Origin of the sequence: Methylocystis silviterrae (assembly GCF_013350005.1) — a bacterium.
In the GTDB taxonomy this organism is placed as follows: domain Bacteria; phylum Pseudomonadota; class Alphaproteobacteria; order Rhizobiales; family Beijerinckiaceae; genus Methylocystis; species Methylocystis silviterrae.
Genome location: NZ_JABVWW010000010.1, coordinates 1 through 101,763 on the forward strand (window position 1 = coordinate 1; position 101,763 = coordinate 101,763).

Consider the following 101,763-nt stretch of genomic DNA (forward strand, 5'->3'; position numbering starts at 1 on the left):
CTTCCCGGAAGGATGGCCTCGAGCCGCCTCACGCCCAACAGCCAGTCCACGAAAAGCCCGGTTATTGGAGGTGTCCATCTTTTGATCGAGAGCGTGTTGCAGCCGCCGGCGGCGTCATCGACCAAGCCGCATATGGGGATCTGCTCGCGAAGGGCGAGGCTTAAAAGGTGCCTCGCCTCTCGCCGGAAAATGCGTGTGGGACAAGTCCTTGAGCGCGTTGAAATCGTCGACTGCGGCGTCGCGGTCGGCGACGTCGAAGTGACGCCAGCCATTTAGAAGCCGCGAAATCATAAAAAATAGGCAGGTCTCATTCTTTGGAGACAGAGAGTTCGGCTCAGACGTCAGCCCGGCGGATCCTATTTACCGGGAAGCTGCGTCCTGCCTTCTCCCGGTCAGAAAAAAGGCTTCCATGGCGCCCTTGCCCTTGATTTCGAGGCTGTCACGCGGCGTCAAAATGAAGTCCCTGCATAGATGCTCATAGGTCGATCGTGAAACCTGGATGCGGCCTGGCAGGCTGTTCGACTCCAGCCGGCTCGCGATGTTCACCGCGTCGCCCCAGATATCGTAAATGAACTTGTGCGCGCCGATCACGCCCGCGACGACGTCGCCGGAGTTCATGCCCATCCTGATCTCGAGCGGCGCAGGCAATGTCTCGTTGAGAATTTCCAGGGTTTCGGCCATGGCCAACGCCATGTCCGCGACGGCGTGCGCGTGATCGCCCCGATTGCCGAAGAGCCCGCAGGCGACCATGTACGCGTCGCCAATCGTCTTGATCTTCTCGACGCCAAAATTGAGCGCGAGCCCGTCAAACGCCGAGAAAACGCGTCCCAATACGCCAACAAGTTCGGGGGCCGGCAGCCTGGAGGAGAGCTCGGTGAAGCCGACGAAATCCGCAAACAGAATCGTGACGTCGTTGACATGATCCGCGATGACCGTTTCGCCGCTCTTCAGGCGCGCGACAATCGGCGCCGGAAGAATATTGAGGAGAAGCTGCTCGGAGCGCTCTTTTTCGGTGCACAACGCTTCGAGCGCCTCGCGCTCTCGATCCCGGAGATGCTTTTTTTCCAGTGACGATCCGATGCGCGCGCGAAGAAGCACCGGATCGAAAGGCTTCGCGAGATAATCGTCGGCGCCCGCTTCGATGCATCTGACGATGGAGTCGATCTCGTTCAAGGCCGATATCACGATGACTGGAATGTCTCTCAAGTCAGGATCAGACTTGAGGATCGAAAGAACATCGAACCCGCTGATATCCGGCATCAGCAGATCGAGCAAGATGAGATCAAAGGGCGCCTGCCGCAACATTTTCAGCGAGCAAGATCCATTTTCAGCCAGCGCGACAGAGTGGCCCTGTCGTTCCAGACGGCGCTTCAGGAGCTCGCGATTGGACGCGTTGTCGTCGACCACGAGGATGCGGCTCGGCTGTACGGCGACACTGTCGGCTTCGTTTTCTGAGATCGGCTGGACAGAGGCGACGAAGCGATGTGCGACCATGGCGGAGACAGGTCCCGAGCCGACTTCGGCGTCCGCCGCCGCCTCGGTCTCGGGGAGTGAAAAATTGACCAGGCCGTCGATACGCTCAAGCAGGCGCGACGCTTCCTCCAGAAGTCGATTGAGATCCGAGACCAGCGCCCGCGCGTCGTCGACGCCCGCTGCGTCTTCGCGCAGCATTTCGCCATATCCCTTGATGGCGTTAATGGGCGTGCGCAGATTGTGCCGCAAGAGGCGACGATAGTCCTCGGAATCCTCGCCTGGCCCTTGCGTCGGCGCGCGGGACCGACTCACGAGTGACGCGATGAAATCAATCAGCGAACGGCTCGCGGCGTGGATTTTCTCGAGGTCGTCACGAAATTCCCCGTGACCGTTCCTTTCGGCCTCGTCCAGCAAAATTTCGGCATAGCCCGCAATCGCATCTGCAGGCGCGCTCAGCTCCTGCTGCACATAAGCAAGCAGCGCGCGATCGCTCCTGTCGGCGGCCGGCCGGAAGTCATGCGACATTATCGAATTTTCCCAGAAAGCCGGAACGCGCCAGCGCCCGCCGTCCAAGATGCGTGAACCGTGTTCCTCATAAATGTTTCAACCAGTAGGTCGCCGGAGTTCGCTCTGCGACGACGGCGAGCGGAACGCGGCCGCGCATCGCTGGAGACGGAGGCTTCGAGACGACAATTGATCAGATGAGGCTAAGCGCCAGATTCAATCAGCGCTGTGATCTTACCCAGAAGACGCGTGATCTCGACAGGTTTCGTGTCATAGTCGTCGCAGCCGGCTTCGATCGCCTTCTCCCGGTCCCCCGCCATCGCATGGGCGGTGAGGGCGATGACCGGGATCTTGCGCGTCGCTTCGTTTTCTCTGACCCGGCGGGCCGCCTCCCAGCCATCAATGACCGGCAGGCTCATGTCCATCAGGATGAGATCGGGCGATTCGGCGGCGGCCATCTCGACGCCTTGCTGGCCATCTATGGCGATCACGACTTCATAGCCATTGCGCCTGAGGCGCCGCGACAGCATATCCCGATTCATCTCGTTATCTTCGACAAGCAAAATCTTCACCACCGACCCTGTCTCCGATGTCAATGCGCTTGGACGGCGTCCGTCGCGCTGGGATTAAGGCACTGACGCATAATCGTCACCAGCTCCTCAAGATAGTCATGGTCCTTCGTGATGATGTCAGCTCCGAATTCTTTCAGCTTGCAAATATCCTCTTCGCTGAGATCTTTGGCCGTGACGATGATGACCGGCAAATGGTCATAGGCGCGCCGCTTACGCAATTCTCTCAAGAAACCGAAGCCATCGAGATTTGGCATCATCAGGTCGAGAAGGATCAGATCCGGCGCCGGATTTTCAGCGATCCAGTCGAGCCCATCCCGCCCGTTGATGACGGCTTCGGCCGTGTAGCCAGCGCCCGAAACGCAGCGGCAAAGAAGCTCGCGCGTCGCGGAGTCGTCCTCGAGGATGAGCACCTTAGTTTCGCTCGAGGCCCCGCAATAAAGCGTCATCAGGGCGGTCAGGCGCTGACGATCAATGGGCTTTGTCAAAAGCTCCGCCGCCCCGAGCGGAATCGCCAGAGCGCGCTCGTTGAGAATCGTCACCATGATGACGGGGATGTTCCGCAGCTCGTCATCCTCCTTGAGCTGCCTGAGCACGCTCCAGCCATCGAGCTGGGGCATCATCACATCCAGCGTGATCGCATTCGGCCTATGCTGTCTCGCCAGGGCCAGCGCTTCCAGCCCATTGCGGGCGGCGATGACGTGATAGCCCTTGTTCTCCAAAGTTCGTGTGAGCAGGTCGCGCGCCGTCGCGTCGTCGTCGACGACCAGTATCGTCGGGAGAGACCGGGACGAAGTCGGCTCGGCCGGTTTTTTCGTCGCGAGGGGCTCCTGCCGGTCCGGAAGCCTGATCGTGAAGGTCGAGCCTGCGCCCAGCGCGCTCCCAACGGAGATATCGCCACCGAGCGCCGCGCAAAAATGCTTGGTGATCGCGAGCCCCAGCCCCGTCCCTCCGAAGCGCTTCGTGGTCGAGGCGTCCGCTTGCGTGAAGGCCTGGAACAGGCGGGCAAGCTGCTCCTGCGTCATGCCGAGCCCCGTGTCCGACACGTGGAAAACCACGGAAGCGTCGGCGTCGCGCTCGACGGTCAGAGCGACTTTTCCCTGGCTCGTGAACTTGTTTGCGTTGCTCATGAGATTGAGCAGGCACTGCTTGACCTTCGTCTCGTCGGACAAAAAGGCGCCGATGTCGTCCGAGCAGCAGAGCTCAAGCGCATTGCCGTTCTTGTCCGCGAGGGGCTGAACGATCGAAAGGACCTCATTCACGAGAGGCCTGATCTCCACCCTCTCGATGAAGACCTCCATCTTTCCGGCTTCGATTTTGGAAAGATCGAGAATATCGTTGATCAGGCCAAGCAGGTGCCGGCCCGCGCTCTCGATCCTCTTCAGGTCCTCGATCGGCTCTGGATCGTCGTTGTCGAGCGCGTTCTCCTGCAGCATTTCGCTATAACCGATGATGGCGTTGAGCGGTGTGCGAAGCTCATGGCTCATGTTTGCAAGAAAGGCGCTTTTTGTCTTGCTGGCTTCCTCTGCCGCCACGCGCGCGACGGACAATTCCTCGTTCGCGAGCTGAAGTTCGCGCGTGCGCGCCCGGATCTTGTCCTCCATGGAATCGTAAAGTCCGCGCAGCTCCACGGTCATGGAGCGGATCGCTCTCAGCAGGAGACCCGTTTCGTCACGGCTGCCAATCTCGAAATTTGCGTCGAGATCCCCCGCGGCGACCTTCTCGGCGACGCCGACAGCGGTCTTGATGGGCTTGGTGATCGTGCGCGCGACGCCCATGGCCAAAGCGATAATCGGTGGAATCATGAAGAACAGCAGCCAGAGCGTCGCCTCCTTTTGCGCACTGGTCAGCGCGAAGGCCTCCTTCGTGCTCTGCTGCACGACCATGCCCCATCGAAAGGAGGGAACGTAGGTCCACGAGGCGACGACGGGCCTGTTCTCGAGGTCATCGAAGAGGCCCGAGCCGTGGACGCCGGCGAGCGCCCGAGCGAGCGCAGGAAAAGCGCCGCCATCGAGAGGCGCCCTGATGCTGAAAGCCTTGGAAGCGTCGTGCCGCAGTGGGTTGACCACCACCATTTGGCTCTGATCGAAGCGGGCCGCGACCAGCACCTCTCCCGTTTCGCCGAGACCCGTATAGTCATTGATGAGGCTGTAAAGCTCCTGGTTATCGAGCTGGAAGACGACGACGCCGATCACGACGCCGTTGTCCAGAACAGGCCCCGCAATAAAGGCGGCAGGCTCTTTCAGCCCCGGATAGATCTGAAACGCGGAAATCTCGGCCTGCAGCAATGTGCGCGCCCGATTAATCGTGTCCGAAAGCTCCGTTCCCTTGAGCGGTCCGCCGAGCGAATTTGGGTTGAAAAGGGCAGTGTCCGACTGCTCGAAAAGCGTGAAGCCTTCGGGCGAGACAATCGCGCCGTTGACATAGTTGAACGTATCGGAAAGACGCTTGAGAGTCGGTCCGTGTTTCGCGACCGCTTGGCGATAGGAGTCCGAGTCTCTCCCGCTCGTCCTTATGGCTTCGGAAAATTCCCGGGTGGCCTCGCCAATTGAGGCGCTGTGCATCAGAGATTCGACGCTTCGGATTTTTTCAAGCGTCAGAGTCTCCAGCTGCTCCACTTTCTTCTTGGCGACAACCTGCAACGACGTCTGAATCGCCTGCTCGAGAGACTCTCGCGAAATGTCATAGGTTCGCCAAGCGAGGAGGCCGCAGGAGACGATATTGATCGCAAGGAACCAGAAGATGATCTTGGCGCCGATCGAGCGCCGGAGGAAATCGAGCCTGGGAAGCTTCATGGATCAGTCCGCCTCTGTCGGATTCGCCCATCTGCCGCCCCATCTGTTGTACAAGGCGGTCAGAAATTCCTCCCACTCGGCTTTCGTGCGAGTCGGCGGATAGGGCACGGGACGGATCGGACGATCGATCGTCCAGACAAGCTCGATCCGGCCATCAGTTTGAATTTTACCGACAGAGAAAGACCGCCAAGTATGCTGCGTGTAAGGATCAACCGACACCAGACCTTCGGGCGCATCGAGGGTCTCGGTCAGCATGGTGCGCTTGACCCTCTGAACGTCGAAGGACTGCGCCTCCTCGACCGCCTTCGCCCATAAGATGACGCTGAAGTATGAGGTCGCAATAACGTCGCTGGTCACACGGTTGGCGCCATATCTTTCACGAAAGGCGCGAATGAACCGCTCGTTCTCCGGTTTCTTGATCGCCTCGAAATAGCTCCAGGCGCTGTAATGGCCTTGGAGGCTCGCAATCGGTAGGCTGCGAAGCTCCTCCTCGCCGATGCTGACGGAGACAACCGGCAATTTGTTAGCGGAAAGCCCAGCGTCGGTCAGCGCCTGATAGAACGCCTTGTTGGAATCGCCCACGACCGAACTGATAATAACGTCCGGCTGCGCCAGCTTGATTTTTTGGACCGCCCGAGAGACGTTGGCGCTTCCAAAGAAAATATAGTCTTCGCCCACAAGCTCCGCGCCAAGCGCGCGGATCGTGTCCTTCATAATTTCGTTGATGCTGTGCGGCCAAACATAATCTGAGCCGATCAAATAGAATTTTTTGCCAATGTGGTCGAGGCTCCATTTGATCGCCGGAATGACCTGCTGATTGGGCGCCGCGCCCGTATAGATAATGTTGGGAGACTGTTCGAGTCCCTCATAGGCCATAGGATAGACTAACAGCTGACCATATTTTTCGATAATGGGCGCGACCGTCTTACGGCTTGCGGAGGTCCAGCATCCGAAAATCACGGATACGTTTTCCTGTGTGATCAGGCGCTCGGCCTCTTTCGCGAAGGTCGGCCAATCGGATTTGCCGTCGGCGATGATCGGCTGAATCTTGCGTCCCAGTAAGCCGCCCTTCGCATTGATCTCCTCAATCGCGAGCAACTCCGCGTCGACCATTGAATTCTCGCTGATCGCCATCGGCCCAGAGCGCGAGTGCAGGATGCCGACCTTGATCGGTGCGCTTTCCGCCCTGAAAAGGAGCATCGTCGCGGCGAATAGCGTCGCGGCGGCGATTGCGACCGCGATAAAGCCTTTCCACGCGCTGCGAGGACTCTCGAGGGCCATTGGCCGTATCCTGCTTCCGAGTTTGTTAAAATCGACAGGACATCGTTTTACTCGATCGCCGCCTCGCCTTCCAGGCGCGCGCCGTCAAGTTGCAGTTAATTGTATGAATGCGCTGGCTCGGACGTGTTGTTGCTGTGACCTGACCTGCCGCTGCAAAGTTCCTCCACGGGGGATGCGAGTCCGGCCATTCGAAGACGGACCTATGAAGCGCGCATGGTGTTGGCCAACGAGCGCAAGCGCTTCGGCGCTCGGCGGCTATTCATTCTGCTTCGGCGACGCCGCTCGAAGCGGAGGTCGACAGCGCCGTCACAGAGCTGTTCGTCGTCGAGAGGCCCGTCGACAGAGAGGCGACGCCCGACTGCGCCGTGCTGACGCCCGTCGACAGAGAGGCGACGCCGCTCGAGGCGGAAGGCTCAAGAAATGGGACGAGCCGTGGCTGCTGCTTATGTTCTCACGTCTTGGCCGCTGCGGTCGCCACTCCTGCGGCGACAAGAACGCCACCGCTGGCGCGCTTCGTCCAGACCGCAACATCAGAGCGGGAGAGCAAGGATCGCGCTGCGGAAGCTGTCAGTGCGTAGCCTGCGTCTGTGGCGGCGACGATTAAGCAGAACGTCACCGTGAGCACCGCCGCCTGCAACGGATAACTGCCGTTCGCATCGATGAACTGGGGCACGAAGGATACGTAAAAGATGATGGTCTTGGGGTGAAAGACGCCGACGGCGACGTTCCCGAGAAATGCGGGCGTGGAGAGATTGCGTCGGTCTTTGGTTCTGCTGATGTGGCCCGGCTGGTTTTGAAGAAAATGTAGAGGCCGAGAACAATCAGATATAACGCGCCAACCCACTTTAGCACCGAGAACGCTAGCGCCGAGGCGGCGAGTAGCGCGCCAACGCCGACAAGCGACAACGTCATCGCAATCGCGTTACCCACCGTCATGCCAGCGACGGAGGCCAACGCAGTCTTGCGGCCCGAGCCGAGCGCGTAACCGACGATCGCAACGACGCCCGGTCCCGGGATCAACCCCATGACGACAGACGCGGCGGCGAAGGCTAACCAAACCGAAAAGGTCATATTTGACTCCAAACAAATGGAAAGCTGACATGGCGCGATTTTGAAGAATTCGATTATCGCAGGCAACACAGCCCGTCCTGGCGGCATGTCGTCGGCTCTTGGCGTCGCCGAGCGCGATTTGCTCCTGCCGTTGGCCCACCATCATCAATTCCGCCGTCAAAGTCTGGCGACATGACTGAAAGGACAAAGTCACGTTTTCCTACGCTCCACTCTATCTGCATGTTCTGGACGGGCTTGACTCGGCGAATAGTTCCATCATATTGGAAATATGGAAAAGCACGAAGCCATAGCCGCCCTCGTTGCGCTCGGTCACGAAACTCGGCTCGATATTTTCCGGCTGCTCATGCAAGCCGGACCTAAGGGGCTTGCCGCGGGGCAAATCGGCGAGCGGCTCGCGCTCCCGCCGGCGACGCTGTCTTTCCACCTGAGCCAGCTCAAGCACGCGGAGCTCATCACCTTTCGGCGCGAAAGCCGGTCGCTGATCTACTCGGCGGCTTATCCGGTCATGAACGCGTTGCTCGCCTACATGACCGAGAATTGCTGCCAAGGCGCAACCGCCTCATGCGAAGCCGCTACTCCTTCAACTTGCCAGCCAAAGGGAAGCCATGAAACGTCTGCACGTGCACGTATCCGTTGATGACCTTGCGGGGTCCATCCGCTTTTACAGCGCGCTTTTCGGGTCGGCGCCGACCGTCGCTAAACCCGATTACGCGAAATGGACGCTGGATGATCCGCGCGTGAACTTCGCGATATCGTCGCGCGGCGGACAGGCTGGCGTCGATCATCTGGGGATCGAGGTCGAGACGCCCGAAGAGCTGAAAGAAGTCTATCAGCGCCTGCAACAGGCCGAACGGCCCGTGCTGGAAGAGGGCGCGACAACCTGCTGCTACGCCAAGTCGGAGAAAGCATGGACGTCCGACCCGCAAGGGCTTTTATGGGAGTCTTTCCTGACTACCGGCGAAAGCACGATTTACGGCGGCGACGTAGCGCTTGCGGGATTCCGCGCGAGCGCCGCTAAGGGGGAGTCCTCCGCCTGCTGCGGTGAGAAGATTGCGCCTGTGATTGGGGCTGCTTGTTGTTCTGGAGCTCAGAATGACTGAGACCGATTCAGGCGCAAGCCACGACCACAAAACGGACGCCTGAGCGATGACCATCACCATCTATCACAACCCCGCCTGCGGCACGTCGCGCAACACGCTGGCGATGATCCGCCAAAGCGGCGAAGAGCCGGTCGTCATCGAGTATCTGAACGACCCGCCGACGCGCGAGCGACTTGTCGAGCTGCTCAAAGCCATGGGCGTTTCAGCGCGCGAACTGCTTCGCCAGAAAGGCGCGCCCTATGATGCGCTTGGCCTTGGCGATCCAAAGTGGACGGAAGAGGAATTAATCGGCTTCATGCTCGAACATCCGATCCTCATCAACCGTCCAATCGTCGTGACGCCGAAGGGCGCACGGCTGTGCCGTCCCTCGGAAACCGTGCTCGACATTCTGCCCAATCCCGCCATTGGCGATTTCACCAAGGAAGATGGCGAAGTCGTCATCGGCAGGGCTACCCAACCTCAATCCTGAAAGGACGAAAATGACGACCATTCAAGTTTTTGATCCCGCCCTGTGTTGCAGCACCGGCGTCTGCGGCGTCGAAACCGATCAGGCGCTTGTCACCTTCGCCGCCGACGTTGATTGGGCGAAGCAGAACGGCGCACGAATCGAGCGCTTCAATCTCGCCCAGCAACCCATGGTCTTTGCTGAAAATGCGAGCGTTAAGGGCTTTCTCGAACGTTCGGGGCAGGAAGCCCTGCCGCTGATCCTCATTGACGGCGAAATCGCGCTCGCCGGACGCTATCCGAACCGTGAGGAACTTGCGCGCTGGGCGGGTGTTAAAAAGGTCGAGGACGCAAAACAAGGCGCGTGCTGTAGCGGGTCGTCCTGCTGCTGAAAGGCCGAAATGAAATTTCTTGAACAGGCTCCGCGCTTCCTCTTCTTCACGGGCAAAGGCGGCGTTGGGAAAACCTCGATCGCCTGCGCAACGGCGATAGAGCTCTCCGAAACCGGACGCCGCGTGCTGCTCGTCAGCACCGATCCGGCCTCGAATGTCGGGCAGGTGTTCGGGGTCGGCATCGGCGACAAAATCACGGCGATTGGCGCCGTACCCAACCTGTTCGCGCTGGAAATCGACCCGCAGGCCGCCGCGCAAGCCTATCGCGATCGCATCGTCGGCCCCGTGCGCGGCAAGCTGCCGGAAAGCGTGGTGAGGGGTATCGAAGAGCAGCTTTCCGGAGCCTGCACGACGGAAATCGCCGCCTTCGACGAATTTACCGCGCTGTTGACGGACAGGGCCATTACGTCGGCATACGACCATGTCGTCTTCGACACGGCGCCGACCGGACACACCATCCGCCTGTTGCAGCTCCCCGTCGCGTGGAGCGGCTTCCTTGAGGCGGGGAAAGGCGACGCCTCCTGCCTTGGTCCGCTTGCCGGATTGGAAAAGCAGCGCGCCCAATACAGCGCCGCGGTCGCCGCTTTGGCCGACGGTCAGCGCACCCGCCTGATCCTCGTCGCCCGCGCCCAAAATTCCGCGCTGCGCGAAGCCGCGCGCACGCATGAGGAGCTGGCGGCGATCGGCCTCCATCAGCAATTCCTCGTTGTGAATGGTCTGCTGCCAAAGGAAGAGGCGGCGCTCGATGCGCTCGCCGCCGCCCTTTACGCGCGCGAGCAGGCGGCCTTAGCCACCATGCCTGACACGCTGCGCGCCTTGCCCTGCGACTATGTGCCTTTGAAGCCGTTCAATCTCGTCGGACTCGATGCGTTACGCCAGCTCCTCGTTGCGACGCCATCGCACATCGAAGCGGCGGTCGGCGAACCGCTTGAGCCGCACGCGCCCATCCTTTCGGAACTGGTGGACGGCATCGCCGCCGATGGTCATGGCCTCGTCATGCTGATGGGCAAGGGCGGCGTCGGCAAGACGACGCTTGCGGCGGCGGTCGCCGTCGAGCTGGCGCATCGCGGACTGCCCGTCCATCTCACCACTTCCGACCCTGCCGCGCATCTCGCCGAAACGCTGCATGGTTCGCTCGACAATCTGACCGTGAGCCGCATCGACCCGCACGCCGAAACCGAACGCTACCGGCAAGAGGTGCTGAGGACGAAGGGCGCAAAGCTCGACGCGCAGGGGCGCGCCTTGCTCGAAGAGGATTTGCGCTCGCCCTGCACGGAAGAAATCGCCGTCTTTCAGGCGTTCTCGCGCATCATCCGCGAAGCGGGCAAAAAATTCGTCGTCATGGACACCGCGCCGACCGGCCACACGCTGCTGCTCCTTGACGCGACAGGAGCCTATCACCGCGAGGTCGCACGGATGCTGGACGCCAAGGGCGCGCATTACATGACGCCGATGATGCAGCTTCAGGACGCGCGCAGAACCAAGGTTTTGCTCGTGACGCTCGCGGAAACGACGCCGGTCCTGGAAGCCGCCAACCTGCAAGCGGATTTGCGACGTGCGGGCATCGAACCTTGGGCGTGGGTCATCAATAACAGCGTCGCGGCGGCGCGTCCGCGCTCGCCCCTCTTACGCAAGCGCGCCGAGAATGAGCTGGCGGAAATGGAAAAGGTCGCGACAACCCACGCGCGCCGCTACGCCGTCGTGCCGCTGCTAAGGGACGAGCCGGTCGGGGCGCCGCGCCTTCTCGAATTGGCTGGCCATGCGACGGAACCCGCCTGAAACGCTCGTCATCCTGTTCGGCCTGCAAGGAACGAGCGGATCATTCGACCCTGAAAAAAGAAAAAGGCGAAGACGTCCGTTTCCGAACGATCCTCGCCCAAGGCCAGCCCCTTGGCCTAATCCGGGTGCGCGACTCTCGGCGTCAATTGGCGCAGGAGACGCTACGCATGTAACGGACGCGACCCCGCTCGTCAGCTTTCGGCGTGATGACGAGCGTGCAATCTTCATCCTCCACGCCGTAGGCGCGCCCCACTCGGATTGCCGGCCCGCGCGCAAGCGGACGCATGCCGACGTCGCTAAGGCTCACGGCGGCTTGGACGCCAGTGGCGGTGGATTGAATCTTCGGATCAGACGCTGAAGGCGCGGCTGCGACAGCAGCAACCGCGCAGATGGCGACTGTGAATCCGAGAATAATCCGCGACGTGCGGCTTGCGAAAGGGCTTTCGCGCGAAACGGCCATTTAGGGCTCCCACAGGGTCATCGGGAATTTCCCCAGATCGCTACTCGAACGATGCGAACCTGGACGCTTCCTCTTTTGCCGGGGAGAAACGCAGCGGCCCCGCTAATGGTTCCGCCGCAGTCGCGAAATTTACGAAATTTTAAGATTTAGCCATAAATCCGCCCTATCGCTCCAGTCGGGCGATGAGGCTCGACGTGTCCCAGCGCCGCCCGCCCATCTTCTCCACCTCGGCGTAGAACTGGTCGACGAGCGCCGCGATCGGCAGCCGCGCGCCATTGCGCCGCGCCTCGGCAAGGCAGATCGATAGGTCCTTGCGCATCCATTCGACCGCGAACCCGAAGTCGAACTCGCCGGCGAGCATTGTTTTCGTGCGATTTTCCATCTGCCACGATTGCGCCGCGCCGTTCTTTAGGAGATCGACGACGTTCTCTGCGTCGAGTCCGGCGGCGCCGGCGAAATGCAGCGCCTCCGCCAGGCTCTGGACGAGGCCGGCAATGGCGATCTGATTGACCATCTTGGTGAGCTGCCCCGCGCCCGGCGGCCCCATCAGCCGGCACGCCCGCGCGTAGCATGCGATCACCGGCTCCGCCTTGGCGAAGCTCGACGGATCGCCGCCGCACATGACGGTGAGGGCGCCCTTCTCGGCTCCGGCCTGGCCGCCGGAAATCGGCGCGTCGATGAAGCCGAACCCGCGCTCGGCCGCCGCGGCGTGGAGTTCCCGCGCAACCTCCGCCGAAGCCGTCGTATGGTCGACGAAGATCGCGCCCGCCGACATGCCGGCGAAGGCGCCGCCGTCGCCAATCGTCACCGCGCGCAGATCGTCGTCATTGCCGACGCAGGAAAAGACGAATTCTGCGCCATTTGCTGCTTCGGCTGGCGCCGAAAACCATGCCGCGCCGGGATGGTCCGCCACGAATTTCTCGGCCTTGGCGGCGGTGCGGTTATAGACCCGCACCTTATGGCCGGCGCGATGAAGATGGCCGGCCATGGGATAGCCCATGACGCCAAGGCCGATGAAAGCGAGGGAAGAAGGCTCCATATATCAGCCGCCCGTCATGCTCATGTGGCGCGAGACAGCGGGAGCCGGCGCGGTTCGATCGATCACAAAATCGTGGCCCTTGGGCTTGCGCAGAATCGCGGTTTCGATCGCCTGGTGCAGCAGCGCGTCGTCGGCGCTTTCGCGCAGCGGCGCGCGAAGGTCCGCCGCGTCCTCCTGGCCGAGGCACATATAAAGCGTCCCGGTGCAGGTGACGCGCACGCGATTGCAGCTCTCACAGAAATTATGGGTGAGCGGCGTGATGAAGCCGATGCGCCCGCCGGTTTCGCGCGCGCGCATGTAACGCGCGGGGCCGCCGGTGCGATAGTCAATTTCGTCGAGCGTGAACGCTTCGCTCAGCCGATCGCGCACCTCCTGCATCGGCAGATATTGGTCGGCGCGTTCCGGCCCGTCGAGTTCGCCGAGCGGCATCACCTCGATGAAGGTCATGTCCATCCCGTTTTCGTGGGCGAAGCGCACGAGCGGGACGAATTCGTCTTCGTTCATGCCTTTCAGCGCCACGGCGTTGAGCTTCACTTTGAGGCCGGCGGCGCGGACGGCGGCGATTCCCGCCAGAACCTGCGCATGCGCGCCGGTGCGGGTCAGGGCTCTGAAGCGGTCTGGGTCGAGCGTGTCGAGAGAGACATTGACGCGCCGCACGCCGCAATCGGCGAGTTCCGCCGCGAAACGCGCAAGCTGCGAGCCGTTGGTGGTGAGCGTCAGCTCCTCCAGCGCGCCCGTGTCGAGATGGCGCGAGAGGGCGCGAAACAGCTTCATCACGTCGTGGCGCACCAGCGGCTCGCCGCCGGTGATGCGCAACCTTTTGGTTCCGCGCGAGACGAAAGCGGAGCACAGCCTGTCGAGCTCCTCGAGCGTCAGCAGGTCGCTGCGCGGCAGGAACTGCATATGTTCGGACATGCAGTAGACGCAGCGAAAATCGCATCGGTCGGTGACGGAGACGCGCAAATAGGAAATCGTCCGCCCGAAGGGGTCGACAAGCGGCGCCGGCGCGGCGGCCGCGGGCGTCGCAATTGCAGGCCCTCTGGCGTGGGCGTTCATCCTTACCTCGAACCGGCGGAAATTCGGCGTCCTCCATATATTGCCGGAACGGCGTCCCGTGAAGCCCACCCGCTGGGTCGCCAAGGGCTGGGATGTGCTGGGACCAGGTGCAAGGAGAGGTCAGCCGCGGAATGTGGCCTCTTATCGGGCGGCGCCCCAGCCGAAGTCCTTGTCTAGAAGAGCGTAGAGTTCTTCATTGTAGGGCCGGAAAAACTCGGCCAAATTCGCCCGAATGCCGTCGTCAAGCTTTCCGGGCGGACCCGGATTTTGCTCCTCGATGACGAGCGGCTCGACTTTGGGAAGACCAAGAAACGCGTAAATGTCCTTCGCGGTCGATCGCGGATCTCGAAAAAATTCCGCCGCATCGACGATCAAGACGCGGTCTCTGCCGAATTTCTCGAACAGCAGGCGCAGAAAGGGCGCGTAGATGCTGTGGCGCAGATAGCCGGCGCGCGCGCCGGAAAATGCGTGCGGCTCCATGCCGCCGCCCCGTATCGTCGCCATTTCGGCCTCGATCAATGTTCGGAAATCCGGAAAGCCCTTCCAGTGCGGGTCCTGCATCTTGCGGCTGAAACGCTTCTGATCCCATCGCCAGTGCGAAAAGGTGCGCTCCACCGGATCACGCAGAACGCAGATGATGCGCATGTCTGGAAACATCGACTGGGCCACAAAAATCCAGAGGGGATTGGGCATGACCGGCGTGCAGTAGCCGGTGATCGCGCCGCCGTTTCGCCGTTCCGCCGCCCTTTGCGCCGCGAGCGTCGGAAAATGCGCCATGAGTTCGCGCATCGTGTCCGTGAAGGAGATTTCCTTCGACAGCGGCAGCACGACGTGCGGATGCTGGAAAATATAGGAGGAGAGAAAAGACGTGCCGGAGCGCACCGCGCCGATCGATGCGAATGACGGCGCCATGCGTTGGCTGGAGCCGAGGGTCCGCGCCCACACCCGCCATTTTGGCGGGTTGAAAAAGTAATAGGAGCGGAATTGACGCTTCGCCCGAAGGGGCAGGGCTTCCAAAATCCCGCTGGCGCGCGATAGCCGGTTGAAGTCCTGGTAGGGGGTCTGGATCGTTTCCAGTCGTTTCGGATCAACCGCGAGAATCGGCTCCGGCTGGGAGGGCGCGTGGAGTTCCGGCGAAAGGATGGACATTCGACCACTCTCCTTTGGGATGACGTTTCTTGGAGCGGGATGAGGCGGTTGCGCCTAGGTTGCGTCGACGAGCGTAGCCTTGAGACTGCCGCTGGATTGGCGCGTATCGAAACCGCGCACGCGCGCAAAACTCGCATCGAGCGTCGCGAGAGCGTCGGGGCTTCGGCCTCGCGAACGCCAGCAGATGAATCCGTCTGGCCGCACGAGTAGCGCGCCTTCAGGCGAAACGCCGAGACGCGGCAGAAACAGCCCTTCGGGATCGTCGACGTCGAAGCCGAGGCGGCAGACGCCAAGCGGCGCGCCTGAACGAAGGCCGACACGTTCCGCCGCCTCGATCCAGTCGCCGCCGTCCGGACCGGCGAAGAGCATGAAACCGCGTCCAATCAGATCATGAGAGGAGATCGTCTCCTCGCCGCGCCGCAGCCAGACATGCGCGAGGCGCGTTCCCGGCGCGCCGCTCGGGTGAAGAGGGTCTTCGACCGCTGCGCCGTCGTCGATTTCGTCGGCGATGATCGCGTTGGAGCGATACCGATAGCCGATCGCGGTTTCGCCAAGGCCGTATTCGTCTTCCCGAATGCGCAGTTCCTGACGATCGGGCAGGAGACGCTCAACGTAATTGGCGAAGGCTCTTGCGATCGCGATTTGCGCCACGGGCTTGCGCTCAATCTGATAGGTATCGAGCAGCGTGGGAGCGGCATGGCCCTTCACGACAAGCGCCAGCTTCCAAGCTAGGTCCGCGGCGTCCTGGATCGCGGTTTGTCCCCCCAAGCCGCCGACCGGCGGCACGATATGCGCGGCGTCGCCGGCAAGAAACACCCGGCCAAAGGACATGCGATCGGCAAGAAGAGCGGCCATCCGCCAAGGACGAACGTCGAGAATCTTGACCGCGAGATCAGGGACGCCAAGAGATTGTCGAACCAGTTCTCGGCATCGTTCTTCGTCGAAATCGGATGCCTGATCGCGGGAGGAATCATATTCTATGTTGATCTGGCCGCGATTGGGCTCGTCGCAAGTGACGAAGGCGCCGCTGAACGCCTTGTTGCGAAAATAATAGAGAGCAAACCCGTCTCTCCGCAGGATTGCGCCGAGATCGGCCTCGAACAGCACCGACATCGCATCCGCGATCACTCCCGGGCCTTCCATCTTCACGGCGCCGGCGTCACGGATCGTTCCGCCGGCGCCGTCGGCGGCGATCATATAGTCGGCGAGAACGGTGGTTTCTCGTCCCGACGCCTCGTCGCGCAAAATCGCTTCAACGCCGTCCTCTCCTTGGGAGAAGCGCGCCAGCGCCGTCGAAAATCTGACGTCGGCGCCGTTCTCGCGGGCGAAGCGCAGCAGCACGGGCTCGACCCGGTCCTGGCCCGCGGTGCATATCTTGCTCGGCGACACGCGAGTCGCATCGAGCGACATCTTGGTCACCAGCGTCTCAATCGCCGGACCCGTAACGGTCTCCGCAATGATCACCGTTGTATCGTTTGCGCCGGTGCGGCTTGCTGCGAACAGCGCATCCTCCAGGCCATCGACGACGCGCAGAACCTCCATGCTGCGCCGATTCAGCCCATGCGCTTTCGGCAGCCCCGACGTTGACGCGCGTCGCTCCACGAGGATGCAAGGAACGCCGCGCCAGGCGAGGAGCGTCGCCGCGGACAGACCGGCATAGCCTGCGCCGACAATGAGAACAGGGACTCGTTCCATGCTCATTGGACACGTCCTTTCAAGCGCAACGGGACGCCAGCCGGCTCCTCGGGCGCGGATCGAAGGTTAAGCCAGATCAAGAAAACGGCGAGGGCTTCAGGCCAGATCAGAGATTGATAGGCGATCTCCGGACGGTTCACGGCGAGTCCAAATAGAATGAACAGCGGCGCGATGAACCATTGCGCAAGCACATCGACAGAGGTCAGTTCTGCGAATGAGCTCTGCGCGAGCGTCAGTCCTCGGACGATACTGCCGACGAAACGGATTGGCAGGGAGAGCGCCAAGCAGGCGACGAATACGGACCACCAGGCTCCATGTTGGCGGTAAAGGGTCGCGCCGATCCAATCGCGCCCGAACAGCAGTATGACTGCGGCGGCCAGTGTGATTGGCGCGCCGAGCCGCACGACTGGCGCGAGCGCCGGCGTCCAGTCGCCGTGAGCTTTCGCCGGAAGGCGGATGGCGAGAAAGCGCGTCAGCGTAATCAGCGGACCAAGTACGAACAGCATGAAAGTTTGGGCGGCGGCAAATGAGTCGAGACGCTGGCCGTTGGCGCCGTTCTGCCAGGGGAGCGAAAAGAGGGCCAGCGTGAAGAGCATCGCCGCCCGCGGGGAGAGCACGCGCAACGCTTCCCAAAACGTTCCGCTTAGAAAAGAGCGGACGAACGCGATTTCCGGGACGCGTATTCTGCGCGCGCCATGCGCTTCCAGCCGACTCCACAGCCAAAGCGAAGCGATGGCCGAAACGATGCAGCTCGCGAGAAAACATCCCGCGAAACCAAAGCCGAGGGCCTGCATGAAAAGGACGTTGGCCCCGGCTTTCACGGGAATTTCCGCGAGTTTCCATGTGAGCGCCGAGCCGCCGCGTCCGAGGGCGTGCAACAAGAATCCTTGCGTATTCGAAAGAACGCGAAAAGGCGTGCCGGCAACGAGCCAAACGATAGGGGCGCCGATATAGGGAGCGGCCGCGGCGTCCCCCATCAGGGCGTCAAGAAAGATCGGATAGGCGAAGAAGCCGAAAATCGCCGTCGCGACGCCCAGCGCGAGGGAGAGCGCGCAAGCCTTTTCGATTGCCTCGGCGGTCTCGCCATTCTTTTGCGCGTGGCCGAGCGCAATCGCCGCGACGGCGGCGCAAGCGATGGTGACCGCGACATCGAGCAGCGTGATGCGCATCAGAATCGCATAAGCTCCCGACGCGCGGCCGCCCAGTCTCGCGACCATGGCGAGATCGATTTGCATAATGAAGGCGGCCACGGAAGTGCTGGCGAACAGGAACCAGTATCCGCGCCACAACGGCGCGCTTGTCATCGCGCCAAGCTCTGCCACCCCGGAAATAGGTCAAGTTCGAAGGACTGCAGCGTAAAGTAGCCAAAAATATCCGGAGGCGCCGGCAGCGGCTCTTCGGGTTCGATAAGTTCGATCTCGCGCCCCAAACGAACGCTGCGGCATTTCCAGCCGATGACAAGATTCGTCGTGTCTGCGCATCCGATGACGATTCCGCAATCTCTGCCGCGATCGAGGATAGCCCAACGCGCGGCCGACGCCGCCATGACCGACCGCAGATATTTGTCGTCGGCGAGCAACCGCTCCTTGAACGGCGATTGGCGCAGCCAAGCGTAGACCCACAGATAATAGGACCAGTCAAAGGCGAGCTTCTTCTCTCCAGCCCAGGCCATGAAGGGCCGGAAGATCGACATCCCGTCGAGACCGGAAAGCTCCAACAATTCTGGGCAGATGTCGAAGAGCGTGTGCCAATACATGCGCAGGCTCACGTCGATCCGCACGAAGGCCTTCTGGTCCGTAGGATATTTTGCGTTCAGTTCCGGCGACATCAGCGCCGGGTAGAGATCGCGATCAGTCCGACTAGGCAGAGAGAGCAAGATCATGACGCCTTTCTTCCGGTTGGCCGAACAGCTCTCGCAACAACTTCAGATCGGCGACGATATCGTCAAATTCGATCCGGTCGTCGCGCTCATAGGTCATTGTTGCGCCGGGCTTGTCGAAGACCGATCGGAAATCTCTCAGGAAGGCGAGCGTGTCGGGCGCCAGAGCCTCTGCGTGAGTGTCCAGCGAGATGAAAGGCTCGACCAGGGAATGCCTGTAGCCCGCGACATGGAAATGCCGGGCCTCGGCAATGACGTTACGCCAGGCTTCGAACGGCGTCCCGCAATTGCGATGGGCGCAAACGGCGTTGGATGCGTCGAACAGCACGCCGGCGCCGGTTTCTTTCATCAGGCGCTCGAAGAAGGCGGGCGCCTCTCTCCCCCCGTCCATGATGGAGGGATAATTTTCAAAATGGATGCGTTGTCCGACGATTTCCTGCCAGGCGAGGACCCTGTCGCGGACGGATTCATATTCGGTGGAATAGTCGATTTCACCCAAGTGAAAAAAAGCGCGCCCTTCATGAGTGAAGCGCAGAATGTGGTCGGAGACGTACATCGGATTCAGCACATCGATGTAGTCTCGAAGCCGCGCCGCAAAATCGACCAGCGTCGGCCGATCGGCTTCTAGAAACTTTGAATACATTATATGCAAGCCGATCGGACAATCGAACGCCTTGGACAGTTCCTCCGGATCGACGCAGAAAAAATTGTCGATCAGAAATTCGCAGTAGTCGATATGCCGTTCCGCGAGCAGCCTCTGAACCATGTCATAGGTGTCGCCGAGCGTGAAATTGAAGCCAAGCCGCATCTATTGTCGCCCTCGTCTTGCCGCGCCTGACGTCGCTTGCGCCGCTGGCCGGGGGCCAGCGACGCAAGCCGATCGTCCTTAGCCGTTCGTGGCGGCGCAGGTCGAAGCGCACATGGCGCCGGCGCGGCCGATAACATTGAGCGTAATGCGCTTGGCGATACGGATGGTCATAGGGGCCTCCCCTTTCGAGTTCGTCTGGAACGTCCAGACGGGCTCCGCAGAACGCGGGACCCGAATGGTATGACGAGCGAGGCCGCAAAAATCGGACAGCATGCGACGAGATTTTTTTCGAGCCGAGGGGATTGTTATTTCCGTCGCATCCCGGGCGACGGACGGCGCGTCCGATGGCGCTGCCAAAAACTCGCGCGGCGAATCCGCCGCCTCGAGAGGCGGCGCGCCCACGGGGTCGCTCGGCCGCGGAATATCGAAGGCGCGATCGAAATGCTCGAGCGCCCGACCCAGGCTGCGATTGACCGTCCTCAAGGAAACGCCGAGTTCCTGCGCGATCTCCGAATGGCTGAAACCTAGAATCCGGCTCATCAGGAATATCTGACGACAACATCGCGGCAGCCGCGCCAGGGCCGCTTGAACATCCCGCGCCAGGCCGAATGCGTCGAGGGCCGACGTGATTTGCGTGTCTCGAGCGGGCGACTGGAACCATGCGCCGTCTTCGGCAAGCGCTCGAGCGTGCGTTCTTTGCCTTCGAAGATTGTCGATCGCGAGCGTGCACGTCATCTTCGACACATAGCCGCGCGCATTCGAAATCAGTTCGCCACGGTCGCTTTCCAGCATTTTGAGATAGGCTTCCTGGACCAGGTCTTCGGCGTCTCCCGAGCCGATCACGCGGCGCGCCCGCGTTATCAGATCGCGATGATGGCTTCTAAACAGTCGGTCGATCGTCTCATGGGACTTCTGCATCAGCGCCTCCCCGCTTGTCTCCAAGCGCGCCGATTATCCAAAACGCATCACGCCGAGCGGCCCCAGGGGCGTCGGCGATGCGTGGTTTCTATCCGCGGACGTCATTGCTTCCGAACGCGCGGATGTACGGCCGTGTCTTTAGACGGGGGAGGCGCGCGCCGGCGGCGTTGCCGACAGCGTTCGGGAAACGGGAAGGATCGGAAGCGCGAGAACGCTGATTCGCGCCGTTGGAAAGGACAGGCGCGCAACCTGGTCATAGACGCAGAAGATCTGCGGCTGAGCGTCGCAGCACGCGATACAGTCCGAGCAAGAGCCGTCGTGTTCGCCCGGCGCGTGAGGCGTCGCGGGAATCACATCGCTTTTGCAGACTACGGCCCGGAACGACAAAGAATGAGATTGAGCGCGCGCGGCGACAGTCGAAACGCCAGCGACTTGCAGCAATATCGCAACGAAAAGAATGAGCCGAACGAGCATGGATTGCCGCCAACCATTGCCTACGGTGCGCGGATCATAGGCGCGAAGCAATCGGGCGGCAATACGAAAACTTCCTATACGACGCGCGCATGGCGGAACGATAGGGGTCCGATAAGGCGGAGACGCTGTGACAAATGGCAACGGTCGGCGGCCCTGCTGCGCTGTCTCCAGCCGCCACAAAATCTTTCGTACGGACAAAAGACTCTGTGCGAGAGACTCTGCAGACTCTGTGCGAGAGACTCTGCGCCGGCGGTCGCGCCGCCATTTGGAGTGATGTCGGAATGCACGGCGTTCTTCGCCGCCGGCCAAATTGAAAGACAAAGCGAAATTGCAAAGACCAAGTGTGGCTGCAGCGCAACAGTTCAAAATATTGCAAAAGTTAGGCGCTAACCGTCGTTGACAAGTTAATCCTCGTGCACTCAGAATTCCTTATGCGGCCAGACAAGAAACAAATGCGGCGATTCATGCGTCCGATTGTGGCGGCCGCCGTCGCTTGTCTGCTGTTTCAGCAAGCTTTGGGTCTTATTTTTTCTCACGGCCGCTACGGCGGCGATTTCGGCGCGTTCCTAAGCTCTCCCGTAGCGATGGCGAACGAGCTTTGCGCCGACCAAGCCAATGGCGACGGCAAGGCCCCGCATGTTCAGCACATGCACTGCATGGCTTGCTTTCTAAGCGACCGAAACGACGACCTCGGAGCAAAGGTTCTCCTGTCCGCCGTCGTTCTCGTGCTGGCGCCCTTGTCTGAAACTCCTCCTCTGTGGCCGGAAGAGCGCGATATCGCGCCGCCGACCACCCAGTGGCCTAGAAACAGGCTTTCTCGCGCACCCCCGTCGCTTCTCTCCTAAGAGAGCGCGTTAACGGCCGGCTGCCGGGTCCTCGACCCCACTCGCCAAATCCCTCGCGTTTGATTTTCGCGCGCGTCTCTGACGCGCGACGCCGACACGCGTCGCGAACGCGTGCAGCCAAGAAACATCTCAAAAATCGTGCTGACAGGAGAGGAATCATGCGCGCATTCACTCGAATTACGGCTGTCGTCGCCGGCCTCGCAGCCGTTGGCGGCGCGCAGGCGGCGGCTAAGGTCGACGGCGGCGAAAGGCAGCAGATCGCGATACGCTTTGCGCTTGCGGCGGGCGATCAGCCGGTCGAATGCGGCCGCGACATCGCAGGGCTCGGAACCGGCGGGCAGCCGGCGCAGCTCCACGACGCCAGGTTCTACATCGCCGCGCCGGCGCTGATCGACGCCGCCGGCCATGAAGTTCCCATCGAGCTGGAACAGAACGACTGGCAATACGCCAACCTCGCCCTCCTCGATTTCGAAAACAAGACCGGCAAATGCGTCGGCAGCGCCGATGTCAACGACACGATCAAGGGATCGGCGCCTCGCGGCCGCTACAAAGGGTTCAGCTTCGTCATTGGCGTTCCCAGCGTCGTCAAGGACAAGGACGGCAAGGACGTCATTCTCAACCACTCGAATTTCGCCACCGCGCCCGCGCCGCTCGATCTTCAGTCGATGACCTGGAATTGGCAGGCTGGCCGCAAATTCATAAAGATCGAAGTCGATCCAGAGGGCGGTGTGACCCGCCCGCCGCTCAAGCCGAAAAGCCCGGCGGACGCAGCGAATGGCGCCGGCGCGCAAGGCGACAAGTCCGGCGACAAGTCCGACGGCGGCGCGCCGGCGATGGCCGACGCGCCCAAGGCGGCGCCGCTGCGCGTCAACTCGGATGGGACGATCACAGTCTCGACCTGGATGCTGCACCTTGGTTCGACGGGCTGTCGCGGCGACGCGACGAAAGGCGAGATCACCTCCTGCGCCAATCCAAATCGCGTTCCCGTGAAACTCGCGTCCTTCGATTCGGGGCGGCAGCGCGTCGTGCTCGATCTGAAGCAGCTCTTCGCCGGCATCGATCTTGGGAAAGACCAGGGGTTCTCCACCGGCTGCATGAGCGGTCCGGCCGATCCTGAATGCGCGCCGATGTTCGAAAATCTCGGGCTTCGGCTCAAGGAGACCGCGCCCGACGCCAATGACGCCGGCCAGTCTTCCGGCGCGTCGACGAAGATTTTCCGCGTGGAGGCCACGAAATGAAGCGCGAAACTCTCGTCCTCCTCTTCGTCGCAACTCTGATCGCGGGCGGCGCGCAAGGCGACACAATCCCGAGCGCGGAATCGTGGCGCTGGACCTTGCCCGAGTTCATGCCGCCGCCACGGGTTCCAGCTGACAATGGAATGTCGGAGGCGCGTTTTCAGCTCGGACGCAAGCTCTTCTACGACCCGCGTCTGTCGGGAAACGGCAAGGAGAGTTGCGCCTCCTGCCATGAGCAGCGCCTGGCGTTCACCGATGGTCGCCCGGTCGCCGTCGGAGCCACGGGCCAGCATACGCCGCGCAATTCGCCCAGCATCGCCAACGCCGCCTGGCGCGCCACGCTCACCTGGGCGAATCCGGCGATGGTGACCCTGGAAAGGCAGATGGAAGGCCCGCTGTTTGGCGAAGAGCCGATCGAGATGGGCGTCAATGACAAGAACCGCAAAGAGATCCTCGCGCGCTTTGCGGGCGACGCGGATTATCGTCGCGACTTCGCGGCGGCGTTTCCCGGCGAGGCGGATCCAATCAGCTTCGGCAACGTCATCAAGGCGATCTCCGCCTTTGAGCGCGGCGTCGTCTCGGCGTCCTCGAAATATGATCTCTATCTTGAAGGCAAAGCGACGCTCTCTCCTGAAGAGACGCGCGGCAAGGATCTCTTCTTCGGCGAGAAGGCGGAATGCCATCACTGCCATGGCAGCGTGAATTTCGACGATCAGTTCTATCACGCCAAAACGCGCGAGATCGAGACGCCGTTTCACAACACCGGCCTCTATGATCTCGACGGAAAGGGCGCCTATCCGGAGCCCAATCGCGGCGTTTTCGAGAACACGCATAATCCCGCCGAGATGGGGGCGTTTCGCGCTCCCAGCCTGCGCAATATCGCTGTCACCGCGCCTTATATGCACGACGGCAGCGTCGCGACGCTCGAGGACGTGATCGATATTTACGCGTCTGGCGGCCGCAATGTCACGAGCGGTCCATTCAAGGGCGACGGCCGGTACAATCCGAACAAAAGCGCGCTGATCGTGCCCATCGATCTGTCGGCTCAGGAAAAGAGCGATCTGATCGCCTTTCTGAAAACGCTGACCGACGACTCCCTGCTGACATCTCCCCGCTTCGCCGACCCGTGGAAACCGGCGTCGACGGCAAGCGGATCCACGCGTGCGCCTGCCCAATGAGTTTCAACCCCGAATTAGGAAAGAAAAGAAGATGACGTCCCGGTCGAAATTGATGCATGGCGCAGCGCTCGGCGCTCTCGCCGTCTTGTCCGCCGCCTCCGTCGCGCACGCGCAGCAGGCGCTTCCGCAGATCACGATCGGCGCCGCGCCGGTCAGGCCTCCCGCCGTCCGGGAATCGACGGCGGGCGAGGAAGGAATCGCGCCGGGCTTTAGCGCCGCCCGCGCGAAACTGCCGATCTATCGGGACCCGCCGGGGCAGACGGTGACGATCGTCAACACCAAGTTCCTCAAGCCGACGCCTCTAGCGGATGTCCGGAGGGTGTTGGAATACAGCCCCGGCGTCTCCATACAGCAAGGCAATAATGCGCGCGATCTGTTTATTTCGATTCGCGGCTCGGGCAATCGGGCTGGTGTCGGGTTTCCAACTGGCATCCGCAACATCATGCTGTACGAAGACGGGTTCCCGATCACGACGGCCGACGGCAATAGCCGCACCGACCTGCTTGATCCGCATTCCTTTGCCGCCGTCGACGTCTATCGCGGACCTTCGTCGGCGCTCTTCGGCAATTACGCCTATGCGGGCGCGATCAATTTCCGCAGCTTTTCCGGGGCCGAAATCGACGGCGTCCACACCGGTTCGGAATTTGGCAGCTTCGGCTATGTCAACAATTATGTCCGTGTCGGCAAGGCGGTGAAGGACAGCACGCTCGGCGCCTTCGATCTGTCGTTTTTCGCCTCCGACGCTAACAGCACCGGCTATACCCGCAACTCTTTCTCAGGCAAACAAGCCAAGCTTCTCGGCAGATGGGACGTGACCCCTACCGATCGTGTCATCGTGAAATATATCGCCAACAACTTGAGATCGGAGTTCATCAACCGAGAAAATCTCAATGTGTTCTACCTCAATCCATTTCAACAAAATTATGGCTGCTCCATCGCCGTCCCCCTGAACCTCAACTTATGCAACAATCTGAATGTGCCGAAGAATGGCATATCGGGCGCGACCACTCGCCAAAGCGTCTGGCAGCTTGGCACTCATCAACACTCTCTCAGACAGATCGCCGGCGTTCAGTTCGAGCATGACTTCAACAACGCCACCACCTGGCGATCGCAATTTACTTATGATTATCTCGATAACATCAGTGGAGCTTGGCCGCCGCCGATATTTGGCCCCACCGGCCAGGGCGGCCCGGTCGCCTTAAGGGGTCCAACGGTGGGCATCACCGCGCAGACCGACATTACCAGTCACATTCCGATCTTTGGATTTCCGGCGACACATTTTCTCCAGTTCTTCTATAACAACGCCAAAACCACCAATCCGCTCTTTAATCAGATCGCGAATACGTGGTACAGCGGCGCAATCGGCGCGCAGGTCGGCAAGTTCGACTACTATACTTCAAACATTGGTCTGCGCGCGCGTGAAGAGATTGCGCTCGCTCCGGGCCTGACTGGCGTCGTGGGGTTCAGCGCCAACTGGAATCGCGTCTGGGGCGTCAATACCGCCTATAACTACCCGGCCAATCTGGCGCCCAGATTTCCTACTCAAGTCGCCGTCGACAATGATTATTGGAACACGGCGCCGGAAGCGTCGCTCACTTATCGCTATAGCCCCGAGTGGCAAGTGCGGGCGCGCTATGCGGCGGGCTACAGCACGCCGACATTCGTGTTTCTCACCACTACCCGAAACGGAGTCGGACAAAATCCCCTAAAGGCCCAGACCAACATGGGCGTCGATCTCGGGATCGACTGGACGCCGCGCCCCGATCTCACCGTCAGCGTAACCGGCTTCAACGAATGGCATCGCAACGAGATTCTGACGTTGAGCAATGGGCTCGTCAGCTATTCGCAAAATATTCCCTCCAGTCTCCACCGCGGCGTCGAACTCAACGCCGATTGGCGGCCCTTCGACGGATGGCGGCTGATCGCGGCCTATACGTTCAACGATCAGTTCTTCACCAATTACTGGGACGATCTCGGTTCGGTCGCGGGGCGAGCCGTCTTATATAATCGCTCCGGCAACAGGATTCCCAACGTGCCGCCGCATACTGTGACGATGCGCGTCGGATACGACCAGCCATACGGCGACCTTTCGGGTCTCGGCGCTTACGCCGAATATGTTTTCAAGAGCAATTATACGATCGACAACGCGAATTTCACCACTCTGCCGAGCTACAGCCTGTTCAATCTTAACGCGCACTATAATCACGACTTAGACAACTTCTATGTCAAAAATATCGAGCTCTTTTTCGAGGTCTCGAATATTTTCAATCGGACCTACGTCGGTGGCGCATTCGTTGTCGCCAACTCGCTCCTCCCGGGCACCGCGACACAAACGCCGCTGGTCTGGCCGACAGGCGGCCTGGTGACGGCGCAAGGCGCCGGCATCATCGCCGGCCAGCCGCGCGCTTTCACGGGAGGCGTCAAACTCAAGTTCTGATTCGATCGGGCGTCGCCCCTCTTTGGGGCGGCGCCCGCCAGACAAGCGCCATTCAGCGAAGCTTCGAGAACGCTCACCACCGCGACATCTTTTTTGAACCAGTAATGCGCCGCGCGATGCGGCGACAACGATCAGCAGTTCGTAAAATTGGAGACTGCCCGAGCCGAATAGCTTCAGTACGCCAATTTGGCGAAGGAGGCGATGCAATGCTTAGCGTTGGGCAAGCAATTGGACGCATGATCGCCGCTGCGGGTTTTGCGGCGCTCCTCCACGCCGTCGCGGTCTTGTTGCCCGCTTGGGCTCTTGCCGATAAGCTTTCGAGCGCTCCCGTCACGCATGGTCTCGCGCTCTATGGCGAACCTGCGTTGCCGAAGGATTTCGCTCATTTTCCCTATGCAAATCCCGACGCGCCAAAAGGCGGCGCGCTGCGGCTCGGTCGGCGCGGGGGATTCGAAAGTCTCAATCCGTTCAACGCCAGATTCGGGGTCGCGCCGCAGCTCATCATCGACAATGTGCTGCAAAGCCTGATGACCCGATCGCAGGACGAACCCTATTCGCTTTATCCGCTGATCGCTCAATCTATCGAAATCGACGACGCCCGCGAGCACGTCACATTTCACCTCGACCCTCGCGCGCGCTTTTCCGACAAGACGCCGATTCTCGCGTCTGACGTTCTATTCTCCTTCGAATTGCTCAAGTCGAAAGGTCGGCCGAATCATCGCGTGATTTTCGCTTCGGTGACATCGGCCGTGGCGCTCAACGACCATACCGTGCGTTTCGATCTGACCGGCGTGAAGGATCGCGAAGCGCCGCTCATTCTCGCCGCCATGCCGGTTCTCTCGAAGAGGGCGACCAATGTGGAGCGCTTCGACGAGCTCGATATGACGATCCCGCTCGGCTCTGGCCCTTATGTGATTTCAGAGTCCAAAGCAGGTTCGCGTCTGGTTTTGCGCCGCGACCCCGACTACTGGGCCCGCGACATACCGAGCCAACGGGGACTCTATAATTTCGACGAGATCGACCTCGACTATTATCGCGACGGCGCGGCGCTGTTTGAGGCGTTGAAGGCGGGGCTGATCGATTATCGCGAGGAGACGAGCGCCGCGCGTTGGTCGACGGGCTATGATTTCCCCGCCGTTCGCAGCGGCGCCGTTGTGAAAGAAGCGCTGCGGCCCGGCCGTCCGACGGGAATGGAAGGCTTCGTCTTCAATCTGCGCAAAGCCATCTTTCGCGACGTGCGGCTGCGCGAAGCCATCGCCATGATGTATGATTTCGAGTGGATCAACGCCAATTTCTACGGCAGACTCTATACGCGCACGGAGAGTTACTTCGGCGAGTCGGACTATGCCTCGACGGGGCGTCCTGCGAGCGCCGCCGAGCGCGGCTTTCTTGCGAATTTTCCGGGCGTCGTTCGCGACGACATTCTCGAGGGGCGTTGGCGACCCGTTCAGCACGACGGTTCGGGGCGCGATCGCACGGTCGCGAAGCGCGCGCAGACGCTTCTCGGCGCCGCCGGCTATGTTCTCGTCGACGGGCGTCTTGAGAAGAATGGCGCTCCCGTCGTATTCGAGATCATGATTCGCGATCGCGACGAAGAGCGGCTTGCGCTCAATTTCGCCGCCTCGTTGAAGCGCATCGGCATCGAAGCCAATCCGCGCTTATATGACGAAGTCCAGTACCAGCGCCGGCGGCAGCGCTTCGAATATGACATGATGATAGGGCAATGGCTGGCGTCCGCTGTGCCTGGTCAGGAACAGTTGAACCGGTGGACGACGGAAAGTCTCAATCGGAAAAATTCGGTTAATCTCGCCGGCGCCGCCTCGCCGGCGCTCGACGCCGCGATCGACAATCTGCTCGCGTCGCGCACCAGCGAGGACAGCATTTGGGCGGCTCGCGCGCTCGATCGCATATTGCTCTCCGGATTCTATTTCGTGCCTCTGCAGCACGTGAACGCCATCTGGTGCGCGCATCGCGCCGCGATCCGCCATCCTGCGCACACGCCGCTTTTTCCGATGTTTCCCTTCGGCTTCACTTTGGAGAGCTGGTGGAGCGAGAAAGCCGATGTCCGCTGAGTTCGGTTGGCGCCTTTCGCCGGAAGGCGATAGATATGATTGGCGGCGGCTGGAGGCGGCGCGCCGCGGCGACTTGAACCCGCCTTGCGTGAACAATGGCTGGAGAGCCTCATGGGGCAGGAGCCCTGGCCAACTGAACTGCGCCTCTCGGAAGGCGGGCGGATGCTGAACGTCTCCTTCGACGATGGCGCGCAATTCGCGCTCAGCGCCGAGCTTTTGCGCACGCAGAGTCCGAGCGCGGAAGTGCAGGGCCATTCTGCGAAGGAGCGCAAGACTATTGGCGGCAAGCGCAATGTCGCGATCATCGCTGTCGCGCCGGTCGGCAATTACGCCGTGCGGCTCGACTTCGACGACATGCATCGCACCGGAATCTACACGTGGCGGTATCTGCGCGAGCTTGGCGAGACGGCGTCGGCGCGGTTCTCGTTCTATCTCGAAGAGCTTGCAGCGAAGGGGCTCGATCGCGACCGGCCTGGAGAAAAATAAGTCTTAAAAAATAGTCCAGCAAAATGAATCGGCCGACGCGCGCGCCGGCCGTTCAAATACTCGCTGCAGGAACTTACCGCGTCACGACCACGCGGGTGCCGACCTTGACGCGGTTGTAGAGGTCGACCACGTCATCATTGGTCATCCGGATGCAGCCCGACGACACGGCCTGGCCGATGGTCCAGGGCTCGTTGGAGCCGTGGATGCGGTACAGCGTGCCGGAGAGATACATGGCGCGCGCGCCGAGCGGATTGTTGAGGCCGCCCTCCATATGCCGCGGCAGGTCGGGGCGGCGGCGCAGCATTTGCGCCGGCGGCGTCCAGTCCGGCCACTCGCGCTTATGGGCGATGTAACGCGTGCCGGCCCATTCGAATCCCGGTCGGCCGACTCCGACGCCGTAGCGGATCGCTTGGCCATTGCCGAGCACATAATAGAGTCGACGCTCATTGGTGGCGATGATCACCGTGCCGGGCGCATATCTGGCGTCGAAGGCGACGGTCTCGCGCGGAACGGCGACCGCCTGCGGACGCCCGTCGCTGGTTTGCGGGGCGAAGGAGCCGCCGCCGAATAGCGCGGTGAAAGGGTCGACGACCGGCGCCGGGGCCGGCTGCGGCGCAGGGCTGCGCGCGGATACTGGAGACGAAAGGGCGCCGAGCGCGCCGAATGCGCAAATCAGTGCAAAAGCGAGACGCCGCATGGTTTTCCCTTGTCCAAGTGTGGTCAGACGTCGCGCCGAGCCGAATTCGCGACGCAGACGCGCTGATGATTAGTCCCGCAGGCCGCTCGCGCAAGCAAGCGGGCCGACGCGCGAAACTCAGGACGAGCCGCGTTTCTTCCGGGAGAGTGGCAGACTTGCAACACTGCCGCCGCGCGCCGACGGATTATCAACAAAGAGCGTTAATCAGAATTTAAGCGTCGTCGCCTGTTTCACGCCGGGCAGGCTTTTCAGGGCGGTGAGCGCCTGCTGCGGCAGTTCGCCGTCGATCGCGACGAGCGCGACGGCGCCGCCGCCGGGCCTGTCGCGGCCTAGCGCGAACGTGGCGATATTGACCTCGGCTTCGCCGAGCACGCCGGCGAATCTGCCAATGAATCCAGGCCTGTCCTCATTCGTCAGATAGATCATCGACGGCGCGAATTCGGCGTCGACGCCAATGTCGCCGATGCCGATAATACGCGGCTTGCCGTCGTGGAAAACCGTTCCCGAAACGCAAATTTCGCCCTGCGCGGTATGCGCGCTGAGCGTGACAAGAGATTCATAATCGCCTTGCGCCTCGCGAGTGATTTCCTCAATCGCCAGGCCGCGCTCCTTGGCGAGGATCGGCGCCGACACCGGATTGACGTCTTCGAGAATCGGTCGAAGCAGCCCCGAAATCGCAGCCGCCGTAATCGGCCGGGTCTTCTGCAACGCGACGGCCCCTTCGTAGACGATCGACAATGTGTCGACGCCGGCGACGGCGACCTGACCCACGAAGAGACCGAGCTTTTCGGCGAGTTCGACGAAAGGCTTCAGCCGCGGCGCCTCTTCGGCGCTGATCGAGGGGAAATTCACCGCGTTGGCGATCGCGCCTCTGGTGAGATAATCCGCCATCTGCTCGGCGATCTGCAGCGCGACCTTTTCCTGCGCCTCGCTCGTCGAAGCGCCGAGGTGCGGCGTGCAGACGACGTGCGGATGGCCGAACAATGGGTTTTCGGTCGCCGGCTCCTGCGCGAACACGTCGAAGGCGGCGCCGGCGACATGGCCGTCGTCGAGGGCCTTGCGCAGCGCCTCTTCGTCGACCAGCCCGCCGCGCGCGCAATTGATGATGCGCACGCCCTTGCACGTCTTGGCGAGGTTTTCCGCCGAGAGGATATTCTTCGTCTGCGGCGTGAGCGGCGTATGCAACGTGATGAAATCGGCTCTCGCCAAGAGCTCGTCGAGGTCTACTTTTTCGGCGCCAAGCTCTTCGGCGCGCTCTTGGGTGAGATAAGGATCGAAGGCGATCACGCGCATCTTCAGGCCGAGCGCGCGTTCGGCGACATTCGCGCCGACATTGCCGCAGCCGACGACGCCAAGCGTCTTGCCGGTGATCTCGACGCCCATGAAGCGGTTCTTTTCCCATTTGCCGGCCTGGGTCGAGGCGTCGGCGGCGGGAATTTCGCGGGCCAAGGCGAACATCAGCGCGATGGCGTGTTCGGCGGTGGTGATGGAATTGCCGAAGGGCGTGTTCATGACGATGACGCCGCGCGCGGTGGCGGCGGCGACATCGACATTGTCGACGCCAATGCCGGCGCGGCCGACGACCTTGAGCCGCGGCGCGCGCGCAAAGATGTCGGCGGTCACCTTCGTCGCCGAACGGATCGCGAGTCCGTCATAGTCGGCGATCGCGGCGGCAAGCTTGTCCTTGTCCTTTCCCAGCGTCGGTTCGAAATCGACCTCCAATCCGCGCAGGCGGAAAATCTGTGCGGCGGCCGGCGAAAGAGAATCCGAGATGAGAACGCGCGGCGGCATGGGATCATCCTGCAAAGAAAGGAATGAGCGGCATTGGGCGTCTCAATGTGGAAGCGCGCTTGCGCTGAACGCAATCTAGATTTTTGGCGGCGACCGGAAGAAGCGCTGGAAAACGATCAAAAAATTTGGTATCTATCATACGTAGATATCATAAGAGGCCGCATGACCGCCACCGCGAAATTGTTCCAACACGGCCGCAGCCAAGCTGTACGGCTTCCGAAGGAATTTCGGATGCCGGGCACGGAAGTGCGCGTCAGCAAAGTCGGCAATAAAGTCATTCTGGAGCCGATCGAGGTCCCGGCGTTCGACGTCGATGCGTGGCGCGCGAGATTGAACGCCATGGGTGCGGAAGACTTCTTGCCGGCCGGGCTGCCGGAAGATTCGCCGCTAGCGCCCGATGAGTCGATCTCGTTCGATTGACCCGCGTCGATGTTTTGCCTCGACACCAATGTCGTTATTTTCGCTCTAAACAAGAGAAAGCCGCAGATTGGCGAAAGACTTGATGCGGAACTTAGAGCTGGAACGCCTCTGATCGTTCCAGCTCTCGTCATTTTCGAACTCGCCTACGGCATCGCAAAGAGCCAACGTCCCGAACAAGCGCGCGCGCTCTTGGACGAGTTTCTTTCTGCTGGCTTTGATCTCCCGGCCTTCGACGGCGAAGATGCGCGCGAAGCCGGCGACATCAGAGCCTTCCTGGAGGAGCGCGGAACGCCTATCGGGCCGTTCGACTATTTGATCGCCGCGCAGGCGCGACGACGACGGGCCGTTCTCGTGACGACGAACCGTCGCGAATTCGAGCGCATTCCAAACCTTGTTGTGACCGACTGGAGCGATCGGTAGGGCCTGCCTTTCACCCTGCTTGTGCGGCGTCGGCGCAAGCCTGCGCATAGGCCCAATCGAGCCACTGCGTCAGCAGCGCTACATCGGCGGTTTCCACCGTCGCGCCGCACCAGATGCGGAAGCCCGGCGGCGCGTCGCGATAGGCGCCAAAATCATAGCCCGCGCCTTCCTGTTCAATCATCGCCACCATCTTCTTGGCGAGCGCCGCCTGCGCTTCGGCGTCTGTCGCGGCGCTCTCTGCGGCGAAGATGAGACAGACGCTGGTGTTGGAGCGGGTCGCCGGATCCTTGGCGAGGAAGTCGATCCAGGGCGTCGTTTCAACCCAGTCGCCGACCGCCTGCGCATTGGCGTTCGAGCGCGCAAACAGCGCCTCAAGCCCGCCGATCGATTGCGCCCAGGACAGGGCGTCGAGATAATCTTCGACGGCGAGGAGCGAGGGCGTGTTGATCGTCTCGCCCTGGAAAATCCCTTCGTTCAGCTTGCCTTTTTTGGTCAGCCGGAAAATTTTGGGCATCGGCCAGGGCGGCGCGTAGCTCTCGAGCCGCTCGACGGCGCGCGGCGAGAGAATCAGCATGCCATGCGCGGCCTCGCCGCCGAGAACTTTTTGCCAGCTGTAGGTCGTCACATCGAGCTTGGCGAAGTCGAGCGGTTGCGCGAAGGCCGCCGACGTCGCGTCGCAAATCGTCAGGCCCTTGCGATCCGCCGGGATGAAATCCGCGTTGGGCGCGCGCACGCCCGACGTCGTGCCGTTCCAGGCGAAGACGACGTCATTGTCGAAGTCGATCTGCGACAGATCGGGCAATTCGCCATAGGGCGCGGCGAGGCTTCGCGCTCGTTCGATCTTCAACTGATTCAGGACGTCATTGACCCAGTCTTTCGAGAAGCTCTCCCAAGCGACGACATCGACGCCCCTGGGGCCGAGCAGCGACCAGAGCGCGATCTCCACGGCGCCGGTATCGGACGCCGGCACGATGCCGATGCGATAATCGGCAGGAACGCGCAGCGTCTTCCGCGTCAGCGCGATGGCCTGCGCCAGTTTCTCTTTGCCGGCCTTCGAACGGTGGGAGCGTCCGAGCGCCGCCCCGGCGAGATTTGTCAGCGCCCACCCCGGGCGCTTGGCGCAAGGGCCGGAGGAAAAGCAGGGATTGGCCGGCTTGGCGTCGGGTTTCGCCATTTTGTCGGCGGCGGCCATGATGCAGCCCTCTCGATGCGGCGCAGCGCCGCCGCCGCCCGGCTACGCGCTGCCCAGCCGACCGTCAAGGAGGGAGCCATCAGGTTGGCGCGATTTTCTCGTACCAATTGCGCGGCGTCGCTTGAAGAAACGCCGGGGATGAGGGGAGAGCGGTGATGTCGGAGAATAATGACGCGCGTAATGAAGAAGAATGCCGGTATTTTCTCTCCTATTCCGGGGTTCGCTTGCCATTGAAGCTCCTGGGGCCGCTTGAGGCGAGCGAGCTTAAGAACCGCAACACTTATTTTCGTGCGACTTATGATGCTGAGGGCAAGATCGTCAGTTGCGAGAAGCTCGTCTATGGCGAAGTGGAGCTGCGCCACGATTATTCCTATGGCGCCGACGGCGCGCTGGCGCGCGCCCGCATCGCCATGGGCGAAGACGTTTCCGAGGTCGACTGCGGCGCTGACGGCGCCCCGCTGCGCAGTTGACCGCCTTAAACGGGCGCGGCTTCGTGCGGAGTTTTGGCGCTGATCGCCAGGGCGTGGACGCGGTCGGCCAACTCGTCGGAGAGAAGCGCATTGACGAGACGGTGCCGCTCGATCAAGCTCTTGCCCTCGAAAGCCGCGCTCACCACCTCCACTCTGAAGTGGGTTTCGCCGTCGGGATGGTGATGCCCATGTCCCGCGTGGCTGTGCGATTCGTCGATCACGTTGAGCGCCGCTGGCGCGAGGGCTTGGGTGAGTTTCTGTGCGATGCGCGTCTTGACGACGCCTTTACCCTGATCCGTCATGTTTATCTCCGGTTCGACCGCCGATTTAGCACATTGGCGCTTGGTTGCGCTTGCGGCGCGCTGCGGCGCCATCATAATGGAATGAAATGGACCTGAATTCGCCCCTCTTCGATCGCATCCGAGCGCAGCGCCAGCCGCGCGAAACTCGGCGCGAGACCGTGACACGGTGCGATTCTCCCGGCTGTGAGGCGGAGGGCGTCCACCGCGCGCCAATGGGCCGGCTGCGTGAGGGGCAGTATCTCTGCTTCTGCCTCGAACATGTCCGGGAATACAACGCCACATACAATTATTTCAATGGCATGGATGACGCTTCAGTCGCCCGTTACATGAAGGACGCGACGGTCGGGCACCGGCCGACATGGTCCATGGGGACGAAACGCGGACGGGCGGGTTTTCGCGAGGACACGATGACGGCGGCCGATCCGCTTGGCGTCTATCGCCAGCGCTTTCGCCGTCCCCAGCCCGCCGAGCGCCGCGGTCCGCAGCATTCGCCCGTGACGATCAGGGCGTTCGTCGCCATGGGGCTTGAGGAGACGGCCGACGCCGTGACGATCCGCGCGCGCTACAAGGAGCTGGTCAAGCGTCACCATCCCGACGCCAATGGCGGCGACCGCTCGCGCGAGGAAAAATTGCGGGAAATCATCCATGCCTATAAGACGCTGAGGGCCGCCCGGCTGGTCTGAGCGCTCGTCGCGCGCGGCGCATTTTCCACGCCGGCGCAGACATCTTCGGCGCAATCATGCGGGGACGTCCGCGCAAGGAGGACGCATTTTGGTCGCTGTAGAATACGCCGCAACGGGCCTCGAGAGCACGCCGGACATGAAGATCTCGGTGCGCCAGGTGTTCGGAATCGACTCCGATATGGAGGTTCCCGCCTTTTCCGAGCGCAACGAACATGTGCCGGACCTCGACCCGGACTACCTCTTCGATCGGCAGACGACGCTCGCCATTCTCGCCGGCTTCGCCAAGAATCGGCGCGTGATGGTGACCGGCTATCACGGCACGGGAAAGTCGACGCATATCGAGCAGGTGGCGGCGCGGCTCAACTGGCCTTTCGTCCGCGTCAATCTCGACAGCCACATCTCGCGCATCGACCTCGTCGGCAAGGACGCCATCGTCCTGAAGGACGGCAAGCAGGTCACCGAGTTTCGCGACGGCATTCTGCCTTGGGCGGTGCAGCACTGCGTGGCTTTGTGTTTCGACGAATATGACGCCGGGCGGCCGGACGTAATGTTCGTGATCCAGCGCGTGCTTGAAGTCTCCGGCCGCCTGACGCTACTCGACCAGAACCGCGTCATCCGGCCGCATCCGGCGTTCCGGCTGTTCGCGACCGCCAACACCGTGGGGCTCGGCGACACATCGGGCCTCTACCACGGCACGCAGCAGATCAACCAGGCGCAGATGGACCGCTGGTCGATCGTCGCGACGCTGAATTACCTGCCGCATGACGCGGAGACCAATATCGTGCTCGCCAAGGCGAAATCCTATGGCGCGACGAAGGAAGGCCGCGACGTCGCCAATAAAATGGTGCGGGTCGCCGACCTCACCCGCAACGCCTTCATGGCCGGCGATCTCTCGACGGTGATGAGCCCGCGCACGGTGATCACCTGGGCGGAGAACGCCGAGATTTTCGGAGACATCGGCTTCGCCTTCCGGATGACCTTTTTGAACAAATGCGACGAGCTCGAGCGCCCGCTCGTCGCTGAATTCTATCAGCGCTGCTTCGGCAAGGAGCTGCCGGAAAGCGCCGTGAACGTGGTGATGACATAGAGCAGGTTCCGAAAAAGTTAACAGACTTTTTCGATGAGAACCTGCTCCAACATTTTGATTTTGAGCGATTCCTTCCCGATCACATGAGTCCATGTGATCGGGAAGCGCTCTAGGCGCTGTGGGGATTGCCGAGCGAACAGGGCGCCAAGGAGCGCGGCGGAATGAAAATTGCTCGCGCGAGGGCGTTCTGTGAACGCCAACTGACGCGAGTCTCCGATGCCGCTTTACGCCTATGTCTGTGACGCCTGTTCCGCCGAATTCGAACTCTTGGTGCGCGCGTCGGAAACCCCGCTCTGTCCCTCCTGCGGGAGCGAGAAACTGCAGCAGCAGGTGTCGCGCATCAGCAAGGAAATCAAATATCCGGCGATCGCGAAATCATGGCGCCGGCGGGCCGCGGCGGAAGGCGACCTTTCCAATTTCAGCAAGCAGGAACGCAAAGTGTGAGGCCGCGCCCCTGGCGATCGGATTGCGCCGCCTTTCGGCCGTCGACCCGAAGCCAACGCTTCGCCCGCGCAAATGACGCTTTTGGCACATGCGTCAATTGGTCCACATTCGCCAATGATTTCGCATCCCCTAAGCGCTTTTTCGCCTGCCTACACTAGGGTTTTGAAGTTCTCTCTAAATCATGAGTAGCAAAAAATACTGTTTCGATTCGCTGCTCCTGGGCGGTCTTTACGTTCAAACTGACTTGCAAAGCCCGTTTTTACGCTTAAATATAAGAAATAGGCTGCAGTTTTTCTGGGCATTCCTGCCGGCGGCTTATGTAATTTCTTCGCAGGCATGTCCATGTAAAGAGACAAAATGAGCATGAACACCGCAGCCTCTTCGCGTTTAAAGGGCATGATTTGGGTTGTCGGCGCCATTGCCGCGATTATGACCGTGGTCCTGGTCGCGCCGATGATTTCGCACCTCGGCTGATAATCTCGACTGAAAAAAGCCGCGCGGCCAGGCTGCGCGGCTTTTTCGCGTACATGTCGACTTGGCGCCCTATCGACTGCCTGCCTATCGACTTGCCCGGCCGCTGACGCCGGCCGACTTGCGGCTTCGCCCTCCGTCGCGCATATAGTCGCTTCATGCCTCCCGGGCCGACAAACCGACGGCCTGCCTCGCCCAAAGAGGCGCCGCAGGAGCCGTTCAAGCGCGCCGTCGCCGGCGCCATGCGCGCCATGGCGCGCTCGCCAGCGCTCGAGGTGAATTTTGCTCCGGAGCGACCCTCGCTGATCGCGGGCGCCGACGGGGCGAAGGCGCGGCTGACGGAGCCGCCGCGTAAGCTGAATGTAAAGGACGCCGCGATTCTGCGCGGTCAGGCGGATTCCCTGGCGCTGCGCCTCGCCTGTCACGACGACGCGCTGCATCGCCGCTATTCGCCCGAACCGGTGGCGGCGCGCGCCGCCTTTGACGCCCTGGAGCAGGCGCGCTGCGAATCGATCGGCGCGATGCGGATGCCCGGCGTCGCCGCGAATATCAGCGCCATGCTTGACGATCGCTATCAGCGCAGCCACGCCGATGAAATCTCAGGCCGCGACGACGCGCCGCTCGAAGACGCGCTGGCGCTGCTCGCGCGCCAACGCCTGACCGGACTCAATCCGCCGCAGCACGCGCAGAAAATCGTCGAGCTGTGGCGCGACACCGTCGAAGAGCGCGCCGGCGCAGATCTCGACCGACTGTCCGGGGCGGTGGAAGACCAGAAGCTTTTCGCCCAGATTGTGCGCGAGCTGCTTTCGCATCTTGATATGGCGAGCGGCGAAGCGCCGGACGAGACGAAGTCCGACGAGGAAAGCGAGGACGCGCCGCAAAATCCCGACCAGAGCGAGAGCGACGATCGCGACGACGAAGAGTCGAAAAGCGCCGCCGAGATGGATACGGCGCTCGCGGCCGAAGACGCCGAGCAGGAAGGCGAAAGCGACTCCGCGGAAGCGCCCTATGGCGAGACCGAGCGAGAGGCCGACGCCGGAGACGCCGAAGAGGCCGCCGAGGCGCGTCATCCGTCGACGAACGCCGCCGAGCGCGCCGGCGCCGATTATCACGCCTACACCACCCGCTTCGACGAGATCATTCGCGCCGAGGAGCTCTGCGACGTCGAGGAGCTGGACCGGCTGCGGGCCTATCTGGACAAGCAGCTGCTGCATCTCTCCTCGGTCGTCGGACGGCTGGCGAATCGGCTGCAGCGCCGGCTGATGGCGCAGCAGAGCCGTTCCTGGGAGTTCGATCTCGAGGAAGGCATGCTCGACCCCGCGCGACTGCCGCGGATCATCATCGACCCCCAGCAGCCGCTCTCTTTCAAACGCGAAAAGGACATGGACTTTCGCGACACGGTGGTGACGCTGCTTCTGGACAATTCCGGCTCGATGCGCGGGCGCCCGATCACGGTCGCGGCCACTTGCGCCGACATTCTGGCGCGCACGCTGGAGCGCTGCGGCGTCAAGGTCGAGATCCTCGGCTTCACCACCCGCGCCTGGAAGGGCGGCCAGTCTCGTGAGGCCTGGATCGCCGAAGGGAAGGCGGCCAATCCCGGTCGCCTCAACGACATCCGCCACATCATCTATAAGGCCGCCGACGCGCCCTGGCGCCGCGCCAGACGCAACCTCGGCCTGATGATGCGGGAAGGGCTGTTGAAGGAGAATATCGACGGCGAGGCCCTGGATTGGGCGCATCGTCGTCTGCTCGCGCGCACAGAGCAGCGGCGCATCCTGATGATGATCTCGGACGGCGCGCCGGTCGATGATTCGACGCTTTCGGTTAACGCGGGCAACTATCTGGAGCGGCACCTGCGCCAAATCATTCACGAGATCGAGAGCAAGTCGCCGGTCGAACTCATCGCCATCGGCATCGGCCATGACGTCACCCGCTACTACCGCCGCGCGGTGACGATCGTCGACGCCGAGGAGTTGGGCGGCGCCATGACAGAAAAATTGGCCGAGCTGTTCAGCGAAAGCGCCGCGCCCGCGCCGCCGCCGACCCAGCGCCGCTCCCGCGCGCCGGTCGTCGCGCGCCGGTGACACAGCCGACGCTTCAGCTTTTTTAACGATATTGCAACGATTCGCCGTCTCGCGCGTTTCTCTGCGGGTGCGTCTTTTGCTGAGCCAAACGGCAGGGGCGCCCGTGTGGACTTGTAAGGGGATCGTGATGGCGTTCATCAACTGGCAGGACAAGGCGGCTCCGAGAGAGGCGAGCGAAACGGAGCGGTTTCTGTGCGTTACGGGCGTTTTCGCGCTTGCGACGCTGCCGTTCGCGCTATGCGCGGCGCTGACGATCTGGGGTTCGTGACGGTCTAGCCGCGCGGTCGCTGCAAAGCGCCGGCGCGAGCGGCTTGAACGATGCCCCGAGCCACGAGCAGGCGATCATTTTTGCGCGGCGCAAGCCTTGGGCTCGCAGCTCTGTCCACGCTAGATGGACGGCGCGCGTTCTCGGCGGAAAGCGCTCGGCTGAGGTTCGCTAATGGCGAGCGGCCTCTCGTGCGCTACCCTGGGAAACGTGCGCTGATCGAGCAGACCGTCAGGCCGCCTCAGCTCGAAACCCCTTTCTCCGTTTACGATGAAGGCGTGTTGACGCCGAACGACGCCTTTTTCGTGCGCTATCACCTCGCCGGCGTCCCGCTCAGCATTGATCCAAAAGCCTTTCGCCTCGAGGTGCGGGGCCATGTCGAGACGCCGCTGTCGCTTTCGCTCGAAGAACTCAAGCGCGACTTCGAACCAATTGAGATTGTCGCCGTGAACCAATGTTCCGGCAACAGCCGCGGCTTCGTCGAGCCGCGCGTCGGCGGCGGACAATTTGGCCATGGCGCGATGGGCAACGCTCGCTGGCGCGGGGTGTCGCTCAAAACGCTGCTCGAAAAGGCCGGACCGAAGCCGGGGGCTCAGTCCGTCGCCTTCAACGGGCTCGACTCGCCAGTGGCGCCGGAGACGCCGGATTTCATGAAGGCGCTCGACCTCGGCCACGCCGGCGATGGCGAAGTGATGCTCGCTTACGCCATGAATGGCGAAGACCTGCCATGGCTCAACGGCTTCCCGCTGCGGCTGGTGGTTCCCGGCTGTTACGGCACCTATTGGGTGAAGCATCTCAACGATATCGAAGTGCTCGACAGCGATTTTAGCGGCTTCTGGATGTCGAGCGCCTATCGCATCCCCGATAATGACTGCGTCTGCGTCACGCCCGGCGCGCCGAAGGGGGCGACGCGGCCGATCAAGCGGCTCAATGTCCGCAGTTTCATAACGCGGCCGGCCGAAGACGCGAAAGTCGCGGCGCATGTCGCATTCGAGGTCAGGGGCATCGCCTTCGATGGCGGCCAGGGCATTGAAGCCGTGCTGCTCTCAGCCGACAACGGCGCGAGCTGGGCCGCGGCTCGGCTTGGCGAGGATCTCGGCCGCTATTCCTTCCGCGAATGGCGGACCGAACTGACCCTGCGGCCCGGCGTGCATCAATTGAAATCCCGCGCCGTCAATCGCGACGGCCAGTCGCAGCCCTTGGCGCCCTTATGGAACCATGCCGGCTATATGCGGAACGTGGTGGAGACAATTCGGATAGAGGCGATCTAGCGGAGACATGCAGCGCTTTCGCAAAACGCTCATCCTGGTGGCGACGGCGGCGTCTCTCGCGCCGGCGCTTGGCGCCGCCGAGACGCTGACCTATTCGCTGCCGGAAGAAACCGCGACGCTGCGCCCCGGGCTGGGCCAGGAGACCGCGCAGAGCAATTGCGCCGCCTGCCACTCCGTCGACTATATCGAGCGCCAGCCGCCGAAGATGGGCCGGGCGTTCTGGGAGGGCGTCGTCAAGAAGATGATCGCGTCCTACCATGCGCAGATCGACGAACCCGACGCCGCCGCGATCGTCGATTATCTCGCCGCGACCTATTGAGCGCCGCCTTGAGCAGGTTCCGAAAAAGTTGACAGACTTTTTCGATGAGAACCTGCTCCAATGATTTTGAGCGATTCCTTATCGATCACATTGTTCGATGTGATCGGGAAGCGCTCTATGACGCGTCGCCGATCGGCCATTCGCCTTTGTAGACGCCGCCCTTGTTGTCATGGGCCTCGACGCGGATCGTCTTCGCGCCGTTCGGCGCATAGGTGAAGCGGAAGGTCGGGTCTTCCGAGAGCGAGATGCCGCCTTCCATCTTGAAGATCGGCGCGTCGCCCTGAAAGACTTCGACAGAGTCGATGAAATGCGCCGGCAGATAGGCGCGCGAGACCGGGTCCATCTGCATCCCCGAGGCGTTCGGGTGGCGGATCATGATCTGCGCCTCGCGCTTTGCCGGATCGGCGCTCTTGAACTCGCGATATTTCATCTTGCCGAGATTGGCGACCGCCTCGTCCTCGTCCTTGACCGCGGGCGCCGAACAGCCGCCCGAGGCTTTGACGAATTTCGCGTCGGCGCGAAGCTTGCCGTCGCGCGTCTCGGCGACCGCGTGGACATTGGAATAGGAATTGACCCGCACGCGGGTTTCGATGAAGCCGACGCCGGATTTGTCGCCGAGCGTGAAGGCCGCGGCCACCGGCATCGGGTTCTGGTCGATGACCAGCGTCGCCACCTTGATTTGCGTCGGGTCGGCGAAGCGCATGGTCATCGGCACGATCGCCGCGTCCTCCGCCCGCGCCGGCGCTTCAAGCGCGATGACGCCGTCGGCTGCCGCGATCGGGCGGCTGTGAAAGATGTCGACGACGAGCTCCGGCCAGGGATCGGGGGCGGTTTGGGCGAGGGCCGCGGTCGAAAGGAGAGCGAAGAGGGCGCCGGCGGCGGAACGGGCTGCTGTGTTCATATCCGGCATTCTCCTAACAACTTCGTCATTGCGAGCGCAGCGAAGCAATCCATCGAAAGGCGCCTCGGCTCTGGATTGCTTCGTCGTTGCGCTCCTCGCAATGACGGCAAGAGCGCTGATCTCCTGGCAAGAATAAGCGCGAACCCCGCTCGCGGTCACGTGACAAAGTCATGCTCACGGCCCCTCCCACTCCAACTCGGCGAATCCCGCCGTGGCGTTGCGGGCGTTGTAATCGTCGAACAGCCGCCATTTCTCCCGCTCCTCGGCGCCGGCTTCCTTGGCCGCCGCCGCGACGCCCTCGCCCTTCTTGATCGCGGCCCGGAGATCGGCGGTCAGCCGCATCAGATAGGCGCGTTGGTCCTCGAGCGCCTTGGGCCAGGGCGCGGGGAGGGGGCCATGCCCGGCGACGACCTGCGTCGCCTTGATCGCCGCGAGCCTGTCGGCGACGTCGAGGAAGCCGAGCAGGCTCCCGTCCACGACCGGCACATGCTGCAAAAAGAGCAGATCGCCGGAAAAGAGCACGCCGCTCTTTGGATCGAGAATGGTGAGGTCGCATCCGCTATGCGCCGTGCGCCACGCCTGCAGGACGATCTTGCGATGGCCGAGATCGAGCGTCATCGTTTGGTCGACGGTCATCGTCGGGGGCACGATCGTCACGCCGTCGAGCGCGTCGCCCATCTGCGCGCGGAAGGCCGAAAGATAGTGCGGCCCACGCGCCGCCAGCGCGCGCGGCAGATTCTTGTGCCCAACGAATATCGCGCCGGTCTCGACGAAGGCGCCATTGCCGAAAATATGATCGGGATGGGCGTGGGTGTTGATGACGTAGCGAATGGGCTTTTGCGTCTTTTCGCGCAGCGCGGCGAGGAAGGCGCGGCCTTCGATCAGGCTGCCGCCCGTATCGATCACCGCGACCGCTTCGCCCCCGACGAAGGCGCCGAGATTGGCGATGTCGCCCAAATTTTCCCGGGTCATGAGGGAAGTTTCGCCCTGATGCGCGTAAACGCCGGGGGCGATTTCGCTTAAGGAAAAGGCGCGGGCGGGGTTTCCGGCGACGAGCGGCGCGAGCGCCGCGACAAGCGCCAGCATGCGACGCAACATATTGTTCGCCTTGGCTGTTTCGCGGGCTAGCCGATGCGCTGCATCGCACGGCCGCGCCATTGTTTTTTGCGATTGCGATTCAAGAGCTAGCGACATATTATCCCGCCGTTTCCGAGTTAAAAGATGTCTTCCGGACGGGAACCGGGAGCTTCTCGCCGCTGGCGGACGTTTTGTCCCGCCAGCTTGAGACATAAACGGAAATCGCCTTCCCAATGTCGAGGCGCCTAGGAGGCACGACGTCGGCGGCGGCGCATAAAAATGCGCCCCGGGCGTCGTCAGGAGGAAAAGCTCATGCATAAACTGTTGTTGTCGACTTCGGTGGCCGTACTCGCGCTCGCCGGCGCGGCGAAGGCTGACGATTTGCAGACCCTGCAGAAGGATCCCAAGCAGTGGGTGATGCCGACGGGCGATTACGCCAATTTGCGGCATTCCGCTCTTAAGCAGATCACGACCGAGAACGTCGGCAAGCTCGCGCCGGCGTGGCAGTTCTCCACCGGCGTTCTGCGCGGCCATGAAGGCGCGCCGCTCGTCATCGGCGACGTCATGTATCTGCATACGCCGTTCCCCAACAATGTTTATGCGCTCGACCTGAAGGATCCGGACCACAAGATCCTCTGGAAGTATGAGCCCAAGCAAGATCCGTCGGTCGTGCCGGTGATGTGCTGCGACACGGTGAACCGCGGCCTCGCCTATGGCGACGGCAAGATTTTCCTGGCGCAGGCCGACACCACGCTCGTCGCGCTCGACGCCAAGACCGGCAAGCTCCTTTGGTCGGTCAAGAACGGCGATCCTTCCAAGGGCCAGACCTCGACCGCGGCCCCGCATGTCTTCAAGGACAAGGTGTTCGTGGGCATCGCCGGCGGCGAATTCGGCGTGCGCGGCCACATCACGGCCTATGACGTGAAGACGGGCCAGCAGGTGTGGCGCGGCTATTCGATGGGCCCCGACGCCGACACGCTCATCGAGCCAGGCAAGACCACCCATCTCGGCAAGCCGGTCGAGAAGGACTCGGGCATCACGACCTGGGAAGGCGATCAGTGGAAGATCGGCGGCGGCACCACCTGGGGCTGGTACAGCTATGATCCGGACCTGAATCTCGTCTACTACGGCTCGGGCAACCCCTCGACCTGGAACCCCGCGCAGCGTCCGGGCGACAACCGCTGGTCGATGACGATCTGGGCGCGCGACCTCGACACGGGCAAGGTGAAGTGGCTCTACCAGATGACGCCCCACGACGAGTGGGACTATGACGGCATCAACGAGATGATCCTCGCCGACCAGAACATCGGCGGCAAGGCCGTCAAGACGCTGGTGCACTTCGACCGTAACGGCTTCGCCTATACGCTTGACCGCACCAACGGCGATCTGCTCGTCGCCGAAAAATACGATCCGGCGGTGAACTGGGCGAGCAAGGTCGACATGGACAAGTCGTCCAAGACCTATGGCCGTCCGCTGGTCGTCGACAAATATTCGACGCAGCACAACGGCGAAGACGTCAACACGCAATATGTCTGCCCGGCGGCGCTTGGCTCCAAGGACCAGCAGCCGGCGAGCTACGACGCGACGACGGGACTGTTCCTGGTTCCGACCAACCACGTCTGTATGGACTATGAGCCGTTCCGCGTGAGCTATACGGCGGGCCAGCCCTACGTCGGCGCGACGCTGGAAATGTTCCCGGCGGGCAAGGACAAGGGCGAGACCCACACCGGCAACTTCATCGCCTGGGACGCCAAGACCGGCAAGATCGTCTGGTCTAACAAGGAGCAGTTCTCGGTCTGGGGCGGCGCGACGTCGACGGACGGCGGCGTCACCTTCTACGGCACGCTCGAGGGCTATCTGAAGGCCGTCGACACGAAGACCGGCAAGGAACTCTATAAATACAAGACTCCGTCGGGAATCATCGGCAACGTCACCACCTATGAGTCCGGCGGCAAGCAGTATGTCGCGGTGCTCTCGGGCGTTGGCGGCTGGGCCGGCATCGGTCTGGCGGCTGGTCTCTCGAAGAGCAACGAGGGCCTCGGCGCCGTGGGTAACTATGCGTCGCTGGCCAACTATACGGCTCTCGGCGGCGTGCTGACTGTCTTCGCTCTGCCGAACTAAGCGGGACGCGAAGCAAATAAAAGCCGGCGCTCGGCGCACCGTCAAGGTGCCGCCGAGCGTCGGCGTTTACACTGTGTGGGAAGAGAAGAGACCAAGGAGAGAGGTAATGAGATCGTCGCTTGCCGGAGCGTTAGCTCTGGGCGTCATCATGTGCGTGGGAAGCTCCGCCATGGCCGAGGCGCCGGGAGACCCCAAGGCCGTCAAATCGACCGACGGCAAATATTTCGACGCCAAAGGCGACCCCACCTACAACGTCGGTCCTGACGGCAAGGTGGACTGGTACACCTTCTCCGGCTATCGCCGCTACCACGCGGAATGCCACGTCTGCCACGGCCCCAACGGCGGCGGCTCAACCTATGCGCCGGCGCTTAAGGATTCGGTGAAGCGGTTCGACTACGCGGAGTTCGCCGGCATCGTCATCGGCGGGCGCCAGAACGGCAACAGCGTCATGCCCGCTTTCGCCGAAAACAAGAACGCCTCCTGCTATATCGACGATCTCTATGTCTATCTGCGCGCGCTCTCGACCGGCGCCATCGAGCCCGGCCGTCCGGCGAAGAAGGAAGATCGCCCGGAAGCCTTCGCCAAGGCGGAGACCGAGTGCATGAGTCAGAAATAAGAGCGTCATTACGATCGCATGATCCGCTTCACTCATCGGCGCGGTTTTTCCGCGCTGCTATCGACGGGCTGGGCCGCCGCAATCCTCTCTGTGGCGGCCCCCGCCTCGGCGCAGCATATGGGGCCCGACTTCGGCGCGAAGGGCGACGACAATCAGGGTTCGATCGAACTCGTCGATCCCAAGACGCTGCGTGTGTGCGCGGATCCGAGCAATCTTCCCTTTTCAAACGACAAGGGCGAAGGCTTCGAGAACAAGATCGGCGAATTCCTCGCCAAGAAGCTCGGCAAGGATCTCGCCTATACCTATTATCCGGGCGCCACCGGCTTTGTGCGCAATACGCTCAACGCGCATCTTTGCGACGTCATCCTCGGCATGCCGCAGGGCAATGACCTCGTGCAGACCACCAATCCCTATTACCGGACGACCTACGCCATCGTGACCCGCGCGGGCTCGGAGCTTGACGGCCTAAAGACGCTCGACGATCTCCGTCTGAAGGAAAAGCCGCATCGCATCGGCCTTGTCGCCAACACGCCGCCCGGCAATGTTCTGGCGATGAATGGTCTGATGGCGTCGGTGAAGCCCTATGCGCTAATGGTCGACACGCGCGTCGAATCTTCCGGCGCGGCGATGATGCATGATCTCGAAAAGGGCGAGATCGACGTCGCGCTGCTGTGGGGACCGATCGCCGGCTACTACGCCCAACATTCGAGCGTGAAGCTCAATGTCACCCCTCTGCCGGAGACGCCCGGGGCCCGCGCGGCCTTCCGCATCGGCTTCGGGGTTCGCCATTCCGATCAGAACTGGAAGCGCGAACTCAATATGCTGATCGCTCAATACAAGATCGAGCTGGAGCGCATTCTTCGCGATTATGGAGTCCCGTTGCTCGATGAGTCGGGACATGCGATCACGGCGCCGTGATGAATCTGGCGAATCATTTGGCTCGCGGCGTTCGCGCGCTCTGCGCGGCGTTCGCGTTTTGCGCCGCGCCGGCTTTCGCCCAAGCGCCGCCGGAGCCGGAAACCTATCGCCTGGACAATTATCATGCGCCGACGCCCGCGACGCTCAAGGGCGCGACGGTGCTCGACACGCCCCAGGCGTTTGAACTGTGGAGCGGCAAGAAAGCGGTTTTCATCGACGCGCTTTCGCGGCCGCCAAAGCCGGAAGGCCTGCCAAAGAATGCGGTGTGGCGGGATCCTAAGCGCTTCGACATTCCCGGCAGCATTTGGCTTCCCGACACCGGGTTTGGAGAACTCTCCGAACCGATGGCGCGCTATTTCGAGCATGGCGTGGCGCGCGCGAGCGGCGGCGACAAGTCGAAGCCGCTCGTCTTCTATTGCCGCACCAATTGTTGGGCGTCCTGGAACGCCGCGAAACGCGCGCTCACCCTCGGCTATACGCATGTGCTGTGGTATCCGCCCGGAGCCGACGCCTGGGAGCAGGCTGGTCATCCGCTCGAGGAGCGCCAGCCCGAGCCGCGCGAGTAGGGCGCGATTTCAATTAAGGCTGGGCGGTCATTCCCGACGCTTCGCCTGAGCGAAGCGATCGGGAATCCAGAGTAATGCCAGCGATTCTCTGATCGCTTCTGGATTCCCGGTCAGGCCGTGGGCCTGCCGGGGATGGCACGCAAACCAGCGGATCAATGGGGTCCGCCGCTCACTCCATCGCCTGCTGGATTGCGCGCGCGAGCACGCCGAAACGCTGCTCGATCAGCGCCGGGCTCTCGCACACATAGCCGACCATGCGCCGCTGCTCCTCGAAGAGCCGCAGCCGCCACTGCACGGCTTCGCTTGCCTTTTTGATCGCTTCGGAGTCCGGCGGCTTTTGATCCTGCAGTTCCCGCAGAGTCTGCGTCTCCTTGCGCGCGGTCTCCGCCATGGCTTTCAGGCGCCGGCCAAAGCGGTCGAGGCCGTTGACCAGGTCGCGCCGCTCGTCATTCATGCGCTCATAGACGCCGGCGAACAGCGTCGTCAGCCGCTCCTTGTGCTTGTCGCCCGCCGACTTGGCGAATTGCGCGACAAGCCGCTCGGCTTCGTCCATCGGCGTGCGTCGCTGCGCGAGGCGCGTGACGAGATCGGCGATCGTCGCATCATCGCGCCAATGTTTCACGGCGTCGTCGAGCGGCGGACCGGCCCAGACGCCGCCGACCGCGAGCTCGGGCACGCGCACCTGTCGGCACGGCCAATCCGGCTGGCTTTGTTGGGGCGGCGCCTGCGCCGCCGCGGGGTCGGCGAAGACGAGCAAAAAAAGAGCGAGAAGCAGGCTGCGATGAATCATGAGGTTCGCCGGACGTCGCAGGATCGCGACGCGCTATAATGCCCCATGCAGATCATCCCCGTCATCGATATTCGCAGCGGCGCGGTCATGCGCGCCCGCGCCGGCGCCCGCGACAGCTACAAGCCAATCTCTACGCCGCTTGCGTCGACGAGCGCGCCGGCCGATGTCGTCGCCGGTTTTCTGACGCTTCATCCATTCGAGAGAATCTATATCGCCGATCTCGACGCGATCCAGGGAAACGGCGACAACCGCCGCGAGATTGGCGCGTTGACCGAGCGATTTCCATCGCTTCGCTTTATGGTCGACGCCGGCGCCAAGTCTTGCGACTGGCGCGGCGCAGCGCGCGTCGATTGTGTGATCGGCAGCGAATCCTTGCGCGACAGCGAAGCCCTGCATGCTGCGAAGCATGATCCCGATGTCATTCTCTCGCTCGATTTTCGCGACGACGTTTTTTTGGGTCCCGATGCGCTCGACGAATGCCCCAAGCTGTGGCCGAGCCAGGTCATCGTCATGACGCTGACGCGCGTCGGCGTCAGCGCGGGTCCCGACTTCGCGCGCGTCTCGCAGTTCGTGGCGCGTGCGGGCGACCGGCGGGTCTTTGCGGCCGGCGGCGTTCGCGACGCGGACGATCTTGAACGGCTTGAGGCGATCGGCGCCGCAGGCGCGCTTGTCGCCACGGCGTTGCATGACGGCGCTCTGACCAGCGCCGACCTCGATCTATTCACATCGGCGCACAAAAAAAGGGAGCCCTGAGGCTCCCCTTGAAAAGCGAATCGCCAAAACTCAGTTGGCGGCGAAAGGATGTTTCGCGGTGACGCGGGCCGACAACACGCTGCGCGCGCTCGGATCGCCTTTCATCGCGCGGGCGATGGCTTCCTTCGTCGCAGAGTAATTGAAGTCCTGAATCTTCTGATCGTCGTTGGCTTCCCAGTGGATGAACACGCCGACGCAGATGAAGAGGTCGTCCGCCTGGCTCATCGGAATGACGCCCTCGGCGACGCTGTCGGCGACCGCCTTGGCGACGCCATACTGCGCCGGGCCGAACATCTGAACGGCCTGCTTGGCGTTCTTGATGGTCACCTTGTTGAACATCATCGTATAGGGCTTCACCAACAGGTTCGGCGCGACGACCGCGAGCAGCGTCGTGAAGCCGTCCTTGTTGTTGACGAGGCCGTTGGCGAAGGCCTTCTCGGCGGCGGAGCCGCGCGGACCCATGATCAGGTCGATATGCGCGACCTCATTGCCATCGCCGACGAGCGATTCGCCGACGCTGGTCTTGGCGCTGCTCGACGTGAAGCCGGACGACGGCTTCGGAAAGAGCGCGCCCAGTATTTTCTCAAAGAACGAAGCCATGATCCCATCCCTTCCGGTGCGTTCGCGTCCCTGCGGCGCCTCTGATTTGCGCGCGCGGAATGCCCCTATCGCTGGTTGCGCCCTCCCTCGGGGAAGACGAAATTTCTGCTGGCGGCCGCCCCCGCGCGCCAGACTTTAGAACTCTGCCGGCGTCATTGTTTTGCAGCGTCGATGCTTGGCCGCTTGAGCGGCGGCGTCGGTCGGCTGCGAGCGCGGCGGCGGGGAGCGTTCGGCTCCCCGCTGCGCATGTTCCTACGCGGTTCAGTTCGGCGCGAAGGGGTGCTTGGCTTCGTTGCGCTTGGCGACGACTTCCGAAGCCTTCGGCTCGCCCTTGACGGCGCGCGCGATCGCTTCCTTCGTCGCGGTATAATTGTAGTCTTGGATCTTCTTGTCGTCCGAAGCGTCCCAGTGAATGAACACGCCGACCGCAATGAAGATGTCGTCGGCCTCATCCATCGGGATCACGCCCTCGGCGACCGAATCCGCAACGGCCTTGGCGACGCCATGCTGCGCCGGGCCGAACATCTGCACCGCCTGCTTGGCGCCCTTGATCGTCACCTTGTTGAAGAGGATCGTGTTGGGCTTGCACAGCAGGTTCGGCGCGACGACCGCGAGCAGCGTCGTGAAGCCGTCCTTGTTGTTGACGAGCGCGTTGGCGAAGGCGAGCTCGGCCGCCGAACCGCGCGGACCCATGATCAGGTCGATATGCGCAACTTCATTGCCGTCGCCGACCAGCGACTCGCCGACCAGCATCTTGTTGATTAAAGCCATGTGTTCCTCCCAGAATTCCTCATGATCGCGCGCGCCATTCGGCCCCGAGCGACTCTATCCCCTCTTCGGCGCCGAGCGAAAAAGCCCGATCCGACCGGTGGTCAGATAGCCGCGAGTCCATCCCGCGCGCGGCGGACTCAACCATTTTTGCGCGGCCTTGCCAAGATGGCCGCCAGATAATCGGCGAAAAGAACCGCGACGGTCAGATCGGCGCTTGTGCCGGGATTCAACCCACGCTGTTTCAGCGCGCGATCGAAGTCCAACGCCAGTTCGAACGCCGTCTCGCGGCCTTTGGCGTTCTTGAGACTCTTTTCAAAACGCGTCGCCTCGCCGCGGACCGCCTCGGCGGCGGCCCCATGTTTGCGCGCAATATGGCTATCCGGAAAAGCGGCGAGAAAGGCCGCATAGACGGCGAGCGTTCCGAGCGCCGCATCGGCGCTTCGCGTGCGCGCCTCCCCGAGCGTCGTAAGGCCAAGGTCGAAAATATCGGCGAAGCCATTGGCGTATTGCCAGGCGATACGGTCGCGGTCGGCGGCGGCGCGCATCGCTTCGAGAAGAGTCGTTTGCGCCGGCGCATGGACGTCGTGCTGCGGCGCATCTCCAAGTCCCGCCGGCCGCGCATGGGCGATGGCGCGAAACGCGGCGTCGGCGTCGATTATGTCGAGGCCCTGCAGGACGCGCTCCGTCTCCCGACGCAGATCGGCGCTTTGCGCGGTCGTCGCGGCTTGCGCCAGCGGCGCGCAGAGCAGGACGATGCCGAGATTGGTGTTTTGCCCGACGCGCGCCCGCGTCGCTTCGATCGCGCCGGCGATGCGGGCGCCGACGGTCGATCGCTCCGCGCCGATGAAGGGGGCGGCGGCCTCGGCGCTGGCGAGGAAATCCGCCGTGGTCATGCCATGGCCGTCGGCGAAAACATGAACATTGCCGGGCTTGGGCGCTTGCAGCTCCGCCTCGCAGGCGGCGACGAAGGCGGTCGCGATCTCTTGCGGGTCGGCTGCGAAATTCGCCACGTCAGCCGCGAAGTCGCGCGCGCGTCATTTGCGCAAGCGCGTCGGCGGTGACTCTGTCGGCGATCGAGAAAGGCGTCACCCGTTGCAGTCCGCTCCAGCCCGCCATGCTGTTGACTTCAAGAATAAGCGGCGCGCCGCGGTCGTCATTGATGATGTCGACGCCCGCGAAGTCGACGCCGAGCGCCTCTGCGGCGGCGAGCGCGATCTCCGCCTCCCGCGCCGACGGCTCGACGGCGAGCGGCTTCGCGCCCTGCCGTACATTGGTGATCCAATGGCTCGAGCGCCGGCGCATGGCGGCGATGGTTTCGCCGCCTGAAACGAGAATGCGCATATCTTCGAAGGGCGGCCGCGCCGGGCCGACGAAGCGCTGGAGATAGAACACGCCGCGCGCGTCCTGAAGCGACGGCAGATCGCTTTCGCGCTCGATCAATCGCAGCCCCCAGCCCTGCGCCCCGAAGAGCGGCTTCAACACAAGTGGGCCCTTGGCGCATTCGCGCCGCGCAATGGCGCGCGCCTGCGCGAGAGTCTGCGCCGCAAAGGTCTGCGGCGCCGGCAGTCCGGCCTGCGCCAGAAGAAAGCTCGCCATGGATTTATCGGTGCAGCGTTCGATCGCGCGCGCGCTGTTGACGACAGGGACGCCGAGCGCCTCCAGGGCGTGCAGGACCCCGAGCCGCATGGTGATCGCTTCGAGCGACCCGTCGCCGATGGCGCGAACGATAGCGAGATCAGGGAGATCGTGAAATCCAGGGATGATGAGGCCCTGGGCGCGGCCCGTCTCGATCTTGCAGGCGGAGAGCCGCACCGCGACGGGCGTTGCGCCCTGCCTGCGCAAGGCGCGGAGCGTGCGGATCACATGCCAGTCGAGCTTGTCGGTGAAGACCGCCACGCGCGGCGGCGGCCCTCTATCGTCGCTCAGAGGAGCAGTGGGATCGGATCTATCGAGCAGGTCGAACGCAGTCAAACAACGCCCCGGCGATCACCCGCCAAACGATTTATCGAGCAGCGCCAGATTGATCTCGCCGGCGCGGAAGGTTTCACCCGTCTCGACCGCCGTCACCAGCGCTTCGGCCGGCGAAAACAGGCTGCCGTCGATCTTATAGAAGTCGCCCTTATACGCCTTGAAGATTTCGGCGAACGGCTGGCCATAATCGCGCGACGTGTCGCTCGGCAGCTTCTCGGCGAGCTCCTTGGCGGCGGCGGCCGAGCCCTTCACGAAAAGATGGGCGCGCCCGGCGTATATGATCGCGTCATTGGTCCGGCCCATCGCCTGCACGAAGTCGGGGTGGGGCGGCGAGAGCGGCGCCGTCGCGACGCCGTCGATAATGTCGTCGAGCGGAAAATGCAGCTCATGCGCCTTGTGCAACGCGACTTCGAGCACCCGGCCGACCACCTGAACGCCGCCGGCGAGCGACTGCGTCGGCGCATAAATGAAGGCGACCTTGTCCGGCGTCACGCCCGAGCGCGCGGCGACCTTCTCGACGACTTCCTTGGGCGGCGGAGAGCCGCTTTCGAGGACGATGGTGACGCGGTCGGCGAGATCGCGATACGACAGCTCATCGAAGAGCTTTTCGGCGCGCGCCTGGGCGCGGCCTGGGCCCGACCCGAGAGCGAAGAATTTTTCGTGGCTCAGGCTCCAGCCGGCGTATTGGCTGGCGAGGCAGGCGACGACGGGATCGGCGCTGGCCACGGTCAGCCAAAACGGCCATTTGGGCGCGGCCGGCGCGTGGGAAAGGGTGACGCTGCCAAGTCCGCCCATGCAAATCTCGGTCAGCAGCAGGCCGGCCTCAATGCCGCCCGGCGCCTTGGCGCCGGCGTCGATCAGCAATTCGCCGAGACTGCCGCGCTCGACGGCGATCCGATATTTCGCCGCGCCGGCGACGAGACGGTCGACCAGCGCGCCCGCGAGCGCGTTGACGCTTTCGGTCGTGCGGCCGCTGATGTTCAGGCTTCCGCTCACGTGTGGCCCTTCCCTTCTTTCGCTCTGTGGCGCTGTCCACCCTTGCCCGGCCATTCTAAGCATGCGCCTGCAGCCGGTTCGAGCCCTGAACTTATAGAGCTTTTCCGCCGAAACGAAAGCCGGGCCGCGTCGCAGCACGTCGCGGACGCGAACCGCTTGGCGATGGATTGGCCATGAAGTTTGAGGTCGAAGTCACAAAACTTCAATCTTTGTGGGTTTATTAAGGCAACCAATCGGCGGCTGAAGCGTTGAGCATCGCTTGTGTGTTTCCGCACATCAAGCAGGCGGGTTTTGTACGAAAAATGACCAGAACGATAATTTTTACGCTGGAAGGAAAATCAGATGGACGTGCAGCCGACTGAACGCAACGTTGCCGAGCATACGGCTGGACATCTTGCGTTGACCGACGTGCTTTACGTCGCGCTCGCGATAGCGGTCATTCTCTTCGGCAATATGGCGCTCGTCCGCGCTATGGACGTCGCGCTGGATACTTTGGTTCGCTGATCCTTGCTGCTTCGTCGGTCTTTGAAAGACCACTTGGCGCGGGCTTTTTTGCGTTTTAGGGCTCTGCGACAGCAAAGCCAGTGAGCTAGAATTTTGACTGCGCTGAATTGCAGTGACGCCATAGAACAGGCTCCCATCCTTTCGTAGGCCTTCTCCCGGGCTGCAACATCTCGAAAGAATTCAACGGCCAGGCCCAAACTCCTGACCCGAGTTCGCAGTGGCGCATTCTGCACCGTTTTTGGCAGAACTGGCGTGCTGCGCCGAAACGCGTTGAAACACAGGATCGCGCCACGCTAGTTCCCGTCTTTCATCTGCGGAGGTTGCGATGGTCAAAGCGTCACAACAACACGCCAGAAGCCAGTGGATCAATGTTGACGCCTTGTATGCGGCGGGCGTCTTGATCTGGATCGTCGTCGTCTGGGCATGCGCCTATTACGTCGCAAGTGATGCGATCGCCGATGAATCGGCGGGCGTGGGCGGCAACAGCTTTCTCCTCGCCGCCAGTCTCGCGACGGCGGGATTGATTACGGCTTTTTCCCTTAGAGAGCTTTTTGTCGCCTACAAGCGTTTGGGCGGCAAAGAGGCGCGCAACCAGCGGGAGTAAGGCGATGACCAAGGTTGGATTGTTTGTGACGCTGGAGGCGCAACCCGGAAAAGAAATGCAGCTGGCGCAGTTTTTGATCGGCGCTTTGGAACTGGTCGAGGCCGAGCCCGACACGACCGCTTGGTTTGCGGTTCGCACAGGGCCCTCCACCTTCGCCATCTTCGACGTTTTTCCCGACGAAGAGGGCCGCGCGGCGCATCTTTCCGGCGAAGTCGCGAAAGCGTTGATGGCGAAAGCGCCGGAGCTCCTTGCCAAACCGCCGTCGATCGAGAAGATAGATGTTCTCGCAGATAAACTCCAGGCTGCCCCTGAACTCGTCCGCGGTAACTGCCGCTGAGGAGGGACGGGCCGCTGGCGCAGCTTCGGGCTGCAACGGGCTCGACCATGGAAGTGATCGTCCTCGGTTACGACGGCTGCCTCGGCGCCGGTTTGATCGGCGCCGTGGACATGCTGAAGTTAAGTTGGCTTACGATTTCCAAGGACGAAAATCGCGAGCCGATCAGCGTCTCCACCGCAAGTTTTGATGGACAGCCAATCCAGGACAGTAGCGGTCGTCGACTGGAAGTGGACAGGAGCATTACAGCGATCCCAGCGAGCGCCGTCATTGTTCCTGGCTACCTTTGTGACGACGGTGATCGCTTCCTCGGCACAGCGTCGATCGACGCTGCGGCCGCATGGTTGCGGCGCCAACATGCGCTCGGCGCACTGGTATGCGGCTCGTGCAGCGGCGTATTTTTGCTTGGCGAAGCGGGCCTCCTCGATGGTCGACGCTGCACGACAACCTGGTGGCGACACGATGAATTGAGAGATCGGTATCCACGCGCCGACGCTCTGTGGGGCGCTTCACTGATCGAGGACAATCGAGTCGTCACGGCTGGAGGCCCTATGTCGTGGATAGACCTTTGTCTTCATGTAATACGTTCGCTTTATGGCGTTTCCGCCGCCAAGATCGCCGCCGACTTCACGGTCGTCGACACTGTTCCGTCAACGCAATTTAACTACGTTCCACTTGGTCATTTGGCTGCGTCCGACCCGTTTCTATTGAAGGCTGAACACATTATTCGGCAGGCGGGCGACGCTCCGTTGACCGTGCTAGGCCTCGCGCGTGCGCTCGGCACTTCGGTTCGAACCCTGCACCGCTATCTCCAGCGCGCATCAGGCGAGACGCCGAAGCACTTCATCGAACGGATTCGTTTCGAAGCCACGAGAACCCTGCTCGAAACGACGGCACACACCGTGAAGCGCTTGGCGGCGAGCGCTGGCTATGCTGACGAAGCCAGTTTTCGTCGCGCGTTTTCTCGATATTCAGGTATGACCCCCGGCGCCTACCGGAGATGGGTCCAAGCGCGCCAAAAATAATTGGCGCATCACTTAAGCGCTCGGGCGCAGCATCACTGCAAAACGCCCGCCTTGCGTCCAGGTCGGAGCCTCCCTGTGAAACAGCGCTGTCGCTGTCCGATATAGCCCGACCAATGTCTAATCCGGCGCGCTGCGCTGCGCCGCTTTGCGCGCAATCCTGAAGGCCGCCGAAAAATTATCGTCGTTTTTCGGTCGAACTGAAGGAGAGAAAAATGAGCGTAACCACGCAATCGGCAGCAGGCGCCCTTGATCGCGCCGAGCCGATCGTCGAATTGAAGGGAATGTGGATCGGGCTTGCGGTGCTCAACGGCTTCTATCTCGTCGTGCGCATCTACGAGCAGATTTACGGCTGGCGGGCCGGGCTCGATTCATTCGCGCCAGAGTTTCAAACCTACTGGATGAGTATCTTGTGGACCGAAATTCCGCTTGAACTCATCTCGGGCATCGGCCTCGCCGGCTGGCTCTGGAAGACGCGCGTTCGCGAGATGTCGACGGTCACGCCGCGGCAGGAAATGAAGGCCATCGTTGATAATGCCGCATGGCTCGTGGTCTATGCGGCGGCGATCTATTGGGGCGCGTCCTTCTTCACGGAGCAGGACGGCACCTGGCACATGACGGTGATTCGCGACACGGACTTCACCCCGTCGCACATCATCGAGTTCTATATGAGCTACCCGATCTACTCGGTGATCGCGGTTGGCGGCTTCTTCTATGCGAAGACGCGTCTTCCGTATTTCTCCAAGGGCTATTCGATTGCCTATCTGATCGTCTCGATCGGACCCTTCATGATCATCCCGAACGTCGGCCTGAATGAGTGGGGCCACACGTTCTGGTTCATGGAAGAACTGTTCGTTGCGCCGCTGCATTGGGGCTTCGTGTTCTTCGGCTGGATGGCGCTCGGCGTGTTCGGAGTCGTGATCCAGCTCCTGCTGAACATCCATCGCGTCATCGGCAAGGACGGCGTCGAGCTGTTGACGGGCGCGTAAGGCTCAAGATGCTCGCGCCGCGACGGCGTTCGGACCTCCTGACGAACGACGGCGCGGCGCGGGAGGAATGCGAAAATCTCCCAGGATCGAACTCATTTCGTCGCCTCTCGTCGTCATTGGCGGCGGGGGGCGATGGACGGCAGGCCCAAAAATGCGGCATTCTCGATTTTCGAAACACGCTGTCGAAGCTGGGCGGAAACATGTTCAGAATTAGGCTGTTCTTCATTCTCCTGGCGGCGATCGGCTTGATCGCCGGCGCGGACGCGCAAGCGGTGCGCAGGGATTCCGCCAAGGCGTTCCAGAAAGTTCGGGAATGCTCGGCCCAGATGGGGCCGGACGTCATTACCTTCAGCTTCTACCAGCCGACGCAATCTAGAAGCCAGTTCTGCGAGGACATTCCCGAAACGGGTCCGACGACGATGGTGATCGACACGTTGCAGGACGAGTTGCGGGACATGACGGTGGAAATCCGCATCGTCGAGGCGGATCCGAAGGGGGACGAAGACGCGGCGCCGAACGAAGCCTATCTCCCCCCCGCGCAGTTCCGGAGCGGGGTCATCCAGCTCGAACACGACTTTAAGCGAAAGGGAGACTTCGTCGCCCTGGTGCGGGCGCGGAGCCCGGATGGCCGCAAGGAATACAACGCACGTTTCGCCTTCTCGGTCGGCCAAGAGTTTCTGCGCGATTGGACCGCAGTCGCCATCGCCACCGGCGTGGCGCTTGCTCTCGGCGCAGGCTGGTACGCACACTCCCTCCGCAGGAAAGCATCCGAGAAGACCAAGCTCGGGAAAGCGTGATGGCGCCTCATTCGCTGCACTGAACCGGCTTCCGTCGCATCTTTATGGCGGCGGCTTATCTGGCGTCTCAAAAGACAAATCCGCCCCCGCCGCCACGGGCGTCGCGCCTGCCGCCAGGGCGTCGCCGAGACGGTCGAGACGGATCAAGGCGAGACCCTCTTCATGAAGGCGCGAGCCGGTGACGCCGATTTCAACGTCGCCGGCGCGGATCGTTTCGCCCGGCGCGGGCGCGCCGCCTTCCGCGCGATATTTCGTGACCCGTTTGCGCACCAGGCCGCGGTGCTTCATCCGCGACACCACTTCCTGCCCGACATAGCAGCCCTTCTTGAAATCGAGCCCCGCGAGCAGATCCATATTGGCTTCGTGAGGAAAGGTTGCGCCATAGTCGAAATCGACGCCGCCAAGCGGCACGCCGGCATGGATGCGCCGGGCCTCGTAGGCGCTCCGCCCGTCTGCCGTCGGTATCTTGCCTTTTGCCGCGATGGCGCGGAATCCGAGCGGGCCGCGCGGATCGGCGGCGATGGCGACCGCCTCGACGTTCGGCGCTTCGGTCGAGTCGGGAAAGGCGATCGCGTCGAGGTCGCCGCTGCGGTTCGTCACCGTCACTTTCGAACGCAGCTTGTAAATATTCAGACGTTTTTCGAGATCGGCGGAAAGGGCGAGCGGACAATCGAGCAGATAGCCTCCTTCGCCCGCGGCAAAGACCAGAAAATCGAACAAGATCTTGCCCTGTGGCGTCAGCAGCGCGGCGAAGCGCGCCTCGTCCGGCTTGAGCGAGGCGACGTCGTTGGTCACCAGATTATGCAGGAACTTGCCCGCGTCTTCGCCCGCAATCTCGATGATTGCGCGGTCATCGAGCAGAATCGCCGTCGTCATGTTTCTCTTCCGCCTCCGCCGCCAGCTGCTTGAGTCTCGCGCGCCTTTGGCGCATTAGCAACAAAACTCCACCCCGCGACGACATCGCAAGTGAGGCGCCACTCATGCCGCAGGTTTTCGACGTCATCCTCTCCGGCGGCGCGCTCGTCAATCAGGACGGGGAGGGCGCGCGCGACGTCGGCGTCCGCGACGGCAAGATCGCCGAGATCGGCGATCTGTCTCGCGCCTCGGCCGGTGAGACGATCGACTGTCGCGGCCTGCATATTCTGCCCGGCGTCATCGACACGCAGGTGCATTTCCGCGAGCCCGGCGCGCCGCATAAGGAAGACCTTGAATCTGGATCGCGCGGCGCGGTTCTGGGCGGCGTCGTCGGCGTTTTCGACATGCCCAACACCAATCCGCTGACGACGGGCGAAGCGGAGCTCGCCGACAAGGTGGCGCGCGCGAGCGGGCGCATGCATTGCGATTTCGCCTTCTGGGTCGGCGGCACGCATGAGAACGCTCGTGACCTGGGCGAATTGGAGCGGCTTCCCGGCGCGGCGGGGATCAAAGTGTTCATGGGCTCCTCGACCGGCTCGCTGCTCATCGCCGATGACGCCGGCGTCGCCGACGTGCTGTCGCATATCCGCCGGCGCGCCGCCTTTCACAGCGAAGACGAAGACCGGCTGAATCTGCGCAAGTCCCTGCGCATCATCGGCGACCCGTCGTCGCATCCGGTCTGGCGCGACGTCGAAACCGCGGTGCGCGCGACGCGGCGGCTGATGCACATCGCGCGCGAGAAGGGCGCGCTCGTGCATGTGCTGCATGTGACGACGCAAGAAGAGATCGCGCTGCTCGCCGAACATAAGGACATCGCCAGCGTCGAAGTGACGCCGCATCATCTGACGATGGACGACAGCGATTATGCGCGCATCGGGACGCTCGCGCAGATGAATCCGCCGGTGCGGGAGGCGCGCCATCGCGAAGCCCTCTGGCGCGGCGTGGCGCAGGGCGTCGTCGACGTGCTGGGCTCCGACCATGCGCCTCATACGCTGGAAGAGAAGGCCAAGGCTTACCCCAACAGCCCGTCAGGGATGACAGGCGTGCAGACCCTCGTTCCGATGCTGCTCGATCACGTCAACGCCGGCCGATTGACCCTGCAGCGTTTCGTCGACCTGACGAGCGCGGGTCCGGCGCGGCTTTTCGGCATCGCCGGCAAGGGGCGCGTCGCCGTCGGCTATGACGCGGATCTCACCATCGTCGACATGAAGCGGCGCGAGACGATCCGCAACTCCTGGATCGCCTCGCGCGTCGGCTGGACGCCCTATGATGGCAAAGAAGTCGTCGGCTGGCCGGTCGGGACGTTCGTGCGCGGCGCCAAGGTCATGTGGGAAGGCGAACTCGTAACGCCGTCGCAAGGCGCGCCGATGCGCTTCTGGAACGCTCTCTAAGCTCCTTTTGCAAAGTTTGGGCGCACGCCCGGAACATTGAGAACTCGCGCGCGGTTAGTCGCTCATCCCAATTGCGCGCAAAAGGAGATGAGCCATGCCGCAGGGAGACAAGTCGGCCTATACCGACAAGCAGAAACGCAAGGCCGAGCACATCGAGGAAGGCTACGAGAAGCGCGGCGTGCCCGAAAAGGAAGCCGAGCGCCGCGCCTGGGCGACCGTCAACAAGGACGACGGCGGCGGCAAGAAATCGGGGTCCGGCCGCGGCGCCAAGACGGGCAATCCGGCGGCGCACAAGGGCGGCAAGATCGGCGGCGAAGCTTCCGCGTCGCGTCCCGCTTCGGAACGCTCGGCATCCGCCAAGAAGGCCGCCGAAACGCGCAAACGCGATGAACGGCGCGCCAGCTAGCGCGAAGCCATCGCTGCGGAAAGCGACAGGAGAACGCGATGACCGCGCAGAAAGACGTACAGCCGACGAATGAAGGCGAAGGCAGCCGCACCGCCGCTAAAGAATATAACGAGGCGACGAGGAAATTCGTCGAAAGCGGCAAGGTCGACAAGGCGGCGAAAGACGCCGAGCGGGCGATCGAAGGCGACGAGGCGGAAGAATTGAAACGCGCCGAAGATGAAGGCCGCGCGCACGCCGCGCCGCATGAACAGGAGCGCGAAATCTAACTTGATGTTTGCAGCCGGCGGTCGCGCTCAACCTGCCGAACGGCTCTCCAAATCCCGGCGCGGCGATTGCCGCCGCGTCGTCTTGCAACGCTTCGGCGAACTTCTAGTCTTCGCTCCAGAAGTAGTGCCAAACGCCGTCCGACCCGATGCCGATGCGCGTCGCGCGCGGCTTCCCTTCGGCATTGGAGCGTATAAGATCGGCGAAACGCACGCAGCGCCACCTATCGCGCGCCTCGTCCTCATTGGCCGCTGCCTGTGCGCGGCGCGCAAAGGCCGGCCATTCGTAGAGCGTCGTCGGTCCGCGGACGATCTTGACGAATGGCTGCGCAAAAATCGCGCGGATGAGCGAAATCGTCTCGTGGCCCTTGCGATCGAAGGAAAGCGCCTTCAAAATCTCGACGGGATCGGTTCCGGCCTTGAAGGCGCCGCTCTTGGCGAACAGCGGGCGCGTCTCGTTCCAGTCGATCGGAATGCGGAGCGCCTCGACCTCCCCGGTCTCGGTCGCGGCGAGAATTTTGTCGCGGATCTTGGCGACGGGCGCGGGCAGAAGCGCGAGATCGCCGATCGGGGGAGAAATGACGTCGCCGATGACGTCACCCTTGGGTTTGCGGATCATTCCGCAATGATAGCGCGCGCCGGCCTTGATGCGCCAATGCGCTGAATTTGACCATTTTCCTACGGCCAAGATTGTCTGCCCGTAATGAAACCGCCATTGTCATCGGCGCGTCTCTCGGAGAGTAAATGGACGAGCTTCAGCACCAAAATGCGCCCTCGGGGAAAAAGGCCTCGCCGCGTCTCGAGGGGATGCTGCGCCAGTCGGCGCTGGCGATTCTCGCCGAGCGCATCTGGCGGGCCGGCTTGGCGCTCGCCACGATTGTCCTCGTCTTCCTGGCGCTCTCCTGGCTGGGACTTTGGCAGGCCGCGCCGCTCGAGGCGCGCGTCGGCGGCGTGGCGCTCTTCGGCTTCGCCGCGCTCTATGTCGTCGCCCGAGAGTCGGCGCGCGGTTGGCCGCATCGCGCCGCCGCGCTCGAACGGCTGGACCGCGGCGCAGACGCCGCGCTGCGTCCTGCGTCTTCACTCGAGGATCGGCTCGCCAGCCAAAACGCCGACGCGGGCGTCGAGGCGCTCTGGGCGTTGCATCGCCAGCGCCTGGAGACGGCGCTGGCGCAGACGCCTATCGAGGCGCCGCATCCGCGCGTCCCACAGCGCGACCCCTACGCGCTGCGCGCGCTGGCGCTCGTCGCGGCGGTTGCCGCCGGATTCACGGCAGGCGATGAAAAGCGCGCGCGCCTCGGCGCCGCGTTTGACTGGCGCGCTGCCGCGAGCTTCGGGAGTGCCGCGCGCGTCGACGCCTGGCTCGAACCGCCGGCCTACACCGGCCGTCCGCCGATCGTGCTCGCAAAGGAGGGCGACGCGCCCGTCGAGGCGCCGGTCAATTCGACGATGCGCATCCGTCCCCCAGACTCTGGCGTATCCGTCTCCGGCGGACTGGTCGCCGCGCAGGCCGCCGTCGAGGACTCGCAAAAGAGCGCGTCGAAAGAGCAGGCGTTCAAACTCTCTGGCGCGGCGCACGTCTCGCTTTCCGACGGCCGGCGTTTCGATCTCGCGGCGATCCCAGACAAGCCGCCGAGCATCGCTCTGACGGAAAAGCCGCGCAACAATGTTCGGGGCTCGATGACGCTCGCGTTCCGCGCCACGGACGATTACGGCGTCGTCGGCGCCGAAGCGGTCTTTAGCGGCCCGCCCAGCGCGCGACGCGCGCTCTACGAGCCGCCGCGTCTTGCGCTCGCTTTGCCGCCCGGCGGAGGCGGCCAGGGCGAGGCCAAGGCGACAATTGATCTCGCCGACAGTCCTTTCGGCGGCGCGAAGCTCGCGATGCGCCTCGTCGCCAAGGACGCCGCGGACAATGAAGGCGCTTCTGAATCGGTTGAAGTGACTCTGCCGCAGCGCCGCTTCGTCAAGCCGCTCGCGCGCGCGCTCGCCGAACAGAGGCGCATCCTCGCGCTCGATCCGGATTCGCGCTCAAGCGTCCGCGCGGCGCTCGAGGCGCTGTCGATCGCGCCCGAAGCCTTCGATACGCCTGCCGCCGTCCATCTCGGCCTCCGCGAGGCGCGCCGCGGTCTCGAGGGTCCGCGCAGCGACGACGAATTGCGCGGCGTCTGTGAAATGCTGTGGGCGATGGCGCTCGGCCTGGAGGAGGGCGACACCTCGCAAGCGGAGCGCGAACTGCGCGCGGCGGAGCGCGAATTGAAGGATGCGATCGCGCGCGGCGACAGTGAGCAGGACATCGCCAATCGCGCCGAGGAGCTTCGCGCCGCGCTCGATAAATTCCTCCAGCAGCTCGGCAGCCGATTGCCGCCCCCGGGAGCGCCGCTCCAAGAGGCGGAAGGCGGCGCCGACACCGTCACCCCCGACGAGTTGCAGCAGATGCTGGACGAAATGAACAGAGCCATGAAGGCGGGCGACATGGCGCAAGCGCAAAGGCTTCTGGAGGAACTCCAGGACATTCTCGAAAATGTGCAGACGGCGCAGGGCGCGGGCCAGCGTCGCGGGCGCGGACGCGAAATGGCGCGCGCGCTCAACGAACTCGATCAGTTGTCGCGCGAAGAGCAGCAATTGCGCGACGACACCTTCCAGGGGATGAACGCGCCGAGCGATATGGAATCGCGCGGCGCGCGCGGCCATCGTCAGAAGGGCCAGCCGCAGAACGAGGAGCTCAGCGCCGAGCGCCAGCGCCAGCAGGCGCTTCGCGAGCGGCTTGAGCGCCAGCAGGACGCGCTGCGCGAGGGCGGCGTCGAAGCCGCCGAAGAGCTCGACGACGCGCGCCGCGCGATGAAGGAGGCGGAGGACGCGCTCGGCAAGGCCGGCGAAGGCGGCGCCAGGGCGGTCGACGCGCAAGGGCGCGCCGTGCAGGCGTTGCGTAAAGGCGCCGACAGGCTGGCGCAGCAAATGCGCGGCGATGGCGACCAAAACGCTGAAGAAGAGGGCGGGAGCCCGGGCAGGCGCGGGCGCCGCGGCAAGGGCCGCGATCCGCTCGGGCGCGCGTCGGGCGACGGCAATCGTCCCGACGCCTATGGGAAATATGATCCGCTCGGCCTGCCGCCGGCGCAGCGCGCCCATCGCGTGCAGGAAGAGCTGCGCCGCAGGCTCGGTCAGCCTGAGCGCCCGCAGGAAGAGCTCGATTATCTGCAGCGCCTGCTGCGGCGATAAACGCCTTGCCGGCGGGCGCGCGCTTCTCTACAGCGCAGCGGGTAGGGAGACGCGCCGCTCATGCCAAGTTCTTCAAATCTATTGGTCGTCGTCGCCGTCGCGGCGGTGATTCTTGTCGTCGTCGCCGGCTTCATCAATATGTTTCGCGGCGGCGAGGGCGCGCCCGCCCGCTCGCAGAAGCTGATGCGCTGGCGCGTCGGCCTGCAATTGCTGGCGCTTCTCATCGTGCTCGGCGTGCTTTACGCGAGAGGCCGCTGGTAAGCGGCCGCTTCACTTGGCTACGCGCTTCTCCAGCCATTCGACGATGAGCGGATCGTCGACCGCGCCCGTCACCGTCACGACGCCGCCGTCAGGCGCGACGAGCGCCGTAAAGGGCAATTCTCCGCGCCAGGCGCTGTCCGCTTCGAAATAAAGCTTTTCGACAAAATCGTCCGCGAAGCCGTAGTGATCCGCGCGCGAAAGCCCGACCTTCTCGATGCGCGCCTCGGCGCGGGCGCGATCATCGTCGCCGTCGGTGTTGACGAAGACGATGTCGAATCCCTTTTTCTCGGCGGCGATCTTCGCCCATTGCGGCAATTCCACGAGGCAGGGCGGACAGGTCACCGACCAGAAATGCACGACGAGCGGCCTGCCGGCGTGAGCCTTGGTCAATTGCCCGAACGCGCCTCGGCCGTATGGCTTGAAGTCCATGGCGAAGGCGCCTCCTCCTGCAAGGAGGGCGAAGGCGAGGGCGAGTGACATGAGGCGCATTCGGCGAAGACCCATTGGACGATTTTTTTGGTTCTTGTCATTCCCGGCCGGCCGCAGACCCGACCGGGAATCGAGAGGGATGAAGCTCGCGCCGTTGGTCGTTTCAGGAGTCCCGGTCACGCGCAGAGCGCGCGTCGCGAATGACAAAGCAGCGCCCATCCGATTTGGCGTCACTGCGGCGCCGCTGCGCTTTTTTCGTCTCGCGGCAGCGGCATAAGGCGATAGCCTTCCTTATGCGTTAACCAGGATAGATACGCCGCGCCATTATGGGCGATGAGTTCCGGATGGTCGGAGGCGTCCAACGTTTGCGCCATGACGCGCGGCGCGCTCCAGCTCTTGCCGTTGTCGCGCGACATTTGCATGGCGATCGTCGTCGTCGTCCCGTCGAATTCCTTCCAGACGCGATACAGGCGGCCCTTGGCCGCGACCAGCGTTGGATGTCCGGCGGCGCGCGCGTCGTCGCCGAATTTCTCCGGCTCCGAGAAGCTTTTGCCCGCGTCGAGGCTGCGCGCGTAATAGAGTCCCTGGCGCTTCTTGCCCTTTGTGAACCAGACGACATGCCAGGCGCCGCCGGCGTCGACTGCGATCGATGGTCCGTGATGCGGACAGCTGTTGATCGCCCAGTCGTCGTCCGATACGCGCGTCGCCGTCGCTTGCGCGGCGTCCGCGGAAAGCTTCGCGACCATATGGTCGCGAACATTGCCATCTAGCACCTGTCGCCAGGCGAAGACCGGCGTTCCATCCTTGTCGAGCGCGCCTGACATGCGGCAGCATTCGCATGCGTGATCGATGAGGATCGACTTGCCTTTGAAGGTCTTGCCGCCGTCGTCCGAATAGGCGAAGGCGACGCCGCTGCCGAGAAACTCCTTGCCTTCGGCCTTGGCTTTGAGCGCATGCGTCTTGTCGAGCCAGCCGGCGTAGATGCGGCCCTTGCGGTTGACGACGATGCTGTCGAAGCGCTGGCCGCCTTCGCTCAGAAGCGCCCGCGGCGCTGAAAAGCTCTTGCCGCCGTCCGTCGATCGGGCGGTGAAGATCGTGCCGATCATCTGCTTGTCGGGCCGGGTCGTATAAGTCGCGAGCAGCGTTCCGTCTTTGAGCGCGACGATTTTCGGACGCGCGTCGCCATGCGCGTCGATCACGCCGTCGCCGACCGTGGCGATGGCGGTCGGCGCGGAGAACGTCGCGCCATTATCCGAAGAGGCGGCCGCGTAAAGGCTCTTGCCGACGGAGAAGGCGACCCACAGTCGTCCGTCCTTCGCAAAGGCGGGAACGGCGGTCGCCGCGCAATCCACCTTCGCCTCGGCGCAAGCGGCGGCGTGGTGACTCATCGCGGCCGGCGGCGCTGATTGAGCCGGCGGCGCCGCGTCCTTAGGAGAGTCTGCGGACGGCGCGCCTTGTTGCGCGCTTGCGGCGCCCGAGGCCGCGAACGCCAGTAGGGCAAGAGCTAAACGCTTCATTGTTCCTCCCGATCTCATCTGTGTAGCGGCGCCGTCATCTGAAGTTGAACGCTTGTTCGGCTACAAAGCCGCCACCGGGTGGCGGCGGCGCGCGTAAGCCGGAAACGATCTCTTCCGCCTTCCTGGCGTGCAAGTCGCTGCTCGCCTCCAAGACTCTAAACTTTTGCACACTGCCCGACGGATCAATCTCGAACCGAATGCGCACAAAGCCCCGAGCAGGGCGTCGGGGGTCCATTCGGAAGCCTTGCGCCGACCTGTCGAGATAGGTGCGTGCGCGCAAAATTTCCGAAACGCGGGCTGCGTAAGCGACGCGCGCAGCCTCGCGATCCGATGCTGCGCGTGCTGGCGTCGTTCCTATTCCAGCGACGAGCGAGGCAAGAGCCCACGATAGGGGGAGAAGGCGACGCATTTTTCTTCCTTTGCGTTTCACCCTTCTCTCCAATTTTTGGCTCAGCCTCGGAGCGATGTCGCGCGCCTTTCATGTGCGCGCTACTTCGCTAGTGAAATCTGAAACTTTGCACGCCGTCGTAGGAGCCGCCGGGCGGCGGCGGCGCCCGCAGACCGGAGACGATGGAGCGCGCCAATTCGCCGTGCCGTGGCGTCGACGCTGAAACAACGGCGACGCTATTGGGCGCGCCTGCAGCGCCAAGACGAAAGCGAATGACGGCGCTTCCTTCGCCGAGACTCGTCGTGCCCGGCGAGCGCGCCCGGATGAGTTGACCCAGCTTACGCAGATAGGCGCTGTTGTCGGCATGTTTCTTTTTTTCGGCGGCCTTCTCGGCCTTCTCGTCCCGCGCAGCCTTGGGTTTCTGTTCGCGCCCGGCGTCGGTCTTCTCCTCGCGCTTTTCGGTCTTCTCCTCGGATTTCGTATCCTTGCTGTCTTCGCGTTTCGGTTCGGCAGTGTCTTCGGCCTTGGGCTTTTGCGCCTCGTCGAGCGCGCGCGCCGGTCCGCTCGCGCCAAGTGCGCAGGCGAACGCCAATGCAGAAAGACTCAATGTCAGTCGAGAAATGTGCCGCATTTTCTTCTCCTTCGATAAACATGCGCGGGCCTCACGCGCATGGATTCAATTCAGACACGGACCGAAAGTTTTGAACGGCGCGACCGACTCATTTCGGCGTCCCGCGGAACTTGAACGTTTGTCCCACGTCCATCGATCCGCCCGGGGGCGGCGGCGCTTCGACGCTCGACAGGATCTTCTTCACCGTTTCTGAAAGTGCTGGACTTGTCGTTTTGTCGATCGTCACCTTGTCGATCTTGCCTTGCGCGTTGACGTGAAAGCTGGCCGTCACCTCGCCGTCGCCGGCAGGACTTTCCGAAGGGGTTTGCTTGGCGATCGCCGTATAGAGCGCGCCAAGGAACTTGCTCTCCGACATCACCGGAGCGGCGGCGGGCGCGGCTGCCCTTTGCGTAGCCGCGGGCTTTGGCGCCGCGGCGCGCGCCGGCGTCGCGCTCTGCGCTGGCGCTGCGGGTCGCGCAGGCGTGGGCGCCGTTGGCGCGGGCTTCGCGTCCTCGGCATGCGCGCCGCAAGCGGCGAGCGCCGCGGCGATGGTAAGCAATCGCGCGAGCTTCATCAGACCCCCAATAGCCGGAACGATCTCAGGCGGCGGGCGCGAGCGTCCGCCGCCTGTAGCGTCAATGGAAGACGAACGGCTGGCTGATGAAGGCTGAGCCGCACATGCTGGGGCCACGGGCCGATGACACGATCCGCCGCGCCAGCGCCGCATGCCCCGGCGTCGATCCCGACGCCGAGATGCCCGACAGTCCGCCGCCCGGATTGACGTGGAACGTCACGCTGGCGCTGCCGGGACCAAGGCTGGTGCTGCCTGGCGTATGGCGGCGAAGCGCCGCGCCGATATGGGCAAGACACGTCGCTTGCGATGCGCCCGAATTCCCGGCCTGTCCCTCGGGCGCGCCGTAGCGCCGACGCGCCTGCGCCTCCTGACGTTGCTGCGCGCGCTGGACCTGCTGCTCCTCGACCTTCTTCTTGACCTTGTCGACGTCTTCCTTCTTGGCCGGCAAGGGCACGGCGTCGGGCGCCATCACCACTGGCGGCGGAAGCGCGATGTCAGGCTCCTCGACCGCTTCGGGCGGCGGCGTGTCGTCGGCCTCGGCGACTTCCTCCTGCTCGAAGAAGTCGCCTTCCGGCACGAGGTCCATGCTGACGGAGTCGAGCGATATGGCCGTTGGCTTCGCCGAATAGGCGAGTATGCCGAAGACCATGACATGCGCCGCGATGACGAGGACGGTCGTCACCGAGCGCAGCCAGGAGGGCTTGACCGGCTCCGGACCCGAAGGCGGGTGGTGGTCGCCCTCTCGCGCCATGCCTTGCGGACTTAGCGCGAGGTCGGTCATTTCAGCGCTCCCGCGGGCGCCGCCGGGGCTTGCGCGGGCGGAGCGCCCGCGGCAGGCGCGGCGCGGCCGGGCGCGGCTTTCGTGGCCGGGCCGGTCTTGCTGCGCGAGTTGGTCATGATCGCGATATGGGTGATGCCGTTGGTCGCAAGCTTATCCATCACCGCGACGACTTCGCCATAGACCGCCTCCGTGTCGCCGCGAATGTGCACGACGCGGGCATGGTCGTCGCCCATCATCACCTTGATGCCGTCGATGAGCGCCTCCGCTGAGAGCTCGTCCGCGCCAAGCGCGATCTTGCCGTCCTTGCCCACTGTCACGACGATCGGGTCTTTTTGGTTGATCGGCATCGCGGCGCTCGCCTGCGGCAGATTCACCTTTACGCCCTTGGCGAGCAATGGCGCAGTCACCATGAAGATGATGAGCAGCACCAGCATGACGTCGACGAGCGGCGTCACGTTGATTTCGGCGAGCGGCTGATAAAGGCCTTCGGTTGCGCTCTGGCGCTGACGTGAGGGCATTCCCATTACGCAGCCTCCCGCTCACGACGCGTGCGCGTCTGATGGCCGCTGCACATCAGCAGCGCCTCGTCTTCAATGTAGTGCGCGACCTGCTGTCCGACGCGCGCGAAGGCGGCGCCGATGCGGTTGTAGCCGACCGAGGCGGGAATAGCGGCGGCAAGTCCGTAGGCCGTGGCGGCGAGCGCTTCGGCGATGCCCGGCGCGACGACCGCGAGGCTCGTGTCCTGCGACTGGGCGATGCCGGCGAAGCTCGTCATGATGCCCCACACCGTGCCGAAAAGGCCGACGAAGGGGGCCACCGACGAGATGACGGCGAGGTTCGGCAAACCGCCTTCCGCCTTGGTCAGAAACTCGCGCGCCGCGCGGCTCATATGGTCGGCGATGCGCGCGCGCTTGTCGCCGATCGTCTCGTCCGGAAGATCGAGCGCAAAAGCTTCACGGCCCGCTTCAGCGACGGGCGCGAGAACGCCAACGTCTCCGCCCTGACGCGCCGAGCGCGCGGATTTGGTGATGCGGGTGACGGCCACCACGCCTTCGACGATGAGCACCCACGTCCAGATCGACGCGAGCAGCAGCAGCCCCATGACGGCCTTTCCGACAGGACCGGCGTTGAGGAACATGGCGAGAGGAGAAAGCGTGTTGTAATCCATTTTCACTCACTCGTTTCATTGGGACGCGCTTGCGACGATCGCGCAGGCGAAGCGTCAGTTTTTGTTTTGTTATGTCTTCGCGAGACGAGAGGCCGCAAAGCGGCGAAAGCCCGCAATCAGACTCCTGCGCGGCGCGCCCTGGAGTCTAACGCAATTCAGGAAATATGAATTGAGGGTGGAGCGCGCGCGCCATTTGCGCCGTTCGCGGCGAAATTCTCGGGCGGCTGCGCGGCGACCGCGCTAGGTTGGATCGGAGCCGCTCGTTCGGCGTTGGGCCGTGCGACAGAAATCAGGCGCTCTGGAAGAACGGCGTGGCCTGTATGGGCGTTCAGGCAACAGTCCGGACAGCTACGCGTCGAATGCGTTGGCGAGCCGTCGCGTTGCGTCGAACTCCCCTTCTGCGCGGCGGTTGCGTGCAGGCCTGCAACATAAGCGGCATGATCGCAGGCGATTCCGCCTTGGTCCGCGAATGCGTGCGCGGGCCGCGTAGCGCCCGACAGAAGAAGCGAGAGCATCAGCGCGCAAACGGCCGCGACGGCGAGTGCCGCGCGGAATTCCCGACGCATGGCGCGCAACTGTGACATAAATGTCTCTTAGTTGATTTTTTAACCTTTGACAACGCGCGCAGGCTTGGAAAGTCTCGGTTTACCGGTTCATCTGCATGCGCCGCGCCGCTACAGTTAATGTACGCCGGACTTGCAGAGATCCTATGCGCATCCGCCGACTCGCGTCGCTCTTTATTTTCTTTGCGCTCATCGCGAGGCTCGCTTCGCCTTGCGAGGCGCTGGCGTCGAGATCCGTTGACGCGCCGATCGCCAAGTGCCACTTGCTGGCGAACACATCGCCTGTGGCGCAGGGCGATTCGGATCAAGCGCCTCTGGATAACACGGATCGCGACGGGTGCTCTTGCGCGCTCTGCCAACTCGGCTGGAGCGCGTTGCCGCCGGCGGACGCCGTTTTCGCGATCCGTGGCGTGGAATACAATCTCGCGCCGCGGGCGCCGCCGGCGCGGGCGCTGATCCTGTTACGGCTAAACCGCAGCGCCCCGACGCGCGGACCTCCTTCCTTCACCTGATCTGCCGAACGCCACGGCGAAAGCCGTTCAGGTCAGTCGCGCCGCCTTGACCGGCGCCAGAGGGAAGCATCTCATGTCTCGTCACTCGCTCTTGCGCGGCGTTTCGGTCGGCGCTCTCACCGTCCTTGCGCTTTCCGAATTTTGGGTCGGCCCTGCCGCCGCGCAGCAATCGCTGCCAACCATCGACGTCGGCGGTCAGCGCCGCGGCGTTCAGCGTGGAACCGAGCGCGTTGCAGGCCCTGCGACCGGCGCAAATGTCGCTCCGAGCCCGGCCCCAGCGCCATCGCCCCCATCGATCTGGGCGGCGACGCTTCCCGACGGCAAGCCGGCCTTCGTTCAGAAGTGGCAATTGCCCAACACGGTCGCGAGCGTCACGCGCCAGCAGATCAATCGCACAATCAACATCGTCGACACGGAAGACGCGGTCAGATACATGCCGAGCCTTTTCGTGCGCAAACGCAATAGCGGCGACACTCAGGCGGTTTTGCAGACCCGCACCTGGGGCGTCGCCTCCTCGGCGCGCAGTCTTGTCTATGCGGACGATCTGCTGCTGACGGCGCTCATCGGCAATGACAATACGATCGGCGCGCCGCGCTGGGGTCTCGTCGCGCCGGAGGAAATCGAGCGCGTCGATTTCCTTTACGGACCCTTCGCGGCGCAATACCCCGGCAACTCGATGGGCGGCGTGTTGAAAATCACGACGCGCATGCCCGAAAAGCTCGAAGTCTCGGTCAGGAACACCACGACGATCCAGGATTTCTCCCAGTGGGGAACGTCGCGAGGCTTCGTCAACAACGTCTCGAGCTTCTTTATTGGCGATAAGGTCGGCGACTTTCTCTGGACGGTCTCCGGCAACTGGCAGCGCGGATCGCAGCAGCCGCTTAGCTATGTCACGACGCCGAATTTCTATCCCGGGGGCTATCTGGCGACGAACGTCTATGGCACCACATTCGCCAATGTCATCGGCTCGACAGGCAATCTCGCCAACGATCAGGTCAATGCGAAACTGAAATTCGCCTACGATTTCACCAACACGATCCGCGGCACCTACACATTCGGCTTCTGGTCCAACGACGGCCAGTCTTATCCCGAGAACTACCTTACTGCGGGCAATAGCCCCTTCTGGGGCGTAACGACGGGGGGGCGCGCCCTCAGCAACGCCAACCTGCAGAGCTTCGCGACAAATGGTCGTTATCGGGTCCAGGAAAAGATCATGGTCAACGCCGCTGCGGTGCGCTCCAACAGCGGCGGTCCGTTCGACTTCGAAGTTTCGGCCTCCAATTTCACCTATTTGCAGTCCGATCAGATCTCACCCTGGTCAGCCGCCGTGCCCTTTGGCGGCTATACGCAGACCGGCCGCGATACGGTCTTCACCGGCACCTATTGGACGCTCTTCGACGCGAAGGGCATCGTGCGGCCGCCAGAAGGACTCCTGCAGGGCCACGACATCTCCTTCGGCGTGCACGGCGATCAGTTTCACCTGAACAACCCGGTCTGGCTGACGACGAATTGGACCGCCGGGACAGATGCAAGCACAGGCGCGGCGATCACGATCGCTCAGGGCACGACGCGCACGCAGGCGCTCTGGTTCCAGGACGCCTTCTTCATTACGCCGGATCTGAAGTTCACGGCCGGTCTTCGCGGCGAGCACTGGCAGGCGTCGGACGGCTACAATCAGGCGGCGGGCGTCAACAATTTCGGGACCGCGCTGACAGGCTCGACACGCTCCTGGCTGCCGATCTACCAGCCCAATCTCTACAGCACCCGCTTCTCGCCCAAAGGATCGCTCGAATACAGGTTCGATGAGGATTGGCGCGCCGTCGGTTCGATCGGCATGGCGAACCGCTTTCCGACTGTGCGCGAGCTGTACAACCTCGCGACCGTCGGCGTTAATGGCGTCGCGACCAACCCAAATCCGAATCTGCGCCCCGAGTCGGCGCTCAGCAAAGAGCTGATGATCGAGCGCAGGCTCGGACCGGATGGAACCGCGCGCATCTCCTTCTTCGACGAAGAAGTGCGCGACGCCATCATCAACCAGCTGGTCTCCGTGCCCGCGGCGCCCGCGCAACTGGTGCAAACGCCGACGAACGTCCAGCGCATTCGCAACAGCGGCGTCGAAGTGGCGTTTCAGAAAGACAACTTCGGCTTCAGGGGGCTTGAGGTGCTCGGCAGCGCCACCTGGCTCAATGCGCGGGTCATCTCCGATCCGACCTGGGCGCCGAGCACCGGGAATTTTGAGTTCCCCTGGGCGACGTCCGTCGCCGGCAAGACTGTGCCGAACGTTCCTGAATGGCGCGGAACGCTCGCCTTCACCTATCGGCCGGACGATCACTGGGCATTCACGGTGGCCGGCAGATATCAGAGCAAGCTGTGGCGCACCTTGGCGAACAATGACCGAGCCTACGGAATCTATTTCGCCTTCGATCCGTTCTTCGTCGTCGACACCAAGATCCATTACAAATGGAACGAACGATTCTCGGCCGATTTCGGCGTCGATAACATCGGCAACTATCGATACTTCCTGTTCCATCCGTTCCCGCAAAGAACCTTCTATGTCGCCGGACGGTATCAATTCGGCGAGACCAAGGGCGAGCCGGGCCTGTTCTACACGGGCAATGAAGGCGGCTTGCCGGACGTGGGCGCCTGGTTCCAGCCGGTCGCCTGGAACTGGTGAGGCTCGGGTCGAGAGGCGGGAGCGCAATGCTTGGCGCAAACGCCGCGGCGCGGCGCGGTTGTTAAACGCTGTCGTGAAAAACAAAACGCCCGGGAGAAACTCCCGGGCGTTTTGTTTTGGCTTCGTTGAAGAGGCTAATGCGCCAGCGACTTGACGATCGATTCGACGGTCTTCTTCGCGTCGCCGAACAGCATCATCGTGTTGGGCCGAAAGAACAGCTCGTTCTCGACGCCGGCATAGCCCGACCCCATGCCGCGTTTCAGGAACAGAACCGTCTTCGCCTTTTCGACGTCGAGGATCGGCATGCCGTAGATCGCCGAGGTCTTATCGGTCTTGGCGGCGGGGTTGGTCACGTCATTGGCGCCGATGACGAAGGCGACGTCCGCCTGTCCGAATTCGGAGTTGATGTCCTCGAGCTCGAACACTTCGTCATAGGGCACGTTGGCCTCGGCCAGCAGCACATTCATATGGCCCGGCATGCGTCCCGCTACGGGATGAATGGCGTATTTGATGTCCACGCCTTCCTCCTTGAGCATGTCGGCCATTTCGCGCAGCGCGTGCTGCGCCTGCGCGACCGCCATGCCATAGCCCGGCACGATGATGATCTTGCCGGCGTTCTGCATGATGTAGCCGGCGTCCTCCGCCGAGCCCTGCTTGACGTTGCGCGTCTCCTTGCCGCCGGCAGGCCCCGCCACCTCGCCGCCGAAGCCGCCGAGAATGACGGAGATGAAGCTGCGGTTCATCCCCTTGCACATGATGTAGGAGAGGATCGCGCCCGACGAGCCGACAAGCGCGCCGGTGATGATCAGCGCGAGATTGCCCAGCGTGAAGCCGATGCCGGCCGCCGCCCAACCCGAATAGGAGTTGAGCATGGAGACGACCACCGGCATGTCGGCGCCGCCGATCGGAATGATCAGCGTCACGCCCAGCGCGAAGGAGACGAGGATCAGCAGGAACAGCCACACGCCGCTCTGCGTGCCGACGAAGAGCGCCGTCAGCGCCAGCAGGGCGACGCCGAGCATGATGTTGATGGTATGGCGTTCCGGCAGCAGGATCGGCTTGCCGGTCATGCGCTCGGAGAGCTTCAGGAAGGCGATGATCGATCCGGTGAAGGTGATCGCGCCGATCGCCGCGCCGAGCGACATTTCGACGAGGCTGCCGGCGTGAATCTCATTCGCGTCGCCGATGCCGAAAGCGCGCGGCGCAAAGAAGGCGCTGGCCGCGACAAGCACCGCCGCCAGACCGACCAGCGCGTGGAAGCCCGCGACGAGTTCAGGCATTGCGGTCATTTGAACGGTGCGCGCTCGCCAAGCGCCCGTGCCGCCGCCGATGGCGACGCCGATCACGATCGTCAGCAGGCCGCCGAAGGAGGGGAAATGCGTCAGCAGCGTCGTCGCCACGGCGATCGCCATGCCGATCATGCCGTAGCGATTGCCCTCGCGAGAGGTGGCGGGCGAAGAGAGGCCGCGCAGCGCGAAGATGAACAGCACGCCGGCGACGAGATAGAGAAGGGCTGCGATATTGGCGCTCATGGCGTCAGCCCTTCTTCTTGTACATGGAGAGCATGCGTTCGGTGACGAGGAAGCCGCCGAAGATGTTCACGCTGGCGAGAATGACCGCCACGAAGCCGAAGACGTTCGCCCACCACGAGCCCGAAGCCTCGGCGGCGGTCATGCCTTCGACGCCCGCCGCGAGCAGCGCGCCGACGATGATGACGGAGGAAATCGCGTTCGTGACCGACATCAGCGGCGTATGCAGCGCCGGCGTCACCGACCAGACGACGTAATAGCCGACGAAGACCGCCATGGCGAAGATCGCCACGCGGAAGACGAAAGGATCAATCGCGCCGCCGGCCAGCCCGTGCGCCGCCGCCGCGGCGGCGGTATGCGCGAGTTCGTCCGAATAGTGTTGCGCCTGTTCGGCCAGATGGCGGGCGGCCTCGGCCGCCGCCTGCGCCTTCTCGAGCAATTGTTGCGTAGAGTCGGTCATCGCTTAACGCCCCTTAGTTTGATATGCGCGCAGGCGGCTATTTAAAACGCTCGTCGACGACGGCCCCGTCGCGGGTCAGCGCGGTCGCCTTCACCAGTTCGTCTTCCCAATTGATGGCGAGCTGCTTCGTGTCCTTCGAGACGAGCGTCTCGACGAAGGCCAGCAGATTTTTGGCGTAGAGGCTCGACGCCGTCGACGCCATGCGGCCGGCGAGGTTGAGCGCGCCGAGAATCTTCACGCCATCGACGACTGTCGTTTCGCCGGGCTTGGTCAATTCGCAGTTGCCGCCGCGCTCGGCCGCAAGATCGACGATGACCGAACCGGGCCGCATGGAGCGCACCATTTCCGCCGAGATGAGCTTGGGCGCGGGTCGGCCGGGAATCAGCGCCGTGGTGATGACGATGTCCTGCTTGGCGATGTGCGAAGCGACGAGTTCGGCCTGCGCCTTTTGATATTCAGGCGACATCTCCTTGGCGTAGCCGCCCGCCGTCTGCGCCTGCTGGAATTCCTCGTTCTCGACGGCGAGGAATTTGGCGCCGAGCGATTCGACCTGCTCCTTCGTCGCCGGACGCACGTCGGTGGCGGTGACGATCGCGCCCATCCGCCGCGCCGTGGCGATCGCCTGCAGACCGGCGACGCCGACGCCCATGATAAAAACTCTCGCCGCCGGAACGGTGCCGGCGGCGGTCATCATCATCGGAAACGAGCGGCCATATTCGGCCATCGCGTCAATGACGGCGCGATAGCCGGCGAGATTGGCCTGGGACGACAGCACGTCCATGGTTTGCGCCCGCGTGATGCGTGGCATGAGCTCCATGGCGAAGGCGATCGCGCCGCTCTTGGCGAGATCGGCAAGCTGAGCCCCCGCGCCAAAGGGATCCATGATCGCGATCACCGCGAGATTGGATTTTGCGCCGGAAAGCTCCGCCGCCGAGGGACGGCGCACGCGCAGCGCGACGTCGGCTCCCGTTAGCGCGGCCGCCGCATTATCGGCGATCGTCGCGCCGGCGGCGGCGTAATCGCTGTCGGAGAAGCCCGCAGCGGCGCCCGCGCGGGCCTCGACCACGACGTCGGCGCCCAGCCCGATGAATTTCTTGACAGTCTCGGGTGTGGCCGCGACGCGCGGCTCGGATTTATCCGTTTCAGCCAATACGGCGATGCGCATAACGAACTCCGGTTGTGGAAAAACCGTCGCCGCCAGCGTCGCCGACAGCGGCAAGAAGCGGAGGCTCTGAACCTAGCGCGCGACGAAGAAAAACAGCAGGAGCAGCAGAACCGCAGTGCTTGCCCCGCCGATCTTCAGCATCAACAAGAATGTATTGTAGGTCCTTAGATGCTCGGCCCAGTCGCCGTTCGACTCCGCCGGCGTGCGCAAGCTCGCCATTTCGCTCCTCCCGATTCTTGCTGACGCGCGCGAGACCCCGCGTGCAAAGCTGATGCTAAACGAGCGGAAGCGATAGGGCAACGGCCTGAAGCTCCGGAAGGCTGCGGCGCCCCGACGCGCAGGGCAAGCGAACCCGAACGCGGCCCCTTCGGGAGCTCAGGCGCGCTTCTGCGCGCGCATGGGGGAACATACGCGCCTCGACGGCGTTCCAATGCACGCCTGCGGCCCGCGGGCTTCCCCCACATCGCAAAACCGGAGCGGGACGATGGGTCTCTTTTCCAAAGACATCAAGACGATGGACGATCTGTTCGTGCACACGCTGCGCGACATCTACTATGCTGAAAACCAGATCCTGAAAGCGCTGCCCGACATGGCCGAGAAGGCTTCCGATCCGCAGCTGAGGGAAGCGTTCGAGCAGCACCTGGGCGAGACGGAAAATCAGGTGCGCCGGCTCGAGAAAGTGTTTGAGCTGCATGGCGTGGCGCCCAAGGGCGTCAACTGCCCGGCGATCGACGGCATCCTCGAAGAGGCTGATGAAATCTCCGGCGAAACCGCCGACAATGAAGTGCTGGACGCCGCGCTGATCGCGAGCGCTCAGGCCGTCGAGCATTATGAAATCACGCGCTACGGCACGCTGATCGCCTGGGCGAAGGAGCTTGGCCGCGAGGACTGCGCGCAGCTTCTGTCGGAGACGCTCGCCGAAGAAAAGAACGCTGACAAAAAACTCTCGTCGCTCGCTGAAGGGTGGATCAACCGCAAGGCCGCCTGAGGCGACTGGCGCAGTCCACACGACGCGCCACAAAAAAAAAGCCCCGGACGTTGGTCCGGGGCTTTGTTTTGGTCGCGGAGCGCGCGGACTTTAGAAGTCCATGCCGCCCATGCCGCCGCCGCCCGGCATGGCCGGGGGGCCTTCCTTCTTCGGCGCTTCGGTGATCGTCGCCTCGGTGGTGATGATCAGACCGGCGATCGAAGCGGCGTCCTGCAGCGCGGTGCGCACGACCTTGGTCGGGTCGATGATGCCGAGCTTCATCAGATCGCCATACTCGCCCTTCTGCGCGTCGAAGCCGTAGCCGTATTCGGTGGCCTCGAGCAGTTTGCCGACCACCACGGCGCCGTCGCCGCCGGCGTTGTCGACGATCTGGCGCGCCGGCGCCTGGATCGCCTTGCGGACGATATCGACGCCCGTCTGCTGGTCGGGATTGCCGACCTTGACGCCGTCGAGCGCCTTGATGGCGCGCAGCAGCGCCACGCCGCCGCCGGGCGACACGCCTTCCTCGACCGCCGCGCGGGTGGCGTTGAGGGCGTCGTCGACGCGGTCCTTCTTCTCTTTCACTTCGACCTCGGTCGCGCCGCCGACGCGGATCACCGCGACGCCGCCGGCGAGCTTCGCCAGACGTTCCTGCAGCTTTTCGCGGTCGTAGTCCGAGGTGGTCTCCTCGATCTGTCCCTTGATCTGGGAGATGCGCGCCTCGATGTCCTTCTTCTCGCCGGCGCCGTCGATGATCGTCGTGTTCTCCTTCTCGATGCGCACGCGCTTGGCGCGGCCGAGCATGGCGAGCGTGACGTTCTCGAGCTTGATGCCGAGGTCCTCGGCGATCAACTCGCCGCCGGTGAGGATGGCGATGTCTTCGAGCATCGCCTTGCGGCGATCGCCGAAGCCGGGCGCCTTGACGGCGGCGATCTTCAGGCCGCCGCGCAGCTTGTTGACGACGAGGGTCGCCAGCGCTTCGCCTTCGATGTCCTCAGCGACGATGAGCAGCGGCTTGCCGGTCTGCACCACCGCCTCGAGGATCGGCAGCAGCGGCTGCAGCGTCGAAAGCTTCTTCTCGTGGATGAGAATGTAGGGATCGTCGAGTTCGGCGATCATCTTCTCGGCGTTGGTGATGAAGTAGGGCGAGAGATAGCCGCGATCGAACTGCATGCCCTCGACGATGTCGGTCTCGGTCTCGAGGCTCTTGGCCTCTTCCACCGTGATGACGCCTTCATTGCCGACCTTCTGCATCGCCTTGGCGATTTCCTGGCCGATGAAGTCGTCGCCATTGGCCGAAATCTTGCCAACCTGGGCGATCTCGTCGTTCGAAGTGACCTTCTTCGAATGCGCTTTGAGATCGGCGACGATTGCATCGACGGCGAGGTCGACGCCACGCTTCAGGTCCATGGGGTTGAGGCCCGCGGCGACCGCCTTCGCGCCTTCACGGGCAATCGAGGCGGCAAGAACGGTTGCGGTGGTGGTGCCGTCGCCAGCGAGGTCGTTCTGCTTGGAGGCGACTTCGCGGACGAGCTGGGCGCCGAGATTTTCGAACTTGTCGGCAAGCTCGATTTCCTTGGCGACGGTGACGCCGTCCTTGGTGATGCGCGGCGCGCCGAAGGACTTCTCGATCACGACGTTGCGGCCCTTGGGACCAAGTGTGACCTTAACGGCGTTGTTGAGGATTTCGACGCCGCGCAGAATGCGGTCGCGGGCGTCAGTGGAGAAACGGACGTCTTTTGCAGCCATTTACAATTCTCCTGGGGGGTTGGAAGCGAACAGCGGCGTCGAGTCAGTCGACGATGCCGAGGATGTCGCTTTCCTTCATGATGAGCAGGTCGTCGCCGTCGATCTTGACTTCGGTGCCGGACCATTTGCCGAAGAGCACGCGGTCGCCGGACTTGACGTCCAGCGGGTTCAGCTTGCCGTTTTCGTCGCGAGCGCCGGGGCCGACGGAAATGACCTTGCCCTCTTGCGGCTTCTCTTTCGCGGTGTCGGGAATGATGATGCCGCCTTTGGTTTTTTCCTCGCCTTCGAGTCGCTTGACCACGACGCGGTCGTGGAGGGGACGGAACGTCATTGTGAATCTTTCCTTTTCTGACCTGACGGGGTTCGGCCCGCCAAAAAGGGATAAGCGAAGGCCTGCTGGCACTCGCGTCAGATGAGTGCCAGCAGGCGACACACAGATATGGGCGAGGCCAATCGCTGTCAAGTTGGGGACAGGCGCAGAATTTTCGGTTCTGTTGCTCCGTAGCTACAGCGTAGCCTAAAGGTTGATCTTAGCCATTAGTTGAACGACGGGTCGGGCGCCGCGCCCCGAACCATCCGTTTGCACAGGCGATCAAAATTCAGTGCAGAGAGCTATCAGATCAACGCCTTCGGCGGCGCCGTTCTGGATGGGTTTCCCGCGAATTTCGCCGCGTCAAGCGCCAGCGCGACCCATCTTATCCGCACCGGCTTTAACTACCGGATCGACTGGCCCGAGCCGGAAGGACCGATCATCGTCGCCCAGTGATCGCCTGATCGACGCACGAGCGGGGGCGCTTTCTTTTTCGCATTGATCCGCCTTAATGCTGCGTTGGCATCATGGAGATCCCGCTTGTCTGGCAGACTTTCCCCCCGCGCGCTCGGCCTTGCCGCGGCGCTCGCCGCTCTGGCGTTCGACCAGGCGCATAAATTCTGGATGCTGCATATATTTGACGTCGCCGCCCGGCCGCCGATGAGCCTTGCGCCGTTCCTCGACATCGTACTGTCCTGGAACTACGGCGTCTCCTATTCGCTGTTTCCCGCCCACGAAGCCTTGACCCGCCTCGCGCTGTTGACCATGCAGGGCGCGATCATCGCTGGACTGGCGATCTGGATGGTGCGCACGCCGAGCCGCGCGACGGCTGTGGCGCTCGGGCTGATCATCGGCGGCGCGCTCGGCAACGCCGCCGACCGCATCACACGGGGGGCGGTCGCCGATTTCTTCTATCTGCACACCAGCCTGCCCGTCGGACCTCTCGCGAACTACGTGTTTAATCTCGCCGATGTCTTCATTACGGCGGGTGTGGCGCTGCTGGTCGTTGAGGGGTTTTTCTTGCCACAGGAGCGGCGCGCCGAGACCTGAACGCGCTCTGGTTGAGCTGAGGCCCGGTCTTCGCCACTAAATCGCCAATAAGTCGCGTCCATGTAGCCGCATACAACCGGAGCCCGAATGGAGTCCGACAGATGAAGCTTGCTCAGTCGCAGCGCTGCGCCCTCTACGCTCTCGCCGGGCTCGCGGCGGTCCAGGCCGCGCCAGCCCTGGCCGGCGACGATAAATCCACATGGTCGGCGATGATGGAGATGGTCGGCGCGTCTTCGGACGAGGGCGTCGGCAAAATCGATTATAGCGAACGGCCCAAGCTCGTCTTGCCGCCGCGCGCCGGCGACCTCCCGCCGCCGCGCGAGCGGGGCGCACGGTCGGGCGAATGGCCAACCGAACTTTCGGCCGAGCGGCGCCGTAACGTCAACCGTTACGCCCGGGTGCCGAACGCGCCGCCGGAGGCGCCGCGCCGGGGGGTGTTTGCGCGGGTGCTTTCCTTTGGATCAGGCGGCCCGCCGCCCACGCCCGCCATCGAGGAGCCGAGCCGCATCATGCTGACGGAGCCGCCGCCGGGCTACCGCCGGCCGACGCAGGACCTCAACAATCTCCGCGAGACCGAAGCCGCCAAGAAGAGTTCCTGGTGGAATCCGTTGACCTGGGGACGCGGCGGCGCGCACAATTCCGCCGCCAACGCCTCGGGCGCCAACCCCGCCGCCCCGGACATGCGAGGCGGCGGCGCGGACAATTCCGCCGCCAATGCCTCGGGCGCCAACCCTGCCGCCCCGGACATGCGAGGCGGCGGCGCAGGGTCCACCCTCGGCTCGATGATGCCGCAATTCCTGCGCGGAAGCTCGGACAACGACAAGAATTAAATTCCGGCCTATATAGGAGAGACACTCTCCGAGACGCGGCCGCCGCCGCGGGAAAGGCCGTTCATGTCTTTTGAGACGAAGGCGTCAGCCGTTTCGCTTGCGCCTGGGGCAGCCGCGCCGGGGCCTGCGCGCGCGAGCATTACGAGCTTCTCGCTCGACAACGGCATGGAAGTCGTCGTCATCCCTGACGCGCGAACGCCTGTCGTCACGCATATGGTCTGGTACAAAAACGGCGCCGCCGACGATCCGCTCGGTCAGTCGGGCATCGCGCATTTTCTTGAACATCTGATGTTCAAAGGCACGGCGGATCATCCGCAGGGCGAGTTCTCGAATCTTGTCGCCGAACTCGGCGGCCAGGAGAACGCCTTCACCAGCTACGATTACACGGCCTATTTCCAGCGCATCGGCAAGGAGCATCTCGCCACGCTGATGGCGTTCGAGGCCGATCGCATGCGCAATCTGGTTCTGACCGACGAGGTCGTCGATCCGGAACGCGATGTGGTGCTTGAAGAGCGCCGCATGCGCACCGACAGCGACCCTTCGGCGCAGCTCGACGAGGCCGTACAGGCGGCGCTCTTCGCCCATCATCCCTACGGCATCCCGATCATCGGCTGGAATCACGAGATCGAGGGGCTCGGTCGCGCGCATGCGCTCGCCTATTACCAACGCTTCTATACGCCGGAAAACGCCATCCTGATCGTCGCCGGCGACGTCGAGGCCGACGAGGTCGAGCGTCTCGCCAAGGACACCTACGGCAAAGTTCCCGCGCAGGCCGCGCCGCCGCGGCGCGCCCGAGCGCAGGAGCCGCCGCACCGCGCCCATCGTCTGGTGACGCTGCGCGATGAGAAGGTCGAGCAGCCGGCGCATGAGCAGGTCTATCTCGTGCCGTCCTACAGCACGGCGCAGCCCGGCGAAGCCGAGGCGCTGGAGACGCTCGCTTATATGCTCGGCGGCGGACCCACGAGCGCGCTCTATGACGCGCTGGTCGTCGAGGAGCAGGTCGCGGTCGGCGCCGGCGCGTATTACATGGGCTCCGCCGTCGACGACACGCGGATGTGGGTCTATGCGACGCCCGCGCCGGACGTTTCGCTCCAGGACCTCGATGTCGCGATCGATCGCGTGCTGCGACGCTTCTCCGAAGAGCCGATCGACGCGGAGCATTTGCAGCGCGCCAAGACCCGGCTGATCGCCGACGCTATCTATGCGCAGGATAGCCAGGCCTCGCTTGCCCGCTGGTATGGCGAGGCTTTGGCCACCGGCCTCACCATCGACGACGTCGTCGCCTGGCCCGAGCGCATGGAGAAGGTGACGGCCGACGACGTGCAAAACGCCGCGCGCAAATGGCTCGACAAGCGCAGGGCCGTCACGGGCTTTCTGCTTCCGGCCTGAGACGGCGATCGCGTCAGGTTGTCGGCGTAACGCCGACGCCTGACTCGACGCCCAAGACCTACCGCCGACCTCCGTTAGGAACTGAAATGACCGCTCACGCGCCCATCGTCACCATCGCCTCCCGCGCCGAACATGTGCAGCGGATCACGACGCCGGCCGGCCTTGAGGCTTGGCTCGTGGAGAGCCACGCCGTGCCGCTCGTCGCGCTCGAATTCGCGATCCGCGGCGGCGCGTCGCAGGACCCTTGCGAGAAGCCCGGACTGGCGACGCTGCTCGCGTCGACGCTCGACGAAGGCGCCGGCCCCTATGACGCGCGCGGCTTCCATCGCGCCATCGACGATCTCGCGATCCATGTCGGCTTCGGCGCCGATCGCGACGCGATATCGGGCCATCTGCAGACGCTCTCGCGCAATGTCGACAAGGCCTTCGGCCTCTTAAAACTTGCGCTCAACGACGCGCGGCTCGAGGCCGGCGACGTCGCGCGCGTGCGCAGCCAGCTCGCCGCGGAATTGAAGCGCGACGCCAATGACCCCGACTCGATGGCGTCGAAAGCCTTTCGCGAAGCGGCCTTCCCGAATCATCCCTATGGGCGCCCGGTGCGCGGCGATCTTGCGTCGATCGATACGCTCTCGCGCGAAGATCTCATCGCCCTGCGCGAGCGGCTCTTCGCGAGACGCGATCTCAAGATCGGCGTCGTCGGCGCGATCGACGCGACAACGCTCTCCGATCTGCTCGACGCGACCTTCGGCGGCCTCGCGCTGCAAAACGATCTCGCGCCCGTCCCGGAGATCGCCGTCGCCAATGTCGGCATGCGCCAGATCATCGATCTTGACGTGCCGCAATCGACGATCCGCTTCGGACGCCCGTCGATCACCAAGCACGATCCCGACTATTACGCCGTGGTCGTCGCCAATCATATTCTGGGCGGCGGCACCTTCACCTCGCGGCTGTTCCGCGAGGTGCGCGAGAAGCGCGGCATGGCCTATTCGGTCTATTCGCATCTCAATGAATATGACCATTGCCCGATGCTGATCGGCGCCGCCGCGACCAAGAACGAGCGCGCCGGCGAAGCGATCGGCGTGATCCAGGAAGAGTTCAGAAACTTCGTCGCCGGCGGTCCGACCGAAGACGAATTGGACAAGGCGAAGAAATTCCTCACCGGCTCCTATGCGCTGCGCTTCGACACTTCGACGAAGATCGCGAGCCAGCTCGTTAATCTGCAGCTCGACGGATTCGAGCCGAGCTTTCTCGACGAGCGCAATGGCAAGATCGCCGCGGTGACGATGGAGGATTGTCAGCGCGGCGCGAAGCGCCTCCTGGGCGACGGCGATCTGCTGGTGACGGTGGTGGGCAAGCCGGCGGGCGTGTAGCGGCCGGCCACGCCGCCGCTGGTCGGCATCTTGCTAAGAGACTGTCATGGATAACCCTCTCCTTAGGGCCTGGAGCGGCCCTTTCCGCCTGCCGCCTTTTGACGCGATCGAGTCCGCGCATTTCCGCGAGGCGTTCGAGACGGCCTTCGCCGAGCACAAGGCCGAGATCGACAGCATCGCCAACGATCCGTCGCCGCCGAGTTTCGACAATGTCATCGGCGCGCTGGAGCGGGCGGGGCGCCTTCTGACCGACGTCGGCGCGGTCTTCTGGAATCTCGCCGCTACCGACACGACGCCCGAGTTGCAGGCGATCGAGCGCGATATGGCCGGCGCCTTTTCGCGTCACTCCAGCGACATCTCCATGAATCCCGCGCTGTTTCGCCGGATCGAGGCGCTTTACGAGACGCGCGGGGCGATCGAATTGACGCCGGAGCAGCGGCGCGTTCTTGAACTGACCTACAAGAACTTCGTGCGCGCCGGCGCGAAGCTGAAAGACGCCGACAAGGCGCGTCTCAAAGCGATCCTCGAGCGGCTGGCGGGCCTCTCGACGCAGTTTTCGCAGAATGTGCTGGCCGATGAATCGTCATGGCTGCTGCTGCTCGACGAAAGCGATCTCGACGGCCTCTCGCCGGACTTTCGCGCCGCCGCCGCGCGCATTGCGGCGGAGCGTGGATCGCCCGGCAAATATGGCGTGACGCTGTCGCGCTCCAGCGCCGAAGTCTTTCTGCAAAGCTCGACGCGGCGCGATCTGCGCGAGACGGTGTTTCGCGCCTGGGCGAGCCGCGGCGAGACTGCGGGCGCGACCGACAACCGCCTGCTCATCCGCGAAATCCTGCAATTGCGCGAAGAGCGCGCGAAGCTGCTCGGCTTCGACAATTTCGCCGCTTTCAAACTCGACGACACGATGGCGAAGACGCCGGCCGCCGTGCGCGAGCTGATCGGACACGTCTGGGCGCCGGCGCTCACGCGCGCCGCCGAGGAGCGGGCGCAGATCCAGGCGATGGTCGAGGAAGAGGGCGCGAATTTCACCGTCGCGGCGCATGACTGGCGCTATTACGCCGAGCGCGTGCGCGCGAAGCGCTACGATCTCGATCAGGGGGCGCTGCGTCCCTATTTCCAACTCGACAACATGATCGCCGCGTCGTTCGACGTCGCGCACAAACTCTTTGGGCTCCGCTTCATCGAGCAGAAGGGCCTGCCGCTCTACCATCCGGATGTGCGCGCCTTCGATGTGCTGGACAGCAATGGCGAGCATGTCGCGCTGTTCCTTGCCGATTATTTTGCGCGGCCGTCGAAGCGTGGCGGCGCTTGGATGTCGGACTTTCGTTCCCAGCACAAGCTCTGGGGCGAGGTGCGGCCCGTCATCGTCAATGTCATGAATTTCACCAAGGGCGCCGATGGCGCCCCGACGCTGTTCAGCCTCGACGACGCCCGCACGCTGTTCCACGAATTCGGCCATGGCTTGCATGGCATGCTGTCGGACGTGACCTATCCTTCGGTCGCGGGCACGAATGTCGCGCGCGATTTCGTCGAGCTGCCCTCGCAGCTTTACGAGCACTGGCTGCTGGAGCCGGCGGTGCTGAAGACGTTCGCGCTTCATGCCGAGACTGGCGCGCCCATACCCGATGATCTCGTCGCGCGCATCACCGCCGCGCGCCATTTCAATCAGGGCTTCGCGACGGTCGAGTTCTGCGCCTCGGCCCATGTCGATCTCGACATTCACGCGCAAAGCGTCGGGCCGGATTTCGACGCAGGCGCGTTCGAGGCGGACAGCCTCGCGCGAATTTCCATGCCGCCGGAAATCGTCATGCGGCACCGCCTGCCGCATTTCTCGCATATCTTCTCCGGCGATGGTTATTCGGCGGGCTATTACAGCTATCTCTGGGCCGAAACGCTCGACGCCGACGCTTTCGAGGCCTTCGAGGAGACGGGCGACCCCTTCGCGCCCGAGGTCGCGCAGCGGTTGCGCGATCACATCTACGCCGCCGGCGGAAGGCAGGACGCGGCGGACGCCTATGTGGCGTTCCGCGGGCGGATGCCGACGGCGGAGCCGCTGCTCCGGCAACGAGGATTTGCGGAGCCGGCGGGGTAGACTATTCACTCCTCGGACTTCGGCAGCGAGGGGCGGCGGGCGCTGTGGCGTACGCCGTGAATAATAATCTCGGTTTCTGTGGCGCGATAGAAAATCAGATACGGGTAGGGATAGACGACCATGCGTCGAATGCCGCTTTTGCTGGTCGGATGGCCGGCTTGCGGATGCTGCAAGAGGAGAGCCATCATCGCCTGAATTCGGCTTTTGACGCTGCGTGCCCCCTGTGGCGAGCGTTCGTCAATGAAAGAAAGAATTTCGTCGAGTTCAACGGCGGCGCGTAGCGTGTAGCGAAGCTTCACAGCCCATGCTTCGCCCAAATGGCCCGAATTTGATCGTCTGTCGCAAACTCGCCGCGCTCGGCCTGCGCGAGAGATTCCTCAAATGAGGCTTCTTCCTCAGCCGTGAGCTGCACGACCGGTAGCTCGTCGCCCGTCATCGCCATGATGACGCGGGCCATGTCGTCCTGCATGGCGGGGGGAAGATTACGGGCCGCCTCGAAGGCCTGTTCGAGCAATTTCGTCATAGGCCAATTCTAGCGACTTGGCCAAAGCGCTGAAAGGATTTTCTGCTCGACGTCGACGCCAGCGACGCGCGCGGGCATGACGCGGCAAGCCGCGTCACTTCTGCTGCGGCAGCAGCGCCAGCAAATCCGCCATCTTCGGCGCGGCTGATGGATTCATCATGCCCACGACATGGTAGCCGGCGTCGACATGCAGCACTTCGCCAGAGACGCCGCGCGCCATCGGCGACAGCAGATAGACCGCCGTCTCGCCCACTTCCTCGATCGTCACGACGCGGCGCAGCGGCGAATTATATTCGTTCCAGCGCAGGATGTAGCGGAAGTCGCCGATGCCCGAGGCCGCCATCGTCTTGATCGGCCCGGCTGAAATCGCGTTGACGCGAATGTTCTTGACGCCGAGATCAGCGGCGAGATAGCGCACCGACGCCTCCAGCGCCGCTTTCGCCACACCCATCACATTGTAATGCGGCATCCATTTCTCGGCGCCGTAATAGGTCAGCGTGAGGAGCGAACCGCCGTCCGTCATCAGCTTCTCGGCGCGCTGCGCGATCGCGGTGAAGGAGTAGCAGGAGATGTTCAGCGACATCTGGAAGTTTTCCAGCGTCGTCTCGACATAGCGCCCGTCGAGCTGGTCCTTGTCGGAATAGGCGAGGCAGTGCACGACGAAATCGAGTCGGCCCCATAGCTTCTCGATCTCGGCGAAGACCGCGTCCATCGTCTCCGGCTCGGAGACGTCGCAGCGCCCGACGACGGTCGCGCCGATGTCCGCCGCCAGCGGACGCACGCGTTTTTCCAGCGCTTCGATCTGATAGGTGAGCGCGAGATCGGCGCCGGCGTCGGCGCAGGCCTTGGCGATTCCCCAGGCGATCGAGCGATTATTGGCGACGCCCAGGATGAGCCCCTTCTTGCCCTTGAGCAGTCCGGCGAAAAGGGCGGCAGGCGCAGCTTGCTGTGTCATGCGGTCTATGTCCTGGGCGAGAAAAGCGCTCGGCGGCTCGCGCCGTTTAGCCTGCTTTGGGCGCAAAGGAAACCCTCGCGCCACAGGCGGCGGCGAATGTGAAATCAGACGCGCCAGAGCGGCCAAGCATAGCCAATCGCGTGGCGATGCCCTATCATTTGATAGGAAACGTCATTGGCTTCGCAGACTGGCGAGAAGACCGAGCGGAGCGGGCCGCATGGGCAGAAGAGCCGACATCGTAGCGGGTTTGGCCGGAGCGACTCCAGCCCTGAGACGCTTTGCGCGCGCGCTTTGCGCCGGCGCGGGCCCGGCCATTGCCGACGATCTCGTGCAAAGCGCGTTGCAATCGGTCGGCGCGCGGATCCGGGCGCGAGAGCTGCGCCCCGCCGATCTCGCCGAAGCGCGAATCGAGGCCTATGCGGCGCTTGTCGGGCTGGCTCAGAAAAAGCTCGCGAATGCCCCAGGTCCGGCGTCGCGCCACCCGCCGGTCGTGCATGGGCTTGCAAGTCTTTGTTTCGACGAGCGCGCCATGCTGCTGCTCGTCTCGCTCGAGGGCTTCGGCTATGACGCCTCGGCGCGCATTGTCGGCGCCAATCGAGAAACGGCGCTGGCGCAGCTAATGCGCGCGCGGGGAGCGCTCGGCGCCGAGGGCTTGCGGCCCGTCGCGCCCTTGGAGGGCGGCCGCCGCGCCGCCTCGCATCTGCGGGTCGTGAAGTAAGGATGACGCCCTCGGCGCTGATCGAAGAAGCCGATTTGCACGCCCTCGTGGATGGCGAACTCGACCCCGAGCGGCGGCGCAAGGTCGAAGACCATCTCCTCCAACATCCCGAGGACGCAGCGCTTGTTGAAGGCTGGCGGCGACAGAACGCGGCGCTGCGCGCCGCTTTCGAGCCGGTGGCGCTTGAGACGCCGCCTCTGTCGCTGCGGGAGGCGGCGGCGCGCCCGCCGGCCCCGCCCGCCGGTCAGGGGCCGATCGAAACCGGCGCCATCCACTGGGGGCGGCCCGGCGCGGCGCCGCGTCCGACGCGCAAGCTCGACGAAATCCGCGCCAGCCGGCGGCGCCAGGCGCTCGCTTCGACGCTGCTGACGCTCATCGCCGGCGCGGCCGTCGCCGCGGCGGCGTTGCTGTTTCTGGCAAGCCGCCACCCGGCGCAGAGCCCGACGACGCGCGCTATCGCCGCCACGAGCTATGCCGCGCGGGCGGGCTTGACCTACGCGACCTACATTCTTGACCCGCGACCCGTGGAGATCGAGGCCAGCCGGCGCGGCGAACTTCTCGCGTGGCTTCAGGAGCGCGTGGGGTTTTCACGCGCGCCGGATTTGAGCGGCGTTGGATTGCGGCTGCTTGGCGGACGCGTCGCGCCCGGCGTCGCGGCGCCGGCGGCGTTTCTCGTCTATGAGCGCGACGACGGTGGGCGGGTTGGTCTTTATTTCGAGCGGGCGGAGGCCCTCGCCGCGCCGGCGGGCCAGCGCGGCCAGGGCGTTTCGGCCATCGAATGGCGGGCTGGCGGCTTCGCCTTCGTGCTCGTTGGCGCCTTGGCGCCCGAAGCGATGCAAGCCGCGGCGGAAGCGGCCGCCGCCGCGGTCGCGGCGACGCCTGCCGAGGTTAAATAACCGAGGACCTCACGACATTTTGGCGCGCGGGTCATAGGGATGCGCGTCGCGCCATTCCCGCATCCGCGCGTCGAGATCGCTCGACGCCGTTTCCGGCAGCATGATCTTCAGCGAGACATAGAGGTCGCCGGCGATTTTGCCGTCGCTCGCCGGAAGGCCTTTGCCGCGCAGCCGCAGCACGCGCCCGCTGTTGGAGTGCGGCGGGATGGTCAGCTCCACCTTGCCGTCCAGAGTCAGGGTCGGAACCCGTCCGCCGAGCGCGGCTTCATAAACCGTCACCGGCAACTCCAGCCGCAAGTCGCGGCCATCCAGCTTGAAGTAAGGATGCGGCGCGACCTTCACGGTGATCAGCGCGTCGCCGGGTTCGCCCCCCATGGAGCCGGCCTGGCCCTGGCCGCGCAGCCGAATCTGCTTTCCGTCTTCGATTCCCGCCGGAATTTTGACTTCCAGCGTGCGGCCGCTGGGCAGAATGACTCGGGCCGAGCCGCCGTGAGCGACCGTTTCCAGCGGCACGGTGGCGGTGGCGACGACGTCGTCGCCCCGGGTCGGCTGGGGTCCCGCGCGACGGCGCCCGCCGCCGCCGAAGAGATCCGCGAAGAGGTCGGAAGGGTCGAAGCTCGCGCGCCCGCCGCCGGGCGCCTCGCCGAAGTGATACTCGAAATGCTGATCGCCGCCGGGCGCGCCGCCGCCCGGGCGCCAACTGCGCGTAAAGCCGCCGGGGCCACCGCCTCCGCCTTCGAAGCCGGTGAAGCGGGGTTTCCCGTCCGGACCGATTTCGCCCTTATCGAATTGCGCCTTCTTCTTCTCGTCGCCGACGATTTCATAGGCGGAGTTGATTTCCGAAAATCGCTCCTTGGCTTTCAGGTCATCCTTGTTGCGGTCAGGGTGGAATTTCTTGGCGAGCTGGCGATACGCCTTCTTGATTTCGGCGTGACTCGCCGATTTGGGCACGCCGAGAACGTCGTAAGGATCGCGCATATTTTTCCAATCAGCCCATGTGAACGCCCGCCCTTGGCGGCGCGGGCGCGTATGTCCGACCTATTATTTGGGAGAAGCCCGTTCCCAACGCAAGCGGCGAAGGTCGCGCCGCGCTGAAGCCTAGCGCGCCCGGGACGCGAAAAAGGCGGCGAAGCGCTCGCGCGCTTCGGGCGACGTCAACGCCTTCGCGAAAAGCGCCGCTTCCGTGTCGATGCGCGACAGTATGTCGTTCGGTTCGCCGCGCATCAGCCGCCGCGCCGCGAAAAGCGCCTGGCTGGGCTTTGCCGCGAGACGCCGCGCGGCGTCCATTGCAAGATCGAGGACCTCTTCCGGCGGCGCCAGCGCGTTAACCAGGCCGAGACGCAGCGCCTCGGCGCCGTCGAAGCTCTCGCCAAGCAGCAGATATTGGGACGCCTTCGCCATACCGAAGCGCTGCGGAACCAGCAGGCTTGCGCCCCCTTCGGGCGGCAGGGCGAGATCGATGAACGGCATTGTGAAGCGCGCCCCCGAACTGGCGTAGACGAGGTCGCAGTGGAAGAGCAGGGTGGTCCCCACGCCGACGGCGTCCCCGGTCACGGCGGCGACGAGCGGCTTCTCGAAGGCCGCCGCGGCGCGAATGAAGGTCAGCGCGGGAAAAATCTCTGCGCTGGGAGCAATATCTCGGCCAGGAGCAAAATCGCGAAAGTCGGCGAGATCGTTGCCCGCGGTGAAATTGCCGCCCGCGCCGGCGAAGACGACGGCGCGCACCGTCTCGTCACGGGCCGCCGCTTCGAGCGCGACGATCAATGCGCGATACATCTTGCGATCAAGGGCATTCTTCTTTTCGGGGCGATTCATCAGCAGGCGCAGCACCCCGTGATCCCTCGAAACGATGATCTTTTCCGACATAAGTGTCTCCGGATCGGCTCGCTGCGGCGAGTTTCGCCAAAGTTTTGAGGGAATTCCCTGAGATAGATTTAGTGCGGGCGCCAGGGCCGTGGATCATCGGCGATTTGCAGCAGCGCCGCAACGCGGCGCGCAGCCGCGTCATCTATGACGTCACGCGGATCGTGACCCGCGCGCTGAATGCGGCCCCGAATGGAATTGATCGCGTCGATTTCGCTCTCGCCAGGCATTGTCTCGCGCGCGGCGAAGTCGGCGAGGCGATCGACTATATCGATCCGCTTGATGAACTTGGATGGCTGCAAGCCGTTCGCGACTATTCGAAGCCGCAGTCGCTGCGTCGTCGCGCGGCGCTTGCGCGCCCCGGCAGAGGAGACGCCGCCGACCCCAATGCTTTTCTTGCAACGATTGACGACTTCATCGCGCGAATTATAAAGCGCGCTTCGACGCGGACCAGAATTGACCCGCAGGCGCGGCGCGCGCATTATTTCTTCACTCCAAATGAGTCGCCCAGCGCGAGAACGACTCGGGAAGTAGGGGTTTCATTTGACTCTCTGCGATCAGCCGCAAGGGACCCCACGCAAGGCGCCAAGTGAAGACGACCTGGCCACGCTCGCGCAATTTCGTACCGCCTTGCGAAGGTTTATAGCCTTCAGTGAACAGGTCGCCGCGGACCATGGCGTGACCGTGCAGTGGTATCAGGCGCTGCTGGTGGTGCGCACCTATCGCGGCGCAAAACACATCAGCGTCGGCGAACTCGCCGAGCAGCTGATGATCCGCGATCACAGCGCGGCGGAGCTCGTGTCGCGCTTGGCGCAGGCGAAGCTTGTCCGGCGAAAGACCGATCCGACGGACCGTCGTAGATCGCTCGTCGTCATCACGCGAGCGGGCGAACGGCGGCTGTCGGAGCTCGCCGCCGTACATTTGAAGAAGCTTCGGGATACGCGGGGCGTTTTTATGAACTTCTTTCGCACGGCCGCGGAGTCTCAATAGCCCGTCATTTCGAGATAGCCCTCGCCGCTGTGCGAACCCTCAAACCGAATCGGACCTTCCCAATAGGCGAAATCGGTTCCCATCCAGCTTCTCGGATTGAGCGGCCGCGTCTCGATGTCGACGTCGCGGCTATTGATCTTAACGCGCCAACGGATTGGCACGTCACGATCAGCGATGCGCCTTGTCTCCAAAGGCTCGAGGACGATGTCGTCGCGCGCGATTATGGATATTGCGCCATCGGCGTCGATCCAGTTTCCGAAGAGGAACGGCGCCGCCTCGACGCTGCGCATGCGATACAGCATCAGCTTGGCGCCACCCTCAAGATGCAGCGAAAACCAGTCCCAGCCTTTTTGATCTGCGCCGAGCGGCTGACTCGACCATTCGCGATCCATCCAGGCGCGGCCGGAGACCTGGATTTTGCGTCCGTTCATCGACAACGAGCCTTCCGCCCCGAAGAACGGCTGGCTGTAATAATAAGAGGCCTGTCCAGCCTCGGACTTGCGGCTGTAGCCGCCCTCGCCTTGCAATACGACCGGTCCCGTTGCTGTAAGGTCGAGCGCGTAGGCGAAACTCCTGTCGCTCGCGGAAACGCGCAGCCGCTCGATTCCGGCGTCCGCAGAATTGTCGCGCGTTTCCAAAACCCAGTCGTCGATATAGGCGCGAAAGGGCGTCGCCTCGACGCCCGCCTGGCCAATTCCGCCGCGCGCGAATTTTTGCGCGAAGAGATGTTCGCTGGCGCTCGTCGCCGCCGCATGACCCATCCATACATTGCGGTCGTCCCAGCCGGCTCGCGCCGCGTTCGGCTGCATTGCAAAGCGAAAGAGCGTCCATTGGACGCCGTACGAGGCGCCGTCCGCGCCCGTTAGATTTGCGGTAATGTACCACCATTCGGTGCGAAAATTCGGATGCGCGCCATGGTCTCTTGGAAAAGCGAGCTGCGTTCCAGGTCGGGGAATCGCGAAGCCGGGCGCCGTCGCGCCAAGTCCGCCGAAGCCCTGCGCCAGCGCGCCGCTCGACGACAGCGCGAGAAGAAGCGCGGATCGCCTCGAAATCGCCGAGCGTCGTTCGGGGGCCCTAGCGTTCATTCGAGAAGACCCTGAGCAGGTCGGTCGGCGCCGCGCGGGCGAGCCGAACGACGGGAACGAGCGTTGCGAAGAACGCGGCCCCGAGCGCGATAAGGAAAACCGCAAGCCATTGCGCCGGAAACATATGGAAGGGGAGTCGCCATCCGAAAGCGGCGACATTGACGATGGCCACAAGGCACCAGGTCATGAACAGCCCCAGAGGGATCGCGAAAGCCGCGGCGCCGGCGGCAAAAGCTACGACCCGCGCCATTTCCAGCGCCGCCAGCTTTCGCCGCGTCGCGCCAAACGCCCAGACTGGCGCGATGCGGGCGCGCCGCATGTCGCTGAGCGTCAGCAGACTGGCGAAGAGCGCGACGCCGGACACGATCAGCGTCAGCGTGTTCAACGCCGTCGTGACGGCGAATGTGCGCTCGAAGATGTCCGTCGACAGCGCTTTGACTTCGGCTTGATCGACGATGCGCGCGATTTTTCCGCCAAAGCGTTGCTGCATATTTTCGATGACGCGCGCCGTGGCGCCCGGATCGACGCGCAGGCTGTAATGCACGCCCGAGGCGTTGTCGAAATAGCGCTTCAGCTTCTCGTGATCGATGCGCAGCTGGCCCTTCGGATTGCCGTAATCGGGAAAGACGCCGACGATGCGCGCGCGCAAGTCTTGCCCTGACGTCGGAATGTCGAGCGTCGCGCCGATGGCCAGACCAAGACGGCGCGCCAATTGCTCGCTGACGAGGATGGCGTCCTGAGCGTGCAGCGCAGTCCATGCGTCCGGCGCGGCGTCGATCAAGGGAAAATGCGCCGTATAGGTTTCGTGAGGCGTCATGCCGACGACGTCGACGGGCCATCCGCCGATGCGCGTCTTCGCGCGCCAGACAGGAAGAATTGCGGCAATCTCGGGCTGCGTGCGCGCCCACGCCTCGATGTCGCGCGCATCGGCGGGCGTCGCCGCTTCGAAATAGATCTCGGCGACGAGGCGCGCGTCGAGCCAGCGATCGAACGTCTGGCGAAAGCCCTCGACCATGCCGCCGACGCCAATGTTGGTCGCAAGCGCAACCAGCAGCGCCATCAGCGCAAGCGAAAGACCGGAAATTTCCTGGCGTCCGTCGGCGAAGAACCAGCGGGCGAGCGGGCGGCGCGCGAAACGTTCGCCGAGCGCCAGGGCTCCGGCGAGGCCGACCGGCAGAATGAGAGCGGCGGCAAGAAGCGCCAAGCCGATGATCGCGAAGCCTGACGCAAGTCCTTCGCCAAAGCCGTATGCGCCGGCCGCCGCGACAAGGGCAAGCGCCGCGAGCGCCGCCTGCCGTCGCAGATAGCGGTGATGCGCGCCGCGCCAGGCCATAGGACGCGCGAATGACAGCGCCGGCAGCCGCAATGCTTTCGTCATGCCGCTCGCCGCCGCAAGCGCCGCGCCGGCGCCCGCCATCGCGAGTCCGGAGAGCCACCAGCGCGCGTCGAGCGCAAGGCGATCGGAGATTTGCGCGCCGTAGAGGCTCTCGAGACTTTTTGCGACATCCGGCAGAAGCGCCTGCGCGATTGCGTGACCGCCGAGGACGCCCGCGCCTCCCGCGAGGAGCGTCAGGACGCCGATTTCGAATGCCATCGCCGCGATGAGGTTCGGCGCCGCGACTCCGAGCGCGCGTAAAGTGCGCAGGGTCGCCAGTCGCTGTTCGAAGGCGAGGCCGTAAGCGGCGTGCACGATGAACAGTCCGACGAGGAACGCAAGAAAGCCGAAGGCGGTGAGATTGAGGTGAAAACTGTCGGTCAGGCGAGCCAGATCGCTATCATCGTCCGGCGCGACGAGCCGCAAAGCATCGCCGGCGGTTCGCTTAAGCCGCGACTCGTCGAACGTCTCCTCATCGGTGATGACGAGACGCGAGAGCTTTCCGGGTCGATCGAGCAGGCGCTGGGCGACGCCGATGTCGACGATGATTGCGCCGGGCGGCGCTTCGGCGAGCGCGGCAAGCGGCGGGAGCTGCTGACCGCGTTCGGTTTGCGGCTGGGCGCCCTCTGAAAGATCAAGCCGGCGCAACGTCTGCGGGGCGGCAAAGCTGCGGCCTGGGCCAGTGAAAAACTCTTCCAGGACGTCCGCGCGGCTTCGCATATGCGCGATCGGCGAACGGCGCGGCAGCGACACCGGCTCGACGCCGATGATCCGAATATTCTTTTCGCCAATTCGGACTGCGCCCTCCAAGACTGGCGAGACGGTGACGCCGGCGCGACGCAGTCTCACAAAGAGCTCCTGGTCAAACAGGCCGCCGCGAGCGGCGACGAGCGTTCTCGCGCCGCCGCCCGAAATCGCGGTCGCCGCGGCGTCATAACTGTTGCGCGCCTGAGCGTTCAGCGCCTGCACGCCGCTCCAGAGCGCCGTGGCGATGGCGAGACCGAGCACGAGCGTCGCGAGGTTGCCTGGGCGTCGGCGCCAGTGGCTAATCAGCGCGGCGAGCGTCCAGAGCGTCTCTCTCATACGACATCCGCTTGAACGGCTCGGATGTCATTCCCGACGCGCGCGCAAAGCGCGCGATCGGGAATCCAGAGCAAGATCAGGGTTCTTGGATTTGCTCTGGATTCGCGGTCAGGCCTTCGGCCTGCCGCGAAGGACACGGTCCAAGCGAACGGATCGGTCGGAATTCGTTTCATTGCGCCGCCAGAAGACCGGCCTCCAGGCGTACGCGGCGTTGCAACCGGCCGGCAAGCCGTTCGCTGTGCGTCGCCATCAGAAAGGCGCAGCCGGTCGCGGTGACGAGGTCGAGCGCGAGCGCCATGACGGCGTCGCCGGTCGCTTCGTCGAGATTGCCGGTCGGTTCGTCCGCGAGCAGAAGCCTCGGGCGCACGGCGAACGCGCGGCCGATGGCGACGCGCTGCTGCTGTCCGCCGGATAGCTCCTCAGGATATCGGGCGGCGAGCGTCGCAAGACCAAGACGCGCGGTGAGTTCTTCCTGCCACGACGGATCGTAGCGCCCGGCAAGTCGGGCCTGGAAGCCCAAGTTTTCGCAAACGGTCAGGCTCGGAATCAAATTGAACTGCTGAAAGACGACGCCGATCTTTTCGCGCCGCATGGCGGCCCGCGCATTTTCCGACAGCCGTGTCAGCGTGACGCCATCGAGAACGATTTCGCCGGAGTCGGCGTCGTCGAGCGCGCCGACCAGATGCAGGAGCGTGCTCTTGCCGCTGCCGGATTCGCCGGTCAGCGCCAGACTGGCGCCCGTGGCGAGCGTGAAGTCAACGCCGCGCAGCACGGGAATGCGGCCCTGCGGCGTCGGATAGGATTTCTGAAGCCCCTCGACGCGCAGCATCGGCGCGCTTGTCCGCCCAGCGGCGAGATTTTCCGGCGTCGCGTGAATCGACAAGCATTGCGCCCTGATCGGACCGGCGAAGGCGGCCGGCGCGCCAGCCCTATATATGGCTCGCCCCGGCCGATCGCCCAAACGTCGCCGAGCTAGAAGGCGAGGCGCAAGCCGCCATAGACCGTGCGTCCGGCGTGCGTCCGACTGTTGATATCGACGCGCTCGCTGCGCGCTTCGGCCTCAGGCGGGCGCCTGAAGCGCGGCTTTGAGCCATGGCCTGGAGCCGCTAGAACTGTGGCCATGCAACGAATCGGTAAAAACGCCGGCCGCCCGGAAGGTCAGCCCTACGCCCTCGCGGCGGCGTTCTTCCTCGTCTGCGCGCTGGCGCTCGCCTTTCCCTGGCTTTCCGGGCGCGTCACCATTCCCTGGGACGCGAAAGCGCATTTTTTTCCGCAGTTCGCCTTTCTCGCCCATGCGCTGCACAGCGGCCAGTCGCCGTTCTGGACGCCGCACGTCTTTGCGGGGATGCCGCAGATCGCCGATCCGCAATCGCTGATCTTCGCTCCGTTTTTCCTGCTGGCGGCGGCGCTGGTTCCCGAGCCGTCCTTCGTTCTGGCCGACGCGATTGTCTTTGCGATGCTGGCCATGGGCGGCCTTGCGCTCATCGCCTATTTTCGCGATCGCGGTTGGAGCGCCGCGGGAGGATTGCTCGCTGCTCTCGCCTTCGCTTTTGGCGGCTCGGCGGCGTGGCGAATTCAGCATGTCGGGCAGATCATGAGTCTCGCCTGGCTCCCGGTCACGCTGTGGCTGCTGGCGCGGGGACTCGATCGGCGCTCGGCGCTCTACGGCGCCGCGGCGGGCGCCGCCGCCGCACTTCTGGTGCTGGGACGGGACCAGGTCGCGTTCCTAGGCGTGCTGATGCTGTCCGCCTATGCCGCCTATCGCGTCGCCACGGATGAATCGCCCAAACTCAGCGCGGTCGCGCCCCTGGCCGCCGGAGCGCTCACGGGCCTGACGATCATCGCCGTTCCGCTTGCCTTCACGCTGGACCTCGCCGCGCATTCAAACCGACCCGAGATCGATCTCGACGGCGCATTCAAGGGCTCGCTGCCGCCGGGCTCCTTCTGGACGCTGATCTCAGCCAATATGTTCGGAACGGACGGCCCGCTTAAGAACTTCTGGGGCCCCCCCGCCGGCGAGCGCGACCTATTCCTCGCGCGCAACATGACCAATGTTTACTTGGGCGAACTGACGCTCGTATCGTTGATCGCGGCGCTGGGCAGGCGCTTCCTTTCGAATAAGGAAATCCGCTTCTTCGCCGCCGCCGCGCTGTTTTTCGCCCTCTACGCCCTGGGCCGCTACACGCCGGTCTTCGCCTTCTTCTATTATCTGCCGGGCGTCGACCTTTGGCGGCGGCCGGCCGACGCTACATTCTTGCTCGGCGCGACGCTCGCGATCCTCGCGGGCTATGGCTTCAATCTCGTTGAGCGGGGCGAGGCCACGCCACGCACGGCTTGGCTTGTCGGCGCCGTCGCCGCGCTGTTCGCGGTCGCGCTGCTTATCGCGGCCGCCAAGGGCCACCTTAATCAAGCCTCTTGGCCGCTCGCGATAAGCGCGATTTTTGCCGCGCTCGCCATCGCGCTTATCCTCGCGACTCGCGACAGGCTGCTGCGCGGCCCGTATCTGCTCGCGGCGGTCGCCACGCTGATGAGCGTCGATCTTACGATCGGCAACGGACCAAATGAATCGACGGCCTTGCCGCCTGAACAGTTCGAGGCCTTGCGGGTCGACGGCAAGGATCCTGTGATCGCCTATCTGCGCGGCAAGCTCAAGGAGACGGCGACGCCGGATCGTCGCGACCGCGTCGAGCTTGCGGCGATTGATTTCCATTGGCCGAACGCGTCGCTCGTTCATGGCTTCGATCATGATCTCGGTTACAATCCCATCCGGCTTCGGCTCTTCGAAGACGTAACCGGCGCCGGCGACCATCTCGCGCTTCCCGAGCAGCGCCAGTTTTCCAAGCTCTATCCGTCCTATCGCTCAGTCCTGTCGGACATGCTCGGCCTGCGATTTATCGCGACCGGCGTGCCCATCGAAAAGATCGACCGGAATTACAAGCATGGCGACTTCGTCGAACTCACGCGCATCGGCGACGTTCACATTTACGAAAATCCCCGCGCCATGCCGCGCGTCATACTCGCAACCTGCGCCATCCACGTCGATTTCGCGGCGATGATGAAGAGCGGCGAGTGGCCGGAGGCGGACTATCGTGAGACGGTGCTCCTGGAGACGCCGCCGATCTGCCATACACGCAAAGATGCGCCGCCGGCGACGGCGAAAATCCTCTCCTACGAGAACGATCGCATCGTCGCCGAGGCCAGCGCGCCTCCGGGCGGAGGCTGGCTTGTTTTGCACGATGTCTGGCATCCGTGGTGGTTCGCGAACCTCGACGGCGTGGAAGCGCCGATTCTGCGCGCGAACGTCATGTTCCGGGCGGTCGCGATTCCGGAAGGGCGCCATGAGGTGCGGTTCCACTTTCAGCCTCTGCGCGGATTGCTGGCGGAACTCTCGCGAAGATAGCGAGCGAATGTCGGCAATTGGCGCGTGACACGAATTCTCTTTGCACGGCTCCGATGTCATTCCCGACGCGCGCAAGGCGCGCGATCGGGAATCCAGAGCAAAACAAACATTGTTGGATCGGCTCTGGATTCCCGGTCAGGCCTTCGGCCTGCCGGGAATGACAGGTCCGAGCGAATGGATCAGCCTGAATCCGTGTTAGATCCAGCCCGCGATCTCGCGCTTCGCCAAAGTCTCGACAAGCGCCATGCCTTCGTCGCTGTCGTTGAGACATGGCAGGCGGGCGAATTTCTCGCCGCCTTTCTCAAGAAAAAGATCGCGAATTTCGACGCCAAGCTCTTCGATCGTTTCCAGGCAATCGGCGGCGAATCCCGGCGCGACGACGGCGATGCGCTTGACGCCGGCGCCGGCAAGCTCGGTCACCACATCCGACGTATAGGGCTCGATCCACCGGGCGCGCCCAAAGCGCGACTGAAAGGCGAGACGCAGGCTTTGGGCGTTCATGCCGAGCCGTTCGCAGAGCAGTCGCCATGTCGCTTCGCAGTGCTCGCGATAAGGATCGCCGCGATCGATCTGCGCCTGCGGAAGGCCATGGAACGAGGCGATGATGACCTCTGGTTCGAAATCGAGCGCGGCGCGCGCGCGCGTAATATTCGTCGCGAGCGCGTCGATGTAGGCGGGGTCGTCGTAATAGGGCGCGCCGATGCGGAGCGCTGGCTGCTTGCGCAGCTCGCGCAGCGCGTCGAAAGCGGCGTCGGCGGCGGAGCCCGTGGTCGATGACGCATATTGCGGGTAGAGCGGCAGCATCGCGATCCGCTCGCAGCCTTTTACGATCAGCGATTCGATCTGCGTCGCGATCGACGGCGCGCCGTAGCGTAGCGCGTAGTCGATGATGAGGTTCGAAGCGCCAATCCGCGCCTGCAGCTTCTCGGCTTGCAGGCGGGTAAAGGTTTTCAGCGGACCTTCGCCCGTGTCGGCGTTCCAGATCGACTCATAGAGCTTCGCCGAGCGCGCTGGGCGGGTGTTGAGCACGACGCCGTAGAGGATCGGCAGCCATAACGCGCGCGGGAGATCGACGACCCTGCGGTCGGACAGAAATTCCGCCAGATAGCGCCGCACCGCCGCGACATCGGGCGCATCAGGCGTGCCGAGATTGACGAGGAGGAGTCCAACCGGCGCATCTCTCGAGATCGTGGCTGACGTCATGATGAGCCTTATTCGGACCGGCCGCCCGGATGGCGGCGCGGCAAAAGAATATCTTCTAGCGGCGACGGCGGTCCTGGCAACACGCCAAGACGACGATCGTCGCGCGGCATGGAAATCGCTTCGCGCACGAAGGCCGGCTGATGTGCGATTGGCCCCGCGAAAGGGCGCCATGAAATCCATATCTCGCAGCCGCGCCATGTGCGAATGGGACGATTTCGACACTGCCGCGCCGCAAATTCGGGCGGCGCTGGCCATGCCGGATGGGCCGGCGACGCCCCCCTTCCTCCTGTTGTCGGAGCCCGGCATCACCGCCGGCGAACAGCGCGCCTGTTCCGAGAGCTGGACCGCCGCGCGGCTTTTGGCGGCGGGGCCGCTGCGCGCGAGCCTCGCGATGCGCTTCGACCTTTCCTCCCGCAGCCGGATTCGCGTCGGCTATCTGTCAAACGACTTCCACGAGCATGCGACCGCGCATCTTCTCGTCGAGACGCTCGAGGCGCATGATCGCGCCCGCTTCGAGATTCGCGCTTACAGCTATTGCGGCGTCGAGGGGGCGATGCGGACGCGGCTGCGGGCCGCCTTCGACGCTTTCGCCGACATTTCGCAGCTGACCGACGCTGAGGCCGCGCGCCTCATCAATGCGGATGGCGTCGATATTCTGATCGACCTCAAGGGCTTCACCCATGGCGCGCGCACCAGCGTGATGATGCTGCGGCCCGCGCCTGTTCAGGTCAATTATCTTGGCTATCCCGGCACGCTCGGAGCGGGCGTGTGCGATTACATCGTGACCGATCGCTATGTCACGCCGCCCTCGTCGGCGTCGGCCTATTCGGAGGCCTTCGCCTATTTGCCACACGCCTATCAGCCGCACGGGCGCGGGACGCCGCTGCGCGCGCCGCCGTCGCGGGCCGCCGCCGGTCTGCCGGCGGAAGGCTTCGTCTATTGCTGCTTCAATCAGGCCTATAAGCTCACGCCCTTCATCTTCGATCTTTGGGCGCGATTGCTCGAGGCGACGCCGGGCGCGGTGCTATGGCTCTCGGCGGCGATGCTGGCGGAAGGCAATCTGCGCAATGAAATGCGCAGACGCGGAATTGACGCGGCGCGGATGATCTTCGCGCCGCATTTGCCGCAGGCCGAACATCTGGCGCGCCTGCAGCTCGCCGATCTCGCGCTCGACACGGCGCCCTTCGGATCACATACGACGGCGAGCGACGCGCTGTGGGCGGGCGTGCCGATCGTGACCTGCGCCGGCGACACCTTTCCCTCGCGCGTGGCCGGGAGCCTGTTGCATGCGATCGGATTGCCGGAGTTGATCGCGGCGGATTTTGACGAATATTTGGAGATCGCGCTGGTCTTGGCGGGCGATCCCGTCCGTTGCGCCGAACTGCGGGCGAAGCTCGCCGCCAATCGCCTGACGACGGCGCTTTTCGACGTCTATTCCTACACGCGCGCGCTGGAATCGCTGTTCGAAGACATGTGGCGCCGGCGTCTCGCCGGCGCGCCGCCCGTGGTCATCGGAGCGGACGAGAGCAGGTTCCCAAAAAGTTGACAGACTTTTTCGATGAGAATCTGCTCCAATACTTTGATTTTGAGCGATTCCTTATCGATCACATGAGTCCATGTGATAGGGAAGCGCTCTAGGGCTCGGACCTATAAAGTTGTTGGCTTGGGCGCGATGTCGTGATTCACAGCTTCCGAAAGGAAGCGCCAATGA

The 101,763-nt window shown here is 63.4% G+C and carries 105 protein-coding genes; 51 read left to right on the forward strand and 54 right to left on the reverse strand.

Annotation, left to right across the window (positions count from 1 at the left end):
* Positions 1 to 360: 360 nt before the first annotated feature.
* From HUN39_RS11760 to HUN39_RS11780, 6 genes are all read right to left on the reverse strand, one after another.
* Entirely contained in the window at positions 361 to 1,998 is a 1,638-nt protein-coding gene (locus HUN39_RS11760; protein WP_210266944.1) for an adenylate/guanylate cyclase domain-containing protein, read from the reverse strand.
* Between the two features lie 182 nt (positions 1,999 to 2,180).
* A complete protein-coding gene (locus tag HUN39_RS11765) occupies positions 2,181 to 2,552 on the reverse strand; it encodes a response regulator (RefSeq protein WP_175094698.1) in 372 nt (123 codons plus the stop codon).
* Positions 2,553 to 2,569: 17 nt separating this feature from the next.
* On the reverse strand, positions 2,570 to 5,341 hold the full coding sequence (locus tag HUN39_RS11770) for a response regulator (RefSeq protein ID WP_175094699.1): 2,772 nt from the start codon (positions 5,339 to 5,341) through the stop codon (positions 2,570 to 2,572).
* A 3-nt stretch (positions 5,342 to 5,344) separates the two neighbouring features.
* Positions 5,345 to 6,622 carry an urea ABC transporter substrate-binding protein gene (locus HUN39_RS11775; protein WP_175094700.1) on the reverse strand — a complete coding sequence of 426 codons (1,278 nt, stop codon included), beginning with the start codon at positions 6,620 to 6,622 and terminating at the stop codon, positions 5,345 to 5,347.
* Between the two features lie 451 nt (positions 6,623 to 7,073).
* Positions 7,074 to 7,316, reverse strand: coding sequence for a hypothetical protein (locus HUN39_RS19655; RefSeq protein ID WP_408631406.1), 243 nt, complete (start codon positions 7,314 to 7,316; stop codon positions 7,074 to 7,076).
* The gene (locus HUN39_RS11780; protein WP_210266945.1) at positions 7,235 to 7,693 is read right to left on the reverse strand and encodes a LysE family translocator; all 459 of its coding nucleotides are present in this window, start codon (positions 7,691 to 7,693) and stop codon (positions 7,235 to 7,237) included. The genes HUN39_RS19655 and HUN39_RS11780 overlap by 82 nt, the downstream gene beginning before the upstream one ends.
* A 268-nt stretch (positions 7,694 to 7,961) precedes the next feature.
* Here HUN39_RS11780 and HUN39_RS11785 point away from each other — a divergent pair, with 268 nt between their 5' ends.
* Genes HUN39_RS11785 through arsA form a run of 5 tightly spaced genes read left to right on the forward strand, consistent with a single transcriptional unit; the run spans position 7,962 to position 11,408 of the window.
* On the forward strand, positions 7,962 to 8,330 hold the full coding sequence (locus HUN39_RS11785; protein ID WP_175094701.1) for an ArsR/SmtB family transcription factor: 369 nt from the start codon (positions 7,962 to 7,964) through the stop codon (positions 8,328 to 8,330).
* On the forward strand, positions 8,299 to 8,793 hold the full coding sequence (locus HUN39_RS11790; protein ID WP_175094702.1) for an ArsI/CadI family heavy metal resistance metalloenzyme: 495 nt from the start codon (positions 8,299 to 8,301) through the stop codon (positions 8,791 to 8,793). Before HUN39_RS11785 ends, HUN39_RS11790 begins: the two co-directional genes overlap by 32 nt.
* A 46-nt stretch (positions 8,794 to 8,839) precedes the next feature.
* Positions 8,840 to 9,262, forward strand: coding sequence for an arsenate reductase (glutaredoxin) (gene arsC / locus HUN39_RS11795; protein WP_175094703.1), 423 nt, complete (start codon positions 8,840 to 8,842; stop codon positions 9,260 to 9,262).
* A 10-nt stretch (positions 9,263 to 9,272) separates the two neighbouring features.
* Complete coding sequence (arsD, locus tag HUN39_RS11800; RefSeq protein WP_175094704.1) at positions 9,273 to 9,629, forward strand: arsenite efflux transporter metallochaperone ArsD; 357 nt, start codon at positions 9,273 to 9,275, stop codon at positions 9,627 to 9,629.
* Between the two features lie 9 nt (positions 9,630 to 9,638).
* Positions 9,639 to 11,408: an arsenical pump-driving ATPase gene (gene arsA / locus HUN39_RS11805; RefSeq protein WP_175094705.1), complete on the forward strand. Its 1,770-nt coding sequence runs from the start codon at positions 9,639 to 9,641 to the stop codon at positions 11,406 to 11,408.
* 142 nt (positions 11,409 to 11,550) lie between these two features.
* Here arsA and HUN39_RS11810 read toward each other — a convergent pair whose 3' ends face one another.
* The 9 genes from HUN39_RS11810 to HUN39_RS11850 all read right to left on the reverse strand — a co-directional run bounded on the left by HUN39_RS11810 (position 11,551) and on the right by HUN39_RS11850 (position 20,412).
* Positions 11,551 to 11,868: a hypothetical protein gene (locus HUN39_RS11810; RefSeq protein WP_175094706.1), complete on the reverse strand. Its 318-nt coding sequence runs from the start codon at positions 11,866 to 11,868 to the stop codon at positions 11,551 to 11,553.
* A 163-nt stretch (positions 11,869 to 12,031) separates the two neighbouring features.
* Positions 12,032 to 12,907 (reverse strand): NAD(P)-dependent oxidoreductase, encoded by an 876-nt coding sequence (locus HUN39_RS11815; protein ID WP_175094707.1) that lies wholly within the window; start codon positions 12,905 to 12,907, stop codon positions 12,032 to 12,034.
* A 3-nt stretch (positions 12,908 to 12,910) separates the two neighbouring features.
* The gene (gene moaA, locus HUN39_RS11820) at positions 12,911 to 13,963 is read right to left on the reverse strand and encodes a GTP 3',8-cyclase MoaA (protein ID WP_175094708.1); all 1,053 of its coding nucleotides are present in this window, start codon (positions 13,961 to 13,963) and stop codon (positions 12,911 to 12,913) included.
* Between the two features lie 141 nt (positions 13,964 to 14,104).
* Positions 14,105 to 15,112, reverse strand: a complete 1,008-nt coding sequence (locus tag HUN39_RS11825; protein ID WP_175094709.1) for a sulfotransferase family protein — start codon at positions 15,110 to 15,112, stop codon at positions 14,105 to 14,107.
* Between the two features lie 54 nt (positions 15,113 to 15,166).
* On the reverse strand, positions 15,167 to 16,813 hold the full coding sequence (gene mbnF / locus HUN39_RS11830; RefSeq protein WP_175094710.1) for a methanobactin biosynthesis FAD monooxygenase MbnF: 1,647 nt from the start codon (positions 16,811 to 16,813) through the stop codon (positions 15,167 to 15,169).
* Positions 16,810 to 18,111 carry a multi antimicrobial extrusion protein MatE gene (gene mbnM / locus HUN39_RS11835; RefSeq protein WP_175094711.1) on the reverse strand — a complete coding sequence of 434 codons (1,302 nt, stop codon included), beginning with the start codon at positions 18,109 to 18,111 and terminating at the stop codon, positions 16,810 to 16,812. Before mbnM ends, mbnF begins: the two co-directional genes overlap by 4 nt.
* Complete coding sequence (gene mbnC / locus HUN39_RS11840) at positions 18,108 to 18,689, reverse strand: methanobactin biosynthesis protein MbnC (protein WP_175094712.1); 582 nt, start codon at positions 18,687 to 18,689, stop codon at positions 18,108 to 18,110. Before mbnC ends, mbnM begins: the two co-directional genes overlap by 4 nt.
* On the reverse strand, positions 18,667 to 19,494 hold the full coding sequence (mbnB, locus tag HUN39_RS11845) for a methanobactin biosynthesis protein MbnB (protein WP_175094713.1): 828 nt from the start codon (positions 19,492 to 19,494) through the stop codon (positions 18,667 to 18,669). The genes mbnC and mbnB overlap by 23 nt, the downstream gene beginning before the upstream one ends.
* Positions 19,495 to 19,572: 78 nt before the next feature.
* Entirely contained in the window at positions 19,573 to 20,412 is an 840-nt protein-coding gene (locus HUN39_RS11850) for a methanobactin precursor domain-containing sigma factor (RefSeq protein ID WP_175094714.1), read from the reverse strand.
* Between the two features lie 938 nt (positions 20,413 to 21,350).
* Between HUN39_RS11850 and HUN39_RS11855 the strand changes: the two genes are divergently transcribed.
* From HUN39_RS11855 to HUN39_RS11880, 6 genes are all read left to right on the forward strand, one after another.
* On the forward strand, positions 21,351 to 21,731 hold the full coding sequence (locus tag HUN39_RS11855; protein ID WP_232366062.1) for a DUF2946 family protein: 381 nt from the start codon (positions 21,351 to 21,353) through the stop codon (positions 21,729 to 21,731).
* Positions 21,732 to 21,889: 158 nt separating this feature from the next.
* On the forward strand, positions 21,890 to 22,969 hold the full coding sequence (locus HUN39_RS11860; RefSeq protein WP_175094716.1) for an MbnP family copper-binding protein: 1,080 nt from the start codon (positions 21,890 to 21,892) through the stop codon (positions 22,967 to 22,969).
* Positions 22,966 to 24,144, forward strand: a complete 1,179-nt coding sequence (locus HUN39_RS11865) for a methanobactin export MATE transporter MbnM (RefSeq protein ID WP_175094717.1) — start codon at positions 22,966 to 22,968, stop codon at positions 24,142 to 24,144. Before HUN39_RS11860 ends, HUN39_RS11865 begins: the two co-directional genes overlap by 4 nt.
* 31 nt (positions 24,145 to 24,175) lie before the next feature.
* Positions 24,176 to 26,581 carry a TonB-dependent receptor family protein gene (locus tag HUN39_RS11870; protein WP_175094718.1) on the forward strand — a complete coding sequence of 802 codons (2,406 nt, stop codon included), beginning with the start codon at positions 24,176 to 24,178 and terminating at the stop codon, positions 26,579 to 26,581.
* A gap of 206 nt (positions 26,582 to 26,787) precedes the next feature.
* Positions 26,788 to 28,653, forward strand: coding sequence for an extracellular solute-binding protein (locus HUN39_RS11875; RefSeq protein ID WP_175094719.1), 1,866 nt, complete (start codon positions 26,788 to 26,790; stop codon positions 28,651 to 28,653).
* A gap of 111 nt (positions 28,654 to 28,764) precedes the next feature.
* Positions 28,765 to 29,139 carry a gamma-butyrobetaine hydroxylase-like domain-containing protein gene (locus HUN39_RS11880; RefSeq protein WP_175094789.1) on the forward strand — a complete coding sequence of 125 codons (375 nt, stop codon included), beginning with the start codon at positions 28,765 to 28,767 and terminating at the stop codon, positions 29,137 to 29,139.
* A 73-nt stretch (positions 29,140 to 29,212) separates the two neighbouring features.
* On the opposite strand, the gene HUN39_RS11885 is transcribed toward HUN39_RS11880, so the two are convergent.
* Complete coding sequence (locus tag HUN39_RS11885; RefSeq protein ID WP_175094720.1) at positions 29,213 to 29,836, reverse strand: L,D-transpeptidase; 624 nt, start codon at positions 29,834 to 29,836, stop codon at positions 29,213 to 29,215.
* Positions 29,837 to 30,040: 204 nt separating this feature from the next.
* Positions 30,041 to 31,627: a phosphoglycerate dehydrogenase gene (gene serA / locus HUN39_RS11890; RefSeq protein WP_175094721.1), complete on the reverse strand. Its 1,587-nt coding sequence runs from the start codon at positions 31,625 to 31,627 to the stop codon at positions 30,041 to 30,043.
* A 162-nt stretch (positions 31,628 to 31,789) separates the two neighbouring features.
* Between serA and HUN39_RS11895 the strand changes: the two genes are divergently transcribed.
* Together HUN39_RS11895 and HUN39_RS11900 are read left to right on the forward strand one after the other, a co-directional pair.
* Positions 31,790 to 32,047, forward strand: a complete 258-nt coding sequence (locus tag HUN39_RS11895) for an antitoxin (RefSeq protein ID WP_175094722.1) — start codon at positions 31,790 to 31,792, stop codon at positions 32,045 to 32,047.
* Positions 32,048 to 32,056: 9 nt separating this feature from the next.
* Positions 32,057 to 32,467, forward strand: coding sequence for a PIN domain-containing protein (locus HUN39_RS11900; protein WP_175094723.1), 411 nt, complete (start codon positions 32,057 to 32,059; stop codon positions 32,465 to 32,467).
* A gap of 10 nt (positions 32,468 to 32,477) precedes the next feature.
* Here HUN39_RS11900 and HUN39_RS11905 read toward each other — a convergent pair whose 3' ends face one another.
* Positions 32,478 to 33,659: a phosphoserine transaminase gene (locus HUN39_RS11905; RefSeq protein ID WP_175094724.1), complete on the reverse strand. Its 1,182-nt coding sequence runs from the start codon at positions 33,657 to 33,659 to the stop codon at positions 32,478 to 32,480.
* A 155-nt stretch (positions 33,660 to 33,814) separates the two neighbouring features.
* On the opposite strand from HUN39_RS11905, the gene HUN39_RS11910 reads away from it, so the two are divergent.
* Positions 33,815 to 34,129 carry a DUF6156 family protein gene (locus tag HUN39_RS11910; protein ID WP_175094725.1) on the forward strand — a complete coding sequence of 105 codons (315 nt, stop codon included), beginning with the start codon at positions 33,815 to 33,817 and terminating at the stop codon, positions 34,127 to 34,129.
* Positions 34,130 to 34,134: 5 nt separating this feature from the next.
* On the opposite strand, the gene HUN39_RS11915 is transcribed toward HUN39_RS11910, so the two are convergent.
* Positions 34,135 to 34,431 carry a BolA family protein gene (locus HUN39_RS11915; protein ID WP_026222596.1) on the reverse strand — a complete coding sequence of 99 codons (297 nt, stop codon included), beginning with the start codon at positions 34,429 to 34,431 and terminating at the stop codon, positions 34,135 to 34,137.
* Positions 34,432 to 34,517: 86 nt separating this feature from the next.
* Between HUN39_RS11915 and HUN39_RS11920 the strand changes: the two genes are divergently transcribed.
* From HUN39_RS11920 to sorB, 7 genes are all read left to right on the forward strand, one after another.
* Entirely contained in the window at positions 34,518 to 35,114 is a 597-nt protein-coding gene (locus HUN39_RS11920; RefSeq protein ID WP_175094726.1) for a J domain-containing protein, read from the forward strand.
* A gap of 88 nt (positions 35,115 to 35,202) precedes the next feature.
* Positions 35,203 to 36,201 (forward strand): cobaltochelatase subunit CobS, encoded by a 999-nt coding sequence (gene cobS, locus HUN39_RS11925; RefSeq protein ID WP_269750332.1) that lies wholly within the window; start codon positions 35,203 to 35,205, stop codon positions 36,199 to 36,201.
* A gap of 216 nt (positions 36,202 to 36,417) precedes the next feature.
* Positions 36,418 to 36,645, forward strand: a complete 228-nt coding sequence (locus HUN39_RS11930) for an FmdB family zinc ribbon protein (RefSeq protein ID WP_175094727.1) — start codon at positions 36,418 to 36,420, stop codon at positions 36,643 to 36,645.
* 629 nt (positions 36,646 to 37,274) lie between these two features.
* Positions 37,275 to 39,200, forward strand: coding sequence for a cobaltochelatase subunit CobT (gene cobT, locus HUN39_RS11935; protein ID WP_175094728.1), 1,926 nt, complete (start codon positions 37,275 to 37,277; stop codon positions 39,198 to 39,200).
* Between the two features lie 127 nt (positions 39,201 to 39,327).
* On the forward strand, positions 39,328 to 39,468 hold the full coding sequence (locus tag HUN39_RS11940) for a hypothetical protein (protein ID WP_175094729.1): 141 nt from the start codon (positions 39,328 to 39,330) through the stop codon (positions 39,466 to 39,468).
* Positions 39,469 to 39,518: 50 nt separating this feature from the next.
* The gene (gene sorA / locus HUN39_RS11945) at positions 39,519 to 40,736 is read left to right on the forward strand and encodes a SorA family sulfite dehydrogenase catalytic subunit (RefSeq protein ID WP_175094730.1); all 1,218 of its coding nucleotides are present in this window, start codon (positions 39,519 to 39,521) and stop codon (positions 40,734 to 40,736) included.
* A gap of 7 nt (positions 40,737 to 40,743) precedes the next feature.
* On the forward strand, positions 40,744 to 41,055 hold the full coding sequence (gene sorB / locus HUN39_RS11950; protein ID WP_175094731.1) for a SorB family sulfite dehydrogenase c-type cytochrome subunit: 312 nt from the start codon (positions 40,744 to 40,746) through the stop codon (positions 41,053 to 41,055).
* A 115-nt stretch (positions 41,056 to 41,170) separates the two neighbouring features.
* Here the strand turns inward: sorB and HUN39_RS11955 are convergent, their stop codons facing one another.
* Together HUN39_RS11955 and HUN39_RS11960 are read right to left on the reverse strand one after the other, a co-directional pair.
* Positions 41,171 to 41,965, reverse strand: coding sequence for a quinoprotein dehydrogenase-associated SoxYZ-like carrier (locus tag HUN39_RS11955; protein WP_175094732.1), 795 nt, complete (start codon positions 41,963 to 41,965; stop codon positions 41,171 to 41,173).
* A 165-nt stretch (positions 41,966 to 42,130) separates the two neighbouring features.
* A complete protein-coding gene (locus tag HUN39_RS11960) occupies positions 42,131 to 43,054 on the reverse strand; it encodes a quinoprotein relay system zinc metallohydrolase 2 (RefSeq protein WP_175094733.1) in 924 nt (307 codons plus the stop codon).
* A gap of 291 nt (positions 43,055 to 43,345) precedes the next feature.
* On the opposite strand from HUN39_RS11960, the gene xoxF5 reads away from it, so the two are divergent.
* The 4 genes from xoxF5 (at position 43,346) to HUN39_RS11980 (ending at position 47,254) form a co-directional block, all read left to right on the forward strand.
* Positions 43,346 to 45,154: a lanthanide-dependent methanol dehydrogenase XoxF5 gene (gene xoxF5, locus HUN39_RS11965; protein ID WP_175094734.1), complete on the forward strand. Its 1,809-nt coding sequence runs from the start codon at positions 43,346 to 43,348 to the stop codon at positions 45,152 to 45,154.
* Between the two features lie 148 nt (positions 45,155 to 45,302).
* Positions 45,303 to 45,770, forward strand: a complete 468-nt coding sequence (locus tag HUN39_RS11970) for a c-type cytochrome, methanol metabolism-related (RefSeq protein WP_175094791.1) — start codon at positions 45,303 to 45,305, stop codon at positions 45,768 to 45,770.
* An 18-nt stretch (positions 45,771 to 45,788) separates the two neighbouring features.
* Positions 45,789 to 46,688 carry a substrate-binding domain-containing protein gene (locus HUN39_RS11975; RefSeq protein WP_175094735.1) on the forward strand — a complete coding sequence of 300 codons (900 nt, stop codon included), beginning with the start codon at positions 45,789 to 45,791 and terminating at the stop codon, positions 46,686 to 46,688.
* A complete protein-coding gene (locus HUN39_RS11980; RefSeq protein WP_175094736.1) occupies positions 46,688 to 47,254 on the forward strand; it encodes a PQQ-dependent catabolism-associated CXXCW motif protein in 567 nt (188 codons plus the stop codon). Before HUN39_RS11975 ends, HUN39_RS11980 begins: the two co-directional genes overlap by 1 nt.
* 169 nt (positions 47,255 to 47,423) lie before the next feature.
* On the opposite strand, the gene HUN39_RS11985 is transcribed toward HUN39_RS11980, so the two are convergent.
* Positions 47,424 to 48,044 (reverse strand): hypothetical protein, encoded by a 621-nt coding sequence (locus HUN39_RS11985; protein ID WP_175094737.1) that lies wholly within the window; start codon positions 48,042 to 48,044, stop codon positions 47,424 to 47,426.
* A gap of 45 nt (positions 48,045 to 48,089) precedes the next feature.
* On the opposite strand from HUN39_RS11985, the gene HUN39_RS11990 reads away from it, so the two are divergent.
* Positions 48,090 to 48,797 carry a HisA/HisF-related TIM barrel protein gene (locus tag HUN39_RS11990; RefSeq protein WP_175094738.1) on the forward strand — a complete coding sequence of 236 codons (708 nt, stop codon included), beginning with the start codon at positions 48,090 to 48,092 and terminating at the stop codon, positions 48,795 to 48,797.
* Positions 48,798 to 48,827: 30 nt separating this feature from the next.
* Here the strand turns inward: HUN39_RS11990 and fae (HUN39_RS11995) are convergent, their stop codons facing one another.
* The 5 genes from fae (HUN39_RS11995) to mch all read right to left on the reverse strand — a co-directional run bounded on the left by fae (HUN39_RS11995) (position 48,828) and on the right by mch (position 53,135).
* On the reverse strand, positions 48,828 to 49,397 hold the full coding sequence (fae, locus tag HUN39_RS11995) for a formaldehyde-activating enzyme (protein ID WP_175094739.1): 570 nt from the start codon (positions 49,395 to 49,397) through the stop codon (positions 48,828 to 48,830).
* A 261-nt stretch (positions 49,398 to 49,658) separates the two neighbouring features.
* On the reverse strand, positions 49,659 to 50,168 hold the full coding sequence (gene fae, locus HUN39_RS12000) for a formaldehyde-activating enzyme (protein ID WP_026223198.1): 510 nt from the start codon (positions 50,166 to 50,168) through the stop codon (positions 49,659 to 49,661).
* 137 nt (positions 50,169 to 50,305) lie between these two features.
* Complete coding sequence (locus HUN39_RS12005) at positions 50,306 to 51,178, reverse strand: triphosphoribosyl-dephospho-CoA synthase (RefSeq protein WP_175094740.1); 873 nt, start codon at positions 51,176 to 51,178, stop codon at positions 50,306 to 50,308.
* Position 51,179: 1 nt separating this feature from the next.
* Complete coding sequence (locus HUN39_RS12010; RefSeq protein ID WP_175094792.1) at positions 51,180 to 52,064, reverse strand: ATP-grasp domain-containing protein; 885 nt, start codon at positions 52,062 to 52,064, stop codon at positions 51,180 to 51,182.
* Between the two features lie 90 nt (positions 52,065 to 52,154).
* On the reverse strand, positions 52,155 to 53,135 hold the full coding sequence (gene mch / locus HUN39_RS12015) for a methenyltetrahydromethanopterin cyclohydrolase (protein WP_175094741.1): 981 nt from the start codon (positions 53,133 to 53,135) through the stop codon (positions 52,155 to 52,157).
* A gap of 342 nt (positions 53,136 to 53,477) precedes the next feature.
* On the opposite strand from mch, the gene HUN39_RS12020 reads away from it, so the two are divergent.
* The 6 genes from HUN39_RS12020 (at position 53,478) to HUN39_RS12045 (ending at position 57,385) form a co-directional block, all read left to right on the forward strand.
* A complete protein-coding gene (locus tag HUN39_RS12020; RefSeq protein ID WP_175094742.1) occupies positions 53,478 to 53,639 on the forward strand; it encodes a hypothetical protein in 162 nt (53 codons plus the stop codon).
* 325 nt (positions 53,640 to 53,964) lie between these two features.
* Positions 53,965 to 54,243: a hypothetical protein gene (locus HUN39_RS12025; RefSeq protein WP_175094743.1), complete on the forward strand. Its 279-nt coding sequence runs from the start codon at positions 53,965 to 53,967 to the stop codon at positions 54,241 to 54,243.
* A 4-nt stretch (positions 54,244 to 54,247) separates the two neighbouring features.
* Positions 54,248 to 54,580 (forward strand): putative quinol monooxygenase, encoded by a 333-nt coding sequence (locus HUN39_RS12030; protein WP_175094744.1) that lies wholly within the window; start codon positions 54,248 to 54,250, stop codon positions 54,578 to 54,580.
* A 47-nt stretch (positions 54,581 to 54,627) separates the two neighbouring features.
* Entirely contained in the window at positions 54,628 to 55,602 is a 975-nt protein-coding gene (locus tag HUN39_RS12035; protein WP_175094745.1) for a GlxA family transcriptional regulator, read from the forward strand.
* Between the two features lie 212 nt (positions 55,603 to 55,814).
* Positions 55,815 to 56,588 (forward strand): bacterial ammonia monooxygenase, subunit AmoC, encoded by a 774-nt coding sequence (gene amoC, locus HUN39_RS12040; protein ID WP_175094746.1) that lies wholly within the window; start codon positions 55,815 to 55,817, stop codon positions 56,586 to 56,588.
* Between the two features lie 200 nt (positions 56,589 to 56,788).
* On the forward strand, positions 56,789 to 57,385 hold the full coding sequence (locus HUN39_RS12045) for a hypothetical protein (RefSeq protein WP_232366064.1): 597 nt from the start codon (positions 56,789 to 56,791) through the stop codon (positions 57,383 to 57,385).
* A gap of 42 nt (positions 57,386 to 57,427) precedes the next feature.
* Here the strand turns inward: HUN39_RS12045 and ygfZ are convergent, their stop codons facing one another.
* On the reverse strand, positions 57,428 to 58,261 hold the full coding sequence (gene ygfZ / locus HUN39_RS12050; RefSeq protein WP_175094747.1) for a CAF17-like 4Fe-4S cluster assembly/insertion protein YgfZ: 834 nt from the start codon (positions 58,259 to 58,261) through the stop codon (positions 57,428 to 57,430).
* Between the two features lie 104 nt (positions 58,262 to 58,365).
* Between ygfZ and HUN39_RS12055 the strand changes: the two genes are divergently transcribed.
* From HUN39_RS12055 to HUN39_RS12065, 3 genes are all read left to right on the forward strand, one after another.
* On the forward strand, positions 58,366 to 59,691 hold the full coding sequence (locus HUN39_RS12055) for a dihydroorotase (RefSeq protein WP_175094748.1): 1,326 nt from the start codon (positions 58,366 to 58,368) through the stop codon (positions 59,689 to 59,691).
* Positions 59,692 to 59,785: 94 nt separating this feature from the next.
* Positions 59,786 to 60,097: a plasmid stabilization protein gene (locus HUN39_RS12060; RefSeq protein WP_175094749.1), complete on the forward strand. Its 312-nt coding sequence runs from the start codon at positions 59,786 to 59,788 to the stop codon at positions 60,095 to 60,097.
* Positions 60,098 to 60,135: 38 nt separating this feature from the next.
* On the forward strand, positions 60,136 to 60,363 hold the full coding sequence (locus HUN39_RS12065) for a hypothetical protein (protein WP_175094750.1): 228 nt from the start codon (positions 60,136 to 60,138) through the stop codon (positions 60,361 to 60,363).
* Between the two features lie 103 nt (positions 60,364 to 60,466).
* Here HUN39_RS12065 and HUN39_RS12070 read toward each other — a convergent pair whose 3' ends face one another.
* Positions 60,467 to 61,048 carry a hypothetical protein gene (locus HUN39_RS12070; protein WP_232366065.1) on the reverse strand — a complete coding sequence of 194 codons (582 nt, stop codon included), beginning with the start codon at positions 61,046 to 61,048 and terminating at the stop codon, positions 60,467 to 60,469.
* Positions 61,049 to 61,104: 56 nt separating this feature from the next.
* Between HUN39_RS12070 and HUN39_RS12075 the strand changes: the two genes are divergently transcribed.
* Both HUN39_RS12075 and HUN39_RS12080 read left to right on the forward strand, forming a co-directional pair.
* Complete coding sequence (locus HUN39_RS12075; RefSeq protein ID WP_175094751.1) at positions 61,105 to 63,573, forward strand: TIGR02302 family protein; 2,469 nt, start codon at positions 61,105 to 61,107, stop codon at positions 63,571 to 63,573.
* Between the two features lie 60 nt (positions 63,574 to 63,633).
* Positions 63,634 to 63,834 (forward strand): twin transmembrane helix small protein, encoded by a 201-nt coding sequence (locus HUN39_RS12080; RefSeq protein ID WP_123176941.1) that lies wholly within the window; start codon positions 63,634 to 63,636, stop codon positions 63,832 to 63,834.
* A 9-nt stretch (positions 63,835 to 63,843) separates the two neighbouring features.
* Here the strand turns inward: HUN39_RS12080 and HUN39_RS12085 are convergent, their stop codons facing one another.
* From HUN39_RS12085 to HUN39_RS19595, 9 genes are all read right to left on the reverse strand, one after another.
* Positions 63,844 to 64,263, reverse strand: coding sequence for a TlpA family protein disulfide reductase (locus HUN39_RS12085; RefSeq protein ID WP_232366066.1), 420 nt, complete (start codon positions 64,261 to 64,263; stop codon positions 63,844 to 63,846).
* A gap of 230 nt (positions 64,264 to 64,493) precedes the next feature.
* Positions 64,494 to 65,780: a sialidase family protein gene (locus HUN39_RS12090; protein WP_175094753.1), complete on the reverse strand. Its 1,287-nt coding sequence runs from the start codon at positions 65,778 to 65,780 to the stop codon at positions 64,494 to 64,496.
* 34 nt (positions 65,781 to 65,814) lie between these two features.
* Positions 65,815 to 66,189 carry an energy transducer TonB family protein gene (locus tag HUN39_RS19660; RefSeq protein WP_175094754.1) on the reverse strand — a complete coding sequence of 125 codons (375 nt, stop codon included), beginning with the start codon at positions 66,187 to 66,189 and terminating at the stop codon, positions 65,815 to 65,817.
* An 88-nt stretch (positions 66,190 to 66,277) separates the two neighbouring features.
* Complete coding sequence (locus tag HUN39_RS12100; protein ID WP_175094755.1) at positions 66,278 to 66,799, reverse strand: hypothetical protein; 522 nt, start codon at positions 66,797 to 66,799, stop codon at positions 66,278 to 66,280.
* An 88-nt stretch (positions 66,800 to 66,887) separates the two neighbouring features.
* The gene (locus tag HUN39_RS12105) at positions 66,888 to 67,352 is read right to left on the reverse strand and encodes an energy transducer TonB family protein (protein ID WP_175094756.1); all 465 of its coding nucleotides are present in this window, start codon (positions 67,350 to 67,352) and stop codon (positions 66,888 to 66,890) included.
* Positions 67,353 to 67,413: 61 nt separating this feature from the next.
* The gene (locus tag HUN39_RS12110; RefSeq protein WP_175094757.1) at positions 67,414 to 68,133 is read right to left on the reverse strand and encodes an energy transducer TonB; all 720 of its coding nucleotides are present in this window, start codon (positions 68,131 to 68,133) and stop codon (positions 67,414 to 67,416) included.
* Positions 68,130 to 68,657 (reverse strand): ExbD/TolR family protein, encoded by a 528-nt coding sequence (locus HUN39_RS12115; RefSeq protein ID WP_175094758.1) that lies wholly within the window; start codon positions 68,655 to 68,657, stop codon positions 68,130 to 68,132. Before HUN39_RS12115 ends, HUN39_RS12110 begins: the two co-directional genes overlap by 4 nt.
* Positions 68,657 to 69,301 carry a MotA/TolQ/ExbB proton channel family protein gene (locus HUN39_RS12120; RefSeq protein WP_175094759.1) on the reverse strand — a complete coding sequence of 215 codons (645 nt, stop codon included), beginning with the start codon at positions 69,299 to 69,301 and terminating at the stop codon, positions 68,657 to 68,659. Before HUN39_RS12120 ends, HUN39_RS12115 begins: the two co-directional genes overlap by 1 nt.
* A 155-nt stretch (positions 69,302 to 69,456) precedes the next feature.
* Positions 69,457 to 69,885, reverse strand: a complete 429-nt coding sequence (locus HUN39_RS19595) for a DUF2946 family protein (protein WP_332310755.1) — start codon at positions 69,883 to 69,885, stop codon at positions 69,457 to 69,459.
* A gap of 125 nt (positions 69,886 to 70,010) precedes the next feature.
* Between HUN39_RS19595 and HUN39_RS12125 the strand changes: the two genes are divergently transcribed.
* Together HUN39_RS12125 and HUN39_RS12130 are read left to right on the forward strand one after the other, a co-directional pair.
* Complete coding sequence (locus tag HUN39_RS12125; protein WP_175094760.1) at positions 70,011 to 70,376, forward strand: hypothetical protein; 366 nt, start codon at positions 70,011 to 70,013, stop codon at positions 70,374 to 70,376.
* Positions 70,377 to 70,449: 73 nt separating this feature from the next.
* Positions 70,450 to 73,050 carry a TonB-dependent receptor gene (locus HUN39_RS12130; protein ID WP_175094761.1) on the forward strand — a complete coding sequence of 867 codons (2,601 nt, stop codon included), beginning with the start codon at positions 70,450 to 70,452 and terminating at the stop codon, positions 73,048 to 73,050.
* Between the two features lie 134 nt (positions 73,051 to 73,184).
* Here the strand turns inward: HUN39_RS12130 and HUN39_RS12135 are convergent, their stop codons facing one another.
* The 4 genes from HUN39_RS12135 to HUN39_RS12150 all read right to left on the reverse strand — a co-directional run bounded on the left by HUN39_RS12135 (position 73,185) and on the right by HUN39_RS12150 (position 76,423).
* Positions 73,185 to 74,582 (reverse strand): NAD(P)(+) transhydrogenase (Re/Si-specific) subunit beta, encoded by a 1,398-nt coding sequence (locus tag HUN39_RS12135; RefSeq protein WP_175094762.1) that lies wholly within the window; start codon positions 74,580 to 74,582, stop codon positions 73,185 to 73,187.
* A gap of 4 nt (positions 74,583 to 74,586) precedes the next feature.
* Positions 74,587 to 75,039 carry an NAD(P) transhydrogenase subunit alpha gene (locus HUN39_RS12140; protein ID WP_175094763.1) on the reverse strand — a complete coding sequence of 151 codons (453 nt, stop codon included), beginning with the start codon at positions 75,037 to 75,039 and terminating at the stop codon, positions 74,587 to 74,589.
* A 37-nt stretch (positions 75,040 to 75,076) separates the two neighbouring features.
* Positions 75,077 to 76,204: a Re/Si-specific NAD(P)(+) transhydrogenase subunit alpha gene (locus HUN39_RS12145; protein ID WP_175094764.1), complete on the reverse strand. Its 1,128-nt coding sequence runs from the start codon at positions 76,202 to 76,204 to the stop codon at positions 75,077 to 75,079.
* 72 nt (positions 76,205 to 76,276) lie between these two features.
* Positions 76,277 to 76,423, reverse strand: a complete 147-nt coding sequence (locus HUN39_RS12150; protein ID WP_175094765.1) for an aa3-type cytochrome c oxidase subunit IV — start codon at positions 76,421 to 76,423, stop codon at positions 76,277 to 76,279.
* Positions 76,424 to 76,688: 265 nt separating this feature from the next.
* Here HUN39_RS12150 and HUN39_RS12155 point away from each other — a divergent pair, with 265 nt between their 5' ends.
* On the forward strand, positions 76,689 to 77,192 hold the full coding sequence (locus tag HUN39_RS12155; protein WP_175094766.1) for a YciE/YciF ferroxidase family protein: 504 nt from the start codon (positions 76,689 to 76,691) through the stop codon (positions 77,190 to 77,192).
* Between the two features lie 90 nt (positions 77,193 to 77,282).
* On the opposite strand, the gene groL is transcribed toward HUN39_RS12155, so the two are convergent.
* Positions 77,283 to 78,920, reverse strand: coding sequence for a chaperonin GroEL (groL, locus tag HUN39_RS12160; RefSeq protein ID WP_175094767.1), 1,638 nt, complete (start codon positions 78,918 to 78,920; stop codon positions 77,283 to 77,285).
* 43 nt (positions 78,921 to 78,963) lie between these two features.
* Positions 78,964 to 79,251 (reverse strand): co-chaperone GroES, encoded by a 288-nt coding sequence (gene groES / locus HUN39_RS12165; protein WP_014890807.1) that lies wholly within the window; start codon positions 79,249 to 79,251, stop codon positions 78,964 to 78,966.
* 210 nt (positions 79,252 to 79,461) lie between these two features.
* On the opposite strand from groES, the gene HUN39_RS12170 reads away from it, so the two are divergent.
* The 6 genes from HUN39_RS12170 (at position 79,462) to HUN39_RS12195 (ending at position 85,961) form a co-directional block, all read left to right on the forward strand.
* Positions 79,462 to 79,686: a hypothetical protein gene (locus HUN39_RS12170; RefSeq protein ID WP_175094768.1), complete on the forward strand. Its 225-nt coding sequence runs from the start codon at positions 79,462 to 79,464 to the stop codon at positions 79,684 to 79,686.
* An 84-nt stretch (positions 79,687 to 79,770) separates the two neighbouring features.
* Positions 79,771 to 80,280, forward strand: a complete 510-nt coding sequence (gene lspA, locus HUN39_RS12175) for a signal peptidase II (RefSeq protein ID WP_232366067.1) — start codon at positions 79,771 to 79,773, stop codon at positions 80,278 to 80,280.
* Positions 80,281 to 80,381: 101 nt separating this feature from the next.
* A complete protein-coding gene (locus tag HUN39_RS12180; RefSeq protein ID WP_175094770.1) occupies positions 80,382 to 81,110 on the forward strand; it encodes a hypothetical protein in 729 nt (242 codons plus the stop codon).
* A gap of 63 nt (positions 81,111 to 81,173) precedes the next feature.
* Complete coding sequence (locus tag HUN39_RS12185) at positions 81,174 to 82,499, forward strand: M16 family metallopeptidase (protein ID WP_175094771.1); 1,326 nt, start codon at positions 81,174 to 81,176, stop codon at positions 82,497 to 82,499.
* An 86-nt stretch (positions 82,500 to 82,585) separates the two neighbouring features.
* The gene (locus HUN39_RS12190) at positions 82,586 to 83,869 is read left to right on the forward strand and encodes a M16 family metallopeptidase (protein ID WP_175094772.1); all 1,284 of its coding nucleotides are present in this window, start codon (positions 82,586 to 82,588) and stop codon (positions 83,867 to 83,869) included.
* A gap of 46 nt (positions 83,870 to 83,915) precedes the next feature.
* Positions 83,916 to 85,961, forward strand: coding sequence for a M3 family metallopeptidase (locus HUN39_RS12195; RefSeq protein ID WP_175094773.1), 2,046 nt, complete (start codon positions 83,916 to 83,918; stop codon positions 85,959 to 85,961).
* 5 nt (positions 85,962 to 85,966) lie between these two features.
* On the opposite strand, the gene HUN39_RS12200 is transcribed toward HUN39_RS12195, so the two are convergent.
* The 3 genes from HUN39_RS12200 to fabI form a co-directional block, all read right to left on the reverse strand.
* Positions 85,967 to 86,260: a type II toxin-antitoxin system RelE/ParE family toxin gene (locus HUN39_RS12200; protein WP_175094774.1), complete on the reverse strand. Its 294-nt coding sequence runs from the start codon at positions 86,258 to 86,260 to the stop codon at positions 85,967 to 85,969.
* Positions 86,257 to 86,484 carry a hypothetical protein gene (locus HUN39_RS12205; protein ID WP_175094775.1) on the reverse strand — a complete coding sequence of 76 codons (228 nt, stop codon included), beginning with the start codon at positions 86,482 to 86,484 and terminating at the stop codon, positions 86,257 to 86,259. Before HUN39_RS12205 ends, HUN39_RS12200 begins: the two co-directional genes overlap by 4 nt.
* 94 nt (positions 86,485 to 86,578) lie before the next feature.
* Positions 86,579 to 87,439: an enoyl-ACP reductase FabI gene (gene fabI, locus HUN39_RS12210; RefSeq protein WP_175094776.1), complete on the reverse strand. Its 861-nt coding sequence runs from the start codon at positions 87,437 to 87,439 to the stop codon at positions 86,579 to 86,581.
* Positions 87,440 to 87,656: 217 nt separating this feature from the next.
* On the opposite strand from fabI, the gene HUN39_RS12215 reads away from it, so the two are divergent.
* Positions 87,657 to 88,157: an RNA polymerase subunit sigma-70 gene (locus HUN39_RS12215; RefSeq protein WP_175094777.1), complete on the forward strand. Its 501-nt coding sequence runs from the start codon at positions 87,657 to 87,659 to the stop codon at positions 88,155 to 88,157.
* A 2-nt stretch (positions 88,158 to 88,159) separates the two neighbouring features.
* Positions 88,160 to 89,053: an anti-sigma factor family protein gene (locus HUN39_RS12220; protein ID WP_175094778.1), complete on the forward strand. Its 894-nt coding sequence runs from the start codon at positions 88,160 to 88,162 to the stop codon at positions 89,051 to 89,053.
* A gap of 9 nt (positions 89,054 to 89,062) precedes the next feature.
* Here the strand turns inward: HUN39_RS12220 and HUN39_RS12225 are convergent, their stop codons facing one another.
* The 3 genes from HUN39_RS12225 to HUN39_RS12235 form a co-directional block, all read right to left on the reverse strand.
* Positions 89,063 to 90,031, reverse strand: coding sequence for a DnaJ C-terminal domain-containing protein (locus HUN39_RS12225; protein WP_175094779.1), 969 nt, complete (start codon positions 90,029 to 90,031; stop codon positions 89,063 to 89,065).
* A gap of 120 nt (positions 90,032 to 90,151) precedes the next feature.
* On the reverse strand, positions 90,152 to 90,919 hold the full coding sequence (locus HUN39_RS12230; RefSeq protein WP_175094780.1) for an enoyl-CoA hydratase-related protein: 768 nt from the start codon (positions 90,917 to 90,919) through the stop codon (positions 90,152 to 90,154).
* 68 nt (positions 90,920 to 90,987) lie between these two features.
* Positions 90,988 to 91,398, reverse strand: coding sequence for a hypothetical protein (locus tag HUN39_RS12235; protein ID WP_175094781.1), 411 nt, complete (start codon positions 91,396 to 91,398; stop codon positions 90,988 to 90,990).
* Between the two features lie 61 nt (positions 91,399 to 91,459).
* On the opposite strand from HUN39_RS12235, the gene HUN39_RS12240 reads away from it, so the two are divergent.
* A complete protein-coding gene (locus HUN39_RS12240; RefSeq protein ID WP_175094782.1) occupies positions 91,460 to 91,906 on the forward strand; it encodes a MarR family winged helix-turn-helix transcriptional regulator in 447 nt (148 codons plus the stop codon).
* On the opposite strand, the gene HUN39_RS12245 is transcribed toward HUN39_RS12240, so the two are convergent.
* From HUN39_RS12245 to HUN39_RS12255, 3 genes are all read right to left on the reverse strand, one after another.
* Positions 91,900 to 92,991: a lipocalin-like domain-containing protein gene (locus HUN39_RS12245; RefSeq protein ID WP_175094783.1), complete on the reverse strand. Its 1,092-nt coding sequence runs from the start codon at positions 92,989 to 92,991 to the stop codon at positions 91,900 to 91,902. The genes HUN39_RS12240 and HUN39_RS12245 overlap by 7 nt on opposite strands.
* Positions 92,981 to 95,449 carry an ABC transporter permease gene (locus HUN39_RS12250; protein WP_175094784.1) on the reverse strand — a complete coding sequence of 823 codons (2,469 nt, stop codon included), beginning with the start codon at positions 95,447 to 95,449 and terminating at the stop codon, positions 92,981 to 92,983. The genes HUN39_RS12245 and HUN39_RS12250 overlap by 11 nt, the downstream gene beginning before the upstream one ends.
* Before the next feature lie 169 nt (positions 95,450 to 95,618).
* Positions 95,619 to 96,332 (reverse strand): ABC transporter ATP-binding protein, encoded by a 714-nt coding sequence (locus tag HUN39_RS12255; RefSeq protein WP_408631405.1) that lies wholly within the window; start codon positions 96,330 to 96,332, stop codon positions 95,619 to 95,621.
* 237 nt (positions 96,333 to 96,569) lie between these two features.
* On the opposite strand from HUN39_RS12255, the gene HUN39_RS12260 reads away from it, so the two are divergent.
* Entirely contained in the window at positions 96,570 to 98,849 is a 2,280-nt protein-coding gene (locus tag HUN39_RS12260) for a hypothetical protein (RefSeq protein WP_175094785.1), read from the forward strand.
* A gap of 195 nt (positions 98,850 to 99,044) precedes the next feature.
* On the opposite strand, the gene hemH is transcribed toward HUN39_RS12260, so the two are convergent.
* A complete protein-coding gene (hemH, locus tag HUN39_RS12265; RefSeq protein WP_175094786.1) occupies positions 99,045 to 100,052 on the reverse strand; it encodes a ferrochelatase in 1,008 nt (335 codons plus the stop codon).
* A gap of 169 nt (positions 100,053 to 100,221) precedes the next feature.
* Between hemH and HUN39_RS12270 the strand changes: the two genes are divergently transcribed.
* On the forward strand, positions 100,222 to 101,598 hold the full coding sequence (locus tag HUN39_RS12270; protein ID WP_175094787.1) for an O-linked N-acetylglucosamine transferase, SPINDLY family protein: 1,377 nt from the start codon (positions 100,222 to 100,224) through the stop codon (positions 101,596 to 101,598).
* Positions 101,599 to 101,763 lie beyond the last annotated feature (165 nt).

Coding starts and splice junctions, on each gene's coding strand:
- HUN39_RS11760 (WP_210266944.1), bottom strand. CDS start 1,998: ATGTCGCATGACTTCCGGCCGGCCGCCGACAGGAGCGATCGCGCGCTG.
- HUN39_RS11770 (WP_175094699.1), bottom strand. CDS start 5,341: ATGAAGCTTCCCAGGCTCGATTTCCTCCGGCGCTCGATCGGCGCCAAG.
- HUN39_RS11775 (WP_175094700.1), bottom strand. CDS start 6,622: ATGGCCCTCGAGAGTCCTCGCAGCGCGTGGAAAGGCTTTATCGCGGTC.
- HUN39_RS11780 (WP_210266945.1), bottom strand. CDS start 7,693: ATGACCTTTTCGGTTTGGTTAGCCTTCGCCGCCGCGTCTGTCGTCATG.
- HUN39_RS11785 (WP_175094701.1), top strand. CDS start 7,962: ATGGAAAAGCACGAAGCCATAGCCGCCCTCGTTGCGCTCGGTCACGAA.
- HUN39_RS11790 (WP_175094702.1), top strand. CDS start 8,299: ATGAAACGTCTGCACGTGCACGTATCCGTTGATGACCTTGCGGGGTCC.
- arsC (WP_175094703.1), top strand. CDS start 8,840: ATGACCATCACCATCTATCACAACCCCGCCTGCGGCACGTCGCGCAAC.
- arsD (WP_175094704.1), top strand. CDS start 9,273: ATGACGACCATTCAAGTTTTTGATCCCGCCCTGTGTTGCAGCACCGGC.
- arsA (WP_175094705.1), top strand. CDS start 9,639: ATGAAATTTCTTGAACAGGCTCCGCGCTTCCTCTTCTTCACGGGCAAA.
- HUN39_RS11810 (WP_175094706.1), bottom strand. CDS start 11,868: ATGGCCGTTTCGCGCGAAAGCCCTTTCGCAAGCCGCACGTCGCGGATT.
- HUN39_RS11815 (WP_175094707.1), bottom strand. CDS start 12,907: ATGGAGCCTTCTTCCCTCGCTTTCATCGGCCTTGGCGTCATGGGCTAT.
- moaA (WP_175094708.1), bottom strand. CDS start 13,963: ATGAACGCCCACGCCAGAGGGCCTGCAATTGCGACGCCCGCGGCCGCC.
- HUN39_RS11825 (WP_175094709.1), bottom strand. CDS start 15,112: ATGTCCATCCTTTCGCCGGAACTCCACGCGCCCTCCCAGCCGGAGCCG.
- mbnF (WP_175094710.1), bottom strand. CDS start 16,813: ATGAGCATGGAACGAGTCCCTGTTCTCATTGTCGGCGCAGGCTATGCC.
- mbnM (WP_175094711.1), bottom strand. CDS start 18,111: ATGACAAGCGCGCCGTTGTGGCGCGGATACTGGTTCCTGTTCGCCAGC.
- mbnC (WP_175094712.1), bottom strand. CDS start 18,689: ATGATCTTGCTCTCTCTGCCTAGTCGGACTGATCGCGATCTCTACCCG.
- mbnB (WP_175094713.1), bottom strand. CDS start 19,494: ATGCGGCTTGGCTTCAATTTCACGCTCGGCGACACCTATGACATGGTT.
- HUN39_RS11850 (WP_175094714.1), bottom strand. CDS start 20,412: ATGCAGAAGTCCCATGAGACGATCGACCGACTGTTTAGAAGCCATCAT.
- HUN39_RS11855 (WP_232366062.1), top strand. CDS start 21,351: ATGCGTCCGATTGTGGCGGCCGCCGTCGCTTGTCTGCTGTTTCAGCAA.
- HUN39_RS11860 (WP_175094716.1), top strand. CDS start 21,890: ATGCGCGCATTCACTCGAATTACGGCTGTCGTCGCCGGCCTCGCAGCC.
- HUN39_RS11865 (WP_175094717.1), top strand. CDS start 22,966: ATGAAGCGCGAAACTCTCGTCCTCCTCTTCGTCGCAACTCTGATCGCG.
- HUN39_RS11870 (WP_175094718.1), top strand. CDS start 24,176: ATGACGTCCCGGTCGAAATTGATGCATGGCGCAGCGCTCGGCGCTCTC.
- HUN39_RS11875 (WP_175094719.1), top strand. CDS start 26,788: ATGCTTAGCGTTGGGCAAGCAATTGGACGCATGATCGCCGCTGCGGGT.
- HUN39_RS11880 (WP_175094789.1), top strand. CDS start 28,765: ATGGGGCAGGAGCCCTGGCCAACTGAACTGCGCCTCTCGGAAGGCGGG.
- HUN39_RS11885 (WP_175094720.1), bottom strand. CDS start 29,836: ATGCGGCGTCTCGCTTTTGCACTGATTTGCGCATTCGGCGCGCTCGGC.
- serA (WP_175094721.1), bottom strand. CDS start 31,627: ATGCCGCCGCGCGTTCTCATCTCGGATTCTCTTTCGCCGGCCGCCGCA.
- HUN39_RS11895 (WP_175094722.1), top strand. CDS start 31,790: ATGACCGCCACCGCGAAATTGTTCCAACACGGCCGCAGCCAAGCTGTA.
- HUN39_RS11900 (WP_175094723.1), top strand. CDS start 32,057: ATGTTTTGCCTCGACACCAATGTCGTTATTTTCGCTCTAAACAAGAGA.
- HUN39_RS11905 (WP_175094724.1), bottom strand. CDS start 33,659: ATGGCCGCCGCCGACAAAATGGCGAAACCCGACGCCAAGCCGGCCAAT.
- HUN39_RS11910 (WP_175094725.1), top strand. CDS start 33,815: ATGTCGGAGAATAATGACGCGCGTAATGAAGAAGAATGCCGGTATTTT.
- HUN39_RS11915 (WP_026222596.1), bottom strand. CDS start 34,431: ATGACGGATCAGGGTAAAGGCGTCGTCAAGACGCGCATCGCACAGAAA.
- HUN39_RS11920 (WP_175094726.1), top strand. CDS start 34,518: ATGGACCTGAATTCGCCCCTCTTCGATCGCATCCGAGCGCAGCGCCAG.
- HUN39_RS11930 (WP_175094727.1), top strand. CDS start 36,418: ATGCCGCTTTACGCCTATGTCTGTGACGCCTGTTCCGCCGAATTCGAA.
- cobT (WP_175094728.1), top strand. CDS start 37,275: ATGCCTCCCGGGCCGACAAACCGACGGCCTGCCTCGCCCAAAGAGGCG.
- HUN39_RS11940 (WP_175094729.1), top strand. CDS start 39,328: ATGGCGTTCATCAACTGGCAGGACAAGGCGGCTCCGAGAGAGGCGAGC.
- sorA (WP_175094730.1), top strand. CDS start 39,519: ATGCCCCGAGCCACGAGCAGGCGATCATTTTTGCGCGGCGCAAGCCTT.
- sorB (WP_175094731.1), top strand. CDS start 40,744: ATGCAGCGCTTTCGCAAAACGCTCATCCTGGTGGCGACGGCGGCGTCT.
- HUN39_RS11955 (WP_175094732.1), bottom strand. CDS start 41,965: ATGCCGGATATGAACACAGCAGCCCGTTCCGCCGCCGGCGCCCTCTTC.
- HUN39_RS11960 (WP_175094733.1), bottom strand. CDS start 43,054: ATGTTGCGTCGCATGCTGGCGCTTGTCGCGGCGCTCGCGCCGCTCGTC.
- xoxF5 (WP_175094734.1), top strand. CDS start 43,346: ATGCATAAACTGTTGTTGTCGACTTCGGTGGCCGTACTCGCGCTCGCC.
- HUN39_RS11970 (WP_175094791.1), top strand. CDS start 45,303: ATGTGCGTGGGAAGCTCCGCCATGGCCGAGGCGCCGGGAGACCCCAAG.
- HUN39_RS11975 (WP_175094735.1), top strand. CDS start 45,789: ATGATCCGCTTCACTCATCGGCGCGGTTTTTCCGCGCTGCTATCGACG.
- HUN39_RS11980 (WP_175094736.1), top strand. CDS start 46,688: ATGAATCTGGCGAATCATTTGGCTCGCGGCGTTCGCGCGCTCTGCGCG.
- HUN39_RS11985 (WP_175094737.1), bottom strand. CDS start 48,044: ATGATTCATCGCAGCCTGCTTCTCGCTCTTTTTTTGCTCGTCTTCGCC.
- HUN39_RS11990 (WP_175094738.1), top strand. CDS start 48,090: ATGCAGATCATCCCCGTCATCGATATTCGCAGCGGCGCGGTCATGCGC.
- fae (WP_175094739.1), bottom strand. CDS start 49,397: ATGGCTTCGTTCTTTGAGAAAATACTGGGCGCGCTCTTTCCGAAGCCG.
- fae (WP_026223198.1), bottom strand. CDS start 50,168: ATGGCTTTAATCAACAAGATGCTGGTCGGCGAGTCGCTGGTCGGCGAC.
- HUN39_RS12020 (WP_175094742.1), top strand. CDS start 53,478: ATGGACGTGCAGCCGACTGAACGCAACGTTGCCGAGCATACGGCTGGA.
- HUN39_RS12025 (WP_175094743.1), top strand. CDS start 53,965: ATGGTCAAAGCGTCACAACAACACGCCAGAAGCCAGTGGATCAATGTT.
- HUN39_RS12030 (WP_175094744.1), top strand. CDS start 54,248: ATGACCAAGGTTGGATTGTTTGTGACGCTGGAGGCGCAACCCGGAAAA.
- HUN39_RS12035 (WP_175094745.1), top strand. CDS start 54,628: ATGGAAGTGATCGTCCTCGGTTACGACGGCTGCCTCGGCGCCGGTTTG.
- amoC (WP_175094746.1), top strand. CDS start 55,815: ATGAGCGTAACCACGCAATCGGCAGCAGGCGCCCTTGATCGCGCCGAG.
- HUN39_RS12045 (WP_232366064.1), top strand. CDS start 56,789: ATGTTCAGAATTAGGCTGTTCTTCATTCTCCTGGCGGCGATCGGCTTG.
- ygfZ (WP_175094747.1), bottom strand. CDS start 58,261: ATGACGACGGCGATTCTGCTCGATGACCGCGCAATCATCGAGATTGCG.
- HUN39_RS12055 (WP_175094748.1), top strand. CDS start 58,366: ATGCCGCAGGTTTTCGACGTCATCCTCTCCGGCGGCGCGCTCGTCAAT.
- HUN39_RS12060 (WP_175094749.1), top strand. CDS start 59,786: ATGCCGCAGGGAGACAAGTCGGCCTATACCGACAAGCAGAAACGCAAG.
- HUN39_RS12065 (WP_175094750.1), top strand. CDS start 60,136: ATGACCGCGCAGAAAGACGTACAGCCGACGAATGAAGGCGAAGGCAGC.
- HUN39_RS12075 (WP_175094751.1), top strand. CDS start 61,105: ATGGACGAGCTTCAGCACCAAAATGCGCCCTCGGGGAAAAAGGCCTCG.
- HUN39_RS12080 (WP_123176941.1), top strand. CDS start 63,634: ATGCCAAGTTCTTCAAATCTATTGGTCGTCGTCGCCGTCGCGGCGGTG.
- HUN39_RS12085 (WP_232366066.1), bottom strand. CDS start 64,263: ATGGACTTCAAGCCATACGGCCGAGGCGCGTTCGGGCAATTGACCAAG.
- HUN39_RS12090 (WP_175094753.1), bottom strand. CDS start 65,780: ATGAAGCGTTTAGCTCTTGCCCTACTGGCGTTCGCGGCCTCGGGCGCC.
- HUN39_RS19660 (WP_175094754.1), bottom strand. CDS start 66,189: ATGCGTCGCCTTCTCCCCCTATCGTGGGCTCTTGCCTCGCTCGTCGCT.
- HUN39_RS12100 (WP_175094755.1), bottom strand. CDS start 66,799: ATGCGGCACATTTCTCGACTGACATTGAGTCTTTCTGCATTGGCGTTC.
- HUN39_RS12105 (WP_175094756.1), bottom strand. CDS start 67,352: ATGAAGCTCGCGCGATTGCTTACCATCGCCGCGGCGCTCGCCGCTTGC.
- HUN39_RS12110 (WP_175094757.1), bottom strand. CDS start 68,133: ATGACCGACCTCGCGCTAAGTCCGCAAGGCATGGCGCGAGAGGGCGAC.
- HUN39_RS12115 (WP_175094758.1), bottom strand. CDS start 68,657: ATGGGAATGCCCTCACGTCAGCGCCAGAGCGCAACCGAAGGCCTTTAT.
- HUN39_RS12120 (WP_175094759.1), bottom strand. CDS start 69,301: ATGGATTACAACACGCTTTCTCCTCTCGCCATGTTCCTCAACGCCGGT.
- HUN39_RS19595 (WP_332310755.1), bottom strand. CDS start 69,885: ATGTCACAGTTGCGCGCCATGCGTCGGGAATTCCGCGCGGCACTCGCC.
- HUN39_RS12125 (WP_175094760.1), top strand. CDS start 70,011: ATGCGCATCCGCCGACTCGCGTCGCTCTTTATTTTCTTTGCGCTCATC.
- HUN39_RS12130 (WP_175094761.1), top strand. CDS start 70,450: ATGTCTCGTCACTCGCTCTTGCGCGGCGTTTCGGTCGGCGCTCTCACC.
- HUN39_RS12135 (WP_175094762.1), bottom strand. CDS start 74,582: ATGAGCGCCAATATCGCAGCCCTTCTCTATCTCGTCGCCGGCGTGCTG.
- HUN39_RS12140 (WP_175094763.1), bottom strand. CDS start 75,039: ATGACCGACTCTACGCAACAATTGCTCGAGAAGGCGCAGGCGGCGGCC.
- HUN39_RS12145 (WP_175094764.1), bottom strand. CDS start 76,204: ATGCGCATCGCCGTATTGGCTGAAACGGATAAATCCGAGCCGCGCGTC.
- HUN39_RS12150 (WP_175094765.1), bottom strand. CDS start 76,423: ATGGCGAGCTTGCGCACGCCGGCGGAGTCGAACGGCGACTGGGCCGAG.
- HUN39_RS12155 (WP_175094766.1), top strand. CDS start 76,689: ATGGGTCTCTTTTCCAAAGACATCAAGACGATGGACGATCTGTTCGTG.
- groL (WP_175094767.1), bottom strand. CDS start 78,920: ATGGCTGCAAAAGACGTCCGTTTCTCCACTGACGCCCGCGACCGCATT.
- groES (WP_014890807.1), bottom strand. CDS start 79,251: ATGACGTTCCGTCCCCTCCACGACCGCGTCGTGGTCAAGCGACTCGAA.
- HUN39_RS12180 (WP_175094770.1), top strand. CDS start 80,382: ATGAAGCTTGCTCAGTCGCAGCGCTGCGCCCTCTACGCTCTCGCCGGG.
- HUN39_RS12185 (WP_175094771.1), top strand. CDS start 81,174: ATGTCTTTTGAGACGAAGGCGTCAGCCGTTTCGCTTGCGCCTGGGGCA.
- HUN39_RS12190 (WP_175094772.1), top strand. CDS start 82,586: ATGACCGCTCACGCGCCCATCGTCACCATCGCCTCCCGCGCCGAACAT.
- HUN39_RS12195 (WP_175094773.1), top strand. CDS start 83,916: ATGGATAACCCTCTCCTTAGGGCCTGGAGCGGCCCTTTCCGCCTGCCG.
- HUN39_RS12205 (WP_175094775.1), bottom strand. CDS start 86,484: ATGACGAAATTGCTCGAACAGGCCTTCGAGGCGGCCCGTAATCTTCCC.
- fabI (WP_175094776.1), bottom strand. CDS start 87,439: ATGACACAGCAAGCTGCGCCTGCCGCCCTTTTCGCCGGACTGCTCAAG.
- HUN39_RS12215 (WP_175094777.1), top strand. CDS start 87,657: ATGGGCAGAAGAGCCGACATCGTAGCGGGTTTGGCCGGAGCGACTCCA.
- HUN39_RS12220 (WP_175094778.1), top strand. CDS start 88,160: ATGACGCCCTCGGCGCTGATCGAAGAAGCCGATTTGCACGCCCTCGTG.
- HUN39_RS12225 (WP_175094779.1), bottom strand. CDS start 90,031: ATGCGCGATCCTTACGACGTTCTCGGCGTGCCCAAATCGGCGAGTCAC.
- HUN39_RS12230 (WP_175094780.1), bottom strand. CDS start 90,919: ATGTCGGAAAAGATCATCGTTTCGAGGGATCACGGGGTGCTGCGCCTG.
- HUN39_RS12235 (WP_175094781.1), bottom strand. CDS start 91,398: ATGCGCGCGCCGCGCCTGCGGGTCAATTCTGGTCCGCGTCGAAGCGCG.
- HUN39_RS12245 (WP_175094783.1), bottom strand. CDS start 92,991: ATGAACGCTAGGGCCCCCGAACGACGCTCGGCGATTTCGAGGCGATCC.
- HUN39_RS12250 (WP_175094784.1), bottom strand. CDS start 95,449: ATGAGAGAGACGCTCTGGACGCTCGCCGCGCTGATTAGCCACTGGCGC.
- HUN39_RS12260 (WP_175094785.1), top strand. CDS start 96,570: ATGCAACGAATCGGTAAAAACGCCGGCCGCCCGGAAGGTCAGCCCTAC.
- hemH (WP_175094786.1), bottom strand. CDS start 100,052: ATGACGTCAGCCACGATCTCGAGAGATGCGCCGGTTGGACTCCTCCTC.
- HUN39_RS12270 (WP_175094787.1), top strand. CDS start 100,222: ATGAAATCCATATCTCGCAGCCGCGCCATGTGCGAATGGGACGATTTC.